Origin of the sequence: Streptomyces sp. NPDC032198, assembly GCF_040636975.1 — a bacterium.
GTDB lineage: Bacteria > Actinomycetota > Actinomycetes > Streptomycetales > Streptomycetaceae > Streptomyces.
The window spans coordinates 511,602-608,234 of sequence record NZ_JBEZVL010000005.1 but is presented as its reverse complement, the minus strand read 5'-3'; the positions used below and the strand labels follow the sequence as shown (position 1 = coordinate 608,234).

86 protein-coding genes and 1 tRNA gene (1 of these 87 cut by a window edge) are annotated in these 96,633 nt (G+C 71.0%); 41 read left to right on the top strand and 46 right to left on the bottom strand.

Annotated features, from left to right (window positions below):
• Positions 1 to 314: 314 nt before the first annotated feature.
• Positions 315 to 1,322, bottom strand: a complete 1,008-nt coding sequence (locus AB0E78_RS16735; RefSeq protein ID WP_361832766.1) for a stage II sporulation protein M — start codon at positions 1,320 to 1,322, stop codon at positions 315 to 317.
• Between the two features lie 89 nt (positions 1,323 to 1,411).
• Between AB0E78_RS16735 and AB0E78_RS16730 the strand changes: the two genes are divergently transcribed.
• The gene (locus AB0E78_RS16730; protein ID WP_361832764.1) at positions 1,412 to 2,344 is read left to right on the top strand and encodes an RDD family protein; all 933 of its coding nucleotides are present in this window, start codon (positions 1,412 to 1,414) and stop codon (positions 2,342 to 2,344) included.
• A 12-nt stretch (positions 2,345 to 2,356) separates the two neighbouring features.
• On the opposite strand, the gene AB0E78_RS16725 is transcribed toward AB0E78_RS16730, so the two are convergent.
• Together AB0E78_RS16725 and ahcY are read right to left on the bottom strand one after the other, a co-directional pair.
• On the bottom strand, positions 2,357 to 2,971 hold the full coding sequence (locus AB0E78_RS16725; protein ID WP_361832762.1) for a hypothetical protein: 615 nt from the start codon (positions 2,969 to 2,971) through the stop codon (positions 2,357 to 2,359).
• A 143-nt stretch (positions 2,972 to 3,114) separates the two neighbouring features.
• Positions 3,115 to 4,572, bottom strand: coding sequence for an adenosylhomocysteinase (ahcY, locus tag AB0E78_RS16720; RefSeq protein WP_361832760.1), 1,458 nt, complete (start codon positions 4,570 to 4,572; stop codon positions 3,115 to 3,117).
• A 395-nt stretch (positions 4,573 to 4,967) separates the two neighbouring features.
• On the opposite strand from ahcY, the gene AB0E78_RS16715 reads away from it, so the two are divergent.
• Positions 4,968 to 7,067, top strand: coding sequence for a fructose-specific PTS transporter subunit EIIC (locus tag AB0E78_RS16715; RefSeq protein ID WP_361832758.1), 2,100 nt, complete (start codon positions 4,968 to 4,970; stop codon positions 7,065 to 7,067).
• A 115-nt stretch (positions 7,068 to 7,182) separates the two neighbouring features.
• On the opposite strand, the gene AB0E78_RS16710 is transcribed toward AB0E78_RS16715, so the two are convergent.
• The 7 genes from AB0E78_RS16710 to AB0E78_RS16680 all read right to left on the bottom strand — a co-directional run bounded on the left by AB0E78_RS16710 (position 7,183) and on the right by AB0E78_RS16680 (position 15,340).
• Positions 7,183 to 8,142, bottom strand: a complete 960-nt coding sequence (locus tag AB0E78_RS16710) for a cation diffusion facilitator family transporter (protein ID WP_361832756.1) — start codon at positions 8,140 to 8,142, stop codon at positions 7,183 to 7,185.
• A 105-nt stretch (positions 8,143 to 8,247) separates the two neighbouring features.
• The gene (gene manA / locus AB0E78_RS16705) at positions 8,248 to 9,402 is read right to left on the bottom strand and encodes a mannose-6-phosphate isomerase, class I (RefSeq protein WP_361832754.1); all 1,155 of its coding nucleotides are present in this window, start codon (positions 9,400 to 9,402) and stop codon (positions 8,248 to 8,250) included.
• A 161-nt stretch (positions 9,403 to 9,563) separates the two neighbouring features.
• The gene (locus AB0E78_RS16700; RefSeq protein ID WP_361832752.1) at positions 9,564 to 10,772 is read right to left on the bottom strand and encodes an SIS domain-containing protein; all 1,209 of its coding nucleotides are present in this window, start codon (positions 10,770 to 10,772) and stop codon (positions 9,564 to 9,566) included.
• 190 nt (positions 10,773 to 10,962) lie between these two features.
• A complete protein-coding gene (locus AB0E78_RS16695; RefSeq protein WP_361832750.1) occupies positions 10,963 to 11,139 on the bottom strand; it encodes a Trm112 family protein in 177 nt (58 codons plus the stop codon).
• 523 nt (positions 11,140 to 11,662) lie between these two features.
• Positions 11,663 to 13,027 (bottom strand): phosphomannomutase/phosphoglucomutase, encoded by a 1,365-nt coding sequence (locus tag AB0E78_RS16690; RefSeq protein WP_361832748.1) that lies wholly within the window; start codon positions 13,025 to 13,027, stop codon positions 11,663 to 11,665.
• Between the two features lie 145 nt (positions 13,028 to 13,172).
• The gene (locus AB0E78_RS16685) at positions 13,173 to 14,789 is read right to left on the bottom strand and encodes a lactate permease LctP family transporter (RefSeq protein WP_361832746.1); all 1,617 of its coding nucleotides are present in this window, start codon (positions 14,787 to 14,789) and stop codon (positions 13,173 to 13,175) included.
• 176 nt (positions 14,790 to 14,965) lie between these two features.
• Entirely contained in the window at positions 14,966 to 15,340 is a 375-nt protein-coding gene (locus AB0E78_RS16680) for a DUF3499 domain-containing protein (protein WP_361832744.1), read from the bottom strand.
• Positions 15,341 to 15,705: 365 nt separating this feature from the next.
• On the opposite strand from AB0E78_RS16680, the gene AB0E78_RS16675 reads away from it, so the two are divergent.
• Positions 15,706 to 16,173, top strand: coding sequence for a metallopeptidase family protein (locus AB0E78_RS16675; RefSeq protein ID WP_361832742.1), 468 nt, complete (start codon positions 15,706 to 15,708; stop codon positions 16,171 to 16,173).
• A gap of 66 nt (positions 16,174 to 16,239) precedes the next feature.
• Here the strand turns inward: AB0E78_RS16675 and AB0E78_RS16670 are convergent, their stop codons facing one another.
• The 3 genes from AB0E78_RS16670 to AB0E78_RS16660 form a co-directional block, all read right to left on the bottom strand.
• Complete coding sequence (locus AB0E78_RS16670; RefSeq protein ID WP_361832740.1) at positions 16,240 to 17,757, bottom strand: DUF5719 family protein; 1,518 nt, start codon at positions 17,755 to 17,757, stop codon at positions 16,240 to 16,242.
• On the bottom strand, positions 17,754 to 21,431 hold the full coding sequence (locus tag AB0E78_RS16665) for a glycosyltransferase family 2 protein (RefSeq protein WP_361832738.1): 3,678 nt from the start codon (positions 21,429 to 21,431) through the stop codon (positions 17,754 to 17,756). Before AB0E78_RS16665 ends, AB0E78_RS16670 begins: the two co-directional genes overlap by 4 nt.
• A 191-nt stretch (positions 21,432 to 21,622) precedes the next feature.
• Positions 21,623 to 21,886, bottom strand: coding sequence for a WhiB family transcriptional regulator (locus AB0E78_RS16660; RefSeq protein ID WP_016642094.1), 264 nt, complete (start codon positions 21,884 to 21,886; stop codon positions 21,623 to 21,625).
• A 715-nt stretch (positions 21,887 to 22,601) separates the two neighbouring features.
• On the opposite strand from AB0E78_RS16660, the gene AB0E78_RS16655 reads away from it, so the two are divergent.
• Genes AB0E78_RS16655 through AB0E78_RS16645 form a run of 3 tightly spaced genes read left to right on the top strand, consistent with a single transcriptional unit; the run spans position 22,602 to position 25,415 of the window.
• On the top strand, positions 22,602 to 23,117 hold the full coding sequence (locus tag AB0E78_RS16655) for a cysteine dioxygenase family protein (RefSeq protein WP_361832736.1): 516 nt from the start codon (positions 22,602 to 22,604) through the stop codon (positions 23,115 to 23,117).
• A gap of 34 nt (positions 23,118 to 23,151) precedes the next feature.
• Positions 23,152 to 24,108: a 2-phospho-L-lactate transferase gene (gene cofD, locus AB0E78_RS16650; RefSeq protein WP_361832734.1), complete on the top strand. Its 957-nt coding sequence runs from the start codon at positions 23,152 to 23,154 to the stop codon at positions 24,106 to 24,108.
• The gene (locus tag AB0E78_RS16645) at positions 24,105 to 25,415 is read left to right on the top strand and encodes a coenzyme F420-0:L-glutamate ligase (protein WP_361832732.1); all 1,311 of its coding nucleotides are present in this window, start codon (positions 24,105 to 24,107) and stop codon (positions 25,413 to 25,415) included. The genes cofD and AB0E78_RS16645 overlap by 4 nt, the downstream gene beginning before the upstream one ends.
• A 19-nt stretch (positions 25,416 to 25,434) precedes the next feature.
• Here the strand turns inward: AB0E78_RS16645 and AB0E78_RS16640 are convergent, their stop codons facing one another.
• The 3 genes from AB0E78_RS16640 to AB0E78_RS16630 all read right to left on the bottom strand — a co-directional run bounded on the left by AB0E78_RS16640 (position 25,435) and on the right by AB0E78_RS16630 (position 29,099).
• Entirely contained in the window at positions 25,435 to 26,478 is a 1,044-nt protein-coding gene (locus AB0E78_RS16640) for a DNA-3-methyladenine glycosylase 2 family protein (RefSeq protein ID WP_361832730.1), read from the bottom strand.
• A 42-nt stretch (positions 26,479 to 26,520) separates the two neighbouring features.
• Complete coding sequence (locus AB0E78_RS16635) at positions 26,521 to 27,603, bottom strand: NDP-sugar synthase (protein ID WP_361832728.1); 1,083 nt, start codon at positions 27,601 to 27,603, stop codon at positions 26,521 to 26,523.
• 119 nt (positions 27,604 to 27,722) lie between these two features.
• On the bottom strand, positions 27,723 to 29,099 hold the full coding sequence (locus AB0E78_RS16630; protein ID WP_361832726.1) for an N-acetylmuramoyl-L-alanine amidase: 1,377 nt from the start codon (positions 29,097 to 29,099) through the stop codon (positions 27,723 to 27,725).
• A 137-nt stretch (positions 29,100 to 29,236) separates the two neighbouring features.
• Between AB0E78_RS16630 and AB0E78_RS16625 the strand changes: the two genes are divergently transcribed.
• From AB0E78_RS16625 to AB0E78_RS16610, 4 genes are all read left to right on the top strand, one after another.
• Positions 29,237 to 29,992 (top strand): TIGR03089 family protein, encoded by a 756-nt coding sequence (locus AB0E78_RS16625; protein WP_361832724.1) that lies wholly within the window; start codon positions 29,237 to 29,239, stop codon positions 29,990 to 29,992.
• A gap of 139 nt (positions 29,993 to 30,131) precedes the next feature.
• Positions 30,132 to 31,454: an LCP family protein gene (locus tag AB0E78_RS16620; RefSeq protein WP_361832723.1), complete on the top strand. Its 1,323-nt coding sequence runs from the start codon at positions 30,132 to 30,134 to the stop codon at positions 31,452 to 31,454.
• 228 nt (positions 31,455 to 31,682) lie between these two features.
• Complete coding sequence (locus AB0E78_RS16615; protein WP_361832722.1) at positions 31,683 to 33,413, top strand: LCP family protein; 1,731 nt, start codon at positions 31,683 to 31,685, stop codon at positions 33,411 to 33,413.
• A 73-nt stretch (positions 33,414 to 33,486) separates the two neighbouring features.
• Positions 33,487 to 35,127, top strand: coding sequence for an LCP family protein (locus AB0E78_RS16610; protein WP_361832720.1), 1,641 nt, complete (start codon positions 33,487 to 33,489; stop codon positions 35,125 to 35,127).
• A gap of 73 nt (positions 35,128 to 35,200) precedes the next feature.
• Here the strand turns inward: AB0E78_RS16610 and AB0E78_RS16605 are convergent, their stop codons facing one another.
• Complete coding sequence (locus tag AB0E78_RS16605; protein ID WP_361832718.1) at positions 35,201 to 36,241, bottom strand: glycosyltransferase family 2 protein; 1,041 nt, start codon at positions 36,239 to 36,241, stop codon at positions 35,201 to 35,203.
• Positions 36,242 to 36,402: 161 nt separating this feature from the next.
• Here AB0E78_RS16605 and AB0E78_RS16600 point away from each other — a divergent pair, with 161 nt between their 5' ends.
• Entirely contained in the window at positions 36,403 to 37,896 is a 1,494-nt protein-coding gene (locus tag AB0E78_RS16600; protein ID WP_361832716.1) for an LCP family protein, read from the top strand.
• Positions 37,897 to 37,942: 46 nt separating this feature from the next.
• Here AB0E78_RS16600 and AB0E78_RS16595 read toward each other — a convergent pair whose 3' ends face one another.
• A complete protein-coding gene (locus tag AB0E78_RS16595; protein WP_361832714.1) occupies positions 37,943 to 38,491 on the bottom strand; it encodes an acyl-CoA thioesterase in 549 nt (182 codons plus the stop codon).
• A 129-nt stretch (positions 38,492 to 38,620) separates the two neighbouring features.
• On the opposite strand from AB0E78_RS16595, the gene AB0E78_RS16590 reads away from it, so the two are divergent.
• Positions 38,621 to 39,949 carry an LCP family protein gene (locus AB0E78_RS16590; RefSeq protein ID WP_361832712.1) on the top strand — a complete coding sequence of 443 codons (1,329 nt, stop codon included), beginning with the start codon at positions 38,621 to 38,623 and terminating at the stop codon, positions 39,947 to 39,949.
• Positions 39,950 to 40,110: 161 nt separating this feature from the next.
• The gene (locus AB0E78_RS16585; protein ID WP_361832710.1) at positions 40,111 to 41,220 is read left to right on the top strand and encodes a dipeptidase; all 1,110 of its coding nucleotides are present in this window, start codon (positions 40,111 to 40,113) and stop codon (positions 41,218 to 41,220) included.
• Positions 41,221 to 41,233: 13 nt separating this feature from the next.
• Here AB0E78_RS16585 and AB0E78_RS16580 read toward each other — a convergent pair whose 3' ends face one another.
• A complete protein-coding gene (locus AB0E78_RS16580; protein WP_361832708.1) occupies positions 41,234 to 41,641 on the bottom strand; it encodes a VOC family protein in 408 nt (135 codons plus the stop codon).
• Positions 41,642 to 41,655: 14 nt separating this feature from the next.
• A complete protein-coding gene (locus AB0E78_RS16575) occupies positions 41,656 to 42,024 on the bottom strand; it encodes a VOC family protein (RefSeq protein ID WP_361832706.1) in 369 nt (122 codons plus the stop codon).
• Between the two features lie 92 nt (positions 42,025 to 42,116).
• Between AB0E78_RS16575 and AB0E78_RS16570 the strand changes: the two genes are divergently transcribed.
• The gene (locus AB0E78_RS16570) at positions 42,117 to 42,683 is read left to right on the top strand and encodes a CGNR zinc finger domain-containing protein (protein ID WP_361832704.1); all 567 of its coding nucleotides are present in this window, start codon (positions 42,117 to 42,119) and stop codon (positions 42,681 to 42,683) included.
• Here the strand turns inward: AB0E78_RS16570 and AB0E78_RS16565 are convergent.
• Positions 42,653 to 43,996 (bottom strand): UDP-glucose/GDP-mannose dehydrogenase family protein, encoded by a 1,344-nt coding sequence (locus AB0E78_RS16565; RefSeq protein WP_361832702.1) that lies wholly within the window; start codon positions 43,994 to 43,996, stop codon positions 42,653 to 42,655. The genes AB0E78_RS16570 and AB0E78_RS16565 overlap by 31 nt on opposite strands.
• Positions 43,997 to 44,196: 200 nt before the next feature.
• Here AB0E78_RS16565 and AB0E78_RS16560 point away from each other — a divergent pair, with 200 nt between their 5' ends.
• A complete protein-coding gene (locus AB0E78_RS16560) occupies positions 44,197 to 45,354 on the top strand; it encodes an acyl-CoA dehydrogenase (RefSeq protein WP_361832700.1) in 1,158 nt (385 codons plus the stop codon).
• An 80-nt stretch (positions 45,355 to 45,434) separates the two neighbouring features.
• Here the strand turns inward: AB0E78_RS16560 and AB0E78_RS16555 are convergent, their stop codons facing one another.
• Positions 45,435 to 45,884 carry a MarR family transcriptional regulator gene (locus AB0E78_RS16555; protein ID WP_361832698.1) on the bottom strand — a complete coding sequence of 150 codons (450 nt, stop codon included), beginning with the start codon at positions 45,882 to 45,884 and terminating at the stop codon, positions 45,435 to 45,437.
• A 108-nt stretch (positions 45,885 to 45,992) separates the two neighbouring features.
• On the opposite strand from AB0E78_RS16555, the gene AB0E78_RS16550 reads away from it, so the two are divergent.
• Complete coding sequence (locus AB0E78_RS16550) at positions 45,993 to 46,550, top strand: quercetin 2,3-dioxygenase (protein ID WP_249589523.1); 558 nt, start codon at positions 45,993 to 45,995, stop codon at positions 46,548 to 46,550.
• Positions 46,547 to 47,404: an alpha/beta hydrolase gene (locus AB0E78_RS16545; RefSeq protein ID WP_361832696.1), complete on the top strand. Its 858-nt coding sequence runs from the start codon at positions 46,547 to 46,549 to the stop codon at positions 47,402 to 47,404. Before AB0E78_RS16550 ends, AB0E78_RS16545 begins: the two co-directional genes overlap by 4 nt.
• A gap of 58 nt (positions 47,405 to 47,462) precedes the next feature.
• Here the strand turns inward: AB0E78_RS16545 and AB0E78_RS16540 are convergent, their stop codons facing one another.
• From AB0E78_RS16540 to AB0E78_RS16530, 3 genes are read right to left on the bottom strand one after another with little or no spacing between them, the layout of a single operon-like run.
• Positions 47,463 to 48,653, bottom strand: coding sequence for a dipeptidase (locus AB0E78_RS16540; protein WP_361832694.1), 1,191 nt, complete (start codon positions 48,651 to 48,653; stop codon positions 47,463 to 47,465).
• 5 nt (positions 48,654 to 48,658) lie between these two features.
• Positions 48,659 to 49,201, bottom strand: coding sequence for a 5-(carboxyamino)imidazole ribonucleotide mutase (gene purE / locus AB0E78_RS16535; RefSeq protein ID WP_361832692.1), 543 nt, complete (start codon positions 49,199 to 49,201; stop codon positions 48,659 to 48,661).
• On the bottom strand, positions 49,198 to 50,367 hold the full coding sequence (locus tag AB0E78_RS16530) for a 5-(carboxyamino)imidazole ribonucleotide synthase (RefSeq protein WP_361832690.1): 1,170 nt from the start codon (positions 50,365 to 50,367) through the stop codon (positions 49,198 to 49,200). Before AB0E78_RS16530 ends, purE begins: the two co-directional genes overlap by 4 nt.
• A gap of 189 nt (positions 50,368 to 50,556) precedes the next feature.
• Here AB0E78_RS16530 and AB0E78_RS16525 point away from each other — a divergent pair, with 189 nt between their 5' ends.
• A complete protein-coding gene (locus AB0E78_RS16525) occupies positions 50,557 to 51,087 on the top strand; it encodes a GtrA family protein (protein WP_361832688.1) in 531 nt (176 codons plus the stop codon).
• Between the two features lie 3 nt (positions 51,088 to 51,090).
• On the opposite strand, the gene AB0E78_RS16520 is transcribed toward AB0E78_RS16525, so the two are convergent.
• Positions 51,091 to 52,368: an ATP-binding protein gene (locus AB0E78_RS16520; protein WP_361832686.1), complete on the bottom strand. Its 1,278-nt coding sequence runs from the start codon at positions 52,366 to 52,368 to the stop codon at positions 51,091 to 51,093.
• Positions 52,369 to 52,537: 169 nt separating this feature from the next.
• Positions 52,538 to 53,215 (bottom strand): response regulator transcription factor, encoded by a 678-nt coding sequence (locus AB0E78_RS16515; RefSeq protein WP_361832684.1) that lies wholly within the window; start codon positions 53,213 to 53,215, stop codon positions 52,538 to 52,540.
• Between the two features lie 484 nt (positions 53,216 to 53,699).
• Between AB0E78_RS16515 and AB0E78_RS16510 the strand changes: the two genes are divergently transcribed.
• Together AB0E78_RS16510 and AB0E78_RS16505 are read left to right on the top strand one after the other, a co-directional pair.
• On the top strand, positions 53,700 to 55,196 hold the full coding sequence (locus tag AB0E78_RS16510; RefSeq protein ID WP_361832682.1) for an oligopeptide:H+ symporter: 1,497 nt from the start codon (positions 53,700 to 53,702) through the stop codon (positions 55,194 to 55,196).
• 177 nt (positions 55,197 to 55,373) lie between these two features.
• Entirely contained in the window at positions 55,374 to 56,204 is an 831-nt protein-coding gene (locus AB0E78_RS16505) for an alpha/beta hydrolase (protein ID WP_361832680.1), read from the top strand.
• A 175-nt stretch (positions 56,205 to 56,379) separates the two neighbouring features.
• Here AB0E78_RS16505 and AB0E78_RS16500 read toward each other — a convergent pair whose 3' ends face one another.
• Genes AB0E78_RS16500 through AB0E78_RS16490 form a run of 3 tightly spaced genes read right to left on the bottom strand, consistent with a single transcriptional unit; the run spans position 56,380 to position 59,866 of the window.
• Positions 56,380 to 57,714: a hypothetical protein gene (locus AB0E78_RS16500; RefSeq protein ID WP_361832832.1), complete on the bottom strand. Its 1,335-nt coding sequence runs from the start codon at positions 57,712 to 57,714 to the stop codon at positions 56,380 to 56,382.
• Positions 57,714 to 58,934, bottom strand: coding sequence for a hypothetical protein (locus AB0E78_RS16495; RefSeq protein ID WP_361832678.1), 1,221 nt, complete (start codon positions 58,932 to 58,934; stop codon positions 57,714 to 57,716). The genes AB0E78_RS16500 and AB0E78_RS16495 overlap by 1 nt, the downstream gene beginning before the upstream one ends.
• Entirely contained in the window at positions 58,931 to 59,866 is a 936-nt protein-coding gene (locus AB0E78_RS16490) for a hypothetical protein (protein ID WP_361832676.1), read from the bottom strand. The genes AB0E78_RS16495 and AB0E78_RS16490 overlap by 4 nt, the downstream gene beginning before the upstream one ends.
• Before the next feature lie 28 nt (positions 59,867 to 59,894).
• Between AB0E78_RS16490 and AB0E78_RS16485 the strand changes: the two genes are divergently transcribed.
• A complete protein-coding gene (locus tag AB0E78_RS16485) occupies positions 59,895 to 60,062 on the top strand; it encodes a hypothetical protein (RefSeq protein WP_361832675.1) in 168 nt (55 codons plus the stop codon).
• Here AB0E78_RS16485 and AB0E78_RS16480 read toward each other — a convergent pair.
• The 3 genes from AB0E78_RS16480 to AB0E78_RS16470 form a co-directional block, all read right to left on the bottom strand.
• The gene (locus AB0E78_RS16480; RefSeq protein WP_361832673.1) at positions 60,059 to 60,799 is read right to left on the bottom strand and encodes an LPXTG cell wall anchor domain-containing protein; all 741 of its coding nucleotides are present in this window, start codon (positions 60,797 to 60,799) and stop codon (positions 60,059 to 60,061) included. The two genes, AB0E78_RS16485 and AB0E78_RS16480, sit on opposite strands and share 4 nt — an antisense overlap.
• 180 nt (positions 60,800 to 60,979) lie before the next feature.
• Positions 60,980 to 61,498 carry an ATP-binding protein gene (locus AB0E78_RS16475; protein WP_361832671.1) on the bottom strand — a complete coding sequence of 173 codons (519 nt, stop codon included), beginning with the start codon at positions 61,496 to 61,498 and terminating at the stop codon, positions 60,980 to 60,982.
• A 291-nt stretch (positions 61,499 to 61,789) separates the two neighbouring features.
• Positions 61,790 to 62,158, bottom strand: coding sequence for an STAS domain-containing protein (locus AB0E78_RS16470; RefSeq protein ID WP_361832669.1), 369 nt, complete (start codon positions 62,156 to 62,158; stop codon positions 61,790 to 61,792).
• A 238-nt stretch (positions 62,159 to 62,396) separates the two neighbouring features.
• Here AB0E78_RS16470 and AB0E78_RS16465 point away from each other — a divergent pair, with 238 nt between their 5' ends.
• Positions 62,397 to 63,368, top strand: coding sequence for an RNA polymerase sigma factor SigF (locus AB0E78_RS16465; RefSeq protein ID WP_361832667.1), 972 nt, complete (start codon positions 62,397 to 62,399; stop codon positions 63,366 to 63,368).
• Positions 63,369 to 63,493: 125 nt separating this feature from the next.
• On the opposite strand, the gene AB0E78_RS16460 is transcribed toward AB0E78_RS16465, so the two are convergent.
• The 5 genes from AB0E78_RS16460 to hutU form a co-directional block, all read right to left on the bottom strand.
• Positions 63,494 to 64,186, bottom strand: a complete 693-nt coding sequence (locus AB0E78_RS16460) for an aspartate/glutamate racemase family protein (RefSeq protein ID WP_361832665.1) — start codon at positions 64,184 to 64,186, stop codon at positions 63,494 to 63,496.
• Positions 64,187 to 64,336: 150 nt separating this feature from the next.
• Positions 64,337 to 65,509 (bottom strand): imidazolonepropionase, encoded by a 1,173-nt coding sequence (hutI, locus tag AB0E78_RS16455; RefSeq protein ID WP_361832663.1) that lies wholly within the window; start codon positions 65,507 to 65,509, stop codon positions 64,337 to 64,339.
• Positions 65,510 to 65,657: 148 nt separating this feature from the next.
• Complete coding sequence (locus AB0E78_RS16450; RefSeq protein WP_361832661.1) at positions 65,658 to 67,046, bottom strand: formimidoylglutamate deiminase; 1,389 nt, start codon at positions 67,044 to 67,046, stop codon at positions 65,658 to 65,660.
• Positions 67,037 to 68,233 (bottom strand): allantoate amidohydrolase, encoded by a 1,197-nt coding sequence (locus tag AB0E78_RS16445; protein ID WP_361832830.1) that lies wholly within the window; start codon positions 68,231 to 68,233, stop codon positions 67,037 to 67,039. Before AB0E78_RS16445 ends, AB0E78_RS16450 begins: the two co-directional genes overlap by 10 nt.
• 17 nt (positions 68,234 to 68,250) lie before the next feature.
• On the bottom strand, positions 68,251 to 69,915 hold the full coding sequence (gene hutU / locus AB0E78_RS16440) for a urocanate hydratase (RefSeq protein ID WP_361832659.1): 1,665 nt from the start codon (positions 69,913 to 69,915) through the stop codon (positions 68,251 to 68,253).
• A gap of 150 nt (positions 69,916 to 70,065) precedes the next feature.
• Between hutU and AB0E78_RS16435 the strand changes: the two genes are divergently transcribed.
• From AB0E78_RS16435 to AB0E78_RS16410, 6 genes are all read left to right on the top strand, one after another.
• Positions 70,066 to 71,451, top strand: coding sequence for a diaminopimelate decarboxylase (locus AB0E78_RS16435; RefSeq protein WP_361832657.1), 1,386 nt, complete (start codon positions 70,066 to 70,068; stop codon positions 71,449 to 71,451).
• A gap of 118 nt (positions 71,452 to 71,569) precedes the next feature.
• A complete protein-coding gene (locus tag AB0E78_RS16430) occupies positions 71,570 to 72,937 on the top strand; it encodes an APC family permease (RefSeq protein ID WP_361832656.1) in 1,368 nt (455 codons plus the stop codon).
• A 298-nt stretch (positions 72,938 to 73,235) separates the two neighbouring features.
• Entirely contained in the window at positions 73,236 to 73,649 is a 414-nt protein-coding gene (locus tag AB0E78_RS16425; protein WP_361832654.1) for a hypothetical protein, read from the top strand.
• A 35-nt stretch (positions 73,650 to 73,684) separates the two neighbouring features.
• On the top strand, positions 73,685 to 74,431 hold the full coding sequence (locus AB0E78_RS16420; protein ID WP_361832828.1) for a transcriptional regulator: 747 nt from the start codon (positions 73,685 to 73,687) through the stop codon (positions 74,429 to 74,431).
• Positions 74,432 to 74,513: 82 nt separating this feature from the next.
• Entirely contained in the window at positions 74,514 to 74,906 is a 393-nt protein-coding gene (locus AB0E78_RS16415; RefSeq protein ID WP_361832652.1) for a roadblock/LC7 domain-containing protein, read from the top strand.
• Positions 74,907 to 74,990: 84 nt separating this feature from the next.
• Entirely contained in the window at positions 74,991 to 75,365 is a 375-nt protein-coding gene (locus AB0E78_RS16410) for a hypothetical protein (protein WP_361832650.1), read from the top strand.
• Positions 75,366 to 75,445: 80 nt separating this feature from the next.
• Here AB0E78_RS16410 and AB0E78_RS16405 read toward each other — a convergent pair whose 3' ends face one another.
• Positions 75,446 to 76,279 (bottom strand): MurR/RpiR family transcriptional regulator, encoded by an 834-nt coding sequence (locus AB0E78_RS16405; protein WP_361832648.1) that lies wholly within the window; start codon positions 76,277 to 76,279, stop codon positions 75,446 to 75,448.
• A complete protein-coding gene (locus AB0E78_RS16400) occupies positions 76,276 to 77,835 on the bottom strand; it encodes an aromatic amino acid ammonia-lyase (RefSeq protein ID WP_361832646.1) in 1,560 nt (519 codons plus the stop codon). The genes AB0E78_RS16405 and AB0E78_RS16400 overlap by 4 nt, the downstream gene beginning before the upstream one ends.
• A gap of 151 nt (positions 77,836 to 77,986) precedes the next feature.
• Between AB0E78_RS16400 and AB0E78_RS16395 the strand changes: the two genes are divergently transcribed.
• From AB0E78_RS16395 to AB0E78_RS16365, 7 genes are all read left to right on the top strand, one after another.
• On the top strand, positions 77,987 to 79,033 hold the full coding sequence (locus AB0E78_RS16395; protein ID WP_361832644.1) for an ABC transporter ATP-binding protein: 1,047 nt from the start codon (positions 77,987 to 77,989) through the stop codon (positions 79,031 to 79,033).
• Positions 79,030 to 79,677, top strand: a complete 648-nt coding sequence (locus AB0E78_RS16390; RefSeq protein ID WP_361832642.1) for an ABC transporter permease — start codon at positions 79,030 to 79,032, stop codon at positions 79,675 to 79,677. Before AB0E78_RS16395 ends, AB0E78_RS16390 begins: the two co-directional genes overlap by 4 nt.
• A gap of 1 nt (position 79,678) precedes the next feature.
• Positions 79,679 to 80,350 carry an ABC transporter permease gene (locus AB0E78_RS16385; protein ID WP_361832640.1) on the top strand — a complete coding sequence of 224 codons (672 nt, stop codon included), beginning with the start codon at positions 79,679 to 79,681 and terminating at the stop codon, positions 80,348 to 80,350.
• 20 nt (positions 80,351 to 80,370) lie between these two features.
• Positions 80,371 to 81,306 (top strand): ABC transporter substrate-binding protein, encoded by a 936-nt coding sequence (locus tag AB0E78_RS16380; protein ID WP_361832826.1) that lies wholly within the window; start codon positions 80,371 to 80,373, stop codon positions 81,304 to 81,306.
• 43 nt (positions 81,307 to 81,349) lie between these two features.
• Entirely contained in the window at positions 81,350 to 82,762 is a 1,413-nt protein-coding gene (locus AB0E78_RS16375) for a cytosine permease (protein WP_361832638.1), read from the top strand.
• 56 nt (positions 82,763 to 82,818) lie between these two features.
• On the top strand, positions 82,819 to 83,241 hold the full coding sequence (locus AB0E78_RS16370; RefSeq protein WP_361832636.1) for a hypothetical protein: 423 nt from the start codon (positions 82,819 to 82,821) through the stop codon (positions 83,239 to 83,241).
• A 96-nt stretch (positions 83,242 to 83,337) separates the two neighbouring features.
• Positions 83,338 to 84,123 (top strand): phosphodiesterase, encoded by a 786-nt coding sequence (locus AB0E78_RS16365; protein WP_361832634.1) that lies wholly within the window; start codon positions 83,338 to 83,340, stop codon positions 84,121 to 84,123.
• A 306-nt stretch (positions 84,124 to 84,429) separates the two neighbouring features.
• Here AB0E78_RS16365 and AB0E78_RS16360 read toward each other — a convergent pair whose 3' ends face one another.
• Positions 84,430 to 85,821 carry a cystathionine beta-synthase gene (locus AB0E78_RS16360; protein WP_361832632.1) on the bottom strand — a complete coding sequence of 464 codons (1,392 nt, stop codon included), beginning with the start codon at positions 85,819 to 85,821 and terminating at the stop codon, positions 84,430 to 84,432.
• Between the two features lie 149 nt (positions 85,822 to 85,970).
• Between AB0E78_RS16360 and AB0E78_RS16355 the strand changes: the two genes are divergently transcribed.
• The 3 genes from AB0E78_RS16355 (at position 85,971) to AB0E78_RS16345 (ending at position 89,568) form a co-directional block, all read left to right on the top strand.
• Positions 85,971 to 86,990 carry an SGNH/GDSL hydrolase family protein gene (locus AB0E78_RS16355; protein ID WP_361832630.1) on the top strand — a complete coding sequence of 340 codons (1,020 nt, stop codon included), beginning with the start codon at positions 85,971 to 85,973 and terminating at the stop codon, positions 86,988 to 86,990.
• Positions 86,991 to 87,276: 286 nt separating this feature from the next.
• Positions 87,277 to 88,494, top strand: a complete 1,218-nt coding sequence (locus AB0E78_RS16350; protein ID WP_361832628.1) for an acetyl-CoA C-acetyltransferase — start codon at positions 87,277 to 87,279, stop codon at positions 88,492 to 88,494.
• Positions 88,495 to 88,749: 255 nt separating this feature from the next.
• Complete coding sequence (locus AB0E78_RS16345; protein WP_361832626.1) at positions 88,750 to 89,568, top strand: hypothetical protein; 819 nt, start codon at positions 88,750 to 88,752, stop codon at positions 89,566 to 89,568.
• 31 nt (positions 89,569 to 89,599) lie between these two features.
• Here the strand turns inward: AB0E78_RS16345 and AB0E78_RS16340 are convergent, their stop codons facing one another.
• Complete coding sequence (locus AB0E78_RS16340) at positions 89,600 to 89,911, bottom strand: hypothetical protein (protein ID WP_361832624.1); 312 nt, start codon at positions 89,909 to 89,911, stop codon at positions 89,600 to 89,602.
• A 102-nt stretch (positions 89,912 to 90,013) separates the two neighbouring features.
• Here AB0E78_RS16340 and AB0E78_RS16335 point away from each other — a divergent pair, with 102 nt between their 5' ends.
• On the top strand, positions 90,014 to 90,244 hold the full coding sequence (locus tag AB0E78_RS16335) for a DUF4287 domain-containing protein (RefSeq protein ID WP_361832622.1): 231 nt from the start codon (positions 90,014 to 90,016) through the stop codon (positions 90,242 to 90,244).
• A gap of 93 nt (positions 90,245 to 90,337) precedes the next feature.
• Here the strand turns inward: AB0E78_RS16335 and AB0E78_RS16330 are convergent, their stop codons facing one another.
• The 3 genes from AB0E78_RS16330 to AB0E78_RS16320 form a co-directional block, all read right to left on the bottom strand.
• Complete coding sequence (locus tag AB0E78_RS16330; protein WP_361832621.1) at positions 90,338 to 91,255, bottom strand: Bax inhibitor-1/YccA family protein; 918 nt, start codon at positions 91,253 to 91,255, stop codon at positions 90,338 to 90,340.
• A gap of 66 nt (positions 91,256 to 91,321) precedes the next feature.
• Entirely contained in the window at positions 91,322 to 92,719 is a 1,398-nt protein-coding gene (locus AB0E78_RS16325) for an aromatic acid/H+ symport family MFS transporter (protein ID WP_361832619.1), read from the bottom strand.
• A 53-nt stretch (positions 92,720 to 92,772) separates the two neighbouring features.
• Positions 92,773 to 93,948: a 4-hydroxybenzoate 3-monooxygenase gene (locus AB0E78_RS16320; protein ID WP_361832617.1), complete on the bottom strand. Its 1,176-nt coding sequence runs from the start codon at positions 93,946 to 93,948 to the stop codon at positions 92,773 to 92,775.
• Between the two features lie 130 nt (positions 93,949 to 94,078).
• Between AB0E78_RS16320 and AB0E78_RS16315 the strand changes: the two genes are divergently transcribed.
• Positions 94,079 to 95,716 (top strand): IclR family transcriptional regulator C-terminal domain-containing protein, encoded by a 1,638-nt coding sequence (locus tag AB0E78_RS16315; RefSeq protein WP_361832615.1) that lies wholly within the window; start codon positions 94,079 to 94,081, stop codon positions 95,714 to 95,716.
• Between the two features lie 21 nt (positions 95,717 to 95,737).
• Here the strand turns inward: AB0E78_RS16315 and AB0E78_RS16310 are convergent.
• A tRNA-Leu gene (locus tag AB0E78_RS16310) sits at positions 95,738 to 95,820 on the bottom strand.
• Positions 95,821 to 96,207: 387 nt separating this feature from the next.
• Between AB0E78_RS16310 and AB0E78_RS16305 the strand changes: the two genes are divergently transcribed.
• Positions 96,208 to 96,633: the 5' portion of an ABC transporter ATP-binding protein gene (locus tag AB0E78_RS16305; RefSeq protein ID WP_361832613.1), read on the top strand. 345 nt of this gene lie beyond the right edge of the window; 426 of the gene's 771 nt are visible here — the first part of the coding sequence; it begins with the start codon at positions 96,208 to 96,210; its stop codon lies beyond the right edge, outside the window.

The following is a 96,633-nucleotide window of genomic DNA, read 5'->3' as shown; positions in this document are numbered from 1 at the left end:
CTATCAGACTCTTTCGTGTCCGATTTCCTCGGTGCCTTTCCGGTTCCCGCTCCGGCCTTTCGGCTTTCGCGTTTCCCTTTCCGGCGAGTCCGACTTTATCAGAAGTTTTCGGCCAGTCTTACCGGCTTGGAGTTCCGATTTATCGGGTGCGGCTTCTTGGCTTATGAGAATCAAGAAGCAGGCAGATATTAATTGCCGCTGCTGGACTTGTCCAGCTCTAGGCAACTGTTCGAATCTACCTCCCCAGTCCCTCCGTGTCAACGGTTTTCTTGGGGCGTCGAGGAGACTAGCAGGCCAGCGGGGGCGGATGCACATCACGCCGCAGTAGGGACTGAGGCACTGCGCTCCGCGGGGTCCAGGTCGCCCGTGGCGCCGGCCCGTACCGCCCTGCCGCCCAGGACGTATACGTAGGCGAGGAAGGCCAGTTCAGCGGCGATTCCGATGCTGATGCGGGCCCAGGTCGGCAGGCCGGAGGGGGTGACGAAGCCTTCGATGGCTCCGGAGATGAACAGGACCAGGGCCAGGCCCACTGCCATGCCCAGGGCCGCTCGGCCCTCTTCCGCGAGGGCGGTTCGGCGTGGGCGCGGGCCCGGATCGATGAGGGTCCAGCCGAGGCGCAGGCCTGTGCCGGCGGCTACGAAGACCGCGGTCAGTTCCAGGAGGCCGTGCGGGAGGACCAGGCCGAGGAAGGTGTCGAGGCGGTCGGCGGAGGACATCAGGCCGATGCCGACGCCCAGGTTCAGCATGTTCTGGAAGAGGACCCAGATGACGGGGAAGCAGAGGAAGGCGCCCAGGACCAGGCACATGGCTGCTGCTTGCGCGTTGTTCGTCCACACCTGGGCGGCGAACGAGGCCGCCGGGTGGCTCGAGTAGTAGGTCTCGTACTCACCGCCGGGGCGGGTGAGCTCGCGTAGTTCGCCGGGGGCCGCGATGGAGGACTGGACCTCGGGGTGCGTGGCGATCCACCAGCCGATGACGGCCGCGAGGAGCGTGGAGAGCAGGGCGGTGGGGACCCACCAGTGGCGGGAGCGGTAGACCGCTGCCGGGAAACCGTGGCTCAGGAAGTGCGTGGCGTCGCGCCAGGAAGCGCGGCGGGTGCCTGTCACCGCACTACGCGCGCGTGCCACGAGGCGGGTGAGGCGACCGGTGAGCTGCGGGTCCGGGGCGCTCGACTGGATGAGCGAGAGGTGGGTGGCGGTGCGTTGGTAGAGGGTGACCAGTTCGTCGGTCTCGGCTCCGTTGAGGCGGCGCTGGCGGCGCAGCAGGGCGTCGAGTCGGTCCCACTCCGCCCGGTGGGCGGACACGAAGACGTCGAGGTCCATCAGGTGGCTGCTCCTCGTACTGCGGCGCGATGCTGCCTCAGCTTGGCAGACTGGCCGTTCCGAGGGCAGGGCAGGGAAGGGCGGCTGGCGTGAGTGAGCTTGTGACGGGCGAGGCGGTGGCGCTCGAGCTGCGCCCGGCGAAGCTGCCGAGTCGTGGGCTCGCCGTACTGATCGACCTGGTGGTGGCGGTGGCGGTCTACCTGGGGGTGACCGTGGCGATCGTGGCTTCCACGTCTTCGTTGGACGATGCGGCGGCCGCGGCGGTCGCCGTCGCCAGCTTTGTGCTGATCCTGGTCGGTGGGCCGATCGCGGTGGAGACGCTCAGCCATGGGCGGTCGCTGGGCAAGATGGCGTGCGGGCTGCGGGTGGTGCGGGATGACGGGGGGCCGATTCGTTTCCGGCACGCGTTGGTGCGGGGTGCGGTGGGGGTCATCGAGATCCTGGTGACCTTCGGGGCCGTCGCCTGCATCGCTTCGCTGGTCTCGGCGCGTGGGCGGCGCCTCGGGGATGTGTTCGCGGGGACGCTGGTCGTACGGGAGCGGGTGCCTGTCGGGCAGACGGCCTTCATTCCTCCGCCGCCGCCTTGGCTGGCGGGGCGGTTCTCCGGGCTCGATCTGTCCGGGGTGCCTGAGGGGCTGTGGCTCGCCATCAGGCAGTACCTGACGCGGATGGGGCAGTTGGACCCGCAGGTGGGCTGGGCGATGGCGGAGCGGCTTGCGGGGGATCTCGTGGAACGTACGGGGGCTCCTGCTCCGCAGGGTGTTCCGCCGGCGGCGTACCTGGCCGCGGTCGTGCAGGAGCGGCAGGCGCGGGATGCTCGGCGGGCGTTCGGCGCATCTCCCGACTACACGGTGCCGGGAGGTGCTGTGCCTGGGGGTTATCCGGGAGGTGCCGTGCCGCCGGGGCCTGTCTCCCATACGGCGTCCCCGCCCCTGGCCCACCCGGTCCATCCGGCCGGGCCGGAAGATGCGAAGGGTGCGGGGGCCGCACCGTCCGGCACCGGGTTCGTGCCGCCCGCGTAGGGAGGGCCGGGGTCAGGCGAACGTCGAGGGTGGGGATTCGAGGTTCTCGAGTTCCAGGCCGGGGGCGGAGAGGACGACGTCGCCGGCGATGTGGATGGTGTGCTGCTCGCCGGTGTCCAGGGCTGTGACCTGGTATTCGTCCACGATCAGCGGGCCGTTGTCAGTGGCGTGTGCTTCGCTTTTCAGCAGGGCCCAGGACTGGTCGAGGGTGCGGGGGGCGAGGACCGGGTCGGTGAAGGCGACGAGGCGTACGCGGGTCGCGGGGGAAGCGGGGGTGAGGCGCAGGAGTCGTGTGGTCGCGACGAGGAAAGCGGGGGATGTGCCGGTGAAGGCGTGGGCGGGGGCGTTGTCTTCGGTGGCGTGGGTGCCGGTGGGGTCGGTGCGTACCCATGTGACGCCGTCGATCGCGGCGGCGCGGATCTGCCAGTCCCGCGCGTGGAGTTCGAGCCGGATGGGGCGGCCGAGTTCGTCGAGCGCGAGGTCCACGGAGCCGGTGGGCTCGCCTGAGGGGGCATTGCGCTGAGAGACGTAGCGCCAGCCGGAGGGGCCGGGAGCACAGTGGAAGTGTTCTTCACCCAGGGGGGTGTGATCGTGCGGATCGTGAAGCGAATAGTGGCCGCGGGGCATGGGGGCTCGGTCCTTCGGGTCGTGGCCTGGCGGCGGGGCGGGGGCTGAGGCGTGCCCCCACGGGTGCAGGCCCCCGCCCGGGTGGGTGGGGGCCTGCGGGTGGTGTTGGCCGGGGTCCTTGGCGGGGCCTCGGTCGGGGTGGGTCAGTAGCGGTAGTGGTCGGGCTTGTACGGGCCCTCTACCTCGACGCCGATGTACGCGGCCTGCTCCGGGCGGAGGGTCGTGAGCTTGACGCCCAGCGCGTCCAGGTGGAGGCGGGCGACCTTCTCGTCCAGGTGCTTCGGGAGCACGTAGACGTCGGTCGGGTACTCCTCCTGCTTGGTGAACAGCTCGATCTGGGCCAGGGTCTGGTCCGCGAAGGAGTTGGACATCACGAAGGACGGGTGGCCCGTCGCGTTGCCCAGGTTCAGCAGGCGGCCCTCGGAGAGGACGATGAGGACCTTGCCGTCGGGGAACGTCCAGGTGTGGACCTGCGGCTTGACCTCGTCCTTGACGATGCCGGGGATCTTGGCAAGGCCGGCCATGTCGATCTCGTTGTCGAAGTGGCCGATGTTGCCGACGATCGCCTGGTGCTTCATCTTGGCCATGTCCGAGGCCATGATGATGTCCTTGTTGCCGGTCGTGGTGACGAAGATGTCGACCTTGTCGACGACCTCGTCGAGCGTGGCGACCTGGAAGCCGTCCATCGCCGCCTGCAGTGCGCAGATCGGGTCGACCTCGGTGATGATCACGCGCGCGCCCTGGCCGCGCAGGGACTCGGCACAGCCCTTGCCGACATCGCCGTAACCGCAGACGAGAGCGGTCTTGCCGCCGATCAGGACGTCCGTGGCGCGGTTGATGCCGTCGATCAGCGAGTGGCGGCAGCCGTACTTGTTGTCGAACTTCGACTTCGTCACGGCGTCGTTCACGTTGATCGCCGGGAAGAGGAGGGTGCCGTCACGGTGCATCTCGTACAGGCGGTGGACGCCCGTCGTGGTCTCCTCGGTCACGCCGCGGATCTCCGAGGCGAGCTGGGTCCACTTCTGCGAGCCCTCGGTGATGGTGCGGTTGAGGAGCTGCAGGATGACGCGGTGTTCATCCGACTCGGCGGTGTCCTCGGACGGGACCTTGCCGGCCTTCTCGTACTCGACGCCCTTGTGGACGAGGAGGGTGGCGTCGCCACCGTCGTCCAGGATCATGTTCGGGCCGCCGGTGGGGGTGTTCGGCCAGGTCAGCGCCTGCTCCGTGCACCACCAGTACTCCTCCAGGGTCTCGCCCTTCCAGGCGAAGACCGGGATGCCCTGGGGGTCGTCCGGGGTGCCGTTCGGGCCGACGGCGATGGCCGCGGCCGCGTGGTCCTGGGTCGAGAAGATGTTGCAGGAGACCCAGCGGACCTCGGCGCCCAGGGCGACCAGGGTCTCGATGAGGACGGCGGTCTGCACGGTCATGTGCAGCGAGCCCATGATGCGGGCGCCGGCCAGCGGCTGGCTGGCGGCGAACTCCTTGCGGATCGACATCAGGCCGGGCATCTCGTGCTCGGCGAGGGTGATCTCCTTGCGGCCGAAGGCGGCCAGGGAGAGATCGGCGACCTTGAAGTCCTGGCCGTTGATGAGAGTCGACATTGGTGAGCTGCTCCTCGTGGGATCGATCGAGGGTGGGTGGACATGGCTGACCTGCGACGACGGCACGGAGAAGCACCGGCGCGCAGCAGCGCAGTCCGTCGGAGGCCCTCTCTCCCTCGGACGGTGCCCATGCAGGCCCCGCCCGACCGCCATCAGCAGCGACGTCTGGCTCGGTCACAAAGCTACACCGATTGGCCCAGCGAGCCCCAGCCCGCCTCCCCCGGCGCGTGGGCGGGTGCGCTGCCGCCTTCATACCTGCGGCCGGGGCGACGGACCTGCACATTCGGGACCTTTGCGCTTTTGAACCTGCGCGCCCGTGTTGCAGGATGCCTTGAGATCGGGAACATTTGCGCGATCTTGTTTGACGAAGGCGTTAAAGGCGTTAGGAGATCCACGTGACCCGTCCGGCCGATCCCCCCATAGGCGGGAGCGACGGCGAGCAGAAGAAGCTCAAGCTGCTCGCGGTGACCGCCTGTCCGACCGGTATCGCCCACACGTACATGGCGGCGGAGAAGCTCTCGCAGGCCGCGGAGAGCCTCGGCGTCGACATGAAGGTGGAGACGCAGGGCTCCATCGGGGCTGAGAACGTCTTGACTGACAACGATGTCAGGGATGCTGACGGCATCATCATCGCCGCCGACAAGGACGTCGACCGCAGTCGTTTCGCGGGCAAGCGCGTGCTGTCCGTCGGCGTGTCCGAGGGCATCAGCCACCCGGAGCGGCTGATCGAGCAGGTACAGAGCGCGCCCGTGCACGGCGGAGGCGGTGGCGGCGGGTCCGCCGAGACTGCCTCGGGCGGTGGCGGGGGCGGCAAGGAGCGGAGCCTCGCGTACAAGGCGCTGATGAACGGCGTCTCGTACATGATTCCGTTCGTCGTGGTGGGTGGGTTGCTGATCGCGATCTCGCTGTCGCTCGGCGGACACACGGACCCCAAGGGCGGGCTCGTGATTCCCGACGGCTCGTTCTGGATGCACGTCAACCAGATCGGCGTCATCGGCTTCACGCTGATGGTCCCGATCCTGTCCGGCTATATCGCGTACGCCATCGGCGACCGGCCCGCACTCGTGCCCGGCATGATCGGCGGCTGGATCGCCAACACCGGTGATCTGTACGACTCCAAGGCGGGCGCGGGCTTCATCGGCGCCATCGTGACCGGCTTCCTCGCCGGTTATCTGGTGCTGTGGATCAAGAAGATCAAGGTCCCGAAGTTCGCCCAGCCGATCATGCCGATCATCGTGATCCCCATCATCTCGACCACGGCACTCGGTCTTTTCTTCATCTACGTCATCGGCAAACCGATCTCGTGGATCTTCGAGCATCTGACCAGCTGGCTCAGCGGCATGACCGGGACCAGCGCGATCCTGCTCGGCGCGATCCTCGGTCTGATGATCGCGTTCGACATGGGCGGTCCGGTCAACAAGACAGCGTTCCTGTTCGGCGCGGGGCTCATCGCGACCGGCAACCAGACCGTCATGGGCATGTGTGCCGCCGCTATTCCGGTCATGCCCCTCGGGCAAGGCCTCGCGACGCTGATCCGCAAGCGGCTCTACAGCGAGCAGGAACGGGAGACCGGTCTGGCCGCCTTGTTCATGGGCTTCTTCGGCATCTCGGAGGGAGCGATCCCCTTCGCGGCGGCCCGGCCCGCGCAGGTCATTCCCGCGAACATGCTCGGTGGCGCCGTCGCCGGTGCGATCGCCGGTCAGGCGGGCGTCGAGGACGCGGTGCCGCACGGCGGGCCGATCGTGGCGGTGCTGGGTGCCGTCGGCGGCGTACCGATGTTCTTCATCGCTGTCGCCATCGGTGCCGTCGTCACCGCCCTCACGACCGTCACTCTGGTCGACATCAGCGAGCGCAAGCGCCGTGGGGCGCCGGTCGTCGACGTACCGGGTGGTCCCGAGCCGGTGCTCGCTGGCGTGGGGGCCGGAGCTGTCGGTTCCGGGGCGTCCACGGCCCCGCAGAAGGCCCCTGCGGCGCCTGCCCCGGCGGCAGCCGCACCCGTAGCCGCCGCCTCCCCCGCGGACTCGCCCACGGACGACGACGAGGTTCTCTCCGGCTATCTCACCGAGCGGACCGTGAAGGTCCGGCTGGATTCCGCCGACAAGGACTCCGCGATCCGTGAGATGGCGAACCTCCTCGCCGCCACCGGCAAGGTGAACGACGTCGAGGAGCTCGTGCAGACGGCTCTGCGTCGCGAGGCCCAGGGCACCACGGGGCTCGGCGAGGAGATCGCCATCCCGCACGCCAAGACCGATGCGGTGACCTCGCCGGTGGTCGGGTTCGCGCGGTCGGCGGAGGGCATCGAGTGGGGTGCGCTCGACGGTACGAAGGCCAAGCTCATCTTCATGATCTCCGTGCCGGAGGCGGCCGCGGGCGACGAGCACTTGCGGATTCTCGCGCTGCTGTCACGGAAGTTGATGGACACCGGGTTCCGTGAGCGCCTCGAGGCGGCACCCGACGAGGCGGCGATCCTCAAGGTGCTGCGCGAGGTTCAGTGACCAGCAGCAGAGTTGGGTGATCTACGTCGATGGGGCCCCGCACCGTGCAGGTGCGGGGCCCCATCGGCGTACAGGAACAGACGTACAGGAACAGACGTACGGGAACGGCGGAAGGTCAGTGGCCGCCCGGTGCCTTCGCCGGGTTCGTGCCCTCGGCTGCTGCCGCCTCGCTGTAGATGTCCGGCTCCAGGTAGATCACGCGGGCGATCGGGACCGCCGCGCGGATGCGCTCCTCGGCGGCGTTTATGGCGGCGGCCACCTCGGCGGCCGTGTCGTCGTGCTGCACGGCGACCTTGGCGGCGACGAGGAGTTCCTCGGGGCCGAGGTGCAGCGTGCGCATGTGGATGACGCGGGTGACCGTCTCGCCGTCGACCAGGGCCTTCTCGATCTTCTGGACCTCCTCCGTGCCCGCGGCCTCACCGAGGAGCAGGGACTTGGTCTCCGCCGCGAGGACGATCGCGATCACGATCAGCAGGATGCCGATGCAGAGGGTGCCGATGCCGTCCCAGACGCCGTCGCCGGTGCCGAGCGCCAGGCCGACGCCGATCAGGGCGAGGACCAGACCGACCAGCGCGCCCAGGTCCTCCAGGAGAACGACCGGCAGCTCGGGGGCCTTCGCGCGGCGGACGAACTGCGTCCACGTCAGGCTGCCGCGCGTGTGGTTCGACTCCTTGATGGCCGTACGGAAGGAGAAGGCCTCGGCGATGATCGCGAACACTAGGACGCCGACCGGCCAGTACCAGTGCTCGATCTCGTGCGGGTGCTTGATCTTCTCGTAGCCCTCGTAGATCGCGAACATGCCGCCGACCGAGAAGAGCACGATGGAGACCAGGAAGGCGTAGATGTAGCGCTCGCGCCCGTACCCGAAGGGGTGTTGTGGGGTCGCCTCGCGCTGCGCCTTCTTGCCGCCGAGGAGCAGCAGCCCCTGGTTGCCCGAGTCCGCGAGCGAGTGCACGCTCTCGGCGAGCATCGACGACGAGCCACTGAAGATGAACGCGACGAACTTCGCCACCGCGATCGCGAGATTCGCGCCGAGTGCCGCGACAATCGCCTTTGTTCCGCCTGACGCGCTCATGTGTGCCCGTTGTCCCTTCGCCTGCGTACGTTCATCGTCCACTGCCGCCGCTTTGCCCGGCCTTTGCGGTGGGTCATTGTTGCAGCACGAGGGACTGGTGGTGAGTCAGGCCACCACAGTGGCACGGAAGACCGTGCCCACTCCGGACACTTCGGTCTTTTCTTCGGCGGGGACGAACACGGACTGTCCGGGCGTGAGTTCCCCGGCGTCGCCCACCCGGACCGTGCCCGCGACGCAGAGCAGGATCTGCGGGGTCGCGGCGGTGAGGTCGTGCGATGCGGCGCCCTCGGGCAGGACGAAGCGGGAGAGGCGGAACTCGTCGATCGGGGTGTCGTAGACCTCTTCGCCGTCGGGCGCGGCCTCTGGACGCAGGACTCCGGGGGCTGTCGGCTCGAAGCGGACGATGCGCAGGAGTTCGGGTACGTCGACGTGCTTGGGGGTCAGGCCGCAGCGCAGCACGTTGTCCGAGTTGGCCATGATCTCGACGCCGAGGCCATCGAGGTAGGCGTGCGGGACTCCGGCGCCGAGGAACAGGGCCTCGCCGGGCTGCAGCCGGACGTGGTTGAGGAGCATGGCCGCGATGACGCCGGCGTCGCCGGGGTAGTGGCGCGCGATGCCCGCGTACGGGGTGTACGCGCCGCCGAGCCGCTCGGCGGCCTCGGTGACCTCGGTGACGGTCGCGGCCATCTCCTCGGGGTCCGCGGTCAGGACGGCCGTCAGGACCTCGCGCAGGGCGCCGTCCTCGGGCTTGGCGTGCAACAGATCGACGTACGGCTTCAGGGAGTCGACGCCAAGTCCGGCCAGGAGGTCCGCGGCCTCGACGGGGTCGCGGAAGCCGCAGAGGCCGTCGAACTCCGTGAGCGCGCAGATCAGTTCGGGCTTGTGGTTGGCGTCCTTGTAGTTGCGGTTCGGGGCGTCGATCGGAACGCCCCGGCTCTCCTCGTCCTCGTAACCCTCCCTCGCCTGCTCCAGGTCGGGGTGCACCTGGAGAGAGAGCGGGGCGCCCGCGGCGAGGAGCTTGAGGAGGAAGGGCAGGCGCGGGCCGAACCTGGCGACCGTCGCCCTGCCGAGCTCGTGTCCCGGGTCCTCGTCGATGACTTCGTCGAGCGCGCCGCGTTCGGTGCGCGAGGGGGCGCCGGGGTGGGCGCCCATCCACATCTCGGCCTGCGGCTCACCGGTCGGCTCGACGCCGAGGAGCTCCGCGATGGCGGTGGTGGAACCCCAGGCGTAGGGGCGGATGGTGTTGGTGAGGCGGTCCACGGAGGGATTCTCCCTTACGTACGTACGCGGTGCGAGGCGGTGCAGTGCGGTGGAGTGGAGTGCGCTGCGATGTGCGGTGCCGCGAAACTGTGCGAGTCGGTGCGTGGCGATGCTGTGCGTCGGCGTGCCGTGCGCGGTCTCAGGTCATGACCGGGCTGGGGTCATGATCCGTCCCTCGGGGCGAGCGCCAGGTAAACGGCGGCGAAATCCGTGACGGCGATCAGCTCCGCGAGGGTCTCCAGCTCGTCGCCGTCCTCCGGCTCGAGCTCGCTGATCGCGATGTCGTGGCCGTGGGCGAGCTCACGGGCCGCGGGAGCGGCGCTGAGGCCTCCGGCGTCGATCGGGCGGTCGCGGAGCAGGACGACGCGGGCACGGAGCTGCTGGGCGTCCTCGACGCGGTCACGGAAGAAGTCGTCGCTGTTGCCGCTGCCGTCGCCGCTCGGGCCGAGATTGCCCGCGAGCAGGGCGCCGTGCGCGGGCAGGGCTTCGGGCAGCTCGCCCGCGACCGCGGGGTGCCCGGCGAGCTCGGCGAGAGCGGCGGCGAAGCGGCGGCCGACCGGGCCCGCGAGCCTGCCCTCGGTCCAGATCACCGGGAGGGCTTCGGCGAGTTCGGCGGCGAGCGTCTTGGCGGGGTTGCTGTACGTCGCGATGACCGGGCCGCAGCGTTCCGCGACGTGGTCGAGGCGGTCGGCGATCTTCTCCAGGGTTTCGGCCGGTGCGGTGATCAGGCCGGTGCGGTCCAGGAGGATGAGGAGCGGGGTGAGCAGGGCCCAGAGGGTGGCGGGGGCGGAGGCGGCGGCCTCGTCGTCCAAGCGGCGTGCCTCGTACGACTCGGAGGCGCGCTCTCCGTCGTGCGGGGCTTCGTACTCCCCGTACGGGGAGGTGGCCATCGTGACCGTGAGGCCGTGCGAGGCCTCCACGCCCTCGGCCAGCGGGGAGCGGGCGGGGGCCACGGCCACGACCGTGCAGCCGCGGCGGTAGGCCTGCTCCGCGAGGAGTTCGAGGCCCGGCTCCGTGCCGTCCGGGGTGGCGATGAGCAGCAGGTCCAGGGGGCCCGCCCAGCCGGGTAGCGCCCAGCGCAGGGCGCCTGCCGCGGGGGCCACGCCGGTGGGGGCGAGGCGGATGACGGGGCAGCCGGCTCCCGCGAGGGTGCCGAGCAGGTCCGCCACGGCTGTGGCGGCCGTGCCGGGGCCCGCGATCAGGATGGCCCGGGGGCGGCCGTCCGGCTTGAGCTGCGTGAGCCCGGCCTCCGTGGCGTGCCGCACCGCTGTGCGGACACGGGCGCCTGCCTCCGCGGCACCGCGGAGGAGGCCGCGGCGGTCGGCCACGGCGAGGGCCTCGGGGGCGTCGAGCAGCGATTCGTCGAGCATGGGGTCGGGCCTCCGATTCGCCGGGCGCCGGGGCGGGGGCCGCCGGTCGCGCCTCTTGTCGTTACGCCTGGCCTTGCGGGGCCGTTCTGCGGGGCCTTACTTGTGAGGCCTTACTTGTGAGGCCTTCTTGTGAGGCCTTACGAGGGCTTTGCGGGCCCTTGCGCGGCCTCGGGCAGGCCTTGCGGGGCCCTTACGCGGGGCGGCGGGCCTCGTCGACGAGGAGTACGGGGATGCCGTCCCGGACGGGGTAGGCGAGGCCGCAGTCCTTCGCGTCCGCCGTGCAGACCAGCTCCGTGTCCGCCTCCTTGAGGGGGGCGTGGCAGGCCGGGCAGGCGAGGATCTCCAGGAGGCCGGCTTCGAGCGGCATGGGGTGGGTCCCTTCGAGCGGGTGGGGTGAGGGATGTCGCCTGGTCAGCCTACCGCTGGCCCCGGGGCCTTGGGTGAGCGCACGGCCGGGGCTTCGCCCCGGGTCCCCTTGGGTGGGGCGGGCCGGGGCTCCGCCCCAGGTTCCCCGGGGCCCGGGGGCCCGGGAGCCGACCCTCGAGCCGGGGCTTCGCCCCAGGCCCCGGGTGGGCCGACGGTCGTTGCTCATCTGCGGCCCGGTGGGCGTTTGTGCCCACCCGTTCCGCCGTGCGGAACGCCTGCCCACAAACGGGGCGGACTGGGTGGGCAGGCGCGGCACGGCGGCTGACGACAAACGGGGCAGCCGGGGTGGGAACGCCTGCCCACAAACGGGGCGGACTGGATGGGCAGGCGCGGCACGGCGGCTGGCGACCAAACGGGGCAGCCGGGGTGGGCGGGCGTCGGCGAGCGTCAGGCCCGACCGAGACCGGAGGTCGGTGGGCAGGCGTCGCCGGGCGGTCGCTTCCCCGAGGCCGTAGACGGAGGGGTCAGGCTCGGATGATGGTCAGGGCCTCGTCCCTCGTCTTTGTCATCGTTGCCTCGTCCCGGGCTTCCACGTTCAGGCGCAGGAGGGGTTCCGTGTTGGAGGCCCGGACGTTGAACCACCAGTCCGTGGACGTCACCGTGAGGCCGTCCAGTTCGTCGAGGGTGACGCCCTCCTGGTCGCCGTACTTCTCCTTGATCGCGGCCAGGCGCGCCGTCTGGTCGTCGACCGTGGAGTTGATCTCGCCGGAGCCCGCATAGCGGTCGTACTGCGCGACGAGGCCCGACAGCGGCCCGTCCTGGCCGCCGAGCGCGGCGAGGACGTGGAGCGCGGCCAGCATGCCGGTGTCCGCGTTCCAGAAGTCGCGGAAGTAGTAGTGCGCCGAGTGCTCGCCGCCGAAGATCGCGCCCGTCTTGGCCATCTCCTCCTTGATGAAGGAGTGCCCCACGCGGGTGCGGACCGGCGTGCCGCCGTTCTCCCGGACGACCTCGGGGACCGACCAGGAGGTGATGAGGTTGTGGATGACCGTGCCCTTGCCGCCGTTGCGCGCGAGCTCGCGCGAGGCGACCAGGGCGGTGATCGCCGACGGGGAGACCGGGGCGCCGTCCTGGTCGACGACGAAGCAGCGGTCCGCGTCGCCGTCGAAGGCGATGCCGAGGTCGGCGCCCTCGTCGCGCACCCGCTGCTGCAGGTCCACGATGTTCTTCGGGTCGAGGGGGTTGGCCTCGTGGTTCGGGAACGTGCCGTCCAGCTCGAAGTACATCGGTACGAGCGTGAGCGGCAGGCCCTCGAAGACCGTCGGGACGGTGTGCCCGCCCATGCCGTTGCCCGCGTCGACGACGACCTTGAGGGGGCGGATGGAGGTCAGGTCCACCAGGCCGCGCAGGTGCGCCGCGTAGTCCTTGAGGGTGTCCCGCTCGGTGAGGGTGCCGGGCGTGGCCGCCGGCTCCGGGGCTCCGGTCTCCGCCCAGCCCTCCACGAGAGCGCGGATCTCGGCGAGGCCGGTGTCCTGGCCGACGGGGGCGGCGCCCGCGCGGCACATCTTGATGCCGTTGTACTGCGCGGGGTTGTGCGAGGCAGTGAACATCGCGCCCGGCAGGTTCAGCGCACCCGACGCGTAGTAGAGCTGGTCCGTGGAGCAGAGGCCGATCTCCGTGACGTCGACGCCGAGCGCGGCGGCCCCGCGCGCGAAGGCCCTGGAGAGGCCGGGCGACGACGGCCGCATGTCGTGCCCGGTCACGATCGCGTCCGCGCCCGTCACCTTCGCGAAGGCCGCGCCGAACAGTTCGGCGAGGGACTCGTCCCACTGGTCCGGGACCACCCCGCGCACGTCGTACGCCTTCACGATCTGGGACAGATCAGCAGTCACGGCCAACCCTCTCTGCAGGTTCTGCGAGTTCAGCGATTCCGGCGAGTGCTCGCCGGTCACCCCAAACTACCCGCAACAACTGACAACCAGCTGTGAGCGGCGTCAAGCCACTGCCAGGTCGGTGCAGGCCGACGTCAGGTTCTCGTCACGGCAGCATCCAGCCGAGCACCACCGTGCTCTGCCCCACCACGATCAGACACATCACCAGCAACAGGGCGAGGCTCCAGGGCAGCACCTTGCGCAGCAGATCGCCCTCCTTGCCCGCGAGTCCGACCGCCGCGCACGCGATGGTCAGATTCTGCGGGGAGATCATCTTTCCGAGCACACCGCCCGAACTGTTGGCCGCCGCGAGCAGTTCGGGCGAGAGCCCGGACTGCTGGGCCGCCGTCACCTGGAGCGCGCCGAAGAGTGCGTTGGCCGAGGTGTCCGAGCCGGAGACCGCGACGCCGAACCAGCCGAGCACCGGCGACAGGAAGGCGAGCCCCGCGCCCGCCGCCGCCACGAAGTGGCCGATGGTGGCGGCCTGCCCGGACAGGTTCATCACGTAGGCGAGGGCGAGCACGGAGGTCACGGTGAGGATGGCGAACCGCAGTTCGTGCACGGTCGCCAGCCATTCCCGTACCGCCACGCGCGCGTGCACCCCGATGATCGCCGCCGTGCCCACACCGGCCAGCAGGACGAGCGTCCCGCCCGTCGCCACGAGCGGCAGCGAGAAGAGGTTGCCGCCCACCGGGTCCCCCTCGGAGTTGGCGACGTCCAGGAAGGGCCAGTCGAAGGTCCGCGTCGCCTTGGCCAACAGTTCCTTGACCGGCGGGATTTGGGCGACGGAGAAGATGGCGACGATCAGGGCGTACGGGGCGTAGGCGCGCAGGATCTCCGGGCGCGGGTCGTCGTGGTCGAGGTCTTCGCTGCGTACGCCGGTGAGGACCGCGACGCGTACGGGCTCCGCGGCGGGTCTGCGCGCGCTCGGCACGGCGACCAGCGCGGCGGCGCCCGCCAGCGCGGCCCCGATGTCGGCGAGCTGGGCGGAGACGTAGTTGGACGCGGCGAACTGTGCGGCGGCGAACGCGAATCCGCACGCCAGGGCGGGCACCCAGGTCTCGCGCAGCCCGCGCCGCCCGTCCACCAGGCCGACCAGGAGCAGCGGCACCACCAGGGCGAGCAGCGGCGTCTGGCGGCCGACGACCGTGGCGACGGTGTCCAGCGGGAGCCCGGTGACCTGCGCGAGCGTCACCACGGGGGTGCCCATGGCGCCGAAGGCGACGGGCGCGGTGTTGGCCACGAGGGCGACGACCGCGGCCTTGACCGGGTCGAAGCCGAGCGCCACCAACATCACCGCGGAGATCGCGACGGGCGCCCCGAAGCCGGCGAGGGCCTCAAGGAGCGCCCCGAAGCAGAAGGCCACGACGAGTGCCTGGATGCGCGGATCGTCCGAGAGCCGTCCGAAGGAGCGGCGCAGGATGTCGAAGTGCCGGGTGCGGACCGTCATCCGGTACACCCACAGGGCGTTGACGACGATCCACAGGATGGGGAAGAGCCCGAAGAGCGCGCCTTGCGCGGCGCCGGAGGCGGTCTGGCCGATCGGCATCCCGTACGCGGCCCAGGCGACCAGAGCGGCGACGCCGAGGCCGATGAGACCGGCGTGGTGGGCCTTCATGCGGACGACGCCGAGCAGGACGAGAACCGTCAGGAGGGGCAGGGTCGCGACGAGTGCGGACAGGCCGAGCGAATCGGCCACGGGCTCCAGCTGCTGCACGTACACGGGCGACTCCCCGGTTTCCGTGATGCGGAAGGTGATCTCTCACAACTGGGGGAATGGTCATGTCGGCGCCATGGGCACGTCAATGGGTCGTGCGGGAGAAGTTGTTCAGCGCTAAACGACAGGGGTCTACGGAGAGGGCCGGTCGGTAACCCGAAGGGGCCAGCGGAGAGCGGGGCTCAGGAATCCGGTGAGCGCAGCACCCGGAGATGGCCGCGGCGCGCGACCTCCATCGGGTCCGCCCTGCGCGGGCCGCCACCGGCCTCGGCGGCGCGCTCCTGCGGGCGGGCCGCCTCACGTACCGCGTTGGCGAGCGCTTCGAGGTCGTCACCGCTGGGGCGGGTCGGACCGGAGGCGTCGGCGAGGCGGACGACCTCCCAGCCGCGGGGCGCGGTGAGGCGCTCGGAGTGCTCGGCGCACAGGTCGTAACAGTGGGGTTCGGCGTAGGTGGCGAGGGGGCCGAGGACCGCGGTCGAGTCGGCGTAGACGTACGTCAGCGTCGCGACGGCGGGACGGCCGCAAGCGGTGCGCGAACAGCGACGTACAGGGCTCACGATGTTGGACGGTACCGCACTCTTGAGCGGGCCGCGACGACTCTCCGCGAGGTCACCCCACCGTGTCGCGCTGTGATCCCCGCCACGACCCGCCCGCACGGCGCCTCGCTGACCTGCGGTGACGCAAGGGGCCTGGGTGACCAGTGGTGTTGAATCCGGTCACGGCTTGGCGCAAATCCCGTCATTCATCGCGAGATCGACGGTCCTGGAGAGATACGGAATCGGGCCCAACCCTGGCCGGAATGGTCATCGGGCGACATGCCGCGCGCCGGACGGGAGCCGTACGGAAGGAGTACGGACGCACTGCGGAAGGCCGGTGGAAGCTGTGCGGAAACGGCGATCTCGAGGACTACTCTTCGTCAGTGATGGACGACCCCGTACAGCCCCGCACCGCAGACCCGAGGCCCCGCCGCCGCGACCGCCACGGCAGGGGCATGCGCGGCCCCGTGGCGCCTCCCCAGGTGCCGCTGTCCGCCAGCCGTGCCGAGGTCTTCACCGACCTGGTGCAGGACTCCGTGGAGCGTCTCGAGCGGCGCTGGCCGCAGCTCAGCGAGATCGACTTCCTGGTCCTCGAGGTTCCCGCCCTGGGGCGGGGCGGCAACGCCGGTGGCGACGAGGACGACTGGAGCGATGACGTCGTGCCGCTGGGCGGCACGATCGAGGCTTCCGATGGCCGTCCCGCCCGGGTGGTCATCTACCGGCGTCCGGTCGAGATCCGCACCAAGGGACGCGACGAGCGGGCCGCGCTCGTCCACGAAGTGGTGGTCGAGCAGGTCGCCGAGCTCCTCGGACTCTCGCCCGAGTCGGTGGACCCGCGGTACGGGGAAGAGTGAGGGCTCCGCCCCTTCCGTAATCCTTCCCCGTCCTGCGGGCCAGGCCGCGGCCCCGGCCCCGAAGACCTACTTCTGCAGCACCTTCAGATCCTGTTCCGCCTCCGGCACCGACACCGTGCCCCGGTCGTCCGGCAGCGTCTGGATGGTGAACATCGGGACGCCGTCCTCCGGCTCCTCCAGCATGCGTGAGGCGTAGACGGCGTCCCCAGCGCCTCCCGACACCGGTTCCACCGTGAGCGCGTACGTGCCCTTGAGGCCGCTCGGGACGGGCGCCTTGATCCCCAGGGTCGTGCCGCCCTTGACCGTGTACGTCTTGCTCGTCGACGAGCCGCCCTCGGAGCCCTCCGACGCCGTGACCTTCACCTTGCCGGTCCTGCCGGGGGCCACGAGGGACAGCGTGGAGCCCTTGGCGCGGTTGTCGGCCACCGTCGCGCGCGTGCCGATCGGGTTCGTGGCGGGGATGAACGCCGTCTCCTGGTCGGCGCCCTTGCCCCGGGTGACGCGCAGGGCCGCCACCACGGGCGCCCCGTCCTCCGTCGGCGTCAGGACCAGCGAGCCCGCCTCGCCCTTGGTGACGTCGCCGAGGTCGACGGCGGTCGTCATGCCGGACTTGACGTGCAGGTTCGCGTGTCCGGCCGGGCTGATCGAGCCACTGGGCGAGGCCAGTTGGACCTTCAGGTCGGCGTCGTCGGCACCGGGCGCGAAGGCGACCAGACGTACCGACGTGGCGTCCTTGGGAATGCCCGGCAGGACCACGCGGCTCGCGGGGTCGGCGGACGCGGGCAGCCAGTCGCCGCCGAGCTTGTCGTCCGAGGACTGCACGGCGGCGGCCACCCGGCCGCTGCGCGCGGTCACGTGCATCGTGAGGTTGGTCTGCTCCTTGGGCGAGAGCGTGGACAGCAGGACCGGCATGCTGGAGTGCGGCTGGACCTGGATCGCCTCCCCCACCTCGGTCTTGAGGGCGCCGTCCTTGCCGTACAGCTCGATGTCGACGACGGCCGCCGTGTCGTCCGGGTTCGTCAGGTGGACGTAGTCGCTGCGGTCCTTGGCGCTGCTCGCGCCCGGGAACCAGAAGTCCGTGTCGGGCGCCGCGCAGTTGGCGCCCTGCAGGCCGCGTCCGCTGCCCACCGCGTACTTGGTGGTCTGCTGGACGGTCCAGCCGGGGGCCAGCATGCCGTCGGCGGTGCCGAGGAGCGCGGGTGACTCTCCCCCGGTCTCCTCGCCGGTGACGGGCTTGCCCGGCGTCTTCGGGGTCAGGAAGGGCTTGACGGCCTTCTTCTTGTCCTTGCCTGCGTGGCCGCCGTCCTTCGGGGCGTCCGTCAATTCCCTCGTGGCGGGCAGCAGTTCCGCCTTGCCGGCCGTGCCGGATGCCTTGCGCTTGGGCGTGAACGCCGTGTACGAGGTCTCAGCGAGGTCAGACGCGCTGGGCACCGGGCAGAGCAGGCTGGTGCGTTCGACGGGCAGCCGCGCGGCTGCCTTCGCGCCGTCGTCTCCGCTGCCGTCGGGCGCGTTGGTCACGGCGAACCCGGTGACCGCGGCGAGCGCGGCCACAGCGGCGATCAGGGACTGGGTCGTGCGGTTCACTGCTGGCTCCCGTCGGGGCGCTCACTGTCGTCGCCGTGCGGCGGCTGCGGGGGCTGGGGCGGCATCGGCGGCTGCTGCCCGTAGGTGGCGTCGAACGACTGCCCGTACTGCTCGCCGCCCTGTGCGCCTCCGTAGGCGTACGGGTCGTACTGGCCGCCCTGGTAGGGGTCCTGGTACGCCAACTGGTCGGACTGGCCGGACTGGTCGTAGGAGCCGGGCGCGTACTGCGCGTCCTGGTACTGCTGTTCGCCCTGGTAGGTGCCGTAGTCGACGCCCGCGTGGGCGGGGGCCTCCCACTCCTCGTACGCCTGCTGCTGGGGCACCGCGGCGAAGGCCTCCTCCTCCGGAGGAGGCGGTGGCGTACCGGCGTCTTCCGGTCCGGCGTCTCCTTGCGCGGCGTCCTGCTCGGCCTGTGCGGCGCGCAGCCTGCGGGCCCTGCGCCCCTCGCCCTCGACCGGCTGCGCCGGGATGACGCGCTCGTCGGGGAGGTCGTCGTCCACGTCGCGGCGGCGTCCGGGAAGGGCGAGGACCACCAGGACCACGGCGAGCACGCCCTGGGCCCACAACCATCCCGTGTGGCCCGCGGGCGTCTCGTGCGTGACGTCCAGGCGGCCACCCGACGCGGGCAGTTCGAAGCCCTGCGCCCAGCCGTCCAGGGTCGTTCCGGTGAGCGGGCGGCCGTCCAGGGTCGCCGTCCAGCCCTCGTCGGCGGCGTCGGCGAGCCGCAGGGTGCGGCCCTCCTCGCCGGCCGGGATGTTCGTGTGCAGCTCGACGGGCCCCGCGGCGACCGGCAGGGGGTCGCCGGACTCGGGGACGATGGCGGCGCGCGCTACCTGCCGGTCCACGCGCCACAGGGCGCTGCCGTCCTCCTGGCTGAGCCGGGTGAGGCCGGGGGTGGAGTCCAGGGTGCGGTTCATCTGGCGTGGCGCGCCGTCGCGTACGAGGACGTAGCGCACGGCGAAGCCGCCGAGCTGGTCGGCCTGGTCGGCGCCGGAGCCCGCGAGAAGCCGGGAGACGATCTTGTCGAGGCGCTTGTTCGAGCCGCCCGCGTCGGCGAGTTCGGCGTCACCGAGCCGCGCGCCCGAGCCGCGGACGAGCGTGTACGACACCTGGGCGGCCGACTCGCTGTCCAGGACGAGCGTGCGGGCCTGGTCCTGCGTGCCGCTCTCCTCGGCGACGAACGCGGGCACCTGCACCGGGTCGCGCCGCTCCAGGGGGCCGTCGGCGCCGCGGATCATCCACCCGGCGGCGACGAGCAGCGGCCCGGCGGCCGCCGCGAAGGCGATGAGGACGGCGACCGGCTGGCGCCAGCCGAAGCTCTGCTCGGCGACACGCGTGCGTGCACCGTCGGCGCCGAGCGCGGCGGCGGCGAGGAGCGCGATGCCGTAGCCGAGGGTCGCGGGGCCCGCCCACGCCGAGCCGTTCGAGAGCGCGGCGAAGACCAGGGAGACCAGCGCGGCGATCCACGCGGTGCGGACGGCGCGCTGCCGCTCGGTGCGGAGCAGGGCGGCAAGGGCGGCGAGCACGATGCCGATGAGCAGCAGCCCGTCCACGGTGCCGGGGCCGCCGGGGCTGCCCCCGAGCAGGTCGAGGCCGGTCGCGGCGCCGACGGAGAAGTCGAGCCCCGCCTCACGGAAGAAGCCGAAGGGCAGCAGCGAGAGGGACCAGGGCGCGAGGATCAGGATCGGCGTGCCGAGCGCGGCGAGGAAGCGCGGTCCGTACGCCGTGATGTCCCGCCTGCGGACGACGAGGAGCGCGAGGCCGAGCACCAGGGCGATGGGCCACACGATCGGCGTGAAGGCGGTGGTGAGCGTCAGGAGCAGGGCGAACGCCCAGGAGGCGCGCCAGCTCCCGCGCGTGCCGTTCGATGAGGCGAGGCCGCTCGCCGCGATGCCCGCGCGCGCCATGAGCGGCAGCAGGATGGCGAGGACGGCGGTGCCGATGCGCCCGCCCGCGAGCGCACCCGTGGCGGCCGGCAGGAAGGCGTAGGCGACCGAGGCCCAGGCGCGCAGCAGGCGCGACTCGACCAGCGGCCGTGAGGCGAAGTAGGCGGCGAACCCGGCCAGCGGCACCGAGCCGACCAGGAGCACGGTGACCGCGAGCCCGGTGGACCCGAACAGCAGGGTGCTGAGCCCCGCGACGAGCGCGAGGTAGGGCGGCGCCGACTGCGTGCCGCCGGTTCCGACGGGGTGCCAGGCGTCGAGATAGCGGTCCCAGAGGGCCGAGGAGTCGCCGGGGGCGGGCAGCAGCGAGCCGCCCGCGAGCGCACCGCTGCCGAGGAGTTCGCGGCAGGCGATGAGCGAGACGAACAGCAGCACCACGAAGAGCATCGGTCCTGGCTTGCGGGCCAGGCGCTTGACCCGTGCGAACTGCTCGACCTGGAGGAAGTCCGCGTCGTCCCCGCCGGGCCCCGACTCGACGGCTCCGTGCCGGCCCGCGCCGGTGACGGCCTCGGGGTCGGAGCGGCCGACGACGCTGCCGGCGAGCTGTTCGACGGTGGCGCGCACGGTGGCGCCGGGCGGCGGGAAGAGCGGCCGCATCTCGGCCGGTTCGAGCGCCGACTTGCCGCGTTCCTTGCGGGCGCTGACGATCCGTCCGGGCCGCAGCAGTGTCCCCAGGAGACCGGCGACCTCGTCGACCGCCTGACCGGGGACCTTGCCGACCAGATACGCGACGGTGCGCATCAGGGTGCCCACGACGAGCCGGAAGAGCACCCAGGGCAGCACGGCGGTGCGGGCGTTGACGAGCAGGGTGTAGGCGGCGCCCGCCTTGTCCACGCGGTGCGGTGACGTCGACGTACGCCCGACACAGTCGACGGTGCGGCGCTCGCGCGAGGAGGCCTCGGCGTGCCGTACGACGGCTTCGGGGGCGACGAGGACGCGGTGGCCCGCGTTCTGGGCGCGCCAGCACAGGTCAACGTCGTCCCGCATGAGCGGAAGGCGCCGGTCGAACCCGCCCAGTTCGTCGAAGACGTCGCGCCGGATCAGCATGCCCGCGGTGGACACCGACAGGACGGGCCGTACGTGGTCGTGCTGGCCCTGGTCCTGTTCGCGGCGGTCGATGCCGGTCCAGCGGCGTCCGCTGTTGGCGATGGAGACGCCGACCTCGAGGAGCTGGCGGCGGTCGTACCAGCCGCGCAGCTTGGGGCCGACGATCGCGACGTCCTTGCCGACCTCGCGTTCGTTCTCCACGGCGCGCAGCAGCTCGGTGAGGGCGCCGGGTTCGGGCGCGCAGTCGTCGTGCAGCAGCCACAGCCACTGTTCGGGCTCGCCGTGCGGCAGTTCGGGGAGGTCGTAGGCGTCGTCGCGCCAGGACCGGCTGACCGGATCCCAGCCGCTGGGGCGCTTCAGATAGGGCAGCTCTTCCGGGGTCAGCACGCCGGCGATGCGATTCGCCTCGTCGACGGCGGTGCCGAAGCCGGAGCGCCGGGCCAGGTGCAGGACGCGGTCGGGGCCGAGGGCCTCGGTGACCAGGCGGGCGGAGTCGTCCGCGCTGCCGGTGTCCGCGGCCACGGCGTTCTGCACCGGGCGCTCCTGGCCGAGCAGGCCGGCGAGGGCGTCGGGCAGCCAGCGGGCGCCGTCGTGGGAGACGATCACGGCGGTGACGACGTGCCGCGGGAACTCGGGAGCGGCAGCGTCGTGGTGAGCGGCTGCCGAATGGCTGTGCACGGACATCGAGGTACGGGCCCCGGTTCGATGGACTGCGGTGGACGCCTGCGCTTCATGGGGGCGCCGGGGCGTCTCGGACGGGGCCCCACACTAACGGCTGGCATCACAACAGCCCGCCGCCTGTGGATGACCCACGGGCGACGGGCTGTTCCTTACGTAGGGGTGTGTGCCGTTTGGTCGGGCGAACCGGCCGGTGTTCAGACGGCGGCCTTCTTCAGACGGCGGCGTTCCCGCTCCGAAAGACCGCCCCAGATGCCGAACCGCTCGTCGTTCGCCAGTGCGTACTCAAGGCATTCCGAACGAACCTCACAGGCGAGGCAGACCTTCTTGGCCTCGCGCGTGGAGCCGCCCTTCTCGGGGAAGAAGGACTCGGGATCGGTCTGGGCGCACAGCGCGCGCTCCTGCCAGCCGAGTTCCTCGTCCGCGTCCTCGACCAGCAGTTCCTGAACCAGCTCGGTCATGTGCGCCCCTCGTCTGTCTGTGCGTCCCCGTGGTGCTTGCCGTTACCGATTTCGGCTGAACGACACGAGTGAAATTACAAGTGTGCCGATCCGGGCCAGTCAAGCCGAGATCTGCTATTGGGTCCCTTATTCACCCTGCGGAACCAAGGTAATGCGGAAAGTGTTCAAATCGGGATAACCCTGACACTTGCCAGTGGCCCATCCCGAGGCGCCCCGCGGCCGCCCTCACCAGGGAAGGACGTCGCGGAGATCGGTCCCGTTGCGACCGGTCCACCGAAGCGAAGGGGATCACATTCGGGTCACGGGAGCACGCCGGGGTTTACGCGCCGGTTGATGCGCCATGCGTAGCGATGCATCCCCTGGGTGTCCCGTGAACACGGTGCACAAACCTTTCACCTTCCAGAACAACCGGATGAGGTGAAACATATCCCACATTCCGGACATAGAGTTGACAGGGATGGTGTGAGCCGCTGTCCTAGTGGGCATGCTCGCAAACTTGGCACTCTCGACGACCCGCACCTGCGGGCTCCTCGGTGCTGCCCACGCGCGCTGTCTCTGTTCCTGTTCCAGCTGTTGAGCCTTCCCGCTTCCAGCTGTTGAGCCCGCTCCGGCGCTTCATCGCCCGAGCTGCCCGAGCCGCCTGAGCTCCTCCCGCTCCATCGCTTCCCCCCTCCCTCGCGACACCCCAGCACTCACGTTGAGGAACCACCGCACCATGAACAGCGACAGCGACCTCCAGATCGCCGGCGACATCCTCGAAGTCACCCACCTCCTGCAGCCCGCCCGCGAGCATCCGGCCACCGTGGCCGAGTTCGTCGGCCTGGCTCGCACCCTCGCGGCCGACCGCACGCAATGGGCCCACCTCGTCGAGTACGACGCGACGAGCCGCTGGTACCACCGCCTGCGCACCGGCCCCGGTTATGAGGTCTGGCTGCTCTCCTGGGTGCCCGGACAGGGCAGCGGAACGCACGACCACGGCCCCTCCTCCGGCGTACTCACGGTCCTGGAGGGCGAACTGACGGAGCGTACGGAGCGCGGACAGCGCGCGCTCGGCGCCGGAACCCAACGCGTCTTCGCGCCCGGGTACGCCCACGACGTCGTCAACGACTCCCTGGAACCGGCCGTCAGCCTGCACATCTACTACCCCGGCCTGACCGAGATGCCGATGCACGCGGCGCAGTGCGGCGTGCGGGCCGCCTCTCCGGCGGCCGGAGATGTCGTAACCGCCTGACGCGCTGTCGTACCTGCCTGACATGCTTGGCCCCATGCGCATTGTGGTCCTGGCCGGCGGTATCGGCGGCGCCCGTTTCCTCCGCGGGCTCAAGAAAGCCGCGCCTGACGCGGACATCACCGTCATCGGCAACACCGGTGACGACATTCACCTGTTCGGGCTGAAGGTCTGCCCCGACCTCGACACCGTGATGTACACCCTCGGCGGTGGCATCAACGAAGAGCAGGGCTGGGGGCGTACGGACGAGACGTTCAAGGTCAAGGAAGAGCTCGCGGCGTACGGGGTCGGGCCCGAGTGGTTCGGGCTCGGCGACCGGGACTTCGCCACGCACATCGTGCGGACGCAGATGCTGGCCGCCGGATTCCCGCTCAGCGCGGTGACGGAAGCGCTGTGCGAGCGGTGGCAGCCCGGCGTGCGGCTCATCCCGATGTCGGACGACCGCGTCGAGACGCATGTCGCCGTCACGGTCGACGGCGAGCAGAAGGCCGTGCACTTCCAGGAGTACTGGGTGCGGCTGCGGGCGTCCGTGGACGCGCACGCCGTGGTGCCGGTCGGCGCGGACCAGGCCAAGCCCGCGCCCGGCGTCCTGGAGGCGATCGCCGACGCTGACATCGTGCTCTTCCCGCCGTCCAACCCCGTGGTGAGCGTCGGGACGATCCTCGCCGTGCCGGGCATCCGCGAGGCCATCGCCGACGCGGGCGTGCCCGTCGTCGGGCTCTCCCCCATCGTCGGGAACGCACCCGTGCGGGGCATGGCCGACAAGGTGCTCGCGGCCGTGGGCGTGGAGACGACGGCCGCCGCGGTCGCCGAGCACTACGGAAGCGGGATGCTCGACGGCTGGCTCGTCGACACCGTGGACGCCGGGTTCGTGGAGCGGGTCGAGTCGGCGGGCATCCGGTGCCGGGCGATCCCGCTGATGATGAGCGACCTCGACGCGACCGCCGAGATGGCGCGCGCCGCGCTCGCCCTCGCGGAGGAGGTGCGGGCGTGAGCGGTTCTCCCTCCTTCCAGGTCTGGGCCGTGCCCGGACTGCCCGAGGTGCGGCAGGGGGACGACCTCGCCAAGCTGATCGCCGCGGCGGACCCCGGACTCGTGGACGGGGACGTGCTCCTCGTCACCTCGAAGATCGTCAGCAAGGCCGAGGGGCGGATCGTCGAGGCGGGCGACCGCGAGGCGGCCATCGACTCCGAGACCGTGCGGGTCGTCGCGCGCCGCGGGTCCCTGCGCATCGTCGAGAACCGGCAGGGCCTGGTGATGGCCGCCGCCGGTGTCGACGCCTCCAACACGCGCGCCGGGACGGTGCTGTTGCTGCCCGAGGACGCCGACGCCTCGGCGCGCGCGGTGCGGGACGGGCTGCGGGACGCGCTCGGCGTGGACGTCGGTGTCGTGATCACGGACACCTTCGGGCGCCCCTGGCGTGACGGCGTGACGGACGTCGCCATCGGGGCGGCGGGCGTGCGGGTCCTCGACGATCTGCGGGGCGGCGTCGACGCGTACGGCAATCCGCTGACCGGGACCGTCGTCGCCACCGCGGACGAACTGGCCGCCGCGGGCGATCTGGTCAAGGGGAAGGCCGGCGGGCTGCCGGTGGCGGTCATCCGCGGGCTCGCGCACGTCGTCGGGGTGACCGGGGAGACCGATGAGGGGGCCCGGGCCATGGTGCGTCCTTCGCGCGACGACATGTTCCGGCTCGGGACGTCCGAGGCCGTGCGGGAAGCCGTGACGCAGCGGCGGACCGTGCGGGAGTTCACGGACGAGCCGGTGGACCCCGGGGCCGTGCGGCGGGCCGTGGCGGCCGCCGTGACCGCGCCCGCGCCGCATCACACGACGCCGTGGCGGTTCGTCCTGCTGGAGTCCGAGGAGTCGCGTGTGCGGCTGCTCGACGCGATGCGGGACGCCTGGATCGCGGACCTCCGGCGGGACGGGAAGTCTCCGGAGTCCGTCGAGAAGCGGGTGCGCCGGGGGGATGTCCTGCGCAAGGCGCCCTACCTGGCGGTGCCCTGCCTCGTCATGGACGGGTCGCACACGTACGGGGACGAGCGGCGGGACGCGGCCGAGCGCGAGATGTTCGTGGTCGCGGCCGGTGCCGGCGTGCAGAACTTCCTGGTCGCGCTCGCCGGGGAGCGCCTGGGGTCCGCATGGGTCTCGTCGACGATGTTCTGCCGCGATGTCGTACGGGACGTCCTCGGGCTTCCGGAGTCGTGGGACCCGATGGGAGCGGTGGCTGTCGGACATCCGGCGGCCGAGCCCGCCGCTCGGGCCGCGCGTGACGCGGAGGACTTCGTAGAGGTTCGGTAAGCCGCTTCAGAAGACGGCTTCAGAGGAGGGCGATGTCCGTCTTCGGCATCTTCGGTGTCCTGCGGGCCGGTGTGCGGCCGCTCAGGAGGATCAGGCGGGCCGCCCGGTGGCGCTGGCCCTCGTAGGGGGCGAGGAGCCGCAGCATCTCCTCGTCGTCCGCCGTGCGGTCGCCCGCCAGCGCGTACCCGACGATGCCCGGCAGATGCAGGTCGCCCACCGTGACCTCGTCCGGGGCGCCGTTGCTGCGCTGGACCGTCTCCGCCGACGTCCACGGACCGATGCCCGGGATCAGTTCCAGACGGGCCCGGGCCCGCAGCGGGTCCATCGCCGCCGCCTCCTCCAGGCGCGCGGCGACGCGTGCCGCGCGCAGGATCGTCGACGCGCGCTTGTCGTCCACGCCTGCCTTGTGCCATTCCCAGGACGGGATCAGCGTCCAGGTCCTCGGGTCCGGCATGACGTGCAGGCGGAGCTGGGCGGGGGCCGCGCCGGGTGCCGGTTCGCCGAACTTGCGGACCAGGAGGCGCCACGCGCGGTACGCCTCGTCCGTCGTGACCTTCTGTTCCAGGATCGACGGGATCAGGGACTCCAGGACCAGGCCCGTGCGGATCAGGCGGAGGCCCGGCCTGCGGTGCGCCGTCGCCGCGAGGAGGCGGTGGCGGGGGGTGAAGGCCGCGGGGTTGTCCGCGTCGCCGAGGAGCTGCGGGAGCTGATCCAGGAGCCAGTCGGCGCCCTCGCCCCAGGCCTCCGCCTCCACCGTGCCGGAGCGGACGGCGACCCTGAGTGTGCCGGGGCCCTGCGGGGTGCGGCTCGCCCGCCAGGCCGAGCCGTCCGGGGTCGTACGGAACGTGGGGTCCGCGGGGCCCCTGCGCAGGGGGCCCACGGTCAGGCCCAGGTTCAGGGGGTAGGGCGGGGTCCAGGTGCGGGTGCGGGCCGCCGTGGTCCGGCGGGGCACGCCCCGGGGGATCGCCGTTTCGCCGCCGCGCACCGTGATGGGGGCCTCCCCTGCTCGAGCGAAGCCGAGAGCTTGGGGAAGGGTGGGGCGAGGGGCGAAACGGGATGACATCTGTACGAGGGTAGGGGGTTCAGCCGCGGGCCGGGCCGGAAGTCACTGGTCCGACGAGAACCGCACGGCCCCCGCGGGCAGGCCCGCCCCGCACCACACCCGTACGCCGTCGCGCAGTTCGTTGTCGGCGCCGACGTCCGCGCCGTCGCCGATCACGGCGCCCGCGAGGACCGTGCGTGCGCCCACCTTCGCGCCCGCGCCGATCAGAGAGTCCGTGACGACCGCGTTCGGTGCGATGACCGCGCCCGCGAGGACCGTGCTGCCGGCCACCCGCGCGCCCTCGCCGATCACCGCGTGCTCGCCGATCACCGTGCCGCCGGTGAGCTTCGCGTCCTGGGCGACCGTGGCGGTCGGCAGGACCAGGCTCTCGCCGCAGCGGCCGGGGACCGCGGGGGACGGGGCGCGGCCGAGCACCAGGTCGGCGGAGCCGCGCACGAAGGCCTGGGGCGTGCCCAGGTCGAGCCAGTACGTCGAGTCGACCATGCCCTGCAGGTGGGCTCCGGAGGCCAGCAGGTCGGGGAACGTCTCGCGTTCGACCGAGACGGGGCGGCCGGTCGGGATCGTGTCGATGACCGAGCGGCGGAACACGTACGCGCCCGCGTTGATCTGGTCGGTGACGATCTCCTCGGGGGTCTGCGGCTTCTCCAGGAAGGCCTGCACCCTGCCCGTGGCGTCGGTCGGCACGAGGCCGTACGCGCGCGGGTCGTCGACCTTCGTGAGGTGCAGGGAGACGTCCGCCCCCGACTCCTCGTGCGTCGTGACCAGGGCGCGGATGTCGAGCCCCGTGAGGATGTCGCCGTTGAAGATCAGGACCGGGTCGTCGGGTCCCGAGCGCAGGCGCGCTGCCACGTTGCGGATCGCGCCGCCCGTGCCGAGGGGCTCGGTCTCCGTGACGTACTCGATGTGGAGGCCGAGCGCCGAGCCGTCCCCGAAGTACGGCTCGAAGACCTCGGCGAGGTACGAGGTCGCCAGGACGATGTGGTCCACGCCGGCCGCGCGGGCCCGCGCCAGCTGGTGGGTGAGGAACGGGACGCCCGCCGCCGGGACCATCGGTTTGGGGGTGTGCACCGTGAGCGGGCGTAGCCGGGTTCCCTTGCCGCCGACCAGGAGGATCGCTTCTGTCACCTGTCGTCTCTGCTTCCTGCTGGGGCCGGCCGAACTTTGAGTCGCGGCCGGCCAGTGTATGCAGATGGCTTTGCAGATCGTGCAGTGCGCTGTGCGGGTCGTGGCGGTGTGCCGAGGACTCAGCGGCCCTGGTACCGGGCCGAGGACGAACGGGCCTTGCCCAGCTTCTTGTACAGGCGGATACCGGGGCACTCCGTGGCGAAACCGTCACGGTGGCCGGAGATCACATGGAGCCGGACGTTGCTGCCTTTCTTGTACAGATTTCCTCCCCCGGACCTCAGATATGTCTTTCCCCGCGGGTTGGCGCCGTACAGGCCGAGCTTCCAGGCGGTCAGCTTGGCGATGGCGTTGACGGCGGCCGCGGGCGGGTTGGCGGAGCCGAAGCTGCCGAGGACGGCGATGCCCATGCTGTTGCTGTTGAAACCGAGAGTGTGGGCCCCGAGGACCGGCTTGGCCACACCTCCGGCACGTCCTTCGTAGATGTTCCCGCACTTGTCGACCGCGAAGTTGTAGCCGAAGTCACGCCAGCCGCTGCTCTTGACGTGGTAGCGGTAGATACTGCGCAGGACGGAGCTCGCCTGTGAGCAGCGGTAGTTGTTGCCGGACGCGCTGTGGTGCACGAAGGCGGCCTTCACGGTCTTCGTGTACGCGAAGTTCTTCTCGCGAAGCCCCTCGTTCGCCCCCCAGCCCTTGCGGGTGATGATGCGCGGCCGGGGCCCCACGTAGGGCCTGGCCTTGGCGGCGGCTCCCTCCGGACCACCGCGGGCCGCGATCAGGTCGTCCTGCGTCTCCTTCTTGGAGAGCGCCGGGATCACGTCGGAGCCGAGCGGGGCGAGGTCGGCGTTGACCGCGGAGGCGGCGGCGGTCTCGGCGGTCAGGGCCGGGGAGCGGGGGCCTTCGGGCGCGGCGCCCTGCGGGGGCGGCTCCGCTCCGGGGTCTACGAGTTCCAGACGCAGCCCCGCCGGAAGGGCCTGCTCCGCCGGGGGCCGTGCGGCGCCGCGGCGCTGCTCCGCCTCACCTCGTACACGGATCTCGACGCCGTCCGAGTCGCCGACCCACAGCGGTGCCGTGGAGCCGCGGACCCGGCCCGAGGCGCGCTCCGGGTCGTCCGGGTCGGCGGCGTGATCGTGGTTGTGCGTCTCGACGGGCTGCCAGCCGGACCAGTTGCCGGTGCCGTTCGCCCGGGTGCGGACCTGGACGCTGCCGTGCAGTTCGGCGTCCGGGTCGTCCCAGATGACGCCTACCAGGGAGAAGGGCCGGACCTCCCGCTGGAGCAGGCCCTGTTCGCTTGACGCGCCGCCGCCGGGTGAGCGGTCGGAGCCGAGTGGGGTGAGTGCGAGGGACTGGGTGCTGCCCGGCACCGATTCCACGGAACGCCCGGCGGGCGACTCCGCGGCCGGGGTCGCGGCGCGGGCGCCGGACGACGGCAGGGTGAGGGGCAGGGCCAGGGCGGCCGCGCACGTGACGCCGATCGAGGAAGCTAGAAATCCACGCATACGTCTGATAGTTGGCATAGCTGGACAATTCTGTCCATTGGGGAATTGACGGTCCGTCGGTTCGAATCCGCCGAACCGGTGGCCCGCGCTCCCCCGCCACGCCCCGGGCAACGGAGCACGCGCGTACCCTTGCGCCCGTGAACGCCACCGACCGCACCCCTGCCGACCTGCTGCGATCCGCGCTCGCCGCGGACCCGGGCCGCCCGCTCATCACGTTCTACGACGACGCCACGGGCGAGCGCGTCGAATTGTCCGTGGCCACCTTCGCCAATTGGGTGGCCAAGACCGCGAACCTCCTCCAGGACGATCTCGCCGCCGGGCCCGGCGACCGGCTCGCGCTGCTGCTGCCCGCGCACTGGCAGACGGCGGTCTGGCTGCTCGCCTGCTCGTCCGTCGGCGTCGTCGCGGACGTGGGCGGCGACCCGGCCGGCGCCGACCTCGTCGTCAGCGGGCCCGACTCGCTGGACGCGGCGCGGGCCTGCTCCGGGGAGCGGGTCGCGCTCGCGCTCCGGCCGCTCGGCGGGCGCTTCCCGCAGACCCCGGAGGGCTTCGTGGACTATGCGGTCGAGGTGCCCAGCCAGGCCGACCGCTTCGTGGCGTACGCGCCCGTGGACCCGGACGAGCCCGCCGTGGCCGTCGGCGGCGCGGGCGAGCTGACGGGTGCGGAGCTGGTGGAGCGGGCTCGCGCCGATGCCGCCGCGCTGGGGCTCGCGCCCGGCTCCCGGCTTCTGTCCGGGCTGTCGTACGACACCTGGGAGGGCCTGAGCTCCGGCCTGTACGCCTCGCTGGCGGCGGGCGGCTCCGTGGTGCTCTGCCGCCACCTCGACCAGCTCGCCGAGGCGGCTCTGGCGAAGCGGATCGAGGACGAGCGGGTCACCGCCACCGCCAAGTAGCCCCGCCCCGCTCTCCCCAGCCCGCAGTCCCCCGTTCGGCCCACCCCAGCCCCTGGCCCAGAGGCCCCCGGCGTCACGTCGGTCCATGGTCGTAAGAGCGCACCATGCACCGACGTCGCTATGAGGGGTGGCCGTACACGTGTCCGACACCGCAGGCATGCCCACCGGACCGGAGCGCCCGGACCCGGACGGCACCCCGCCTGAGCCTCCGGTCACGTACGCACCCGGCGCGGGCTCCAGCCCCACGGGTGCGGGCGTCGCCCGGCGCAGGCGGCGCTGGCTGCGCTGGACGGCGATGGGCGCCGCCGGGCTCGTGCTGGTCGCCGCGGGGGCCGGCTGGGCGGTCTACAACAAGCTCGACGGCAACATCACCAAGGACACCGACGCCGCGGCGGAGCTGGCGCGCTATGAGAAGGAGCGCCCCACACCGCTGGTGCACGACGCGCAGAACATCCTGCTCATCGGCTCCGACACCCGGGCGGGGCGGGGCAACAAGAAGTACGGCCGCGACCGGGGCACCCAGCGCTCGGACACCACGATCCTGCTGCACCTCGCGGCCGACCGGCGCAGCGCGACCGCGGTGTCCATCCCGCGCGACGTGATGGTGGACCTGCCCAGCTGCCGCAAGCCCGACGGATCACGGACGCGGGCGCAGTTCGCCCAGTTCAACTGGGCCTACGAGTTCGGCGGGACGGCCTGCACCATCCGTACGGTCGAGAAGATGACGAAGATCCGCGTCGACCACCACATGGTCGTGGACTTCGCCGGGTTCAAGGACATGGTCGACGCGGTCGACGGCGTACAGGTCTGCCTCAAGCGGCCGATCAACGACTCCGACGCCCATCTGAAGATCGCGGCGGGCAGGCAGACCCTCAACGGCGAGCAGGCGCTCGGTTATGTGCGGGCCCGCAAGAGCATCGGCAACGGCAGTGACACCGACCGGATGGACCGCCAGCAGCAGTTCCTCGCGGCACTCGTCAACAAGGTGCAGAGCAATGACGTCCTGCTCAATCCGGCGAAGCTCTATCCGGTTCTCGACGCGGCCACTTCTTCGCTGACGACGGACCCGGGACTTGCGAGTTTGCGTGGTTTGTACGAACTGGTGCGCGGCATGCGCAACATCCCCACAGAACAGGTGCAGTTCCTCACGGTGCCCCGGCGGTCGTATGTCTATGACGCCAATCGGGATGAACTCGTCGAGCCCGCGGCGGCCGAACTCTTCACCCGGCTCCGAACGGACGCACCCCTTCAAGTGACGCGTCAGGTGCCCGATCCCGCACCCCGCAACGAACAGGCCGAGGGCGACGAGGACTACGCGGACACCGGTGAGTACGACGACTCACAGGACTACGACGGCTCCGGGGACTACGAGAGTGACGAGAAGCCCGACGACCCTTCCCGCACGCCGAGCCCCGCTCCCACTTTCCGCGGGAACACGGCCGCCGGAACGACCTGCGAGTAAAGCCATCTTCAAGCGCAAGACCACCTGCACAAAGAAATAGGGCGGATTGCCCAGTTGTATGGGAGTGGAATGTGTCACCGGCGTCGTTCGACGCTGAACTGGCCGGATAGTGTGAGCGATCCGGTGCGCAGGGCCCTTCGTGGCCGCGCACCGGCTGGATGACTGACCGAGCGCCTTTCTTGAGGGGGGAATGGCGCCGCGTGGCCCCGACGGAGGACGCAGACAACCGTGGACGCGCAAGGCCGTGGGCGGGCGGAGAACATCGACCCCGCAGACCAGTGGGTGCTCAACCCGGACACCGGTGATTACGAACTGCGACTGAGCCCTTCCGCAGGGCAGTCGGCAGTGCCTGGACCCCGTAGATCCACGCGGTCCTCGCCACGTCAGGGAACGCGCGGCCGCGATGGCCGGCGCGACGGGCACCGTGACGAGCAGCGCGATGTGCCGCCGCAGCGCAGGCGCCGGGCTCCGCAGCCGGAGGCGGCGAGCGGCCGGCGCAAGCAGAAGCCCAAGAAGTCCAAGGGCAAGAAGGCCCTGATGTGGACGGGCGGCTCGCTGGCCCTCGTCCTGGTCGCGGTCGGTGTCGGTGGATATGTCTATTACCAGCACCTCAACGACAACATCACGTCCATCGACGACGACGGCGCGGGCACCGGCGGCTTCAGCAAGGACCGCGCCATCAACATCCTGGTGATGGGCACGGACAAGCGCAGCGGCAAGGGCAACGAGAAGTACGGCGACAAGGGAAGCCTCGGCCACGCCGACACGACGATCCTGCTGCATGTCTCCAAGGACCGCACGAACGCCACCGCGCTGAGCATCCCGCGCGACATGATCACGGACATTCCGGACTGCCCGACCACGATGAAGGACGGCAGCAAGAAGACCATCGCCGGTTCGCAGGGCGTGCGCTTCAACGAGAGCCTCGGCCAGAACGAGCGCACTCCGAGCTGCACGATGCGTACGGTCACGAAGCTCACCGGCATCGTCCCCGACCACTTCATGGTGGCCGACTTCAACGCGGTGAAGACGCTCTCCAGCGCGGTCGGCGGCGTGGACGTGTGCCTCGCCAAGGACATCGACGACCCGGACTCGCATCTGAACCTGCCCAAGGGCAAGCACACGATCGAGGGCGAGGACGCCCTGGCGTTCGTCCGCACGCGGCACTCCGTGGGCACCGGCGGCGACTTGAGCCGCATCGAGCTCCAGCAGCAGTTCCTCAGCTCGCTGATGCGCAAGCTCAAGTCGAACGACACGCTGACCAGCCCGTCGAAGATGATAAAGCTGGCCGAGGCGGGCACCGAGGCGCTCACCGTCGACTCCAAGATCGCGGACATAATGAAACTCCGTGACCTGGGCATGGAGTTGGGCAAGCTCGACGTGAAGAACCTCAGCTTCACGACCGTGCCCGTCGTCGACAACCCGGCGGAGAAGGTCCACACGACGGTCGTCCCGAACGAGGGCAAGGCCGAGCAGCTCTTCTCCCTGATGCGCGCCGACACGTCGCTGACCGAGGTGAAGAAGAAGGAGAAGAAGGAGAAGTCGGCGATCGCCGCCCGACTCAAGGGCAGCAAGTCCGACTCCTCCGAGGTCCGGGTGAACATCTACAACGGCAGCGGGAAGACCGGCGCCGCTCAGACAACTCTCACGTACTTGCAGAACACTGAGGGCATGTCCAAGGCGAGCCAGCTCGGCAACGCGCCGTCCGACCTCAAGAAGACGACGTTGGAGTACGCGCCCGACCAGGCCGACCAGGCCCGGCGGCTCGCCGACGTCATGGGGCTCTCCGGCTCCGCGATGAAGCCCGGCAAGAGCGAGAAGAACTCGCAGGGGCTCCCCGCCATCAAGCTGACGCTCGGCAGTGACTTCAAGGGGGCCGGGGTACCGATCAGCGGCTCCTCGAAGGCTCCTAAGGACATCGACAAGGTCGAAGCGGACAAGACTGTGTGCGCCAAGTGACCTCAGGCGGCCATTCTGCGTCTAACTGGGCGCAGGATGGCCGTATTTCGGGGTAGCGCGGGAGGGGCAGGGGATGGGGAAGAGCAGCGTGCGTGGGGAGGGGGCGCGACAACGCGTCCCGCACGCCAGTGATCTTGGCCTGGAAGGAGGCCCGCCGCACGAGGGAGGGGAGCCCTCGGCGAGCGGCGGGCACCGCAGGCGTGGCCGTGGGGGTGGTGGCGGGCGTGCACCGCGTCCAAGACGGCGGATACTCCGCTGGTCGGCGACGATCCTGTCGGTACTGATCCTCGGCACGGCCGGCGCCGGGTATCTCTGGTACCGGCATCTGAACAACAATCTGCAGACCGACGACCTGAACCTCGGCGAGCACCGGGCCCCCGAGCCCACGCCGAACGCGGCGGGCCAGACCCCGCTGAACATTCTTCTGATCGGTTCGGACGCGCGGGACTCCAAGGAGAACCAGAAGCTCGGCGGCGCCAAGGAGACCTTCGGGGGCACACCGCTCGCCGACGTCCAGATGCTGCTGCACCTGTCGGCCGACCGCACGAACATGTCGGTCGTCAGCATGCCGCGCGACACCCTGCTCTCCATCCCCAAGTGCACCGACCCGGACGACGGCAAGGTGTACGAGGCGTCGACGCAGCGGACGATGACGAACCAGACGCTCGGCCGCGGCGGCCCCGGCTGCACGGTCGCCACCTGGGAGAAGCTCACCGACATCCACATCGATCACTTCATGGAGGTCGATTTCTCGGGTGTGGTCTCCATGGCGGACGCCATCGGCGGCGTACCGGTCTGTGTGGACGCCAACATCCACTCGCGCGACAGCCAGGGCCACGGCTCCGGCCTGAAGCTGAGGAAGGGCACCACGGACATCAAGGGCAAGCAGGCCCTGCAGTGGCTGCGCACCCGCTACGGCTTCGACGGCGGCACCGACATCAGCCGGGCCAAGGCCCAGCACATGTACATGAACTCGCTGGTGCGCGAGCTGCGGAACAACGCCAACCTGAGCAGCCCCAACAAGCTGCGCAGGCTCGCCGAGACGGCCACCAGCGCGCTCAAGGTGGACGACGGCCTGGGCACCGTGAAGAAGCTCTACGACCTCAGCAACGAGCTCAAGAAGGTCTCGCCGGACCGGACCACGATGACGACCATGCCGTACGAGTACGTGGGCGCGCGCGTGATCCCCAAGCCGGGCGACGCCGAGCAGCTCTTCCGCCTCGTGCGCGACGACATCTCACTGGACGGCAAGGGCAAGAAGAAGCCCGCCAAGGAGAAGCTCTCGGACGATCCGGCGGCGGCTGACGAGGAGATCGCCGTGCAGGTGCAGAACGGCACCCGTACGGACGTCGAGCCGCCGGTCAGCGGGCGCGCGAGCGCCGTCACGCAGATCCTCGCCGGGAAGGGCTTCAGCAAGGCCTCGGCGGACACGACGACGGCTCTCGCGCAGGACAAGACCGTCATCAGGTTCCCCAGCGCCGACCTGGAGGGCGACGCCCAGCGGGTCGCCAAGTCCCTCGGGATGAAGCTGAGTTCGGTGAAGAAGTCGACGGACGTCTCCGGGGTGACCCTGGTCGTCGGCGCCGACTGGCGGGAGGGGAACACGCCCCCCAAGTCGAAGCAGAGCGACAAGACGCCGGACTCGGCCGAGGCGCTCAACGGCTCGGACAAGAAGGCGTGCATGCACGTGGACCCGCAGTTCACCTGGAAGTGAGGTCCGCCCGGATGTGCGGAGGCCCGGCCCACCAGGTGGTGGGCCGGGCCTCCGGTCGTTCTCGGTCCTGCTCTCAGGCCTCGCTGAGTACAGCCGGGCGGCGGGAGGCGATGACCTTCTTGGCCAGCGAGCGCGGGCTGGTCAGGAAGCCCCAGCCCCACGACATGTGCATGGTCGCGAGGGCCACCGGGATCTGGAGGCGTGCCTTCAGCGGCAGGCCCTTGCCCGCGGGCAGTGAGCCCGCGGTGATCGCCGCGAGGTAGCCGGCGGGGACGACGAAGCCCCAGGGCGTGACCAGGGCGCCCACGACGATGCCCGCCGCGATCGCGCAGACCGCGGCCGGCGGCGCGAGGTAGCGCAGGTTGATGGAGCCCTCGTGGTAGCGGGCGACGACGTGCCGCCAGCGGCCGTAGTCCTTGTACTGCTTGGCGAGCGCCTTCACGCTCGGCCGCGGGCGGTACTGCACCTTCAGCTCGGGCGAGAACCAGATGAGGCCGCCCGCCTCACGGATGCGGAAGTTCAGCTCCCAGTCCTGGGCGCGGATGAACTCCTCGTTGTAGCCGCCCTGCTGTTCGAGGGCCTCGCGGCGGAAGACGCCGAGGTAGACGGTCTCCGCCTGCTGGGCCTCGCCGCCGGTGTGGAAGGCCGCGTTGCCGACGCCGATCTTCGACGTCATGGCGGCGGCGACGGCGTGCTCCCAGTCGTTCTCGCCCTCGGCGTGCATGATGCCGCCGACGTTCTGCGCGCCGGTCTCCTCCAGGAGGCGTACGGCCGTCGCGATGTAGCCGGGCGACAGGATGCCGTGGCCGTCCACGCGCACCACGATCGGGTGGCCGGAGGCCTTGATCGCGGCGTTCAGGGCCGCGGGCGTGCGGCCCGTGGGGTTCGGGACGGTCTGCACCCTCGCGCGGTGGCCCGCCGTCTCGGCGACGAGCTCGGCGGCGATCTCGTTCGTGCGGTCCGTGGAGGGACCCAGCGCGACGACGACCTCCATCTCACCGTCGTACTCCTGCTCGAGGATCGCGGAGACGGCAGCACGGAGGTGCCGTTCCTCGTTGAGCACCGGCATGATCACGGATACGGCAGGAAGCTGCTCGTCGGGCGTCGCGTTCATCGGCGCCACGTTACCGCGAATGGGGGACACGGGCGCGCGCCGCCCGGCCTGCTGCCCCGGGTCGCAGATCGTATGGGCCTACGGTTCTCGCGTCCCCCGGCCCATCACGAGTCCCCCTGGCCGCCCGGCAAGTCCGTCTCACCGCGGAGGTGTCCCCCCACGTGCCCACACCGCCCCGCCGCTACCCCACCCCGCCCCCGCACGGCCCGCGCCCGCCTCGTGCGAGGCAGCCCGCGCAGCAGTCGGCGGGACGGCCGGTCAAGCAGCGCAGGCGGCCACGGTGGGCGATGCGGGTGGCGATCACGTTCTCGGTGACGGTGCTGGCGGCGGCCGGGATCGGGCACGGGGTCGTCACCAGTCTCGACACGGAGATCAGCCGGGTGGACGCCTTCAAGGACATGAAGAACCGGCCCAAGGGCGGCAACGGCATGAACGTCCTGCTCGTCGGCACCGACGGCCGGGACAAGATCACCAAGGCGGAGAAGCAGAAGTACCGCCTCGGCGGTGCGCCCTGCCACTGCACGGACACGGTCATGATCGTGCACCTCTCGGAGGACCGGGACCGCGCCAGCGTCGTGAGCCTGCCCCGGGACAGCTACGCCGAGATGCCCGAGCACGTCGACCGGAACTCCGGCGACAAGCACAGGCCGCATCCGGTCAAGCTGAACGCGGCGTACGCGGAGGGCGGCCCCAACCTCACCGTGCGGACCGTCGAGAACATGACGAAGGTCAAGATCGACCACTATCTGGAGGTCGACTTCACCAGCTTCATGAAGACCGTGGACGTGGTCGGCGGCGTGGAGATCTGCACGACCCGCCCGCTGCGGGACTCCTACACCGGGCTCAACCTGTCCGTCGGCACGCACCGGCTGAACGGCGGCGCCGCGCTCCAGTACGTCCGCACGCGGCACGTCGACGGCACGTCGGACCTGGGGCGGATGCAGCGCCAGCAGCGGTTCCTGGCGGCGCTGATCTCGAAGGCGACCGGCAGCGGAGTGCTGCTCAACCCGCTCAAGTTCCGCGACGTGTCCAGGACGCTGCTCGGCTCGGTGCGGGCCGACCGGGGCTTCGGCACGAACGAGATGCTCGCCCTGGGGCGGGCGATGCGCGGCTTCTCGCCGAAGTCGTCGGAGTTCACCACCGTGCCGCTGCGCAGCAAGGGCGTACTGGTGCCGGGCATCGGGTCGACGCTGAAGTGGGACCCGGCGAGGTCCGCGAAGCTCTTCCAGGCGCTGCGCGACGACCGTCCGCTGGCCGCGCACAACACCGGGCGCAAGACCATCGTCGACGTGTCGCCGCAGCAGATCCGGGTGCAGGTCGACAACGCCACGGGGCTGCCGGGCCTGGGCAAGCGGGCCGACAGCGCTCTGCGGGCCACCGGCTTCCGTACGTCGCGGGCCCCGGGGAATCTGCCGGGCAATCCGCTGAAGCGCACGGTCGTCGCGTACGACCCGCGCTGGGACCGCTCGGCGAAGTCCCTGTCGACGGCGCTGCCGGGCAGCCTGATGCGGCCGGTGAAGGGCCAGGGCGCGACCCTGAAGGTGTACGTGGGCCAGGACTTCAAGCGGGTCAGGCCGGTGCGGGCGGAGGACGCCTACCAGGGCGAGTTCGGGGCTCTGACCGGCGACCAGGTGGTGTGCCAGCAGAACGCGTGACCTGGGCGGCAGGGCTTCGGCGGACGCGCCCGCGTCCGGCCCTCAGTCAGTCGTCGAGGCCCTCGGCGGCGCGTGCCTGCCGCAGCTCCTTGATGGCCCGGCGCCGCGCGAGGCGGTGCGTGCGCCGGATCTGGGCCTCCTGGTACCGGCGGCGGTCCCGCTCGGTCTCCGGGAGCACCGGGGGCACGCCCCGCGGCTTGCCGTCCGCGTCGACGGCGGCGAAGACGAGGTAGGCCGAGCCCACCTGCTGCGCGGGCGTCGACTCGTTCCAGCGCTCGGCCAGGACCCGGACGCCGACCTCCATGGAGCTGCGGCCCGTCCAGTTCACCTGCGCCTTCACATGGACGAGGTCACCGACCCGCACCGGCTCCAGGAAGGCCATCTCGTCCATGGACGCGGTGACCGCGGGCCCGCCGGAGTGCCGTCCCGCGACCGCCCCCGCCGCGTCGTCCACCAGTTTCATGATCACACCGCCGTGCACCGTCCCGAGGAGGTTGGTGTCGGCGTGGGTCATGATGTGGCTGAGAGTCGTGCGGGATGCCGAGGTCGGCTTGCCCGGAATCTCCGATTCCGTGCCAGGGGCCAGGTCTGTCATGGGCTCCACCCTATGTCTGACGCAGGACACGGCAGCGCCCGGTCGCTTTGCATCAGCTCTGCAACAGCCCTGAACCGAAATCACGTCTGCCCTGTGAGGCACGTAGGTGGAGACGGCAGACTGAGCCACATGAGCGATTGGCCTGACGACCAGGGCAACGGCCGGGGATACGGCCGTGGCAGCGGGAGCGCGCAGCCTGAGGGCGCCCGCAGGATGCGGCATGTCCAGCGCGGCGGCCAGCCCGGCCGACCGGGCCAGCAGCAGGCCGGGGTGCCGCAGCAGCCCGCGTACGACGACGGGTACGGCCAGCCGTACGGCGACGCGCGCGACGACATGTTCGAGCCCCGGAACGCCCGCCAGGACGGCTACGACAGCGGCTACAACACCGGGCAGGTCTACGGCGGCGCCCCGAACGGGCCCGGTCAGGGCCAGGGCGGCGGTGGCGACGGCTACGGCACCCGCGCGCCCCGTCCCGCCCCGAACTGGCGCCGCCGCATCAAGATCGGCTCGATCACCCTGGTCGTGGTGCTGCTCGCCGTCTCCATCGGCACGTATTTCTGGGCCGACTCCAAGCTCAAGCGCGAGGTGGACCTCTCCAAGGTCATCGAGCGCCCCGACGGCGGCGACGGCACGAACTACCTGATCGTCGGCTCCGACAGCCGCGAGGGCATGTCCGACCAGGACAAGAAGGACCTCCACACGGGCTCCGCCGCGGGCAAGCGCACCGACTCGATGATGATCCTGCACGTCGCGGACGACGGCGGGAACACGATGATCTCGCTGCCCCGCGACTCGAACGTGACGATCCCCTCCTTCAAGGGCGCCGAGTCCGGCAAGCTCTACCCGAACCAGGGCCGCCAGACGAAGCTCAACGCGGCGTACGCGGAGGACGGCCCCGAGCTGCTCGTCCGCACCGTCGAGTACAACACCGGCCTGAGGATCGACCACTACGCCGAGATCGGCTTCGGCGGCTTCGCCAAGATCGTGGATGCGGTCGGCGGCGTCGAGATGGACATCCCCAAGGGCTTCAAGGACGAGAAGTCCGGCGCCGACTTCGAGGCGGGCAAGCAGACCCTCGACGGCAAGCAGGCCCTGGCCTTCGTCCGTACGCGCTACGCCCTGCCGGGCAGCGACCTGGACCGCACGAAGAACCAGCAGAAGTTCCTCGCGGCCCTGGCCAACCAGGCGGCCACGCCGGGCACGGTCCTCAACCCGTTCAAGCTCTACCCCACGATGGGCGCAGGCCTTGACACGCTGGTCGTCGACAAGGACATGGGCCTGTTCGACGTGGCGTCCATGTTCTGGGCGATGAAGGGCGTCACCGGCGGCGACGGCAAGTCCATGAACATGCCGCTCGCGGGCTCCACCGGCGGCAACCTCCTGTGGGACAAGGCCAAGGTCAAGCAGATGGTGTCCGAGCTGAACAACGACGAGAAGGTCACCGTCTCGGGCGGCTGACCCGTCTCCCGAACACCTCGAAGGGGCCCCGCCGGCGGATCGGCGGGGCCCTTCGCGTGCCGCCGTCACGGCCTCGTCCCCCGAACGCTTCGCCCGCCGTGAAGCCGCGCCTCCCGCGTGTCACGGTGGACCGGACCCACCCTGAAGTCCGGAGCACCTCCATGGCAGAACTGCAGGCCGCACTCGACACCACCGCCGAAGCCGGAGATCTCGACCGGTCCCCCGAGCGGTCCCCCGAGCCCCCGCCCATATCCGAGCCCGGACCGGAGCCGCCCGCGCCCGACCCGCTCCGGCACGCCCGATCGCTGCTCGCCGCGCATCCCGTCGCCGACGGCTGCAGCGGACTGCCCTGGGCGCTGCGCGGACTGCCCTGGTACGACCTGGAGCTCGGCGACAGCGCCGTGGACGCCGACGTGCCCCGGCTGCGGGCCGGCGGCGTGGGGGCCCAGTTCTGGTCCGTGCACGTGCCGGACAGCGTCACCGGTGACCGCGTGCTCGGCGCGACCCTCGAACAGCTCGACCTCGTCAAGCACGTCGTCGACGGCCACTCCGAGGGGCTGCGCCTGACCCGCACGGCGTCCGAGGTGGCCGACGCCCGCCACTGCGGCCGCATCGCCGTCCTGATCGGCCCGGCTCGCGCGCAGGCGCTCGGCGACTCGCTCGCCACGCTGCGCGCCCTGCACGCCCTCGGCCTGTGCTCGCTCACGCTCACCGGTACGTCATGGGCGGGCCCGCAGGGGCTGACCCCGTTCGGCGAGGAGGTGGTGCGCGAGCTGAACCGCCTCGGGGTGCTCGCCGAGCTCTCCGGCGCGTCCGAAGCCACCGCGCACCGGGTGCTCGCCGTCTCCAAGGCTCCGGTCCTGTTCAGCCGCTCGGGGGCCCGCGCGCTGCGGGACGCCCCGGACAACCTCCCGGACGGCCTGCTCACCGCGCTCGGCGCCGCCAAGGGCCTGTGTCTGGTGCCCCTGGCGGCCGAGCAGACGGGTTCCTCGATCGGCGAGGTCGCGGACCACCTCGATCACGTACGCCGCCTCGCGGGCCCGGAGTGCGTGGGCCTCTCGGGGACGTATGACACCCCGGCCGCGCACCCCGACGGTCTGGCCGACACCTCGCGCTATCCGCACCTGATCGCCGAGCTCGTCGCACGCGACTGGTCCGACGACGACCTCGCCCGCCTGACGTGGGGCAACGTCCAACGGGTGCTGCGCGGTGCGGACTTCACGGCGCGGGCGGCACGGGACAGGCGACGTCAGCAGCGGGCGACGGCCTGAGACCCGACGCCGCTCAGTCCGCGCCGATCCGGCAGAGGCAGAAGGGGTGCCCTGCCGGATCGGCGTAGACACGGAAGTCGCGCTCGCCGTTGTCGTCGTCGACGTCGAGCGGCTTGGCGCCCAGGGCGAGCACGCGCTCCTCGGCACGCTCGATGTCCTGGACGGCCGGGCCCACGTCGAGGTCGAGGTGGGCCTGCTGGGAGCCGGACTCCGCGTGCGGCCAGTCGGGCGGGCGGTGGCCGGGGGCGGCCTGGAAACAGAGGCGCGGACCGCCCGGCACGGTGAGAACGACCCAGTCCCCCTCTTCCTCCTCGGCCTCGATCTCGAGCTCACCGCCGATCAAGTGACGGTAGAACGTGCCGAGTTGGCGGGGGTCCTCGCAGTCGAGCACGACGTTGCGCAGGCGTCCGACGGGTGCCACGGGTGTTCCTTTCTTCAGCAGGCGCAGAGACAGAACGGGTGCCCGGCCGGGTCGGCGTACACACGGAAGCTGCGCTCGCGGTCCTCCGTGTCGAGCGCGGTGGCGCCGAGCGCGAGCACCTCCTTCTCGACGGCGTCGAGCTGCGCCCGGTCCACTTCGAGGTCCAGGTGGAACTGCTGCGAGTGCGCGGCCCCGGGCCACTGCGGCGGTACGTGACCGGGTGCCGCCTGGAACGCGAGCGGTGTGCCGCCGGGGACTTCGAGGTCCACCCAGCCTTTCCCGTCGTCCTTGGGGGTGCCGCCGACGACGGCCGCGTAGAAGGTGGCGAGCGCGAGGGGGTCGGGACAGTCGAGCACGACGACGCCGAGTCCGGCGAGGGGCATGGCCTTCTCCTCAATCCTGTGCGGTTACCAGTACTCCACCGCTATGGGTAACGGTTACTGCATACTCCCGCACTGGAAGTAACGTCGCAAGCATGAATGACAGAGCACCCGCTCCGGGAGGTCTCGCACTGGTCCAGGCGCTGGTGAACACCCTGAACCTGGAGTCGGGCGCGGACGCGCTGGACACGTCGGAGGGACGCGCGCCCTTCCACCTCGCGCCGGGCCCGGAGGTGGCGGCGGCGCGGGAACTGCGGGAGTCACTGCGGGCGGCATGCCTCGCGCACGCGGGCCACGGCCCGCACACCACGGCGCCCGCGCTCTCCCGGCTCCTGGCGGGGGCGCCGCTGCTGGTGAGGGTTTCCGAGGAGGACGGCTCGGCGTCACTGGTCCCGGCGGAGCCGGAGGCCCTCGCCTCCCGGGTGGCCGCGGCCATCGCGGAGGCGAGGGCCTCGGGCACCTGGTGCCGCCTCAAGGCGTGCGAGGCCCCGGACTGCCACTGGGCGTACTACGACCGCAGCCCCGCCGGGCGCAGCCGGTGGTGCGACATGGGGGTGTGCGGGGCCCGCGCCAAGATGCGGGCCTACCGGGCACGAAAGGGTGCGGTCGGGGATGCGGACACTGCGGGCCCTCAGGCCGAAGGCCGCCCCATCGCCCGGTAGGTCCACCCGGCCGCCCGCCACACCGTGGGGTCGAGCGCGTTGCGGCCGTCCAGGATGAGCCGGTTCGATGCCACCTCGCCGAGCACCGCCGGGTCGAGCTCGCGGAACTCGCGCCACTCCGTGAGGTGCAGGACCACGTCCGCGCCCCGGACGGCGTCCACGGCCGTCTCCGCGTACGCGAGCGTCGGGAAGAGCCTGCCCGCGTTCGCCATCCCCTTCGGGTCGTACACGGTGACCTGGCCGCCCTGGAGGTGGATCTGCCCGGCGACGTTCAGCGCGGGCGAGTCCCTGACGTCGTCCGAGTCCGGCTTGAACGTCGCACCGAGGACCGCGACCCGCTTGCCCAGGAAGGACCCGCCGCCGAGCGCCTCGCGCGCCATCTCCACCATCTGCCCGCGCCGCCGCATGTTGATGGAGTCGATCTCCCGCAGGAACGTCAGCGCCTGGTCGGCGCCCAGCTCCCCGGCCCGCGCCATGAACGCCCGGATGTCCTTGGGCAGGCAGCCGCCGCCGAAGCCGATACCGGCCCGCAGGAACTTCTTGCCGATGCGGTCGTCGTAGCCGAGCGCCTCGGCCAGCTTCACGACGTCACCGCCCGCGGCCTCGCACACCTCGGCCATCGCGTTGATGAACGAGATCTTCGTGGCGAGGAAGGAGTTGGCGGCGGTCTTCACCAGCTCGGAGGTCGGGAAGTCCGTCACGACGAACGGCGAGCCCTCGCCGACCGGACCCGCGTACACCTCGCGGAGCAGCTTCTCCGCGTGCGCGCTGCGGACGCCGACGACGATGCGGTCCGGGTGCAGCGTGTCCTTGACGGCGAAGCCCTCCCGCAGGAACTCCGGGTTCCAGGCCAGCTCGGCCTCGGCGCCCGCCGGAGCCGCGGCGGCGAGCTCGCGCGCGAGCCGCTCCGCCGAGCCGACCGGCACGGTCGACTTGCCGACGACGAGCGCGGGCTTCGTCAGGTGCGGGGCGAGCTGAGCGAAGGCACTGTCGACGTAGCTCATGTCGCAGGCGTACTCGCCGTGCTTCTGCGGGGTGTTCACGCAGACGAAGTGCACGTCACCGAAGGCCGCGACCTCGGCGAAGTCCATCGTGAAGCGCAGCCGGCCACTGGAGCCCTCGATCCCGGCGACGTGCTTGCGCAGCAGCTCCTCAAGACCGGGCTCGTACATCGGGACCTCGCCCCGCTGCAGCATCTCGATCTTCTCGGGCACGACGTCGAGGCCGAGCACCTCGAAACCGAGCTCGGCCATGGCCGCGGCGTGCGTCGCACCGAGGTACCCGGTGCCGATCACGGTGATCTTGAGGGCCATGCGGTGCTCCAGGGGTCTACGGCCGTCAGTGCGGTGCCCGAGCATAGTCGGGCCCTTGAGCGGGCACGTTTCCGCCATCGGCACCCGACCGGGGCCCGCCTGCGAGCCGCTGTCGGCAAGCTCACGTATCCCTCGCGTCGGCCGCCCTCTAAAATTTGGGTTACTTAACGGTAATTAGCATCCTTGGAGCGTGAGAGACCTTGGCCGGATCGGCTGATTTCGACCTGTACCGCCCGTCCGAGGAGCACGACATGCTCCGCGACGCGATCCGTTCGCTCTCCGAGGCGAAGATCGCGCCGTTCGCCGCGGCGGTGGACGAGGAGGCCCGCTTCCCGCAGGAGGCGCTCGACGCCCTCGTCGCCTCCGACCTGCACGCCGTGCACGTACCGGAGAGCTACGGCGGCACGGGCGCCGACGCGCTCGCCACGGTCATCGTGATCGAGGAAGTGGCCCGCGCCTGTGCCTCGTCCTCGCTCATCCCGGCCGTGAACAAGCTGGGCTCGCTCCCCGTGATCCTCTCCGGGTCCGAGGAGCTGAAGAAGAAGTACATGACGCCGCTCGCCAAGGGCGAGGGCATGTTCTCGTACTGCCTCTCCGAGCCGGACGCCGGTTCGGACGCGGCGGGCATGAAGACGAAGGCCGTCCGTGACGGGGACTTCTGGGTCCTCAACGGCGTGAAGCGCTGGATCACGAACGCGGGCGTCTCCGAGTACTACACGGTGATGGCCGTGACCGACCCGACCAAGCGCTCGAAGGGCATCTCCGCCTTCGTCGTGGAGAAGTCGGACGAGGGCGTCTCCTTCGGCGCCCCGGAGAAGAAGCTCGGCATCAAGGGTTCGCCGACCCGCGAGGTCTACTTCGACAACGTTCGCATCCCCGCCGACCGCATGATCGGCGAGGAGGGCACGGGCTTCGCCACGGCGATGAAGACCCTGGACCACACCCGCATCACGATCGCGGCCCAGGCGCTCGGCATCGCGCAGGGCGCCCTCGACTACGCCAAGGGCTATGTCAAGGAGCGCAAGCAGTTCGGCAAGCCGATCGCCGACTTCCAGGGCATCCAGTTCATGCTCGCGGACATGGCGATGAAGATCGAGGCGGCCCGTCAGCTGACGTACGCGGCGGCGGCCAAGTCGGAGCGCGGCGACAGCGACCTGACCTTCGCGGGCGCGGCGGCCAAGTGCTTCGCGTCGGACGTCGCGATGGAGGTCACCACGGACGCCGTCCAGCTGCTCGGCGGCTACGGCTACACCCGTGACTACCCCGTCGAGCGGATGATGCGCGACGCGAAGATCACGCAGATTTACGAAGGCACGAATCAAGTGCAGCGGATCGTCATGGCCCGCAACCTGCCGTAACCCGGCGCGGTATCCGTCGCCCTCTCCCTGTCACAGGGGGAGGGCGATTCGCGTTTTCCGGGGGCATCAGCGCTTTGGCATCAGCCCTTGGGCGGGGCGAGGACCGGCGGGCTGCCCCACGGGAGTTCCAGCGCCGCCCGCAGCGCGAGCACGGTCCGCTCGCCGATGCGGTCGGCGAGCTCCTGCTCGACGCGGCGCAGGACCAGCTCCGCCCTGCGGTGCGTGCGCGCACCCTCCTCGGTCCGGCGGATCAGTCGCTGCCGCGCGGAGGAGGGGTCGGGGACCTGTTCGAGCAGGCCCGCGGCGACCAGGCCGTGCACCGCCTGGTGGGCGGTCTGCCGGGTGACGCCCATCCGGCGGGCCAGCTCGGACACGGTGGTGCCCTCCGCGTCCAGGACGGCGAAGAGGCCCGCCTGCGTCGGGGACACCGGGGCCTCCCCCGCCTCCTCCAGGGCCGCGAGGAGCGCGTCCTCGAACCAGCGGCGGGCGTCGCCGAGCAGTTGCGGGAGGTTGCGGCCGGTGGCGTGCATGCCGTGAGCCTATGGGTTCGGGGCCGGCGCTTGCCCGTCGCGGACGCGATATGTCAGGCTGCCTGACATTCCTTCAGCCCCCTCACTCAGCCATCCCCCGGGAGAGCCATGACCATCGAGTACGCCACCCGCCACCGGCGCTCCTCACGCATCCCCGCCGAGCCGGGCAAGCCCTACGTCATCGAGAAGGGCGAGGGCGACCGCGCCCATCTGTTCGGCGACCTGATCACCATCTACGCGGGCGGCGAGCAGACCGAGAACGCCTTCAACTTCTTCACCGTCGAGGGCCCCAAGGGCAACGTCATCCCGGCCCACCTGCACCCCGACACGTACGAGGTCTTCTACGTCACCCAGGGCGCCGTCCGCCTGTTCGTCGAGGACCTGGAGGGCGAGCAGCAGGAGAAGCTCCTCACCCCCGGCGACTTCGGCTTCGTACCGAAGAACTGCCCGCACGCCTACCGCATGGAGCGCCATCACAGCCAGGTCGTGGGCGTCGCCGCGGGGCCTGGCGGCACCTTCGAGCGGTTCTTCGAGACCCTCGGGGCGCCCGCCGAAGGGCTCGGCCTGCCGCGTGAGCCCGTCGTGCCCACGCCCGACAAGTTCGCCACTGTCCCCGAGCAGTACGACGTGCGCTTCCTGCCCGAGCACCAGTGGCGCACCCGGTGAGCGAACAGCTGCGGTCGCTGATCGCCGCTCCCCACCCGGACGTCGCGCCGCTCCCGGCACCGGCCCCGCGGGTCCTTCGCGGCGTCCCGTACGGCGAGGTCGACGGCGGCCGTCCGCTGGAGCTCGACCTCTGGCTGCCGGAGGCCGGACACGGGCCCGCCCCGCTCGTCCTCTTCGTGCACGGCGGCGCCTGGCGGCGCGGACGCCGTGACGACATGGGCCTGCGGACCCGGCACTGGAACCCGGGGCCGTTCGCCCGCATCGCCGCGGCAGGCCTCGCGGTGGCCTGCGCCGACTACCGGCTCAGCGGCGAGGCCCTCTTCCCCGCCCCGCTGGACGACCTGCGCGCCGCGCTGCGCTGGCTTGAGCTGCGTGCGCCGGAGCTCGGCGTCGACACCGCGCGGACCGTGGTGTGGGGCGAGTCCGCGGGCGGGCACCTGGCCTCGCTGCTGGCGCTCGACCCCGCGGCCCCGGCCACCGGCGCCGTCATCTGGTACGCCCCGAGCGACCTGACCGTCCCCCGCGGCCCGTTCGACCCGCACAGCGCCACGACCCCGGAGGCCCTGCTGCTGGGCGCCGCCCCCGCCACCGTGCCCGAGCGGGCCCGTGCGGCCAGCCCCGTCGCGCGGGTGCACCGTGACGCCCCGCCCTTCCTCCTGGTCCACGGCGAGCAGGACACGATGGTCCCGGCCACGCACAGCGAGGCGCTCGCCACGCGGCTGCGGGAGGTGGGCGCGCCGGTGGAGCTGCGTACGGTGCCGGGCGCCGACCACGGCTGGCACGGCGCGCCCGACGACGTGGTGGACGAGGTCTTCAAACGCTCGCTGCGGTTCGCGCGGGGGCTCGTGAGCTGAGACACGCGAAGGGCGGGGGCGGCCGGTCGGCCGCCCCCGCCCTTCCGTCCGTACGCCCTCAGCCGTCCAGCTGCTGGAGCGTCGCGTTCGACGGACCGCGCCGGGACCGCACGTCACGTGCCACGTCCTCCGCCGCACCGAGCACGCGGACCGCGTTCTGCCACGTCAGCTTGGCCAGGTCCGCCTTCGACCAGCCGCGGGTCAGGAGCTCCGCGATCAGGTTCGGGTAGCCCGCGACGTCGTCGAGGCCGTCCGGGGTGAACGCCGTGCCGTCGTAGTCACCGCCGATGCCGATGTGGTCGATGCCCACCACCTCGCGCATGTGGTCGAGGTGGTCGGCGACCGTCGCCGCCGTGGCGACCGGGCGCGGGGTCGACTTCTCGAAGGCCGCGTGTACCTTCATCGCTTCCGGTTTCGTGTCCAGGTGGTGGAAGCCGTGCGCCCGCATGTTCTCGTCGGCCGCCGCCGTCCAGTCGACCGCCGCCTGGAGAACGAACTTCGGCACGAAGGTGGCCATCGCGACGCCGCCGTTGGCGGGCAGGCGCTCCAGGACGTCGTCCGGGATGTTGCGCGGGTGGTCGCACACCGCGCGCGCCGAGGAGTGCGAGAAGATCACCGGCGCCACGGAGGTGTCCAGGGCCGCCCGCATCGTCGTCGCCGCCACGTGGGAGAGGTCCACGAGCATGCCGCTGCGGTTCATCTCGCGTACGACCTCGTGGCCGAACGGAGAGAGCCCGCCGACCCCCGGCTCGTCCGTCGCCGAGTCCGCCCACGCGATGTTGTCGTTGTGCGTCAGCGTCATGTAGCGGACGCCGAGCGCGTGCAACGCCCGCAGTGTCGCCAGGGAGTTGTTGATGGAGTGGCCGCCCTCGGCGCCCATCAGGGACGCGATGCGGCCCTCGGCCCGCGCCTCCTCCATGTCGGCCGCCGTCAGCGCGCGCCGCAGGTCCGCGGGGTAGCGCGTGATCAACTGGTCGACGCAGTCGATCTGTTCGAGCGTCGCGCTCACCGCCGCGTCGCCCGTCAGGTCCGTGCGGACGTACACCGACCAGAACTGCGCACCGACCCCGCCCGCCCGCAGGCGTGCGATGTCGGTGTGGAGGTGGCCCGTCTGGTCGGCCGCGATGTCGAGGCGGTCGATGTCGTAACCGGCCTTCTCGCGCAGGGCCCAGGGCAGGTCGTTGTGGCCGTCGACCACCGGGAATTCGGCGAGCAGGGCGCGGGCGTCGGGAAGAGCGGGAGACGTCATGCCGCTCACTTTCCCGAGCCGAAGCCGAAGCCGGAACCCATGCTTTCGACCTTGGCGCGAAGTCGCTTGCCCTTCTCCGTGGCCTGTTCGTTCAGCTCCTGCTGGAACTCCCGCATCCGGGACAGGAGTTCGGGGTCGTGCGTGGCAAGGATGCGCGCCGCGAGGAGGCCCGCGTTGCGCGCGCCGCCCACCGAGACCGTCGCCACCGGCACGCCCGCGGGCATCTGCACGATGGACAGGAGCGAGTCCATGCCGTCCAGGTACTTGAGCGGTACGGGCACGCCGATCACCGGCAGCGGGGTGACCGAAGCCAGCATGCCCGGCAGGTGCGCGGCGCCGCCGGCCCCCGCGATGATCGCCTTGAGACCGCGGTCCGCGGCCTCCTCGCCGTACGCGACCATCTCGCGCGGCATGCGGTGCGCCGAGACGACGTCGACCTCGTAGGGAATCTCGAACTCGTCGAGCGCCTTGGCCGCGGCTTCCATGACGGGCCAGTCGGAGTCCGAGCCCATGACGATGCCGACTACAGGTCCTACAGGTGCGGTCATTCGGTAATCGTTCCTCTGAGATAGCCGGCCGCGTGACGCGCGCGCTCCAGCACGTCGTCCAGGTCGTCGCCGTAGGTGTTGACGTGGCCGACCTTGCGTCCGGGCTTCACGTCCTTGCCATACATGTGGATCTTCAACTGCGGGTCACGCGCCATGCAGTGCAGATACGCCTGGTACATGTCCGGGAAGTCGCCGCCCAGGACATTGGCCATGACCGTCCACTTCGCCCGCGGGCGCGGGTCACCGAGGGGCAGGTCGAGCACCGCGCGCACGTGGTTCGCGAACTGGGACGTGATCGCCCCGTCCTGCGTCCAGTGGCCCGAGTTGTGCGGGCGCATCGCCAGCTCGTTCACCAGGATGCGGCCGTCGCGCGTCTCGAAGAGCTCGACCGCGAGGTGGCCGACCACCCCGAGCTCCTTGGCGACGCGGAGGGCCAGCTCCTGCGCCTGGCCCGCGAGGTCCTCCGAGAGGCCGGGGGCCGGCGCGATCACCGTGTCGCAGACGCCGTCGACCTGCTGCGACTCGACGACGGGATAGGCCACGGCCTGGCCGTGCGGCGAGCGGACGACGTTGGCCGCGAGCTCCCGCCGGAAATCGACCTTCTCCTCGGCGAGCACGGGCACACCGGCCCGGAAGGGGTCTTCGGCGTCCTCGACGGAACGTACGAACCACACCCCCTTTCCGTCATAGCCGCCACGCACCGTCTTGAGGATCACGGGGAACCCGTCGCCTTCGGCCGCGAAGGCCGCCACGTCGGCCGGATCGCGCACGATCCGGTGGCGTGGACACGGCACGCCGATCTCCGTGAGCTTCTCGCGCATCACGCCCTTGTCCTGGGCGTGCACCAGCGCGTCGGGCCCCGGACGCACGGGGATGCCGTCCGCCTCCAGGGCCCGTAGATGCTCGGTGGGTACGTGTTCGTGATCAAAAGTGATCACGTCGCAGCCCCTCGCGAACTCGCGCAGCGTGTCGAGGTCGCGATAGTCGCCGATGACGACATCGCCGACGACCTGCGCCGCGGAGTCCTGAGGGGTGTCACTGAGGAGCTTGAATTTCAGGCCGAGGGGGATACCCGCCTCGTGGGTCATGCGGGCGAGCTGACCGCCGCCGACCATGCCGACTACCGGGAACGTCACACCCCCAGGGTATCGGCCCGTATCAGCCATCCGGGAACGGCCGGTTTCCGCGCACGACAAGGGCTCTCCCGTCACAGAGCCGCCACAGTGTGGAGGCGTCCCCGCGCGACGGACCTGGCTCGCTGGTTAGCATGGCTGGGTTGACGCGACCGAATCACCAATTACGTCGACGTGACGAGACACCGGAACGAATCGACGACGGGGGTTGGGGCGACCACCATGAAGGAACGTGGCGCACTACGGGTGCGACTGGACCAGCTCGCGCGCGAAGTGGCCAAGTTCGGTGCCGTGGGAGCACTGGGCACCCTGGTGAACTTCAGCGTCTCCAACCTGCTGTGGCACACCACCGACCTGCAGGCCGTGCGCGCGAACGTGATCGCCACGGTCGTCGCCATCGCCTTCAACTACGTGGGCTTCCGCTACTTCACGTACAAGGACCGCGACAAGAGCTCCCGCACCAAGGAGCTCACGCTCTTCCTGGTCTTCAGCGCCGTCGGCCTGGTGATCGAGAACGGCGTCCTGTACGCGGCGATCTACGGCTTCGACTGGGACAGCCCGCTGCAGCGCAACGTCTTCAAGTTCGTGGGCATCGGCATCGCCACCTGCTTCCGCTTCTGGTCGTACCGCTCCTGGGTGTTCAAGGCGCTCCCCGCGCGGGAGACCGTCGCCCGTGCGGAATCGTTCCTGGAGGACGAGACCGCGTCGGCGCCCGCCGACGGCAAGCGCCCCGCCGTGCGCGGCACCCGCTAGGCCCTAGCGCACCGTCTCCTGCTGCTCCCGGTCCCGCTTCTGCGGCGGCGTACGGGACAGGAACAGGCCGAAGACCGGCGGCTTGGTCTGCAGCATCTCCAGTCGGCCGCCGTCCGCCTCGGCCAGGTCCCGGGCGACCGCGAGGCCGATGCCCGTCGAGTTCCGGCCGCTGATGGTGCGCTCGAAGATCCGCGCGCCGAGGTCGGCGGGGACGCCCGGCCCGTCGTCGGTGACCTCGATGACCGTCTGGTTTCCCGTGACACGGGTGCGCAGGGCCACGGTGCCGCCGCCGTGCATGAGCGAGTTCTCGATGAGCGCGGCGAGGACCTGCGCGACCGCGCCGGGCGTGCCCACGGCCCGCAGGTGCTGCTTGCCCGAGCTGACGATGGCGCGGCCCGCGCTGCGGTAGGCCGGGCGCCACTCCTCCAGCTGCTGCTTGATGACCTCGTCCAGGTCGAAGGAGACGGCGGAGCCGGTGCGGGGGTCACGTGAGTTCGTGAGCAGCCGCTGCACGACGTCGGTAAGGCGCTCGACCTGCGCGAGCGCGATCGTGGCCTCCTCCTTCACCGTGTCCAGGTCATCGGTGACGGTGATCTCCTCCAGGCGCATGGAGAGGGCCGTCAGGGGCGTACGCAGCTGGTGCGAGGCGTCGGCCGCGAGGCGGCGCTCGGCGGTCAGCATCCGGGCGATCCGCTCGGCACTGCCGTCCAGGACGTCCGCGACACGGTCCAGCTCCGGCACCCCGTACCGCTTGTGGCGGGGCCTCGGGTCGCCCGAGCCGAGGCGCTCGGCGGTCTCCGCGAGGTCGGTGAGCGGCGAGGCCAGGCGATTGGCCTGGCGCACGGCGAGGAGTACGGCGGCGATGATCGCGAGGAGGGCCACGGCGCCGATGATCAGCAGGGTGCGGCCGACCTCCTGGGTGACCGTGGTGCGCGGCTCCTCGACGGTGACCTTCTCGCCCTCCTCGCCCTTGGCCGTGTCGTGGATGACGTCGCCGGTGGGGCGGGTGCCGATCTCGACGGGGGCGCGGCCGGGGATCTCGATGAGGGCGTAGCGGTCGGTGTCGACCGCGGCGACGTCCCGCAGGATCTCCGCGTTGATCTGCTCGTCGCTGATGAGCCTGCTGTCCACGATGCTGGCCAGGCGGAGCGCCTCGCTGGTGACGCGGTCCTGGGCGCTGGTGCTGATCGTTCTCGTCTCGACGATGACGAGGCTGACACCGAAGACGGCGATGACTACGAGAACCACGGCGAGGGTGGAGTTGATCAGACGGCGGCGCATTCCCCCAGTGTCCCGGATGGGGGCCCGGTCAGGGCCCCGCCAGGGGCGCGGGGAACTGCGCGATCAGCCACGACGGACCGGCAGCCGCCAGGAGCCCGCCGGAGGCAGACGCGTCCGCGGGCCCCGCCGTGCCCCTGACGGGACGCCTGTCCAGCGCCCAGGGGCGAGATCAGCTCTTCTCGAAGCGGAAGCCGACGCCCCGCACCGTCGCGATGTACCGCGGGTTCGCCGCGTCGTCGCCGAGCTTCTTGCGCAGCCAGGAGATGTGCATGTCCAGGGTCTTGGTGGACGACCACCACGTGGTGTCCCAGACCTCGCGCATCAGCTGGTCACGGGTGACCACCCGGCCCGCGTCCCGGACCAGGACCCGGAGCAGGTCGAACTCCTTGGCGGTGAGCTGGAGCTCCTCCTCGCCCATCCAGGCGCGGTGCGACTCGACGTCGATGCGCACGCCGTGCGTGGCCGGGGCCTGCGCGGGCTCGGCAGCGCCGCGCCGGAGCAGGGCCCGGACCCGGGCGAGCAGTTCGGCGAGGCGGAAGGGCTTGGTGACGTAGTCGTCGGCGCCCGCGTCCAGGCCGACGACGGTGTCCACCTCGTCGGCGCGGGCGGTCAGGATGAGGATCGGTGCCGTGTGCCCCTCGGCACGGAGGCGGCGGGCCACCTCCAGGCCGTCCATTCCGGGCAGCCCCAGGTCGAGTACGACAAGGTCGACGCTGCCCTGCAGCCCGGCGTCGAGGGCGGTCGGGCCGTCCTCACGCACTTCGACCTCGTACCCCTCCCTGCGCAGGGCACGGGCCAGCGGCTCCGAGATGGACGCGTCGTCCTCGGCGAGCAGTACACGGGTCATGGGGTGATGGTAGTCCGCGCCGGAGGACCGTCGTGGGGTGATCGCGTGGTGATCGTCAACTGACGGTCGCCCCCTGCGGCTATGGGGTGCGATCCTAAGGATCACCTTCAAATGTGGGTCGGCGGTTCCTTCGTAACCTGTGATCCATCTCTCAAGTCCTTCCATATGCCGCAGTGTCGTGGCGTATGGTGACCCAACGCCTGATGCACTACCCAAGGACCTTTGGCCCGCTGTGCGGCCTTAGGTCTCTTTTATGTGCGGGTTGGCTTCTGCCAGCCTTGAAAGGAATGACCTGTGGTCGGGCCCTGAGCGTGAAACGCGCCAGGGCGTGGATCTCGGAGTCACCGTCCAGCGCCCTCCTCGACACGGAGCGCGAAACTCCCCCCGGGCGTGGGGGTGTGGACGGCTGTACCCCGGTGCCGACCGCCCCCCACCGGGCGCGCACACGCTCTTGCCGCGCGTCCCGAACCACAAGGATCGACCCATGGCGTCCAGCCTGACGAAGGACTCCGCCGGTACCCCTGGCTCTGAGAAGACCTTCTTCGGCCACCCCCGCGGACTGGCCACACTCTTCATGACCGAGATGTGGGAGCGGTACAGCTTCTACGGCATGAAGGCTCTGCTCCCGCTGTATCTGATCGCCCCCGGCGGCATGAACATGAGTGCCACGACGGCGACGGCGATCTACTCCGTCTACATGTCGATGGTCTACCTCCTCGCCATGCCCGGCGGCTGGGTTGCCGACCGCTTCTGGGGACCGCGGAAGACGGTCGCCATCGGCGCCGGCGTGGTCATCCTGGGCCACATCACGCTCGCGCTGCCGAACTCGGCGTCCTTCTTCGCCGGCCTCGCGCTCGTCGCCCTCGGCTCCGGTCTGTTGAAGGCGAACATCTCCACGATGGTCGGCCACCTCTACGACGGTCCCGAGGACCCGCGTCGTGACGGCGGCTTCACGCTCTTCTACATCGGCATCAACATGGGTGCCTTCCTCGCCCCGCTGACCATCGGCACCGTGGGCGAGAACGTCAACTGGCACTTCGGCTTCGCGCTCGCCGCGATCGGCATGGCGCTCGGCCTGGCCCAGTTCATGCTCGGCTCGCGCCACCTGAGCGGCGAGAGCAGCGTCGTCTCGAAGCCCGCGACGCAGCTGGAGCGCAAGGCCGCCCTGCGCACCGGTCTGATCTGGCTGATCGTGGCCGCCGCGCTCTACACGTTCCTCGCCGTGACCGGGAACTTCGCCGACTGGGCGCTGATGCCGCTCACCATCGCCGGCCTGATCATCCCGATCACCGTCCTGGTCCGCATGAAGCGCGACAAGGAGCTCACGAAGCTGGAGCAGTCCAAGCTCTCCGGCTACGTCTGGTTCTTCCTGGCCGCCGCCGTCTTCTGGATGATCTACGACCAGAACGGCTCGACCCTGTCGATCTTCGGCGAGGGCTCCACGACGAACAACCTGCTCGGGTTCGACTTCCCGACCTCCTGGTACCAGTCGCTGAACCCGATCTTCATCATGGCGCTCGCCCCCGTGGTCGCCTCCGCGTGGCTGTGGCTGAACAAGCGGGGCAAGGAGCCGAGCACGGCCGTCAAGTTCGCCTCCGGCCTCACGCTGATCGGCATCTCCTTCGCCGTCTTCCTGATCCCGCTGATCGACACCGCCAACAACGGCGGCAAGGTCAGCCCGATGTGGCTGGTGGCGATCTACTTCATCCAGACCGTCGGCGAGCTCTGCCTCTCCCCGGTCGGCCTCTCGGTCACCACGAAGATGGCCCCGGCGAAGTACAGCGCCCAGATGATGGGTGTCTGGTTCCTCGCGGTCACCGCGGGCGACTCCGTGACGGGCTTGCTGACCTCCCCGCAGCTCGGGGTCAACCTGAACACATCGGGTGCGGTCACCGTCGAGGCGGTCATCGCGGTCATCGCGGGCCTCGGCATCTGGATGAACCGCAAGAAGGTCAAGGAACTGATGGGTTCCGTCAACTGACGCCCGCCACGCCCCCAGCGGGCCGGTAGGACCACTGCGTGAGGGCCGTCGCACCCGAGGGTGCGGCGGCCCTCGCGTTCGTCCACTCGCGCGAACAAGAGATCGTTCGCTCACCCGTGGCGGTGACGCGGAACGTTTCTGTGCCGGTGGCGGGGCCGGGCGGTGGAGCATCTGGCCATGCGTCGTACGTTGCCGGTCCTCGCCCTGTGCGTGGCGTTGCTGTCGTCCAGTGCCGCCGTCGAGGCCGCACCCGATCCGTTGCCGGGCCGGACCTTCTCCTACGGGGGTCACGCGCGCCAGCACATCACCGTGTACGGCGACCGGTCCGGCCGCCCCGCCCTGATGATCCTGCACGGCGGCTCCTGGGTGCGGGACACCGACTGGAGCGCGCGGGCCCGGTGGTTCGCGGCACGCGGGTTCACCGTCTACGACACCGACTACCGGCTCGCCTCCGACGCCGCGTGGCCCGCGCAGCGCGACGACGTGCTCGCGGCCCTGCGGTGGGTGAAGCGGCGCGGCGGCGGCACCCCCGTGGTGCTCGGGTCCTCCGCGGGCGGACATCTCGCCGTCAGCGCCGCGACCTACGGGGCGGGACGCAAGCGGGTGCGCGGGGTGGTGGCGCTCTCGCCGGTCGCCTCGCCCTACCGTGCCTGGAAGGACGGCGGGATGCGGGCCGCCTCCGGGGCACAGCGCAAGCTGCGGGGGACGTCGGAGCTGCTCGCGGGGTGTGCGCCGGACCGTGCCGTCGGGCCGTGCTGGAAGAAGTGGGTCGACCTGGTGGCCAAGTCGCACGCCTCCGGCAAGGACGACGCGCCCCTGTACCTCACGCACTCGGCGGCGGACTTCGTGCCGGTCGCCCACTCCACGGACCTCGCGCACGCGCAGACGATGGCGGGGCTGCGCGACGTCACCGTACGCATCGAGCCGGGTACGGCCCACGGGGGCGAGCTTCTCAAGCGCCCGGGATTCGCCCAGGCGGTCCTCCGCTGGCTGCGGCGGCACGCCTGACGAGGCGTCCAGGGGACGCCCCTTCAGGGGCGCGGGGAACTGCGCGAGCAAGCACATCGTGCCCGCACCCGCCGGCGGACCGCCGGAGGCAGACGCGTCTGCGTGGTCCGGACCGTACGCCTCTACAGGCCGTCGACGGCTGGTCGCGCAGTTCCCCGCGCCCCTTGCGGGGGCTTCAGCGCAGGCCGTTCCTCCGCCTCGGGAGGAACGTGAACACCGCACCGCCCAGCAGGATCACCGTGCCGGCCACGAGGCCGAGCGCCCGCAGCGTGCCGTTGTCGTCGGCTCCGGTCTCCGCGAGACCGCCACCGGTCGCACCACCGCCGCCGGTGGTGGAACCACCCGCCGAGCCGGAGCCACCGGCCGAACCCGAACCGCCGGCCGCGCCGCCGGGCTGCGCCGCGGTATCGATCTCCAGGGACACCTCGGACTTGGACGGGGTGCAGGTCGTCGTCGTACCGAGCGCCTTGACCGTGAGAACGCCGGGCGAGAGCGTCGACTTGCCGTCGGCGCCCGGCTTGTACGTGCCGGTCAGGTCAGGGATGGTCATCGGGTCGCCGGACTTGATGGGCTCCTTGTTCGTGGGGCCCTCCACCGCGACCGTGCCCTTGTCCGCACCGCCCAGCTTGACCGCCATCGACGGCTTCACGGAATCCGCGGGGATGTCGGCGGGGCTGTCCATGACGGACTTCTTGAACTTCACCGTGAGGGCGTAATTCCCGCCGTCCTTCTTGGCGTTGATCTGCACCGGGGACGTGGCGTCCTTGTCGCCGATGGGCGTCTTGCACTTGTAGGGGGTCTGGACCTCCTTGCCGGGGAAGTCGGTCTTGCCGCCGTCGTCCCCGCCGGTGGAGCCGCCGGACGAGTCGCCGCCCGTACTCCCGGCCGTGTTGCCGCCCGAGTTCGTGTTTCCGGACGTGGTGCCCGACGTCGTACCGGACGTCGTGCCGCCCGAACTCCCCGCGCCGTCCGTCACCTTGATGGTCGCGCCCGCCTTCGCCTGTTCCTTGGGCGTGCACTTGGTGTCGGTCGACATCGGTTTGCTGACGTTGATGTTGTACGCGTCCGGGGTGAGCGTGATGTCGCCCGCCTTGGTCAGCTTCAGCTTGCCCTTCATGTCGGACAGGATCATCGGGCTGTTCTTCTTGATCGGTGGATTGACCCGCTCGCCCGCCACCGCCAGGTCGCCGGTCTGGCCGCCGCCCAGCTTGATGGTGCCGGTCGGCTTCACCGTGTCCTTGTCCAGGTCGAGGATGTCCGGGTTCTTGGACGCGGCCTCGGTGGTCTTCCATACGACATCGACCTCGTCGCCCACCTTCGCGGTGGCCGGCGCGGTGATCTCCACCTTCGTGGTGCCCTGCACCGCCGGAAGACCCGATATCGGCGGCGGGATGCACTCCGTCTTGTACGCCACCTCGGCCGCCTGTGCGGGACTCGCGCCCAGCAGGATCCCCGCCCCGCCGAGCAGCAGCGAGACCGAGGCCGCGCCCGCTCTCCGTCGTGTGCTGATCACGTGTTTCCCTTCGTCGTCGGGCTGTTCTCTGACGGTGCGGAGAGCTGTCCGGCGGCGGGTGCGGTCCCGGTGCCGGGGTCTGTGTCAGGGGTGAACCACGGGAGGGTGCCCGTGTTCGTGCCTGTACCTGCGCCTGTACCTGTACCTGCGCCTGCGCCTGTGGCGGACCTGCCGGTCTCGCGGGGCGGCTTCGTACGGGGCGTACGGGCCGCCTCGTCCGCCGCGACCGCCCCCTGGGGCAGCCTCAACTTCGGCAGCCGGTCGGTGAGTTCGGCGATCCTGCCGGTGCGATGGCGTCCGGCGGGGCGGGAGCCGCGGCTGCCCCGGCGGCGGCCCGGGCGGAGCCTGTCCACCACCGCCATGCCGATGCGGAAGACGGCGGCGGGCACGACGACGCAGAGCAGGATCCAGAAGACGGTGACGCCCCACGGCCTGCCTACGTCCCAGGGCTGCTCGGCGAGGACCTTGCCGCCGAACTTCAGCGAGACGAGATAGCTGCCGTGCGCCCCGGCCGATAGCTCGACCGGGAGCTTGATCTGGGCCTTCTTGCCCGGGGCGATCGTGCCGCGCCACTGCTGTTCCTCCCACTGAGGGGCGAACACGCCGTGGGAGGTGCCCACTTGGAAGACGGGGTCCTTGACCGGGGCCGAGCCGACGTTGCCCACGGTGAAGACGAACGTGCGGGACGGCGGGGCACCGAACCAGGTCAGGACACCGCTGGAGCCGTCGAGCTGCGTGTCGGTGAGGACGGAGAGCTTCCCGCCGCCCTCCTGCTTGGGCAGGGGCCTGACGGGATGTCCCGCGACCTTGAAGACGGCGTCCGCCTGCGCCTTCTCCCCCGTGACCGTGGCCACGTGGACCACGCAGGGGCAGGGCTTGGGCGGCTCGGCCACCGGAAGCTTCTTGCTGAAGGTCCCCTTGTCGTCCGTGGTGACGGCGCGGCCCATGTCGTTGGCGCACGAGTTCGTGCCGCCGGGCACGCCCGCGGCCGGGGTCGACTGGCCGCAGACCAGCATCATCAGGAGGGCCTTCGGGCGCCACCCCTTGCCCTTGACCGTGATGTCACCGCCCTTGCCCGCCTGGGACTTGGAGAGGGTGACGGACGGTTTCCCGGCGGCGGTGGCCCCCGCCGCCGGGAGCAGCAGGAAGGCCAGTGCCGCCAGCACGGCGGTTGCGGCGATGTACCGCTTGACTGCCCACAACGGGTTGCCGTTCACAGCTGCTCTCCCTCTGCCGTCCCCACTCCCGCCAACTCCGGCTCCGTAACGCCCTGTTCAGGTTCGTCCGGTGGCCCGTCCCCGGTCGTCGCCGTCCCCTCGCGTCCGTGCGCGGACCGTTTGCGCAGGAACCAGACGCCTGCCGCCACCAGGCCGAGCACCCCGGCGGCCACGCCCGCCACCGCTCCCCACGGCACGAAGCGGGCCGATGCCGTGGCCTTGCCGTGGGCTCCGCCCGCCGCCGTCACCGTGAGCGTGACCTCGACGGAGTCGAGCGCGGGGGCGTCCTTCCACGGTTCCGTCAGGCTGACCCTGCGGCCGGGCAGCAGCTCCACCGGAAGCGTGCGGGGCCGCCGGTCGAGGAGCGGTCCGAACACCCCCTCGGCGTGGACCGTAAGCCTGGGGGTCAGGACCGTGTTGCCGCGGTTGACGACGTCGTACGAGATGCGCCCGCCCGCGGCCCGCACGCGCTCGACAGTGAGCGCGGACAGCGTCGGACCGCTCACCCGCAGATGCACGCGGACCCCGGCGTCACGGCCTCCCTCCCGCGCGACGATCGCTCCGGGGTGGTCGCCCGGCGCCGCGCTCTCGGGGACGCTCACGCTGAACGGCACCTCGGCGCGGGTGCGCGGCGGCACCTTCACCTCGCGCTCGGCGAACGTGATCCAGGAGCCGGTGTCCTTGGGCCTGCCCCGCTCCAGCGAGAACGCGCCGCCCCGCGTGTTGTCCGCGTCCGCGCCGCTCAGCTCCACCGTGCGCGGCTTCGACCCCGGGTTGGTGACCGTGAGCGTGTCCTCCAGGACGGAGCCGGGCGTGCCCTCCCCATAGAAGTAGGGCCGCCCGTCCTTCGCCGGCCGGGTCCCTCCTCCCGCGGAGGGCGCGACGGACCACGCTCCGGAGTCGTCGGCGAACACCGGAGTCGCCGGTGCCACGCCCGTCACCAGTAAGGCCAGGGCCACGGTGAGGGCACGGGCAACGGACAGCAGCGACGGCATCGGCGGCTCCTGGATCTTCGTACGTTTTGTACGCGTCGTACGCGCGCTGAACGCGTCGTACGCGCGCGCGGAGATCGGGCGGGGGCGCGGCCACCACGTCCCCACGACGCCGCGCACCGCGCACCGCGCCTAGCGCGACCGGGCCGCCTGGTTCCTGCGGGTCAGCCAGAGCGCGCCCGCCGCGCCCGCGAGCAGCACCGTGCCGCCGAGGGTGCCGAGCGCGATGGCGGAGTCCGCGGGTCCGGTCTGCGGGAGCTCCTCGCCGCCGGAGGGTGCGCTCGCCGAGCCGCCGGAGCCCGCGTCGTCACCGGATCCGCCGGATCCGCCGGTGGTGCCCCCCGTGGTGCCGCCGCCGCCCGAGCCCTTGACGTCGAGGGAGAGCGAGGGCTTGGGGCTGTTGGACGGCGTGCACGTCGTCGTCGTGCCGAGCGCCTTGATGGTCAGGACACCGGCGGTGAAGGTGACCTTGCCGCTCTTCTTGGGCGTGTACGTCCCCGACAGGTCACTGATCTTGATGGGGGTGTTGGCGGGGATCGCCTTGTCGTTGGGCGCCCCGGAGACCGGCACCGTGCCGCTCTCCGCCCCGCCCAGCTTGATGAGCGCGCTCGGCTTCATCGCGCCCTTGCCCAGTTCCACGGGGCTGGAGGAGACGCCCTTCTGGAAGGACATGGTGAGTTTGTAGCCGCTGCCGCTCTTGACGCTCTTGATATCGATCGGCGATACCGCGCCTTTGTTGCCGATGGGCGTCTTGCACTGGTAGTTGACGTCCTGGACCTCGGCCTGCGCGGCGGGGGCGGCCATCAGCACCGCCGAGCCGCCGGCCAAGGCCGTGGCAAGCGCGAGCGCGACCCTGCGTTTCTGGTACGACACCTCGAGTTCCCCTCATGCCGGTCGTGGCGTGCCGCGGTGCGGATTTACTGACGGCACATCAGATTGGGCGCTCAAGGTACGCCCGGGGCCCTGCCGAGGGAAGACAAAGAACGCGCCGGATCTCCAGTGATCCGGCGCGCATACGAACCGTGGGTAACCCAAGGGGGAACTGAGCGGGGCCTAGACGGGTGCGCTCAGCTCGGCCCACACCGTCTTGCCCGCCACCCCCGGGGTGCGGACGACCCCCCAGTCGAGGCAGAGCCGCTGGACTATGAACATCCCGTGCCCGCCGGGCCGGCCGGCGCGGTGCGGGGTGCGGGGCGCGGGCTGACCGGGCCCGCGGTCGGACACCTCTATCCGCAGCACCTTGCTGTCGGAGGAGATCCAGAGCTCGTCGGGGCCCTCGGCGTGCAGGCACGCGTTGGTCACCAGCTCGGACACCACGAGGAGGACGTCCTCCGCGGCGGCCCGCTGATCGGCGCCCGCCGCGGGCAGCCAGCCCCACGCCTGCAGCGCCTGGCGTGCGAAGTCCCGGGCGAGGGGAACGATGCCGCTCGCGCCGTTCAGGCTCAGCCTGCGGACCTGGCGCCCCTGACTGCCCGCGGCCGCCGAGACGCCCTGGTCCGCGGGAGCGGCCGCGACGGCGGTCTCGGACTCCGGACCGCGGTCGCCCGGCGAACAAGGCCGGGTGGTGCTCATCAGCGCTTCACCTCACCGACAGGAGGACTCTGGACAAGGAACTGGACAAGTAGCGGGCCTCCAAGAGGGATCATCTGCTCGGCCGTTCCTGCTGTTGATTTTGGCAACGTTCGATGGCGGCAACGTTTGATCGGCGGACCGCTGTCGACGGATCCAGGGTGTCTCCTGCCCGGCCGAACCGTGAGAACACCCACTTCTTCGACGCGACCCGTGTGACGCTGGTAACGCAGTGATCACGTAGAGACAACTGGCGCGTAACTCTTGGGCACGCTCCGTCAGCAGGCCGCCGGATCAGTCGGCCAGCGCCTCCGCGAGCGTCTCGTGAACGGTAAAGACGGCCTCGGCGCCGGTGATCTCGAAGACCCGGGCCACCACCGGCAGCATCCCTGCCAGATGCACTCCACCTCCCGCGGCCTCGGCCTTGAGCCGGGCCCCCAGTAGGACATTGAGTCCGGTGGAGTCCATGAACTCCAGTCGCGAACAGTCGACGACAAGGCGCGAGAAGCCGTCGTCGAGGCAGGCCTCGAGTGGCTCACGCAACAAATCGGCGGTGTGGTGATCCAACTCACCCGCCGGAGTCACGACGACGCTCGGGCCCTCGGCCCGGACTTCGACCAGAAGTCGGCCCCGATGCGCGCTACCGACTGTCCCGCGGTCCATTCCGTCACTCACTTCCGACCGTCGTGGCTGTTGATGACGCCCCTGAACATTACGCCTTCCTCACGCGCTCGGGTACCCGAACATCCCCCCGAAATCGGACATTTAGCCGCACAACGCACTTGCGACCGGCCCGTGGAAACGGGTAGGGGTAGAAGAGACAGTAATCAACACTGACGGCTTTGGAGGCGCCGCACACCGCAGTGCACGTATTGGCATCGGCAGCCATATGCCGAGAACGATGGAGGACACCATGTCACCCCGGCTCGACGAATCGCGCACTGACCGAGCGACGTCGACAATCCCGCCTCACCGTATCGAGACCGCGATCCCGGGTCCCCGCACGGAATCCGCGTCGGAGGAACTCCCGGCCCCGACGGCCGTGGCGGAGACGGAAGCCCTGGAAGGGCTTGCCGATCTGCCGGAGATCCCGCCGTTCGACGAGGTGGGTCCGCTGGATGCGAGGGCTCTGTCCAAGACCCTCTTCGAACGCCTCGAATCACTTGAGGAAGGCACGCACGAGTACGCGTACGTCCGCAACACCCTCGTGGAACTCAACCTCGCCCTGGTCAAGTTCGCCGCCTCCCGGTTCCGCTCCCGCAGCGAGCCCATGGAGGACATCATCCAGGTCGGCACCATCGGCCTGATCAAGGCGATCGACCGCTTCGAGCTCAGCCGAGGCGTCGAGTTCCCGACCTTCGCGATGCCGACCATCGTCGGCGAGATCAAGCGCTTCTTCCGCGACACGAGTTGGTCGGTGCGCGTCCCGCGCCGCCTGCAGGAACTCCGTCTTGACCTCGCCAAGGCGGGCGACGAACTCGCCCAGCAGTTCGACCGCGCCCCCACGGTGGGCGAGCTCGCCGAGCGCCTGGGCATCTCCAACGAGGAGGTCGTCGAGGGCATGGCGGCGTCCAACGCCTACACGGCCAGCTCGCTGGACGCCCAGCCCGAGGAGGACGACTCCGAGGGCGCGCTCGCGGACCGGATCGGCTACGAGGACCACGGACTCGAAGGCATCGAGTACGTCGAGTCGTTGAAGCCGCTGATCGCCGAACTGCCGCCGCGCGACCGGAAGATCCTCTCGCTCCGCTTCGTCGCCAACATGACGCAGTCGGAGATAGGCGATGAGCTCGGCATCTCGCAGATGCACGTCTCGCGACTGCTGTCACGCACTCTCGTCAAGCTCCGCAAGGGATTGACCGTCGACGAGTGAGGGTTCTCGCCGCTCGGCGTTTTCGCGGGCCGCATGAACCGCCGCTGCGCGAGGGATCGTTCCCACCCACCCACCCGTTTGTCCCGCAGTCCGGGGCAGGCGGGTGGGTTGCTGTCTGCCCTCGACTACCCCTCCAGCGCCGCCGCCACCGCCGCCTCCGCATGCAGCCTCGTCGTGGGGAAGACCGGCACCGGGCTGTGCTCCTGCCCGATGAGCAGCTCGATCTCGGTGCATCCCAGAATCACGCCCTCAGCCCCTTCCCGTACGAGATCTCCGATGACCCGCTGGTACCCGGCCCTGGACTCCTCACACACCACCCCGAGGCACAACTCCTCATAGATCACCCGGTGCACGAGCGCACGCCCCGCCGCATCCGGCACCAGCACGTCGAGCCCGCGCGCCGCGAGCCGCTCCCGGTAGAAGTCCTGCTCCATGGTGAACGCGGTCCCGAGCAGCCCTACGCGCCTCAGACCGCCCCGCAGCACCGCGTCGGCGGTCGCGTCCGCGAGGTGCAGGAGAGGCACGGAGAGAGCCTCCTGGACCTGTTCAGCGACCTTGTGCATGGTGTTGGTGCAGATCAGCACGAGCTCGGCACCGGCGGCCTCGACCCCCTTGGCCGCCCCCGCGAGCACCTCCCCCGCCTGCTCCCACTCCCCCGCGACCTGCAGCCGCTCGATCTCGGCGAAGTCGACGGAGTACAGCACGCAACGGGCGGAATGCAGCCCACCGAGCCGCTCCCGCACCATCTCGTTGAGCAGCCGGTAGTACTCGGCGCTGGACTCCCAGCTCATGCCGCCGATGAGGCCGATGGTCTTCATGAGACGCAGGATCGCACCCTCGGCACGGCCGCACGGCCGCACGGCCGACTGGGCGCGTAGCAGCGACGTATTGCAAGAAAGTCCCGCTGGATAACGGGCATACCGCCCATCCAGCGGGACTTTTCTGCAATCGGCGTCAGGCCGCCCCCGTCACGCCACCCTCGCGCCCCGGCGCCAGACCTCGCTGACCAGCGGGACTCCCGGCCGGTAGGCCAGGTGTACGTGGCTCGGGGCGTCCAGGAGGGCGAGGTCGGCGCGGGCGCCCTCGCGGATGAAGCCCACGTCCGCGCGGCGCAGAGCCGCCGCGCCGCCCGCCGTGGCGGACCAGATGGCCTCGTCCGGGGTCATGCCCATGTCCCGTACGGCCAGGGCGATGCAGAACGGGACCGAGGACGTGAAGGACGAGCCCGGGTTGCAGTCCGTGGAGAGTGCCACCGTCGCGCCCGCGTCCAGGAGGCGGCGGGCGTCGGGCCACTCGGCGCGGGTGGAGAACTCGGCGCCGGGGAGGAGCGTCGCCACCGTGGAGCTGTTCGCGAGCGCGTCGACGTCCGCGTCCGTGAGGTGCGTGCAGTGGTCCGCCGATGCCGCGTCCAGCTCCACGGCGAGCTGTACGCCGGGGCCGTACGAGAGCTGGTTGGCGTGGATGCGGGGGTGCAGGCCCTTCGCCTTGCCGGCCGTCAGGATCGCGCGGGCCTGGTCGCCGTCGAAGGCGCCCTTCTCACAGAAGACGTCGATCCAGCGGGCGTGGGGGGCGCAGGCCTCCAGCATCTCGCCCGTGACCAGCTCTACGTACGCTGCCGGGTCCTCGGCGTAGTCCGGGGAGACGATGTGGGCGCCGAGGAAGGTCACCTCGTCGGTGTGGGCCGCCGCGATGCGGAGGGCGCGGGCCTCGTCCTCGGTGTTGAGGCCGTAGCCCGACTTCGTCTCGAACGTCGTCGTGCCCTGTCGGAGCGCCTCGCGGAGGTAGTGCGTGAGGTTCGCTTCGAGCTCGGCGTCCGTGGCGGCGCGGGTGGCCGCGACTGTGGTGCGGATTCCTCCCGCGGAGTACGCGCGGCCCGACATGCGGGCGTTGAACTCCTGGGTGCGGTCGCCCGCGAAGACGAGGTGGCTGTGGGAGTCGACGAAGCCGGGGATGGCCGCGCGGCCCTTCGCGTCGTACGTCTCGTCCGCCGCGGGGGCCTTGGCGGCCGGGCCCACCCAGGCGATGGTCTCGCCGTCGAGGACCACGGCTGCGTCCGTGAGGAGGCCCAGGGGGGTGCCGTCGCCCTGGGAGGGGTCGTTCGTGACGAGGCTGGCGATGTTCGTGATGAGGGTGGTGGGCATGCGGGGCCTCCGGGGGGTGAGTGGGGGTGGGCGGCTCCGGCGAATGAGGACAGAGCCCGAAGGGCGATCTCGGGGGCCCAGGGGGCGGAGCCCCAGGGTTTCGCGAACGGGAAGGGGCGGGGTGGGGCGGGGTGGGGTGGGGGAAAGTTCAGTCTCTCAGCGCCGCGATCGCCTCCGTCAGGGCCGACGCCACGTCGGGGACCGACACATGTGCCCCGTCACGGACCACGTGGCGGCCTCCCACCACCGTGTGGCGGACGTCCGCCGCCGTCGCCGCGAACACCGCCGTCTCGGCGGCCAGGCGCGGAACGGGGCCCGCCGTGCGGACGGAGTCCAGGGCCACCGTCGCGAAGTCGGCCAGGGCGCCCGCCTCGATCACGCCCGCGTCCGCCCAGCCGAGGGCCGCATGGCCGCCGGCGGTAGCCGCTCGCAGCAGCGCCGCCGCCGTCCAGTGGCCCCGCGTGTGCGAGCGCAGGCGCTCGTTCAGTTCCATCGCCCGCGCCTCTTCGAGGATGTCGATGACCGCGTGGCTGTCGGAGCCCAAGGAGAGGGGGCTGCCCGCGCGCTGGAGGGCGACCGCCGGGCCGATGCCGTCCGCCAGGTCGCGCTCCGTCGTCGGGCACATGCACGTGCCCGTCGTGGTGCGGCCGAGCAGTGCGATGTCCTCGTCCGTGAGGTGCGTGTTGTGGACCCCTGTAGTGCGGGGGCCGAGCACCCCGTGGTCCGCCAGAAGGCGCGTCGGCGTGCGGCCGTGGACCGCCATGCATGCGTCGTTCTCCGCCGTCTGCTCGGAGAGGTGTACGTGGAGCGGGGCCTTGCGGGCCGACGCCCATTCCGCCACCACTCCCAACTGCCGCGCGGGGACCGCCCGTACGGAGTGGATCGCCGCGCCGATGCGGGCGTGCGCGCGGTCCTTCAGGGTCGAGGCACGTTCCGCCCATGCCTCCGTCGTGCCGTCCGAGAAGCGGAGCTGGTGGCGGTTCGGCTGCTCGCCCCGTGACTCCGTCAGCAGGCCCGACGCCACGTACGCCGTGTCGAGGAGCGTGATGCGGATGCCCGCGTCCGCCGCCGCCTCGATGAGCGCCTCGCCCATCGCGTTGGGGTCGGCGTAGGCGGTACCGCCCGGCGCGTGGTGCACGTAGTGGAACTCGCCCACCGTGGTGATGCCCGCCAGGGCCATCTCCGCGTACACCGCGCGGGCCAGCGCGTGGTACGTCTCCGGCGTCAGGCGGTCCGCCACCGAGTACATGACCTCGCGCCACGTCCAGAACGTGCCCGAGCCGACCTGGACCGTGCCGCGCAGGGCCCGGTGGAAGGCGTGCGAGTGGGCGTTCGCCAGGCCGGGGAGGGTGAGGCCGCGCAGCACCGTCGCGCCGGGCGGGGGCGCGTCCACCCCCTTGCGGACGGCCGTGATCCGGTCGCCCGTCACCTCCACCGCCACGCCCGGCTCGACATTCGTGTCGAGCCAGGCGTGCTCCAGCCAGTACGTGTCCGCCTTCGCCGTATCCGCCTTCGCCGTATCCGTCGTCACCTGCACGCGAGCCCTTCCAGTACGTCGGCCAGTGCGGTCACCCCTGCGACGCAGTCGTCCTCGGCGGCGAACTCGGCCGGGGAGTGCGAGATGCCCGTGGGGTTCCGTACGAACAGCATGGCGGTGGGGATCGATCCGGACAAAATACCCGCATCGTGTCCGGCGCCGGTGCCGAGGACCGGGATCTTCCGTTCCCGGCCCAGGATCGCGCCCAGCTCGTCCCGCAGGGCGTCCTCGAACTCGACCACCGGCGTGAAGGATTCGCGGACCACGTCCAGGTCGATGCCGTGCCGGTCCGCGTATTCACGAGCCGCCTTCTCGATGCCCGTCACGACCGTGTCGAGGGTGGACTGGTCCGCCGCCCGGGAGTCCAGCCAGCCGCGCACCAGGGACGGGATCGCGTTGACGCCGTTCGGCTCGACCGAGATCTTGCCGAACGTCGCTACCGCGCCCGCCAGTTCAGCTTCCCTGCGCGCCGCCAGGACCGTCTCCGCGTACGACAGCATCGGGTCGCGGCGGTCCACCAGGCGGGTGGTGCCCGCGTGGTTGGCCTCGCCCCGGAAGTCGAAGCGCCAGCGGCCGTGCGGCCAGATGGCGGACGCGATGCCGACCGGGTCGCCGGTGAGGTCGAGAGCGCGGCCCTGTTCCACGTGCAGTTCCACGAACGCGCCGATGCGGGCCAGGCGTTCGGGATCGGGGCCGATCGTCGACGGGTCGTAACCCGCCGCCTCCATCGCCTGCGGCAGCGTGGTGCCGGACGCGTCCTGAAGCTCGTACGCCTTCTCGCGAGTGAGCTGCCCGGCGGTCAGGCGTGAGCCCACGCAGGCCAGGCCGAAGCGGGCGCCCTCCTCGTCGCCGAAGTTCGTGATGGCGAGGGGGCGGCTGAACGCGACCTTCCTGGCGCGGAGTTCGTCAAGGGCCGCGAAGGAGGAGACCACCCCGAGCGGGCCGTCGAAGGCACCGCCGTCCGGGACGGAGTCCAGGTGCGAGCCGGTGACGACCGCGTCGCCGCGCGCGGGGTCGCCGAGCCAGGCCCACTGGTTGCCGTTGCGGTCGACCTCGTAGTCGAGGCCGCGCGCCTCCGCCTGCGCCTGGAACCAGACGCGGCAGTCGGCGTCGGCGCCGGTCCAGGCGTAGCGGCGGTAGCCGCCCGAGGCGTCGCTGCGGCCGATGGGCCGCAGCGAACGCCACATGGCGTGGAACGTGTCGCTCACGCCTGGTCACCCTCGCGCATCGGGATCCGTACGCCCTTCTCGTCCGCCACCGACTCCGCGATGTCGTAGCCCGCGTCCACGTGCCGGATGACGCCCATGCCGGGGTCGTTGGTGAGGACGCGGCGGATCTTCTCGCCCGCAAGGGCGGTGCCGTCGGCGACCGAGACCTGGCCCGCGTGGAGGGAGCGGCCCATGCCGACGCCGCCGCCGTGGTGGATGGAGACCCAGGAGGCGCCCGAGGCGACGTTCACCATGGCGTTCAGGAGCGGCCAGTCGGCGATCGCGTCGGAGCCGTCGAGCATGGCCTCGGTCTCGCGGTACGGCGATGCCACCGAGCCGCAGTCGAGGTGGTCGCGGCCGATCGCGAGGGGGGCGGCGAGGGTGCCGTTGCCGACCATGTCGTTGAACATGTCGCCCGCCTTGTCGCGCTCGCCCTGGCCGAGCCAGCAGATGCGCGCGGGGAGGCCCTGGAAGTGGACGCGCTCGCCCGCCATCTTGATCCAGCGGTGCAGGGACTCGTTCTGCGGGAAGAGGTCGAGGAGCGCCTTGTCGGTCTTGTGGATGTCCGAGGCCTCACCGGAGAGCGCCGCCCAGCGGAACGGGCCCTTGCCCTCGCAGAAGAGGGGGCGGATGTAGGCGGGGACGAAGCCGGGGAAGGCGAACGCGCGGTCGTAGCCCGCGAGTTGGGCCTCGCCGCGGATGGAGTTGCCGTAGTCGAAGACCTCGGCGCCCGCGTCCATGAAGCCGACCATGGCCTCGACGTGGCGCGCCATGGACTCACGGGCGCGGGTGGTGAAGCCCGCCGGGTCCTTGGCCGCGAGGGTCTGCATGTCGTCGAAGTCGACGCCGACCGGGAGGTACGCGAGCGGGTCGTGGGCCGAGGTCTGGTCGGTCACGATGTCGATCGGGGCGCCCTCCGCGAGCATCTGCGGGAGCAGCTCGGCCGCGTTGCCGAGGAGGCCGATGGAGAGCGGGCGACGGGCGTCACGGGCCTCGGTGGCCAGCTGGAGGGCGTGGGCCAGATTGTCGGCCCTCACGTCCAGGTACTTGTGCTCGATGCGGCGCTCGATGGCGCGCGGGTCGACGTCGATACAGATCGCGACGCCGTCGTTCATCGTGACCGCGAGGGGCTGGGCGCCGCCCATGCCGCCGAGACCGGCGGTCAGCGTGATCGTCCCGGCGAGCGTGCCGTTGAACTTCTTGGCGGCGACGGCGGCGAACGTCTCGTACGTGCCCTGGAGGATGCCCTGCGTGCCGATGTAGATCCACGAGCCGGCGGTCATCTGGCCGTACATCGTGAGGCCGAGCTGCTCCAGGCGCCGGAACTCCTCCCAGTTCGCCCAGTCGCCCACCAGGTTCGAGTTGGCGATCAGGACGCGCGGGGCCCACTCGTGGGTCTGCATCACGCCGACCGGGCGGCCGGACTGGACGAGCATCGTCTCGTCCTGCTTGAGGGTCCTGAGCGTGCGCACCATCGCGTCGAAGGAGCGCCAGTCGCGGGCCGCCTTGCCGGTGCCGCCGTAGACGACGAGCTTGTCGGGGTGCTCGGCGACCTCGGGGTCGAGGTTGTTCTGGAGCATGCGGAGGGCGGCTTCCTGCTGCCATCCCAGGGCGCTCAGTTCCGTACCGCGCGGTGCCCGTACGGGGCGGGGTCCTGACATGGCGATGCCTCCTCGCGAAAAGCTCTGCTGTCGGTCTGCTCGTGACGCTCTGCTGTGACCTTGTTATTCACATCCTGCGATGTTGAATAGAGCTAGTCAATACGTTGACAGGGGCAGCGGTGTCGCGTCCCGAATGATTGGCTTGAACACATGAGCGATCAGGGCGCGGAGACCACACACGTATCCGAGGCGGACAGAGCGGGGGCGGTGGGCCCCGCCGCCCGCCGCGACCGGGCCGTCCGCGCCGCCGTCGAGCAGGGCCTCGTCGACCCCGCGTCCCCCATCGCCGGCCTCCTGGACGTCACCGGGATCCGCGCGGCCGCCGCTTCCCTGCGCGCCGCCTTCGAGGCGGTCACCCCGCCCGGCACCCCCGTCCTGCACGCCTTCGCGGTGAAGGCGTCGCCCCTCGTCCCGGTCCTGCGCCTGCTGCGCGACGCGGGCATCGGCGCCGAGGTGGCGAGCCCCGGCGAGCTCGCCCTCGCGCGGGCCGCGGGCGTGCCGCCCACGCACACCGTCCTCGACTCGCCCGCGAAGACCCCCGCCGAGCTGCGCGAGGCCCTCGCCCTGGGGATCGCCGTGAACGCGGACAACCCGCAGGAGCTCGCCCGCATCGACGCGATGACGCGGTCGGCCCCCACTCGCTCCCCCGTCGGCCTGCGCGTGAACCCGCAGATCGGCGGCGGGTCGATCGGCGCGCTCTCCACCGCTACGGCGACCTCCAAGTTCGGCGTCGCGCTGCGCGACGAGGGCGCCCGCGAGTGGATCGTCCAGGCGTACCTCGACCGCCCCTGGCTGACCCGCTTGCACGCCCACTCCGGGTCGCAGGGCATGCCGCTCGAAATGATGGTGCGGGGCGTCGCGGCGACGTACGAGCTGGCGGAGGAGATCAACGAACGGGCCGGGCGGCAGCAGATCGACACCATCGACATCGGCGGCGGTCTGCCCGTCAACTTCGGCTCGGACGAGGAGACCCCGACCCACGCGCAGTACGCGCGCCGCCTGAAGTCCCGCGTGCCCGGACTGCTCGACGGGCGCTACGGCCTGGTCACCGAGTTCGGCCGCTCGCTGCTCGCCAGACACGGCACGATCCTGGCCCGCGTCGAGTACACCAAGACGGCGGGCGACCGGCCCATCGCGGTCACGCACGCGGGCGTCCAGGTGGCGGCGCGCACGGTGTACGCGCCGGCGTCCTGGCCGCTGCGGATCGCCGCGTTCGACGCGAAGGGGCTGCCCAAGAGCGGTCCGCCCGTGGGCCAGGACGTCGCGGGCCCGGCCTGCTTCGCCGGCGACCTGCTCGCCGAGAACCGTCCGCTGCCGCTGCTCGAACAGGGCGACTACGCGGCGGTGCTCGACACGGGCGCGTACTACTTCGCGCACCACTACTCGTACAACAGCCTTGCCCGGCCCGGCATTTACGGGTTCGCCGCGGGTACGGGCGGAGAGGTCGCCTTCGCCACCGTGCGGGAGCCGCAGACCCTGGAGGAGATCGTCGCCGAGTCGGGCGGCGGACAGCGGGACGCCCTGCGCGACCTCTGAGCTCGCTTCCTCCCGGTTCCTGCGCGTCGCTTCCTCTGAGATTCCTCAACTCCCGCATCCAGACGGCACTTGCGGGGCAGACGCTCCCTCCAGGCACACCCTCGGGGGAGATGATCCTGTGACGACGTCCGACAAGCCCACCACCGCGACACCACCCGCCGGTGAACCCGCGCTGAACCGCGCGATCGGCCCCAAGCTCCTGATCCTCTTCGTGATCGGCGACATCCTCGGCACCGGCATCTACGCCACCACCGGCAAGGTCGCGGGAAAGGTCGGCGGCGCGCTGTGGCTGCCGTTCGCGATCGGCTTCGTCGTGGCGATCCTGACGGCGGCGTCGTACGTCGAGCTGGTCGGCAAGTATCCGAAGGCGGCGGGCGCGGCCCTCTACACGCAGAAGGCGTTCAGGACGCCGTTCCTCACCTTCATCATCGCCTTCATGGTGATGTGCTCGGGCCTGTCGTCGGCGAGCGCCGCGGCCCTCGCCTTCAGCGGCGACTACCTCGGCGAACTGACGGCCGACGCGCTCCCGCCGACGCTGGTCGCCATCGTCTTCATCCTCGCGCTCGCGGCGCTGAACCTGCGCGGGGTCGCCGAGTCGGTGAAGGCGAACGTGGTGCTCACGCTCGTCGAGCTGACGGGCCTTGCCATCATCCTCGCGATCGGCGCGTACGCGGTCCTGAGCGGGGACGGCGAACCCTCCCGCCTCACCGATTTCGAGGCGGGCGACGGCACGGCCTACGCCCTGATGACGGGCGTGCTCGGCGCGACCGCGCTCGGCTTCTTCGCGTTCGTCGGCTTCGAGGACTCGGTGAACATGGCCGAGGAGACGAAGGATCCGGCGCGTACGTTCCCGAGGGCGATCTTCATCGGTGTCGCGGTGACGGGCACGATCTACGTCCTGGTGGCGCTGGTCTCGTCGCTGCTCGTCGACTACAAGGTGCTCGAGGGCTCCAGTGGTCCGCTCCTCGAGGTCGTGAAGGCGGGCGGCATCGGCTTCCCGCACAAACTCTTCGCCCTGATCGCCCTGTTCGCGGTCACCAACTCGGCGCTGATCAACATCATGATGGCCTCGCGGCTCTGTTACGGCATGGCCAACGAACGCATCCTGCCGCGCGCGATGGGCCGGGTCCTGCCGCGCCGCCGGACACCGGTGGTCGGCATCGTCTTCGTCTCGCTGCTCGCGATCGGGCTGGTGACGACGGGCGAGATCGAGGGCCTCGGCGACACGACCGCGTTCCTGCTGCTGTGCGTCTTCGCTGTGGTCAACGTGGCCGTCCTCGTCCTGCGCCGCGACCCCGTCGACCACCGGCACTTCCGCGCGCCCACGGCCCTTCCCGTCCTCGGCGCCATCACCGCACTGATCCTCGCGAGCCCTCTCGCGGACCGCCCGGCGGAGGTCTACATCCGGGCCGGGGTGCTGATCGCCGTCGGCATCGGGCTGTGGGGCGTGAACAAGGTGGTACTCAAGGCGCGCGGCGAGGAGTGACCGGCGGGTGACGGGCCGGGGGCCGTTCGAAAGGGCAGTCCGCTGGCCGTCCGGGAGGGCGGTCCGGGAGCCGTCCGGAAGGGCGGTCCGGTCGTCCGGTCACCACAATCGGTCAGGCATGGGCCCAAGCTAGCCTCTCGTCGCCCCGATCCCGTCGAGGTCGGGCATGTTCCCCTGGAAAGTGCCCATTTCCTGGGACTCTCCACCACTTCTGCGTACCTTCCTCACACCGGAAGGCGCTCAGCCCCCGGTCGGGTGGTAGGGGCCACCCGGTTCAACCCTGGGGAAGGGGAGCCGCGTGCCCGGAATCGATGAGTGTCTGCTCGAAGCCATGACACTGCCCGGTGCGCGCGGTGCGGCGATCGTCGACTGGACCAGCGGGCTCGCCCTCGGTTCGGTCGGCGATCCTCCGGGCGGCGATCACGAGGCGACCGCGGCCGAGACCGCGGAGGTGGCGCGGTCGGCAGCCGAGTACCAGGCGTTCGCGCCCAGGGACGACGCGCTGGACACGGCACGGGACCACGAACGCAAGGGGCTCCCCGTCGAGGACCTCATGCTCACCACGAGGACCGGGTTCCATCTGATCCGCTTCGTCGAGACGACCTTCGACAGCAGCGTGTTCCTCTACCTCTGGCTCGACCGGCACACCGGCAACCTCGCGCTCGCCCGCATGCGGCTGCGCGACCTCTCCGAGCGGCTGGTGCTGGTGTGAACGCCCTGCGCATCACCGCGGCCGCCACCTCGCCCATGCTGATGCGCCTCGCCGCCGAGCGGGCGACCGGCGCGCTGCTGCGCGACCAGGGCACCCTCTACCTCGTCGAGGGCCGCGTCGTGCACGCGGAGAGCCCCGCGGCGCCGGGCATAGACGTCCTGCTCACGGCCGGCGGCGCGCTGCCCCCGCAGGGCTGGCAGGAGGCCCTCTCGCTCGCGGGGACCCGCAACGAGGTGGGGCAGCAGCTCATAGACAGCGGCCGGGTCACCGCGGGCGAGCTGGAGGTGTGCCACATAGGCGCGCTGTTCGACGCCGCGTTCTTCGTCCTCGGCCCGGCGAGCGGACCCACGCGGTTCCGTTACGGCGTCGCGCACTGGCTCGGCCGGGTGCGCCCGGTGGCCGCCGAGGCCCTGGAGCGGGAGACCCGGCGGCGCCGGGCCCTCCTCGACAGCGTCTGGCCCTGTCCGGAGCTGGACACCTCCCCCGTCGTGGCCCGCCGGCCCGCGCCCGGCCAGACGGTCACCGGACGCCAGGACGCGCTGCTGCGGCTCGCCGACGGCATCCGTACACCGACGGCCATCGCCTGGGCCCTCGGCCGCCCGTCCTTCCACACCCTGATCGAGGTCAGGCGGCTCGCCGCGGCCGGACTCGTGGAAGCCCCGCGGGCACCGGAGCCCGCCCTGCCCGCGCTGCCCGCCCCCGCCTCGGTCCCGGACGACTGCGCCGAACCGGATGTCGCCCTGCTGCGCCGGGTGCGTGACGCGCTGGAGGCAACCCTGTGAATGTCCGTGCCGCTCAAGGGACTTGGCCCCCGTGCCCATGAAGTTTTTCGCGCTCTGGAAGCGCGCCGGGAGGAGAGAGCTGATGGCTGCCGAAGCCGACGTACTCGTCGAACTGAAACGGCTGCGGACCAGGATTCCTCAGCTCAAGGGCGCCCTGACGGCCAGCGTCGACGGCTTCGTGCTGGCGCAGGACGCACCGGACGTCGAGCCGGAGGGCCTGTGCGCCCTCACCGCGGCGGCGCTCGGAGTGGCCCTGCGTCTTTCCGACGCGACGCACCAGGGCGGCTTCCGCGAACTGCTCATCCGCGGCGAGGGCGGCTACGTGGCCACGTACACGGCCGGCTCGTCCGCCGTGCTCACGCTGCTCGCCGAGTCCCGCGTCAACGTGGGCCGGCTCCATCTCGAGGGCCGCCGTTCCAGCCTCCTCATCGGCGAACTGGTCGACGCCGCCGTCGAACGAGCGGAGGAAACCTGACCCATGTCCCCCACCACACCTTCAACACCCTCATCGTCCCCTTCACCGCGGACGCCCAGCAGACGGAAAGGAAGTGCGAAAGTCATGGCCAACGCAGAGACATCGCTCAAGGAAGTGACGACCTCGATCGAGGGAGTCATCGGCGCCGCCCTGGTCGACTACACCAGTGGCATGGCGCTGGGCACGATCGGCGGCGGAAAGGACCTGGACCTGAACGTCGCCGCGGCGGGCAACACCGACGTGGTGCGCGCCAAACTGCGCACGATGGAGCTCCTCGACCTCAAGGACGAGATCGAGGACATCCTGATCTCGCTCAGCAGCCAGTACCACCTGATCCGGCTGATCAAGGGACGCAACAACAGCGGGCTCTTCCTCTATGTGGCCCTCGACAAGGACCGGGCCAATCTGGCCATGGCCCGGCATCAGCTCAAACGCATCGAGGCGAACCTGGACGTCTGAGCCCCGGACAGGAACGCGGCGGGCCGGGCCTTCGGGCCCGGCCCGCCCTCGCGCGCTCACTCACTCACTCACCGACTCACTCACTCCACGAACAGCCCCCGCGCCGCCGCCCCCGCGTCGAACTCCTCCAACCGCGCCTGCGCATCGGGCAGTCCGTCGCACATGGCCTCGAGGAGGACGCGGCCGAGCAGCATCGGCGCGCACGCCGTGTCGAAGGCGAGGCCCGTGCCGACCGCCGCCGGAAGGAGCAGATCGGAGTGCGCGGCCACGGGGGCGAACGCCGAGTCGGCCACCGTCACCACGGAGAGTCCCGCTCCCCTCGCATGGGCGAGCGCGTCCACCACCTCCCGCGGATGCCTCGGCAGCGCGAAGCACAGGAGCGCCGAGGCGCCCGCCCGTACCGCCGCGTCGATCCGGTCGGCGAGCATCGTGCCGCCCTCGTCGAGGAGACGTACGTCGGGGTGGACCTTCGCCGCGAAGTACGAGAAGCCGTACGCCTGGGACGCGGCGGCCCGCAGGCCCAGGACGGGCAGCGGGCGGGACGAGGCGAGGAGCCGCCCGGCGCGCTCGACCGGCGCCGGGTCGGCGAGCACCTCCGCCAGGTGCCGGAGATTGGCGATCTCCGCCTCGACCGCCTGCTGGTACTCGTTCAGGGAGGCCTCGCCCGCCGCCTCCGCGGGTGCCAGCTCCCGCAGGTGCCTGCGCAGCGCCGGATATCCGTCGAAGCCGAGCGCCACCGCGAAACGGGTCACCGAGGGCTGGCTCACCCCGGCAAGGTCCGCGAGTTCGACGCTGGAGAGGAAGGGGACGTCCGCCGCCCGCCGCACCATGCAGTGCGCGATGCGCCGCTGCGTGGGCGTGAGCCGGTGGCCCTCGAAGAGCACTTGCAGCCGCGCCGCAGGACTGTCACTCATACCGTTCCCCTCACCGCACCGTGCCCCTCGAAGGCCGTTCCGCTCCCGGACCCGAGGCCGAGCCACAGCTCCGTGAACCGGTCGAGCAGCCCGGCCGCCACCGTCACATCATCCGTCAACGGCCGGTCGGCCAGCTCCGCGTCGAGCACCGCGTCCGCGAGCTCGAAGGCCCTGCCGACCGGCAGCTCCGGGTCGAGCCGCATGTCACGCTGCCTCAACGCCCGTACGGCGGCCACTAGTTCACAGCCGACGACCAGGCGGTACGCCTCGCAGGCCCGCAGCGTCTGACGTGCCGCGAGCGAGGCGAAGCTGGCCTGCTCCTCGACACCACGGGAGAGCACCGCGTGCCCGAGGGACGCCGGCGCGGAGAAGGCCCGCAGGTCACCGAGGGCCGCCCCGGCGGCGTACTCCAGGATCATCACGCCCGACGACGCCGGTTCACCGTCCGCGAGGAACGGGCGCAGGCGGGTGAAGCCCGGTTCGTTCAGGGTCGAGAGGCGTGACGTCGACAGGCGCGCCGCCTGCGTCACCGCGAGCCTGAAGTGGTCCAGGGACAGGGCGAGTTGGGCGAGGTAGAAGCCGCCGTGGTGGTAGGCCGCCATGTCGTCCGCCGAGATCAGCGGGTTCTCGGCCGCCGCGTTGATCTCCACCGTGAGGACGTCTTCGAGCGCGTCCGCCGCGTCGTGCGCGGGCCCGTGGATCTGCGGCACGCAGCGCAGTCCGTAGGGGTCCTGGATGCGGCCGAGCGGTGGCGTGGGGCGGTCGGGCGCGCCGAGGAGCAGCCGCATCCGTTCGGCGACCGCGTACGAGCCCGAGTGGCGCCGCGCCTCGTGCACGGGCAGCGCGTACGCCTCGTACGAACCGTCGACGGCCATCAGGGTCAGCGCCGCCACCACCTGCGTCGCCGCGATGAGCCCGCGCAGTTCGTGCAGGGCGAGCGCGGACTGGCCGAGGGTGAGGGCGTTGCTGCTGATCAGGGCGAGCGCGTCGTTGTTGTCGAGGGGCTGCGGCGCGGGGGCCGCGCCCTCGCCCTGCCAGGGGTGCTCGCCCGCCAGCGCGAGGCCCATCTGCGCGAGGGCGGCGATGTCGCCCGTGCCGACCGAGCCGAATTCGTTGACCTTCGGGTAGGCGCCCGTCTCCAGGGCCTCGCAGAGCGCCGTGACGACGGTGGGGCGAAGTCCCGCGCCGCCCGCGAGGAGCTGGTTGGCGCGGACCGCGAGCATGGCGCGGACCTGCCGCGCGGGCAGCTCCTCGCCGATCGCTCCGGCGTGGCTGCGCAGCAGGCGCAGACCGTGGTCGGAGGCCGCCTCGGTGGGCACGGACTCATTCCGGTTGGCGCCGACGCCGGTGGAGCGGCCATAGACGCGACCCCAGGACGCGATTTCCCGGGCGGCGTTCCAGGAGAGCTCCACACGCTTCATCCCGTCCGTGCCGGGAACGGGCTTTGCGGTGGATTCGGCCATACGTACGACATCTGCGACCATCAGTCCCCGGCCGTCCAGGACGACGACCGAGTCACTGGCGTCGGTCGCCCTGTCCGCGATACGAGACGACATCACTCGTAATTCCTCCTCAACCGGACGCTCAGTCTTGCCCTGCGACCACTCGTTACCAGTGATTTACGCCGGGGCGTGGACAAGCTATTGACAATCTATTCAGTCAACGAGAACTCTGCATGACGATATACAGCCGGGCAAGGGACTCCTCATGATCCAATTCGATACGGTCCACAAGCGCTTCCCGAACGGCACAACCGCGGTCCACGACCTCAGCCTTGAGATGCCGGAAGGGGGCGTGACCGTCCTCGTCGGATCTTCCGGTTGCGGCAAGACGACCACGCTCCGCATGATCAACCGCATGGTCGATCCGACCTCCGGGACGATCAGGGTGGGCGGCAAGGACGTCCTGGAGCAGGACGCCGCCGAGCTGCGCCGCTCCATCGGTTACGTGATCCAGCAGTCCGGGCTCTTCCCGCACCGCACCGTTCTGGACAACATCGCGACCGTGCCGCTGCTGCTCGGCTGGGGCCGCAGGAAGGCGCGGGCGCGGGCGGCGGAGCTCCTGGAGACGGTCGGTCTCGCCGCCGACGCCGGGAAGCGCTACCCGCACCAGCTCTCGGGCGGCCAGCAGCAGCGCGTGGGCGTGGCCCGCGCGCTGGCCGCCGACCCGCCGGTGCTCCTGATGGACGAGCCGTTCGGTGCGGTCGACCCCGTGGTGCGCACCCAGCTCCAGGACGAACTCCTGCGCCTCCAGCGGGAGTTGAACAAGACCATCGTCTTCGTCACGCACGACATCGACGAGGCCGTACGGCTCGGCGACCGCATAGCCGTCTTCCGCACCGGCGGCCACCTCGTCCAGTGCGCGAACCCCGCCGAGCTCCTGGCCCGCCCGGCGGACGACTTCGTCGCGGACTTCCTGGGCGCGGAGCGCGGCCTGAAGCTGCTCTCCCTGACGACGCTCGCGGAGGTCCCGCAGGCCCCGGCCCCGGAGGGCGGCGCCTGGACGCTGCGCCTCGACCCGGCGGGCGCCCCGGTGGCCTGGCGGCACAAGGACGCGACAGCCGCCGACGTCCCCGTACGCCCCCTGCGGGACACGGACTCGCTCCTGTCCGCCCTCAACGAGTCGATAGCCGCCCCCAGCGGCCTGGTCGCCCGGGTCGACGCGGAAGGCATCCTCACGGGTGTCACGTCGCGGGACGACATCCACGACCACGCGGGTCACGTCCACACCGAGGCAAGCACGGTGGACGTATGACCGTCGACTGGTCGTGGATAGCCGACCACACCGACGATCTCACCACCCTCACCCTCTCCCACCTGCAGGCCGCCCTCACCGCCGTACTCCTGGGCCTGCTCATCTCGCTCCCGCTGGCCGTCGTCGCCCACCGCGTGCGCGCCCTGCGCGGACTGCTCCTGGGCCTGTCGAACGTCCTGTTCACCATCCCCTCCATCGCCGTCTTCGTGCTGCTCCTGCCGGTCAGCGGGCTCACCCGCACCACCACCGTCATCGGCCTGACGATCTACACGCTCGTCGTGCTCCTGCGGAACACCGTCGAGGGTCTGGACTCCGTTCCCGCCAAGACGAAGGAAGCCGCGAAGGCCATGGGCACCCGGCCGATGCGCACCCTGCTCACCGTCGAACTCCCCCTCGCCCTCCCGGTGATCATGGCGGGCGTACGGATCGCGACGGTCATGGCGATCTCCCTCGTCTCCGTGGCGACCTACATCGGCGACGGCGGTCTGGGACAGCTCTTCACGGACGGCTTCCAGCGCAACTTCCCCACCCCCGTCATCGTCGGCGTCGTCCTGACCCTGCTCCTCGCACTCGTCGCGGACGCGCTGCTGGTCACCCTCCAGTACGTCCTGACTCCCTGGACCCGCCGCAAGAGGAGCGCGTGACATGTACGAACTCTTCAAGGACCTCGGCGCCTGGCTGGTGAGCGGCGAGCAGTGGGCCGGGTCCGACGGCATCGGCCACCGCCTCGCCGAGCACCTCCAGTACTCGCTGCTCGCCACCCTGATCGCCGCCGCGATCGCACTCCCCGTCGGGCTGCTCATCGGGCACACCGGGCGCGGCGCCTTCCTCGCCATCAACCTCTCCAGCTTCGGGCGCGCGCTGCCCACGGTCGGCCTCGTCGTGCTGGTCTTCCTGGCCAGCGGCCTGTCCATGTGGCCGGTCTACATCGCCCTCGTGGCGCTCGCCGTCCCCTCGATCGTCACCAACACGTACGCGGGCATGACCGCCGTCGACCCCGAGGTGCGGGACGCCGCGCGCGGCCAGGGCATGCGCTGGCACCAGGTCCTCTTCCAGGTCGAACTGCCCCTCGCGCTGCCGCTGATCATGACCGGGCTCCGGCTGGCGCTGATCCAGGTCGTCGCGACGGCCACCATCGCCGCGTACGTCTCCTTCGGCGGGCTCGGCCGGTACGTCTTCGACGGGCTCGCCCAGCGCGACCTCGTACAGGTGCTCGGCGGTGCCGTGCTCGTCGCGGTCGTCGCCGTCGTCCTCGATCTCGCGCTCTCCGGACTGCAGCGCGCCCTCTTCCGCCACCGCCCCGCCAAGTCGGCCTAGGAGCAACCCAGATGGCCCCCATGAACCGCAGGACCCTGATCGGCGGACTCTTCGCCGCCGCGTCCGTCCCCGCACTCGCCGCCTGCAGTGGCGGCATCACCTCCCTCAACGGCGACGGCTCCGGCGGCGGAGGCGGTGGCTCCAGCAAGGACGGCGTCACCATCGGCACCGCCAACTTCACCGAGAACCAGGTGCTCGGCTATCTCTACGCCGCCGCGCTGGAGGCGGAGGGCGTCAAGACCTCCGTCCGCCCCAACCTCGGCACCCGCGAGATCCTCATCCCCGCGCTCAAGGGCGGCGACATCGATCTCCTGCCCGAGTACCAGGGCGCGCTCCTGCACTACCTCGACGCCAAGGCGAAGGCCACCGAGGAGGGCGAGATGCAGAACGCCCTCGCCATGGTCCTGCCGCGCGGCCTGCAGATCCTCCCCTACGGCAAGGCCGAGGACTCCGACGCCTTCGTCGTCACCCGGGAGACCGCCGCCACGTACGGCCTCAAGTCCCTCGCGGACCTGGCCAAGCACAACGGCAAGCTCGTCATCGGCGCCGCGCCCGAGGTCAAGAAGCGCACGGTGGGCTCGGTGGGCCTCAAGGACGTGTACGGCGTGGAGTTCAAGGAGTTCAAGTCCCTCGACTCCTCCGGGCCGCTGGTGAAGGGCGCCCTGAAGAAGGGCGACGTCGACGTGGCGAACCTCTTCACCACCGACACGGACATCGTCGCGGAGAAGTGGGTCGTGCTCACCGACCCCAAGAACCTGATCCCCGGCCAGCACGTCGTCCCGCTCATCGCCGACCGCAAGGCCGACTCGACGGTCCGCAAGGCACTCGGCCGCCTCGGCAACGCGCTGACCACCAAGGACCTCACCGAGCTCAACCGCCTGGTGGACAAGGACAAGAAGGACCCCGAGGACGTCGCGAACGACTGGGCGGCGAAGCACGGGATCAGCAAGAAGTAGCTCATCCGCAAGAAGCCGGCAGGCAGCAGGGAGTTCACGGATCATGGCAGCTGAAGACCTCGTGGAGCGGCGCTCCATCGACGTCGTCCCCGACGACGAACGGCACGGCACGGCGTTCAGCCAGTTCACCCTCTGGCTCGGCGCCAACCTTCAGATCACCGCGGTCGTCACCGGCGCACTCGCCGTCGTCTTCGGCGGCGACGTGGTGTGGTCGGTGACCGGCCTGCTGCTCGGCAATCTGCTCGGCGGCGCCGTGATGGCCCTGCACTCCGCGCAGGGACCGAAGCTGGGGCTGCCCCAGATGATCCAGTCGCGCGCCCAGTTCGGGGTGCGCGGCGCGGTCGTACCGCTCCTGCTCGTCATCCTCATGTACGTCGGCTTCTTCGCGAGCGGCAGCGTCCTCGCCGGACAGGCCACGGCCGAACTCACGCACACGAACGACACCACCGGCATCATCGTCTTCGCGGTGGTCACCGCGGTGGTGGCGGCGATCGGCTACCGCGTGATCCACGTCCTGGGCCGGGTGGCGAGCGTGATCTGCGCGCTGGCCTTCATCTACCTGGGCATCCGCCTCCTGGACCGCGTGGACCTCTCGGCGCTCCTGAACGACGCGCACTTCGACCTGCCGATGTTCCTGCTCGCCATCTCCCTCTCCGCGTCCTGGCAGCTCGCCTTCGGCCCTTACGTCGCGGACTACTCGCGCTATCTGCCGCGTATGACGTCGGGGCGCGCCACCTTCTGGTGGACCCTGTCGGGATCGGCGCTCGGCTCGCAGTGGTCGATGACGTTCGGTGTGCTCGTGGCGGCGACCGCGGGCGACGCGTTCCTCGCCAACCAGGTCGGATACGTGGTGGGCCTGGGCGGCACGGGCCTGATCGCGTCGGTCCTGTACTTCGTGATCGCGCTCGGCAAGCTCACCATCAACGTGCTCAACACCTACGGCGGCTTCATGTCGATGGTGACCAGCATCAGCGGATTCCGCGGCCAGAAGACGCTCTCGCCGCGCGGCAGGACGGCGTACATCGCCCTGATCATGGTCGCGGGCACCGTGGTGGCGCTGCTCGGCAAGGACAGCTTCCTGACGTCCTTCAAGGACTTCCTGCTGTTCCTGCTGACGTTCTTCACGCCGTGGTCGGCGATCAACCTCGTCGACTACTACCTGATCTCCAAGGAGCGCTACGACATCCCGGCGCTCTCGGACCCCGACGGCCGGTACGGAGCCTGGCGCTGGGACGCACTGACGGTCTACGGAGTGGGGATCCTGGCCCAGCTCCCCTTCCTCGCCACGCACTTCTACACCGGCCCGCTGGTGGAGCCGCTCGGCGGCGCGGACATCTCCTGGATCGTGGGCCTGGTCGTCCCTGCCGTCCTGTACTGGCTGCTGGCCCGCCGCGACACGTCGCACATCCCGACGGCGGAGCCCGGGCACGCCGGGGCCGGGGCCGGCGCCCGCTGAGAAAGGGGGGTTAGCCCCACTGTCAGGCCCCCGGCCGCTGCGTACCGTACAAGCTTATGGAAGCCCGTGACGCCGAACTCAAGAAGGAACTCGACGCCACTCTGCACGCCCGCAGAGAGCTAGGCGAAGAGTATGAGTCCGCGCTGGTCGACTCGTTCCTCGGGAAGGTCGAGCAGCGCCTGGACGGCACCATCGACCGGCGGCTGCGCCGGCACATGGCCGAGCAGCAGATGGTCGTGGCCCGCGGGTCCCGCGCGCCGAACAATCCCGTGGATTCCTGGGGCGAGCGGTTCGGGTTCGGCGTCGTCTCGCTGATCCTGGCGATCCCGCTCTCGGCGATCGGTGTGGTCAACGCGGACCTGCCCGGCCTGTTCGTCACGTGGGGCGGCATCGTGGGCGTGAACGCGGTGCACTCCATGCGGGGCCTGAGCTTCGGGCGCGGCAAGGACCACGGGCGCAAGTCGGAGTGGGACGACTGAGGGCCAGGGCCAGGGCCCGGCCCCGGCCGGGTGAGCGGATTCCGCTCTGAGCGGGACCGGTGGCGCGGCCCCCGCCCGGCGGCGGACCGTTCCCCCATGACCACCTCTGTCGCGCACCTCAGTGACCCGCACCTCACCACCGGCGCCCTGGCCGCCGAGCCCGCGGCGGGCCTGCGCCGCGCGCTCGCCCGCGTCCTGGCCCTGGAGCCCCGGCCCACCTGCGTCGTGATCACCGGCGACCTGACGGAACACGGCCGCCCCGCCGAGTACGAGCAGCTGCGCGAGCTCATCGCGGGCTTCCCGCTGCCCCTGCACGTGACGACCGGCAACCACGACGACCCGGCGGCCCTGGTCAAGGCGTTCGGCGGCGAGCCGCAGCTCGGCGGCGGACACACCACGCACTACGCCGTCGAGTACGCCGACCTGACGCTGATCGCCCTGGACACGAACGTGCCCGGCGCCCCACACGGCCACCTGGGCGAGGCCCAACTCGCCTGGCTCGACGAGACGCTGGCGGGCCGCCCGGAGATCCCCGCCCTGGTCTGCCTGCACCACCCGCCGGCGGACATCGGCATCCCGTACCTGGACGGCATGCGCCTCACGGACGCCGACGCCCTGGCGGAGGTCCTGGCCCGGCACCCGCACGTGGCCCGGGTCCTCGCGGGCCACGTCCACCGGCCGACCACGGGCGCGTACGCGAACACGACCCTGTCGACCGCCCCGTCGACGTACCTCCAGAGTTCCCTCGCCCTGAGCCCGGACCGCCCCATGGGCTACACCCCCGAGCCGACGGCCTTCCAGCTCCACCTGCGCACGGCCACGGGCTGGGTCACGCACACGGCCCAGGTGAGCCATGCGGCGGCACAGATCCAGGGGTACTGAGAGGGGCGAGCGGGGGCGTCACGCCCTGCGGCCGGGCAGGAAGTTCATGCGGTCCGTGCGCGGGGACCGCCGCACCCCCGGTTCACCAGGGGGCGGGACGACGGCGGTCCCCGCGAGGGACGACGGCCGGGTCAGGACCGGGCCGCGTCCAGGCGTTCAGAGGTCCGGGAGCCGCTCCGGAATTCCTGTACGCCGACAACCACCAATGTGCCGGAGCCGTGTTAAGCGAGTGCTGCGCGAACGTGTCGCGCTCGTACCACTTCCGCGAAGTTCGCCCCACGGGCCACGGCTCCGGCACACCCGGGACTACTGCCCCTGCTGCTCCGCCAGGAAGGCCAGCAGGTCCTGACGGCTCACCACACCGGTCGGCTTGCCCTCGACCAGGACGATCGCCGCGTCGGCGCGGCCGAGCACGGCCATCAGGTCGGCGACGGGCTCACCGGAGCCGACCTGCGGCAGCGGGTCCGACATGTGCTTCTCCAGCGGGTCGCCGAGCGAGGCGCGCTGGGCGAACAGGGCGTCCAGGAGCTCGCGTTCGACGACGGAGCCGATGACCTCGGCGGCCATCACGTCCGGGTGGCCCGCGCCCGGCTTGACGATGGGCATCTGCGAGACGCCGTACTCACGCAGTACGTCGATGGCCTCGCCGACCGTCTCCTCGGGGTGCATGTGAACGAGCGAGGGCAGTCGGCCGCCCACCTTGCGGCTCAGTACGTCGCCGACGCGAGGCTGGTCACCGGCCTGCTCCAGGAATCCGTAGTCGTTCATCCACTCGTCGCTGAAGATCTTGCTCATGTAGCCGCGCCCGGAGTCGGGCAGGAGCACGACCACGACGTCGTCCGGGCCGAGCCGCTCGGCGACGCGCAGCGCGGCGACCACGGCCATGCCGCAGGAGCCGCCGACGAGGAGCCCCTCCTCCTTGGCAAGGCGCCGCGTCATCTGGAAGGAGTCCTTGTCGGACACCGCGATGATCTCGTCGGTCACGTTCCTGTCGTACGCGGTCGGCCAGAAGTCCTCACCGACGCCCTCGACGAGGTAGGGCCGCCCGGAGCCGCCGGAGTACACGGACCCCTCGGGGTCGGCACCGACGACGGTGACCTTGCCCTCGGAGATCTCCTTCAGGTACCCGCCCGTCCCGGAGATGGTGCCGCCGGTGCCGATGCCCGCGACGAAATGGGTGATCTTTCCTTCCGTCTGCTCCCACAGCTCGGGGCCGGTGGAGTGGTAGTGCGAAAGGGGGTTGTTCGGGTTGCTGTACTGGTCGGGCTTCCAGGCACCGGGCGTCTCGCGCACCAGGCGGTCGGAGACGTTGTAGTACGAGTCCGGGTGCTCGGGGTCGACGGCCGTGGGGCAGACGACCACGTCGGCGCCGTACGCCCGCAGCACATTGATCTTGTCGAGGGACACCTTGTCGGGGCAGACGAAGATGCACTTGTAGCCCTTCTGCTGGGCCACGATGGCGAGGCCGACCCCGGTGTTGCCGGAGGTGGGCTCGACGATGGTGCCGCCGGGCTTGAGCTCCCCGCTCTGCTCGGCCGCCTCGATCATGCGCAGCGCGATGCGGTCCTTCACGGATCCGCCGGGGTTGAAGTACTCGACCTTGGCCAGGACGGTCGCCTGAATGCCCGTGGTCACGTTGTTGAGCTTCACCAGCGGGGTGTTGCCGACGAGGCTGATCATCGAGTCGTGGAATTGCACCGTTGTCTCCGGGCTGCGATGTAGTGCGACGAATGGGTGCCGTCAGCGTAAGGCTCCCGTTCAGTCGTTCACCTCCGCTTGCGATTGGCCGACCGTCCTTACGGGGCAATGAGTTGATGTAGGGCGGTACGAGGAGGTGGCTGCAGGGCATGTCGAGGGCGAGGGTGGCGCGGCGGATCGCCGCGGGCGCGGCTTACGGCGGCGGAGGTATCGGGCTGCTCGGGGCGGCGACCGTGGGCGTGGTGCTCGCCGAGGTACAGCTGGCGAAGCGGTCCGTCGGGAACAGCGGGGAGCATCCGGCTCCACCGCGGGCGGACGGACGCTACGGATGGGGATTCGCGGACCGGCCGGACGGCGCCGAGCCGCTGCGGTTCGCGATGCTCGGCGACTCGACCGCCGCGGGTCAGGGGGTCTACCGGGCCAGGCAGACGCCCGCCGCGCTGCTCGCCGCGGGGCTCTCCGCGGTGGCCGAGCGGCCGGTGGAGCTGCGGAACGTGGCGCTGCCGGGCGCCCAGTCGGACGACCTGGACCGCCAGGTGACGCTGCTCCTGTCCGATCCCGCGTCCTGGGTGCCGGACGTCTGCGTGGTGATGATCGGTGCGAACGACGTGACGCACCGGATGCCGGCGACGCGGTCCGTGCGGCTGCTCGCGTCGGCGGTGCGGCGGCTGCGGACGGCCGGGGCGGAGGTGGTGGTCGGTACGTGCCCCGACCTGGGAACGGTCGAGAACGTGTACCAGCCCCTGCGCTGGATGGCCCGCCGGGTGTCACGCCAGCTGGCTGCCGCGCAGACGATCGGGGTGGTCGAGCAGGGCGGGCGGACGGTGTCGCTCGGGGACCTGCTGGGCCCCGAGTTCCTGGCGAACCCCCGGGAGCTGTTCGGTCCGGACAACTACCACCCCTCCGCGGAGGGGTACGCGACCGCGGCGATGGCGGTGCTGCCGACGCTGTGCGCCGCGCTGGGCCTGTGGCCGGAGGAGGAGCGCCCCGACGTCTCCCGCCGGGAGGGCTTCCTGCCGGTGGCACGGGCTGCCGCGCAGGCCGCCTCGGAGGGTGGCACGGAGGTGGCAGCCGCGATGCCCACCGGGCCCCGGGGCCCCTGGGCCCTCATCAAACGCCGCCGGCGCCGCCGCATCCACGCCCCGGACGCGTCGCCCTTGCCGCAGTGACGCTGCCCTTGGCGGGGCGGGGCCGGTGTGTCACCACGCCGGTCCCGTCGTCACGCCGGTGCGACGCCACGCCGGTGCGCCGGTGCGGGTCGTCGCCCACTGGCCCGGCGCTTCGCGCCGGTTGTCTCCCACCCACCCGTTTGCCCGACAGCACCACCGCTGAGCAAGTCCTGAGCAAGCGCTTAGACAAATGCGGTCCGCATCACAGTCCCCGGGCGATGACCCGGGGCATTACGTGCAGGTAACTTCCCAGGGAGTCCTGCCCCCTCGTCACTGGAGTGCCGTGATGCCCGAAGCCGTGATCGTCTCTGCCGCCCGCACCCCGATCGGCCGCGCCTTCAAGGGCTCGCTGAAGGATCTGCGGCCGGACGACCTGACCGCCACGATCATCCAGGCCGCCCTCGCCAAGGTCCCGGAGCTCGACCCGAAGCTCATCGACGACCTGATGCTCGGCTGTGGTCTGCCGGGTGGCGAGCAGGGGCACAACCTCGGCCGCATCGTCGCCGTACAGATGGGCATGGACCACCTGCCGGGCTGCACCATCACCCGGTACTGCTCCTCGTCCCTTCAGACGAGCCGCATGGCCCTGCACGCCATCAAGGCGGGCGAGGGCGACGTCTTCATCTCCGCCGGCGTCGAGATGGTGTCGCGCAGCAAGAACGGGACCAGCGACCACCCCGACACCCACAACCCCCTCTTCGCCGACGCCGAGGCCCGCACCGCGGCCGTCGCCCAGAGCGAGGGCTCCACCTGGCACGACCCCCGCGAGGACGGCCTGGTCCCGGACGCGTACATCGCGATGGGGCAGACCGCCGAGAACCTGGCCCGCGCCAAGGGCGTCACCCGCCGGGACATGGACGAGTTCGGCGTCCGCTCGCAGAACCTCGCCGAGGAAGCCATCAAGAACGGCTTCTGGGAGCGCGAGATCACCCCGGTGACGACCCCCGACGGCACCGTCGTCAGCAAGGACGACGGCCCCCGCGCCGGCGTCACCCTCGAAGGCGTCGAGGGCCTCAAGCCCGTCTTCCGCCCCGACGGCCTGGTCACCGCGGGCAACTGCTGCCCGCTCAACGACGGCGCCGCCGCCCTCGTGATCATGAGCGACACCAAGGCCCGCGAGCTCGGCCTGACCCCGCTCGCCCGCATCGTCTCCACCGGCGTCACCGGCCTCTCCCCCGAGATCATGGGCCTCGGCCCGGTCGAGGCGTCGAAGCAGGCCCTGTCCCGCGCCGGTCTCACCGTCGACGACATCGACCTCTTCGAGATCAACGAGGCCTTCGCCGCCCAGGTGATCCCCTCGTACCGCGACCTGAACATCCCGCTGGACAAGCTGAACGTCAACGGCGGCGCCATCGCCGTCGGCCACCCCTTCGGCATGACCGGCGCCCGCATCACCGGCACCCTCATCAACAGCCTCCAGTTCCACGACAAGCAGTTCGGTCTGGAGACCATGTGCGTCGGCGGCGGCCAGGGCATGGCCATGGTCATCGAGCGCCTCAGCTGATCCGCGCGAGGCCCTCCGGGCCCCTCCGGACCCATGCGGAACCCCTGCCTCTCCATTGATTCGTGACTCAATCTCCCCCAGGATGTGACCTATCTCCTGGGGGAGATGCATATGCCCAGATCAGAGCACATCTGTGGATAAACACCGGGCCGAAAGACCTGTCCAATTCGTGACGTAATGCACTGACAGGTGGATCGTGCAGGCTTCAAGCTGATGTAGGAAGTCGGGGGTCGACTTGAAACCGGGAGTACGTCAGTGAGCGCCTTGCCTATTGCCTTGCTGCTCTCCACGGCCGCTGCCACGGCCGTGGGTGCCGCCGCCCTGCACGCCGTGCACGGGCTTCGGAAGCAGATCACGACGCTGCGCACCGAGCTGGCCCAGAGCCACTCGGCGACCGCACACGTCACCGTGCCCGCAGCCCGCACGACACCGGACACCGACGAGATACGCACGGCTGTCGCCGAGGCACTCGCCGAGGAACGGGAGCGCGAGCTGGCCGAGGCGCGGGCCTTCTGGGCCGCCCAGGAAGCCCGTGACGCCTCGGACGCGCCCTCCCTGCTGAGCGGCCTGCCGGGCCTCTCCGACATGGCCGACGAGCTGTTCCTGCCCCGCCAGGCGGACTTCTCGGGGCTGGAGGCGGACAGCCTGGAGCCGGTCATCGAGCCGTACGCCGATCCGGCCGACGGTTTCGCGAGCGACTCCCCGGAGCTGGCCGCGGCCCGCCGCCGCCACCCCTCGCACCCGGACTTCGTGCCGGTGCAGTCCCCCGTCAACGGCGACCACGAGCGCACCGTCGCCTGTCTTGAGGAACTGGCCGACGCCCGCACGGCGCTCGCCGACGTCCGCCCCGGCCCGCTCGGCACGCTCGACGTGTACGTCTTCGCGGACGGCACGACGCTCTGCATGACCCCGGGCCACCGCGAGACAGCGGAGCTGCTCGCCGACGCTCTGCGCGACGGCCACGCCCCGGTCCTGCTCGGCGGCTCCGGAGTCTCCGGCGCCTACGCGCTGACCTTCGAGTGCGGCACCGAGAACGTCTACATCCTGGCGGACCGCGTCATCGCCTCGGTCTGACCGGAGCGACCCCGGCACGCGCCGGGGTCGGTCACACCCCGGCGCGCTTCTGCGCCTTCTCCACGAGCGTCAGCGCCTCCGCGAGCTGCCCCCCGTCCGTGAGGACAAGGGCCAGATCCCGCCCCGCGACCGTGATCTGGTCGGCCGCCGCGAACATCCCGGCGTCCGGCATCTCCCGCGGCTCCTCGTCCGGCACCTCGATCCGCTGCGCCCACGCCGCCAGTTCCCTGGCCAGAGCGAGCGCCTCGGTCGCCGCCCCCCGCTGCAGGCGGCTCTGCGGGGCGGCCCGCAACCGGTCGGCGAATTGGTCCACTGCGGCCGTCAAAGGCGTCGTATCAAGCACCCGGCGACCTTATGCGCCCGGGCGGGACTGTTGCCAACGTCCCCACGCTCAGGCACGGTGTCGTGAAGGACGGAACACATCGCGACGCGTCCGGAGGCGCCGATGTCCCAAGTCTTCTCCGAGGAGACCCACCGCAATCTGATCGCCCGCATCCCCCACTGCACCGGTCGTGAGATCTCCGACTGGATCCGCGCCGTGGACGAAGGCCCATCTCTCTTCCGCTTCGAGGAGAAGGTCAGCTGGCTCCGCGCGGAGCACAACCTGGCCTATGGGCACGCCAAAGCAATCATCCACGAGTACGACTTGCGGCGGGCCGCACGCAAGCTGCTCTGACCCCCTCTGTCCCCCTCACAGACCACTCACACACAACAGCGGAGGGCCCCGCGGAACATACGTTCCGCGGGGCCCTCCGTTGCGTCACACGCGTCAGTCGTTGCCCTGCAGGATGGCGATCAGACGCAGGAACTCCATGTAGATCCAGACGAGCGTCATCGTCAGACCGAACGCCGCGAGCCAGGACTCTTCCTTCGGCGCCCCGTACGCGATGCCGTCCTCGACCTGCTTGAAGTCCAGGGCCAGGAAGCACGCGCCGAGCAGGATGCCGACGATGCCGAAGACGATGCCGAGGCCGCCGCTGCGGAAGCCGAGGCCGTCACCGCCGCCGAAGACCATGAACAGCAGGTTCACCGCGGTCAGCAGCAGGAAGCCCATCGCCGCGGCCATCACGAAGCCGTAGAAGCGACGGTTGACGCGGATCCAGCCCGCCTTGTAGGCGATGAGGACACCGGCGAAGACCGCCATGGTGCCGATCACGGCCTGCATGGCCGCGCCGCTCGCGATGCGGTTGTCCACGACGCTGGAGACGACGCCGAGGAAGACACCCTCCAGGGCGGCGTACGTCAGGATCAGCGGCGGCGATGCCTTGCGCTTGAAGGCCTGCACCAGGCCGAGCACCATCGCGATGAGGCCCGCGCCGATCGCGATGCCGTACGACTTGCTGATGTTGGCGTCGTCCACCGGCAGCAGCGCCCAGGCGAGCGCGGCCGTGACCACGAGCGTGCCGAGCGTGGTGGCCGTACGCAGGACGACGTCGTCCATCGTCATGCGGCCGGCGGTGGTGACGGGCGCCTGGGGGGCGCCGTGCTGCAGGTCCTGCTGGGCGTACGGGTTCGTCGCGTACGGGTTGGCCGGGGCCTGCTGGCCCGCGGTGCCCGCGTACGGGTTGCCCTGCTGGGTCTGTGTCCCGCCCGCGGGTCCCCCGGCCTGCGGCTGCGTGCCGAAGCCCGCGTAGCCGTTGTCGCGGCTGAACCCCCGTCGCGAGAAGACCGGGTTGCTGCTCCTCATTTCACTCCTCCATGGCCACTGGGCGTGGCTTTGGGTCAAGAGTAATGCGTAGGCAAAACAAAGACCCTAGTGCTTGGGGAGGATCTTTCCCTCCTTGTGACCAAGAACGACGGGCCCGGTGCTCTCTGTTCCCGGTGCGGTCGGGGATACACCCTCGTCGGCCGGGGTGCGGCTGCTGCGCCGGACGAGTGGCACCAGCGAGATCGCGACGGCTCCGAGCACCGCGGCCACGGCGAAGGTGGTGAATCCGAGGGACGCGTTGCCGCCGGCGACGACGGCACCTCCCAGCCAGGGCCCGACGACCGCGCCGGTGCGCCCGACGCCGGTGATCCAGCCGAGCCCGGTGGCGCGCTGGGCGGGCGTGTAGACGGAAGGGGCGGAGGCGTAGACCATCACCTGCGCCGAGAAGAGCCAGATGCCGGTCATGAAGACGATCACGTACGCGACGCCGAGCGGCAGCTCCGCCCTGAGCAGGAAGGTTCCGCAGGCGGTGAGCAGGAACCAGATCGCGGAGATCCGCACCGCGCCGAACTTGTCGGCGGCCCGGCCCGCGAGGAGCATGCCGACGATGCCGCCCGCGTTGATCACCATCAGGAAGGTGACGGAGGAGGACAGGGAGTAGCCGGAGGCCCGCATCAGCTCGGGGAGCCAGGTGGAGACGCCGTAGACGAGCAGCAGTCCGGCGAAGGAGGCGAGCCAGAGGAGCGGGGTCGCGAGCCGCTGTCCGGGGGTGAAGAGCGAGGCCACGGCGGCGAAGCGGCCCTTGGCGCCCGCCTCGGGGGCTTCGGCGAGCGTCGGGGAGGGCAGCAGGTACCGGGCGGCGACGGCCTCGGCCTCGCTCGTGCGGCCCTTGGCGAGCAGCACGCCGGGCGACTCGGGCAGCCACTTCAGTACGAGGGGGACGGCGACGACCGCGGGGATCACGCCCGCCCAGAAGACGACGCGCCAGCCGTGGTCGGGTCCGAGCCAGAGTCCGAGGCCCGTGGCCGCCATGCCGCCCGCGTGGTACGAGGTCATCATCAGGCCGGTGGCGAGCGCGGCCCTGCGCGGCGGCGCGAACTCGGCGACGATCGCGAGGCTGATCGGCATCAGACCGCCGAGGCCGAGCCCGGCGATGAACCGCCCGCCGCCGAAGACCGCGGCGGTCGGCGCGAGCGCGCAGACCGCGGAACCCAGGGAGAACAGCGCGACGCTGCCCGTCACCATCGGCTTGCGGCCGATCCAGTCGGTGAGCGTGCCGCAGCCGAGGGCGCCGATGAGCATGCCGAAGGTGGTCCAGGAGCCGATGGTGCCCGCCGTCGACGGGGTGAAGCCGAAGCCCTTGTCGTCGATGAGGTGCGGCATCACGGCGCCGTAGATGTTGACGTCCATGCCGTCGAAGAAGACGACGAGCCAGCACAGGGCTATGACGGGGGCGACGGATCTGAAGGTCCGCTGGGGCGCGGCGCCTTGGGGAGCGGTCACGGGGCTCTCACTTCTTTGTGGAGTGGGGACTACCGGGGGACGGGGGTGCGGGCTCAGTCGAGGGGGAAGCCCGTGTAGCTCTCCGCGAGGTCGGCCTCGGCCGAGCGCGCGGTGGTGATCCGGTCCAGCTGAGCGAGCTGGATGCGGTCGTCGAAGGGGGTGGCTCCGGGGGCGCGGTGCAGCATCGTGGTCATGGCGTACGAGAAGCGCTCGGCCTGCCAGACGCGGCGCAGGCAGGTCGCGGAGTACACCTCCAGGCGGGCGTCGGAACCGGTGTCGCGGAGTTCGACGAGGGCGCGGGCGAAGGTGACGACGTCGCCGACGGCGAGGTTGAGGCCCTTGGCGCCGGTGGGCGGGACGATGTGGGCGGCGTCCCCGGCGAGGAACACGCGTCCGTGCCGCATCGGCTCGTGGACCTGGCTGCGCATGGGGGTGACGGACTTGGCCGTGATGGGTCCGCGTTTCAGCGTCCAGGCGTCGTCGGTCTCCAGGCGGCGGTCGAGCTCGTCCCAGATCTCCTCGTCGCCCCAGTCGGCCGCGTCGGTGTCCGCCGGGACCTGGAGGTAGGCGCGGGTGACGGTCGGCGACCTCATGGACAGGAGGGCGAAGCCGCGGTCGTGGCGGGCGTAGACCAGCTCGTCGTGCGAGGGCGGCACGTCGGCGAGGATGCCGAGCCAGCCGAAGGGGTACGTCCGCTCGAAGACCCGGGAGACGTCGGCGGGCACGGCCTTGCGGGCCACGCCCCAGGAGCCGTCGCAGCCCACCACGTAGTCACACTCCAGGACGTCCTCACGGCCCTGGTGGCGGAAGCGGACGCGCGGCTGCTCGGTCCCGGCGCCCTCGACGGCGAGTGCCTCTGCCTCGAAGAGCAGCGGGCCCCCGGCGGCGAGCTGGAGGGCTATGAGGTCCTTGCAGACCTCGGTCTGGGCGTAGACCATCACGGACCGGCCGCCGGTCCGGGCGGGGAAGTCGACGCGGTGCCTGCGGCGGTCGAAGCGCAGCTCGATGCCGTCGTGCGGGATGCCCTCGCGGTCCATGCGGGCGGCGGCTCCGGCCTCGCGCAGGACGTCGACGGTGCCCTGTTCCAGGATTCCGGCGCGCTGGCGCTGCTCCACGTAGGCGCGGTCCCGGGTCTCCAGGACGACGGAGTCGATGCCGGCGTTGTGCAACAGGCGGGCCAGGAGCAGGCCCGCCGGTCCGGCTCCGATGATTCCGACGGTGGTGCGCATCGGCCGACCCCTCCACTTGTTCGCCTGGTGAACTTTCGTTCATAATGTGCTGACGGGAGTCTCCGACCGGACCCAGCGGCTGTCAACGGTTGCGGGGCGGCCGGTTTCCCACCGTGCGAGGAGCGGCGCCATGCCAGAAGAGTCCGTACGCCCCCTGGAGCGCGGCCTCGCGGTGCTGCGCGCCCTCGCCGTCGCCGAACAGGTCAGGGCGGGCGACCTGGTGCGCGCCACCGGCCTCGCCCGCTCCACGGTGGACCGGGTCGTGGCGACCCTGGGCCGCCTCGGCTACGTGCGCGAGCAGGGCCAGGAACTCCACCTGACGCCCCGCCTGATGGAGCTCGGCAACGCCTACCTCGCGGCGAGCGGGCTGAGCGGTGAGGTCGCCGCGCGCACCGCACGGCTCGCGGACGATCTTGACGAGTCGGTGTCCCTCGCGGTGCCGGACGGCAACGGCGTCCGCTTCGTCACGCAGGCGGCGCGGCGCCGCGCGATGTCGGTGGCCTTCCGCATCGGCGATCTGCTGCCCGCCGAACGGTGCGCGCCGGGCGCGCTGTTCGCCGCCGAGTGGGACGAGGCGGCGTGGGCGGCGTGGCGGGCACGCACGGCCGCCGACCCCGAGGGGTCCGCCTTCCCCGCGCTGCCGCCAGGACCCGCGTCCCCGCCGCCGGACCTCGCGGACCGCGTGGAGCGCTCGCGCGTGACGGGCTGGGCGCTCGACGACCAGCTGATCGAGCCGGGCCTGATCGCCACGGCGGTCCCGGTGCGCGACGCGGCGGGCCGCGTCCGGTACGCCCTGTCCGCGGTGAGCCACACCAGCAGGCACACGGCGCAGGGCCTGGCGGAACTCGTGCTGCCGCGCCTGCGGGAGGAGGCCGCCCACCTGGAGTCCTTGCCGCCCGCCACATCGCCGTACGGGGCCAGCGAGTTGACGCTCGGTCAGCCGGTGCACACGGTTGACGCGAAGGCCGAACTGGGCCCGGATTTCCTCCAGTCGCTCGCCCGCGGCCTCGCCGTCCTGCGCGCCCTGGGCCGGGCCCACGGCGACGGCCTCCCGCTCACCGCGATCGCCGCCGCCACCGGCCTGCCACGGGCCACCGCGCGCCGCTGCCTGCACACCCTGGAACTGGAGGGGTACGCGGCACACGACGGGCGCCTCTACCGCCCGCTCCCCCGCATCCTGGAGCTCGGCTTCGCGCGCCTGTCCCGCCTCGGCTTCGCCGACATCGCCGAGCCGCATCTGCGCCAACTGACGGGCCGCGTGCACCAGTCGGCGTCGGTGACGGTGCTCGACGGCACGGACATCCTGTACGTGGCGCGGGCGGCCACGGTGCGCGTCATGAGCGTCCACATCACGCTCGGCACGCGCTTCCCCGCCTACCCCACCGCCATGGGCCGGGTCCTGCTTTCCGGGCTCCCGGAGGCGGACCGCGCGCGCCTCGTGAAGGCCGCCCCGCCCCGCTCCCTCACCCGGCGCACCGTCACCGACCCGGCGGAACTGCACCGCGTCCTGGAGCGGGCGGCCGCCGACGGCTACGCCACCGCGGACGAGGAACTGGAGGAGGGCCTGCGGTCGGTCGCCGTACCGGTCAAGGACGCGGCGGGGCGGGTGGTCGCCGCCCTGAACGTGGCCCAGCACGCGGGCACCGCCCCGCTGGACGAGACCATCGGGGTGCTGCTTCCCGCGCTGCGCGAGACGGCGGCGGCGATCGAGGCGGACCTGCATACCGCGGCGCGCTTCAACGGCGCGCTGATGCCGTGGCGCACATGACCGCTGACGCCTTGGCGGAGGTGCCCGGAGCCGGACTTGAACCGGCACGCCCGCTAGGGGCAGCGAGGTTTAAGCTCGCCGTGTCTGCATTCCACCATCCGGGCAGGCCGTGGGCTCCGCATCAAGTGATTCGACCCTATCGGGGAGCGTCCCCCGAACAGCGGAACAACAGCCCGATGTTGTCTTATTTTATTGACGTCTGAGGGTGCATCAGCCACCGGTACAGCCCATCGGTACATGCCGGAGGCCTTTCCACGGGTGTGGGGGCTCCGGGACGGAATGACGGAATTTAGCCGCCTCCGTGGCGTCCGCGGGTCACTGGCGGGTGGTACCCGCCTCAGGGGCGGAGGTCATCCCCAGGTATGACACGGGCGCTCGGGGTCCGACTGGAGAGGGCCCCCGGAACCAGAACAACGGCTGACTACACGGCCCGGTTCCGCAAGGACGATGGAGTACGTCCCCACTCGTCGTCCCGACAGGAGCACCGCCCCGTGACCACCACCCCCTTCGCCGCCCGCACCACCGCGGTGGCCGCACGCGCCACGGACCTCTCCAAGGTGTACGGACAGGGCGAGACCCAGGTGGTCGCCCTGGACCATGTCTCCGTCGACTTCCGGCAGGGCGAGTTCACCGCGATCATGGGCCCCTCGGGCTCCGGCAAGTCGACCCTGATGCACTGCGTCGCGGGCCTCGACAGCTTCAGCGGCGGCTCCGTACGGATCGGCGAGACCGAGCTGTCCACCCTCAAGGACAAGCAGCTCACCAAGCTCCGCCGGGACAAGATCGGCTTCATCTTCCAGGCCTTCAACCTCCTGCCGACGCTGACGGCCCTGGAGAACATCACGCTTCCGATGGACATCGCGGGCCGCAAGCCCGACAAGCAGTGGCTGGAGCAGGTCATCTCCATGGTCGGCCTG

Bases quoted from the DNA above. Each gene is read 5' to 3' on its own strand.
- AB0E78_RS16735 (WP_361832766.1), bottom strand. From the start codon at position 1,322: ATGGACCTCGACGTCTTCGTGTCCGCCCACCGGGCGGAGTGGGACCGA.
- AB0E78_RS16725 (WP_361832762.1), bottom strand. From the start codon at position 2,971: ATGCCCCGCGGCCACTATTCGCTTCACGATCCGCACGATCACACCCCC.
- ahcY (WP_361832760.1), bottom strand. From the start codon at position 4,572: ATGTCGACTCTCATCAACGGCCAGGACTTCAAGGTCGCCGATCTCTCC.
- AB0E78_RS16710 (WP_361832756.1), bottom strand. From the start codon at position 8,142: ATGAGCGCGTCAGGCGGAACAAAGGCGATTGTCGCGGCACTCGGCGCG.
- AB0E78_RS16700 (WP_361832752.1), bottom strand. From the start codon at position 10,772: ATGCTCGACGAATCGCTGCTCGACGCCCCCGAGGCCCTCGCCGTGGCC.
- AB0E78_RS16695 (WP_361832750.1), bottom strand. From the start codon at position 11,139: ATGCCGCTCGAAGCCGGCCTCCTGGAGATCCTCGCCTGCCCGGCCTGC.
- AB0E78_RS16675 (WP_361832742.1), top strand. From the start codon at position 15,706: ATGGACGACCCCGTACAGCCCCGCACCGCAGACCCGAGGCCCCGCCGC.
- AB0E78_RS16665 (WP_361832738.1), bottom strand. From the start codon at position 21,431: ATGTCCGTGCACAGCCATTCGGCAGCCGCTCACCACGACGCTGCCGCT.
- AB0E78_RS16660 (WP_016642094.1), bottom strand. From the start codon at position 21,886: ATGACCGAGCTGGTTCAGGAACTGCTGGTCGAGGACGCGGACGAGGAA.
- AB0E78_RS16655 (WP_361832736.1), top strand. From the start codon at position 22,602: ATGAACAGCGACAGCGACCTCCAGATCGCCGGCGACATCCTCGAAGTC.
- cofD (WP_361832734.1), top strand. From the start codon at position 23,152: ATGCGCATTGTGGTCCTGGCCGGCGGTATCGGCGGCGCCCGTTTCCTC.
- AB0E78_RS16640 (WP_361832730.1), bottom strand. From the start codon at position 26,478: ATGTCATCCCGTTTCGCCCCTCGCCCCACCCTTCCCCAAGCTCTCGGC.
- AB0E78_RS16630 (WP_361832726.1), bottom strand. From the start codon at position 29,099: ATGCGTGGATTTCTAGCTTCCTCGATCGGCGTCACGTGCGCGGCCGCC.
- AB0E78_RS16610 (WP_361832720.1), top strand. From the start codon at position 33,487: ATGGGGAAGAGCAGCGTGCGTGGGGAGGGGGCGCGACAACGCGTCCCG.
- AB0E78_RS16605 (WP_361832718.1), bottom strand. From the start codon at position 36,241: ATGAACGCGACGCCCGACGAGCAGCTTCCTGCCGTATCCGTGATCATG.
- AB0E78_RS16595 (WP_361832714.1), bottom strand. From the start codon at position 38,491: ATGACAGACCTGGCCCCTGGCACGGAATCGGAGATTCCGGGCAAGCCG.
- AB0E78_RS16590 (WP_361832712.1), top strand. From the start codon at position 38,621: ATGAGCGATTGGCCTGACGACCAGGGCAACGGCCGGGGATACGGCCGT.
- AB0E78_RS16585 (WP_361832710.1), top strand. From the start codon at position 40,111: ATGGCAGAACTGCAGGCCGCACTCGACACCACCGCCGAAGCCGGAGAT.
- AB0E78_RS16575 (WP_361832706.1), bottom strand. From the start codon at position 42,024: ATGCCCCTCGCCGGACTCGGCGTCGTCGTGCTCGACTGTCCCGACCCC.
- AB0E78_RS16570 (WP_361832704.1), top strand. From the start codon at position 42,117: ATGAATGACAGAGCACCCGCTCCGGGAGGTCTCGCACTGGTCCAGGCG.
- AB0E78_RS16565 (WP_361832702.1), bottom strand. From the start codon at position 43,996: ATGGCCCTCAAGATCACCGTGATCGGCACCGGGTACCTCGGTGCGACG.
- AB0E78_RS16555 (WP_361832698.1), bottom strand. From the start codon at position 45,884: ATGCACGCCACCGGCCGCAACCTCCCGCAACTGCTCGGCGACGCCCGC.
- AB0E78_RS16550 (WP_249589523.1), top strand. From the start codon at position 45,993: ATGACCATCGAGTACGCCACCCGCCACCGGCGCTCCTCACGCATCCCC.
- AB0E78_RS16540 (WP_361832694.1), bottom strand. From the start codon at position 48,653: ATGACGTCTCCCGCTCTTCCCGACGCCCGCGCCCTGCTCGCCGAATTC.
- purE (WP_361832692.1), bottom strand. From the start codon at position 49,201: ATGACCGCACCTGTAGGACCTGTAGTCGGCATCGTCATGGGCTCGGAC.
- AB0E78_RS16530 (WP_361832690.1), bottom strand. From the start codon at position 50,367: ATGGCTGATACGGGCCGATACCCTGGGGGTGTGACGTTCCCGGTAGTC.
- AB0E78_RS16525 (WP_361832688.1), top strand. From the start codon at position 50,557: ATGAAGGAACGTGGCGCACTACGGGTGCGACTGGACCAGCTCGCGCGC.
- AB0E78_RS16520 (WP_361832686.1), bottom strand. From the start codon at position 52,368: ATGCGCCGCCGTCTGATCAACTCCACCCTCGCCGTGGTTCTCGTAGTC.
- AB0E78_RS16515 (WP_361832684.1), bottom strand. From the start codon at position 53,215: ATGACCCGTGTACTGCTCGCCGAGGACGACGCGTCCATCTCGGAGCCG.
- AB0E78_RS16510 (WP_361832682.1), top strand. From the start codon at position 53,700: ATGGCGTCCAGCCTGACGAAGGACTCCGCCGGTACCCCTGGCTCTGAG.
- AB0E78_RS16505 (WP_361832680.1), top strand. From the start codon at position 55,374: ATGCGTCGTACGTTGCCGGTCCTCGCCCTGTGCGTGGCGTTGCTGTCG.
- AB0E78_RS16475 (WP_361832671.1), bottom strand. From the start codon at position 61,498: ATGAGCACCACCCGGCCTTGTTCGCCGGGCGACCGCGGTCCGGAGTCC.
- AB0E78_RS16470 (WP_361832669.1), bottom strand. From the start codon at position 62,158: ATGGACCGCGGGACAGTCGGTAGCGCGCATCGGGGCCGACTTCTGGTC.
- AB0E78_RS16465 (WP_361832667.1), top strand. From the start codon at position 62,397: ATGGAGGACACCATGTCACCCCGGCTCGACGAATCGCGCACTGACCGA.
- AB0E78_RS16460 (WP_361832665.1), bottom strand. From the start codon at position 64,186: ATGAAGACCATCGGCCTCATCGGCGGCATGAGCTGGGAGTCCAGCGCC.
- hutI (WP_361832663.1), bottom strand. From the start codon at position 65,509: ATGCCCACCACCCTCATCACGAACATCGCCAGCCTCGTCACGAACGAC.
- AB0E78_RS16445 (WP_361832830.1), bottom strand. From the start codon at position 68,233: ATGTGGCGTTCGCTGCGGCCCATCGGCCGCAGCGACGCCTCGGGCGGC.
- hutU (WP_361832659.1), bottom strand. From the start codon at position 69,915: ATGTCAGGACCCCGCCCCGTACGGGCACCGCGCGGTACGGAACTGAGC.
- AB0E78_RS16435 (WP_361832657.1), top strand. From the start codon at position 70,066: ATGAGCGATCAGGGCGCGGAGACCACACACGTATCCGAGGCGGACAGA.
- AB0E78_RS16420 (WP_361832828.1), top strand. From the start codon at position 73,685: ATGCTGATGCGCCTCGCCGCCGAGCGGGCGACCGGCGCGCTGCTGCGC.
- AB0E78_RS16415 (WP_361832652.1), top strand. From the start codon at position 74,514: ATGGCTGCCGAAGCCGACGTACTCGTCGAACTGAAACGGCTGCGGACC.
- AB0E78_RS16410 (WP_361832650.1), top strand. From the start codon at position 74,991: ATGGCCAACGCAGAGACATCGCTCAAGGAAGTGACGACCTCGATCGAG.
- AB0E78_RS16405 (WP_361832648.1), bottom strand. From the start codon at position 76,279: ATGAGTGACAGTCCTGCGGCGCGGCTGCAAGTGCTCTTCGAGGGCCAC.
- AB0E78_RS16400 (WP_361832646.1), bottom strand. From the start codon at position 77,835: ATGTCGTCTCGTATCGCGGACAGGGCGACCGACGCCAGTGACTCGGTC.
- AB0E78_RS16395 (WP_361832644.1), top strand. From the start codon at position 77,987: ATGATCCAATTCGATACGGTCCACAAGCGCTTCCCGAACGGCACAACC.
- AB0E78_RS16390 (WP_361832642.1), top strand. From the start codon at position 79,030: ATGACCGTCGACTGGTCGTGGATAGCCGACCACACCGACGATCTCACC.
- AB0E78_RS16385 (WP_361832640.1), top strand. From the start codon at position 79,679: ATGTACGAACTCTTCAAGGACCTCGGCGCCTGGCTGGTGAGCGGCGAG.
- AB0E78_RS16380 (WP_361832826.1), top strand. From the start codon at position 80,371: ATGAACCGCAGGACCCTGATCGGCGGACTCTTCGCCGCCGCGTCCGTC.
- AB0E78_RS16375 (WP_361832638.1), top strand. From the start codon at position 81,350: ATGGCAGCTGAAGACCTCGTGGAGCGGCGCTCCATCGACGTCGTCCCC.
- AB0E78_RS16370 (WP_361832636.1), top strand. From the start codon at position 82,819: ATGGAAGCCCGTGACGCCGAACTCAAGAAGGAACTCGACGCCACTCTG.
- AB0E78_RS16365 (WP_361832634.1), top strand. From the start codon at position 83,338: ATGACCACCTCTGTCGCGCACCTCAGTGACCCGCACCTCACCACCGGC.
- AB0E78_RS16355 (WP_361832630.1), top strand. From the start codon at position 85,971: ATGTCGAGGGCGAGGGTGGCGCGGCGGATCGCCGCGGGCGCGGCTTAC.
- AB0E78_RS16350 (WP_361832628.1), top strand. From the start codon at position 87,277: ATGCCCGAAGCCGTGATCGTCTCTGCCGCCCGCACCCCGATCGGCCGC.
- AB0E78_RS16335 (WP_361832622.1), top strand. From the start codon at position 90,014: ATGTCCCAAGTCTTCTCCGAGGAGACCCACCGCAATCTGATCGCCCGC.
- AB0E78_RS16330 (WP_361832621.1), bottom strand. From the start codon at position 91,255: ATGAGGAGCAGCAACCCGGTCTTCTCGCGACGGGGGTTCAGCCGCGAC.
- AB0E78_RS16320 (WP_361832617.1), bottom strand. From the start codon at position 93,948: ATGCGCACCACCGTCGGAATCATCGGAGCCGGACCGGCGGGCCTGCTC.
- AB0E78_RS16315 (WP_361832615.1), top strand. From the start codon at position 94,079: ATGCCAGAAGAGTCCGTACGCCCCCTGGAGCGCGGCCTCGCGGTGCTG.